The following is a 115343-nucleotide window of genomic DNA, read 5'->3' on the forward strand; positions in this document are numbered from 1 at the left end:
CCGGGCCTTTGCCTTCTTCGCCATAGAAGCGATGCACAAGCGTGCGCGGCAGGGTCACGCTTTGACCCGGCTGCAAAACAACCTTGCCACCTGCGGGCAGGATGTTGAGCTTGCCATCGGTGCGCACGCGCACTTCGTTCTCGCGGTCCATCTGGCCATCATCGGTCAGGTTGCAAAGCTCGATCACGAGGTTGCCGCCACCACGCACGATGATGTCTTCCATTTTGACCTTGTGGTAATGCCACGGGCATTCCTGATTTTCGCCAACAATCATGATCTTTTCGGCATAGGGCACTTCGCCCGGCTGGCGCAGAATGCCATTGCGCAAGCAAAACAGGATCAGGCCGCGCTTTGCGAAATCACCTTCGCCGTAATCGGTAACGTCCCAGCCCATCTGATGGTCACGGCACCATTTCGCCAGATCGGCTTCGCCATCCCATTGTGCCGGGCTGTAATTGGCCCATTCCGGCAGTTTGAATGCGATGGATGCATAAAGTTCCTTGGCATGCTCGATACAGGCATTGATTTCAGAACGCAGCATGGATGACCTCTTGTGGGGTTGCATGTGGTGCTTGGTGCGAATGATTTGGCCGGGTTTTACCACGCCCGAAGGGTGAATGCGACAGTTTTTGAATGCATTCAAAATATTTTCATTTTGGCAGAAGTTGGAGGGCGTCGTGGCTGAATACTGCCCCGCAATCGCCGTTTTTTGCGCCAATACAATGCAGATACCGTGAAAGTCATCGCGTGCGATATCATATCTGGCATATCGCGGAATCGGACAGAGAAACTGCAAAGGAAACGGCCCCATGGCGCAATCATCGGGATTTGCAAAAGTCGTCGCGGCAATCGTTGTTGCCGGTGGATTGGCAGCATCAGGTTGGCTGGTCGGGACGGGCATTGAAAACATGCGCGCCCTTGATCGCTATGTCACAGTCAAGGGGCTGGCCGAACGTGACGTAAAGGCCGACAAGGCCGTCTGGCCGATTACCTATGTTGCGACCGATGATGTGCTGCAAAATGCACAGGCCAAGATCGATACCGATACCAGCACCTTGTTTGAATTCCTTGCCAGTCATGGCATCACGCGCGAAGCAACGGAGCTGCAAAATTTGCAAGTGACCGATCAGCTTGCCCAGTCCTACCGATCCGGACCGATTGAAAGCCGCTATATCGTCAATCAGACCATTCAGGTGCGCACTGATGACGTTGATGCGGTCGTCGCTGCGTCCCAGGATATTGGCAAGCTTTTGCAGGGCGGTATTGTTCTGGGCGGGCAGGGCTATAACCCGGGGCCGAGTTACCTGTTTACGGGTCTTAATGACATCAAGCCGGAAATGATCGCGGCGGCAACTGCCAATGCCCGCGAAGCGGCCCAACAATTCGCCAGCGATTCCGGCGGTGAGCTTGGCGGTATTCGTCGCGCAACGCAGGGCCTGTTTCAGATATTGGCCGCCGATGGTGCGCCCAACATGAACGAAGCAAGCCAGATCAACAAAACCGTTCGGGTCGTCACGACCATGGAATACCTGATCGAGGATTGATCCTGTCAGTGACAAGTTGACAGCTTCGCCAAAGGTGGTTTTATGCGCGCCATGGCGCAATTGATCCTGTTTAACAAACCTTACGGCGTTCTGACGCAGTTCACCGACCGTGAAAACGGCCGGGCAACCTTGGCTGACTATATAGATCTGCCCGGTGTTTATGCCGCCGGCCGGCTTGATCGCGATAGCGAGGGTTTGTTGCTTCTGACCGACAATGGCCCGCTTAATGCCCAGATTGCCCATCCGAAATTCAAAAAGCCAAAAACCTATCTCGTGCAGGTCGATGGCGAGCCAACTGATGCCGCGCTTGAAGCCTTGCGGCGTGGGGTTGAGCTTAAAGACGGCATGACCTTGCCCGCCAAGGCGCGCCGGATCGATGAACCGGCCGGGCTTTGGGAACGTGATCCGCCGGTACGCTATCGCAAGGCCATCCCGACAAGCTGGATCGAACTGACAATTACCGAGGGCAAAAACCGTCAGGTGCGCCGCATGACCGCTGCGGTCGGTTTCCCGACCTTGCGCCTGATTCGCCATGCCATCGGGGATTGGACGTTGGGTGGTCTCGCACCCGGCGAATGGAAGGTGATCGAGGTCGATGCACCCCAACCAACCCATCGCAGATTATCGCCCGGATCGGCCAAGCCGCCGCGCCGTAATCAATTGCCCGACAACGGCAACACCAAGACCGAGAACCCATCCGATGGCGAACGTGCTGGCGCAAAACCGGGTAACGCCCGGCGTAAGGGCGGTTATAAATCAGCCCGCCAACGTAATGCCCCCAACGATCCGGTAAACAAGGCATCGGACACTGAACAGCGTCGCAGGCCGGGTGGCGCAAAGCCCGCACGTCATCGTTCGCGCCCGAAGAAAGGATAAGCCGCCATGCTCAGTTACCTGCACGGCTTTCACGCCGGGAATTTTGCCGACATGCACAAACATGCTGCCCTTTGGCTGGTGCTTGAACACTTAGGCAAAAAGAAAAAGCCGTTCTGCGTGATTGATACCCATGCCGGATCGGGCTGGTATGATCTGGGCAGTGACCAGGCGGCCAAAACCGGCGAATGGAAAGACGGCTATGCGCGCGCAAAGGACGCCACGGACGCACCGGAAATGCTGCAGCATTTTCTGGGCTACGTCTCGGGTTTTGATCCGGTCGCCAAGGGGCGTGACTATGGCGTGCGCGAAAGCGATGACTATCGCGGTCCGTTCTATCCCGGATCGCCCTTTATTGTGCGCGATATGCTGCGCGATGAAGATGAACTGGTCCTGATGGAACTGCATCCGCGCGAACATGAAACATTGCATCACCGGGTGAAGCGCGATGCGCGCATTCATCTGCACAAGCGCGATGGCTATGAAGGTGTGGTTGGCATGATGCCCCCGGCCATCCGGCGTGGGTTGGTGCTGATGGACCCAAGCTACGATGTGAAACAGGATTATCAAAAGGCCGCCAAAGCCGTGCGTGAGGCCTGGGAAAAATGGCCGACTGCGACCTTCATGTTGTGGTACCCGGTCCTTGAAGACGGATTTGACGCGGAGCTTCGCACATCATTTGCTGCGATCAAGGCATCGGGTGGGGTTATGTGTGCCGAACTTGCCACCGATCAGGGCGGGGCAAAGGGCCGCATGCGCGGTACGGGGCTTCTGGTTGTTAATCCGCCTTGGCAATTTGATCAGCAGCTTGGCGAGATTGGCGACTGGCTTGCAAAAACCTGCAAGCTGCCGGGACCGGCAAAACATCATCTGAGCTGGCTGGTTCCCGCAGCATAAACACGCTTAGAAAAGAGGCCCCGAAGGCGTGATGCCAACGGGGCCTCGATGCGTTGGGACGCATTGGAAACTGGTATCAGATGCCAAAGAAAGGCTGCAGCAATTTCGGCAGCAGACGGTTGAACTTCATCGGGGCATCGGTTGCGATCAGGCAGATGCATTCCTCGGCCGTGTCGGCAATCGGCTGATGATCGATATCATCATCAAGATCCGCAACATCACCGGCCCGGAACCGTCCGATTTCGTCGATATAGGATCCTTTGATCAGCAAAGTCATTTCATGGCCATGGTGCCCGTGATCGGGGATTGACACACCCGGTGCAATCTTCATCAGGCGCACGGTGCCCTTGCTTTCGATCGATTTCAGCTGGAAATGCTTCACGCCCGGTGCAAGCGTTTTCCATGGAATGTCTTCAAGCGACATCACATCGTCGGGCAGCAGATCGGCAAGCGGTCTTGGCAGGGCGCTCATGGCGCTGCCGGTAATGCTTTCGCCAACTGCAACACGGCGCAGGGATGGCAGTTCCTCGGTGACGATATTTTCATTCGCCGTATCGCGTTCAAGCATTGCCATGACATGATCAAGCGAATGATCCGCCATCGTCATGCTGTCGGTGCTTTCAAGGGCGGCACCGCCCATGGTTTCATATCCACTGACCTTGTCGCGGCAATGCGGGCACACGGTCATGTGGGTTGCCACCAGAAGCTCCATCGCTTGCGACAGGGACCCACTGGCATAATCCATCAATGTCTGATCGGTTGGATGATGCTTAATATTCATGCGACACCTTCCAGTCCGCCACGCAACTTGCCCAGCGCAAGCCGCAACCGGGACTTCACAGTCCCCAGCGGGATATCAAGACGCTCGGCAATTTCGCTGTGTGAGCAATCTTCGAAAAACGACAATTCAACGACCACCTTCTGATCGGCCGGTAATTCCGCCATCGCAGCTTTGACAAGGACGGCCTCTTGGTCACGATTGACAACGTCATCTGCCAGCGGGTCTTCGTCGACGATCAAAGTCGGGTCGGAATCATCAACCTCGATATGTTTACGTTGCCGGAACCGGTCAATCCGAAGGTTCCTGGCGATTGTGAAAATCCACGTACTGGCCGCTGCCTTTGAGGGATCAAACAGGTGCGCCTTGCGCCAGAGCTGCATCATTGCTTCCTGTGCCATTTCCTCGGCGGTTTCGGAATTGCCGCCAAATCGGAACATGTACGCCTTCACGCGCGGGGCGAAATGCGCAAACAGTTGCGCAAACGCTTCCCGATCGCGCGAGGTCGCGACGGAAACAATCCAGTCGGCACATCTTTTCGCTTCGACCGGATCAGCTGGTCCGGTGCGTCGTGGTGTGGTGCCGCTCATTTTGGTCTCTGGTCCCTTTTGGGGCCGCGCCAGGATCGTGTTCATCATACCAATCCTACGTCGGCCGCATTCATTTGGATCAAATAAAAATGTATGTTTTTTGCCAGATACTTACAATGACACCCGACAAATAATTCAGTGTGATCTGCACGTCCTTAACGTGCGTACTCACATGTAACGCTCACACATTAACTGCAAACAGGCCCCGCCGATATGAACATCGTCACCCCGGGAAAACTCAATATCGCTGTGGTCGGGTCCGGCATTTCCGGCCTGTCGGCGGCCTGGCTGCTGAGCCAATCACACAATGTAACGCTCTTTGAAAAGGATGACCGCCCCGGCGGGCATTCCAACACAGTGGATGCGGGGCAGACCCCGGTTGATACCGGATTCATCGTTTACAATACCCGCTGCTATCCCAACCTGTGCGCGCTGTTTGATCATCTTGATGTCAAAACCACGCCGACCGATATGTCCTTTGCCGCCTCGATGGATGAGGGCGGGCTGGAGTATGGCGGTGGGGATCTTTCGGCCCTGTTTGCGCAAAAACGCAATCTGTTCCGCCCGCGCTTCTGGAAGATGGTGCGCGATATCCTGCGTTTTTACCGCGAAGCACCCGCCGCGCTTGAAGACGGCACGGCCGAACATATCAGCCTTGGCGATTACCTGCGCGACAAGCGCTATTCCAAATCCTTTATCAATGATCATCTGTTGCCCATGGGCGCTGCCATCTGGTCTACGCCGGTTGATACCATGATGGCCTATCCGCTGGCGGCGTTCGTGCGGTTTTGTCAGAACCATGGCCTGTTACAGATCAAGGATCGCCCGCAATGGCGCACCGTGGTTGGCGGATCGCGCGAGTATGTGAAACGCATGACAGCAAACGTTTCCGGCGGTGTGGTTCTTGATCGTGCCATTGCCAAGGTCGGCAAAACGACGTCTGGCGGTGCCTTTGTCGAGGACCGCTATGGCAAACGCGAAGAATATGACCATGTCGTTCTGGCGTGCCACGGCGATCAGGCACTGGCCCTCCAGGATGCGCCAGACCCGCGTGTGACGGATCTGCTGTCAGCCTTCAAATATGAACGCAACCTGGCGATCCTGCACAATGACGCCAGCCTGATGCCGAAAAACCAGAAGGTCTGGTCAAGCTGGAACTACTTGGCCGAGGATCATGATGGCGAACAGAAAGTCTGCGTGACCTATTGGATGAACCGCCTGCAGCATCTTGATGATAAGCAACCCCTGTTCGTGACCCTCAACCCGCCGCGCCACCCCAAGGATGGCAGCGTGATCCGATCCTTCCTTTATGATCATCCGCTATTTGATGCGGGCGCAATGGCTGCGCAAAAAGACCTGTGGTCGATACAGGGTGTCGATAACATCTGGTATTGCGGCAGTTACTTTGGCTATGGCTTCCATGAAGACGGTATTCAGTCCGGCCTTGCCGTGGCCGAGGCGCTTGGCAATGTCCGCCGTCCGTGGACTGTTGAAAATGAAAGTGGCCGCATCCATGTTGGCGATCCCGCGCGTGCGCAATCAAGCGAGGCCGCATGACACGACCTGTTGCGGACAAACCGGCATCGGCCCTGTTTGAAGGGGTGGTTACCCATCATCGGCTTCGTCCGAAAAAGCACAAGCTGCGCTATCGCGTATTTTCCTTCCTGCTTGATCTTGATGAGATCGATGGTCTCGCCGCAAAGCTGAAACTGTTCAGCCGCAACCGCTTTAACCTGTTTTCGTTCCATGATCGCGATCACGCCGATGGCGGCGCAACAGATTTGCGCTCCCGCCTTGAAGCCATCCTGCAGGGTCACGGCCTGGGCGATTGTGCGCACAAAATCCAATTGCTGTGCTATCCGCGCTTGCTTGGTTTTGTGTTCAATCCGCTATCGGTTTATTTCTGCCACCAGGCGGACGGATCGGTCGGGGCAGTGCTTTATGAAGTCTCCAACACCTTTGGGGATCGGCACAGTTATCTGATCCCGGTGACCGATGGTGCGCTGGATGACAAGAACGTGCTACGCCAGTCCTGTGCGAAGGGTTTTTATGTCTCACCCTTTATCGACATGGTCGCGGACTATCATTTCCGAATTCGTATTCCCGATCAAAACGTTGCGGTCGCCATCCGCGAGACCGATGCCAAGGGCGCGTTTCTAAATGCCGCCTTTGTCGGTGATCGAACCGAGCTTTCCGACCGTAAACTGTTAGGAGCGTTCATTCGCTACCCGCTCATGACGCTCAAGGTCGTGGCAGGTATCCACTGGGAGGCGCTCCATCTTTGGCGCAAGGGTATGACGTTCCATAAACGACCAGCACCGCCAGAGCATGCCGTGACTTATGTGCTGGAAACCGGGACGGCAGCGGCCCAAGCAGGAAAGAGATAAAAACAATGCCAAACCGCAATCGTAATGCATCCGCCGACATTCTTCCGCTGCGTGACCGCATCCTGCCGATGCTGGGCAGCATGACGGGCAGTCGCAGCCTTTTGAAAGCCATGCTCAAGCGTGTGCTTTCGCATCTGCATTACGGGCGTTTGACCATTGTTTTGCCCGATAACGATACCCTTCATTTCACCGGTGATCAGGAAACCGACCTGCGGGCGGCGATTCATATCCATGACTGGCAGGCGATCCGAAAACTCGCCACCGGCGGCGATGTTGCCTTTGCCGAGGCCTATATGGATGGCAGTTGGAGTAGCCCGGATCTGACCCACCTGATGCATTTTGCCATGCGCAATGAAACGATTGTGCGCGCCCGTCTGGCGGCCGGGTTCCTGGCCCGAACGGTGGCGCGGATCGGACATTTGCGCAACGCTAATACGCTGGAGGGTTCGAAGCGCAACATTGCCTATCACTATGATCTCGGCAATGAATTCTATCGCGCCTGGCTTGACCCCAGCATGACCTATTCTTCAGGGCTCTATGACACGCCCGACATGTCGCTCGATGCTGCCCAGGAAGCAAAATACGAACGCATTTGCGCGCTCGCGGACCTTAAACCCGGCGAGAATGTTCTTGAAGTCGGCTGTGGCTGGGGTGGCTTTGCCGAGCTGGCTGCCGGCAAATATCGCTGTAATGTCACCGGCCTGACTCTCTCGAACGAACAGCATGCCTATGCCCGCGAACGCCTGTTGCTGCAGGGATTGCATGACCGGACGGATATCGTTCTACGCGACTACCGTCACGAAGAAGGTCAGTATGACAAAATCGTCTCGATCGAAATGTTTGAGGCGGTGGGCGAAGAACACTGGCCAACCTATTTTGAAATGATCCGCAACCGCCTGAAGCCGGGCGGTAAGGCAGTGCTGCAAATCATCACCATTGATGATGACCGGTTTGAAACCTATCGCCGTGGGGCGGATTTCATTCAGCGCTACATCTTCCCGGGGGGCATGTTGCCTTCGCCAACCGCACTGTCAGCGGCGGTCGGGAACGCCGGGCTTGAACTGCGTCATTCGGAATTCTTTGGCAAATCCTATGCCCGCACGCTGGCCGAATGGCAGCGCAGCTTCCAGCATGCCTGGGACGGCATTGCCAAGCAGGGCTTTGATCTGCGTTTCAAACGCATGTGGGAATATTACCTTGCCTATTGCGAAACCGGGTTTGATCAGGGCTCGATCAATGTTGGCCTGTTCGTGATCGAACATCGCGACAATGCGTCCGACTGAATACCCCACCCAGACATCCATCTTCTATGCGCTTCCGGCGATGGCGGCAGCCGTGCCGACCATCCCGGCCTATGTTCTGTTGCCAAGTTACTATGGCGATGATCTTGGCCTTGGGTTGGCAATCACGGGCGCGGTTTTACTGCTGGTGCGCATGATCGATATGCTGACCGACCCGGTCGTTGGTTGGCTGTCAGACAAGACAGGTAATCGTAAAATCTGGACCGGGATCGGGGCACTGATTGCCGGGATCGGCCTTTGGTATTTGTTCAGCCCACCCAAAGACCCCGATGCACTCTATCTTTTAATTTGGGCGAGTGTGCTTTTCCTCGGCTGGACGATGTTTCAGGTGCCCTATCTTGCCTGGGGGGCCGACCTTTCCGGTGATTATAAAAAACGCACATCGCTGACCGCCCTTCGCGAAGGGGCCGGATTGATCGGCATTGTTCTGGCCGGGGCCATTCCCGTTCTGATTAACGCGCCGGATCGTGCCGCGGAAATTCAGACCCTTGCCATCGTCACCCTGACATTGGGGGCTGTTTTCATTGCCCTTTTGATCTGGCAGGTGCCCGATCCGGGTGCGCAGTATAAACGCACAAAATCGACGGCAACTGGTATGGGGTCGGGCAACCTTGTTAAGACCGTGCGTCTTGGGTTTCGCAGCCTGCGCGATAATCGCCTGTTCATGCGTCTGCTGGCAGCCTGGATGATCAATGGATTGGCGGCCGGACTGCCCGCCGTCTGCTTTCCGTTGTTTGTGCGCTATTACCTTGAACTGGGTCAGGACAGCGAGAACATGCTGATCCTGCTTTATTTCGCGGCCGCCATTATTGCCATCCCGCTTTGGGTTGTCATGGCTGGCCGGGTGGGCAAACACCGGGTCTGGTGTCTGGCCATGGTGATGGCGATTATTGCCTTTGTGTTTGTGCCGATCCTTGATGCCGGGGACTTTGGCGCCTTTGCCGTCATCTGCCTTGTGACCGGCGCGGCTTTGGGGGCGGACCTTGCCCTGCCGCCGGCCATCCAGGCTGATGTGGATGACTGGGATCGCTATCGGTTTGGTATGCGGCGAACCGCCCTTTTATTTGCCCTTTGGAACATGGCCAACAAGCTCGCCATGGCGTTGGCAGCCGGGATCGCGCTTCCGATCCTGGGAGCCTTTGGCCTGACCGAGGGCGGGGATGAAAAAACCGGTGCTTTGATCGTGCTGGTTTTGATCTATGCGGTGATCCCCATCGTACTGAAAGCAGGAGCAATCGGGATGATGTGGCGCTTTCCACTGGATGGTGCGCATCAGGTTGCCATTCGTCGGCGCCTTTCACGCCGCACCGTTTGATCTTGGGATGTCAGGACAGGAGAAAATCGATGCTGCGGAATTTCACGGCGCTGTGTTTTTTGGTGCTATTAGCCGGATGTGGGTCGATGAAACCGCAGGATTTCGCGCAAAAAGAACCCCGATTCGACGTGTTTGACTATTTCGAAGGCAACAGCCGGGCCTGGGGTATTTTCGAAGACCGGTTCGGAACGCTGCGTCGTCAGTTCACCGTTGAAATCACGGGAACGGTCGAAGACGGTGTTCTGACACTGGAAGAAGACTTTATCTATGACGACGGCGAAACAGATCGCCGCGTCTGGGAGATCACCAAAACCGGTGAACATACCTATGAAGGGCGCGCTGACGACATTGTCGGGACCGCGATCGGCAGCCAGTATGGCAATGCGCTGAACTGGTCTTATGACATGGATCTAAAGGTCGGTGACGGCGCCTGGCGCGTTGGCTTCAATGACTGGATGTTCCTGCAGCCGGACGGGGTGTTGGTCAACCGCGCACGGGTCAAGAAATGGGGCTTTGAAATCGGCGAAGTGACGCTGTTCTTCACGAAGGAGCAACACGTCGTGCAAGCCGCTGAATGAACCAGCGCAGCACCGGGATTTTGGCATAGAAGTTCTGGCCGGAATCCCAATGGTCAAAATGCGACGTCAGGCGGGTACCATCCTCGTTAAAGGTCAGCTCCGACATGCCGGTGAATTCCCAGTCGCCAATCACCTTGACCCGCGCACTGAATTTCCAGCGCAAAAAACCCCGGTCCCCGTCAATCGCGCGATGGGTGACGACAAAGCGTGGATTATCCGCATCGGTAAAGGCCTTCGCCAGATAGGCGCAGACATCCTTTGGCCCGTGCACCGTCGTGAACGGATCGCAAAAAACAAAATCCTCTGTCACCAGATCGTTTAACTGATCGACCGTCTCAAGCGACAGGTTCTCGTAATAGGCCGCATATGCCGCCAGCAACTGGCGCTTGTTTTCGGTGATGTCGGTCATGCTCGGATCAGTTTGCGCATCAGTTTGAAGAAAAGCGGATAGGGCAGAATTCGCGTCAGCTTCAATTGCCGCACGAATGGGGGTGGAAAGGCAATCTCGAATTTGTCACTGCGACTCAGCCCGCGATAGATAAAGTCTGCTGCCTGCTCGGGCTCAAGCAAATAGGGCATTTCAAAATCGTTCTTGTCTGTCAGACGCGTTTTAACAAATCCCGGATTGATCACGCGCAGCAAAACGCCACTGCCGCTGAGCTCCGTATGCAGTGATTCACACAGATTGATCAGGGCGGCCTTGGTCGGGCCATAGGCCGATGCATTGGGCAATCCGCGATAACCCGCGACCGATGCCATCACGGCAATCTCGCCGGACTTGCGCGCACGCATCCGGGTCAAAAGGGGCTCGAGACAATTCACAATGCCCATATAGTTGGTATCAACATGGCTTCGGATGGTTGCAGCCGAAAAGGCATCAAGTTTCATCGGCGAATAGATCCCGGCCGCCAAGATCACCAAGTCGGGCAGGCCAAACTTCGCTTCGACCGTGCTAACAGCACTGTTGACCGCGTTTGGGTCGGTGATATCGACCGTTACCGGGGTTAAATCCGGCATTTCGGATACCAATTCATTCAATTTGTCGGCATTTCGCGCTGAAATGATGACTTTCTGGTCTGATGATGTCGGGTTTTCATGGAATTTGCGGGCCAATGCCGCGCCAATACCCGAAGATGCCCCGATAATCCAGATGGTCTGGAAGTGTTTGCTCATTCCTCATCCTTTTGCACGGTTTGTGTCGCGCAACTCATGCAGCGATAGGTGATGGTGGATCCATCACGTGCTTCGAATGCGAGGCCCACCCAGCGCCCATCGGCATCGTACCATGCGGTGGTTTCAAGCTCGCCGTCATAGGTAAACCGGGTCGCACGCAGAGTGCCGTTTGTTGTGCGCAGCATTTCGCTTTCGTTTGCGCGGATATCAACCGCGTTGGGCTTGCCGGTGATGGTGTTGAGCACCGACTTGCTGCCCAAAACCCCGCAATGCCAGTGGTCGGTTGGAAAGATGTCGTCCGGCAAGGCTTGCTGGCCTTTGGGGCCTGTGACAACAAGCGTTCCATGATCATCCGGTTTGGCGGTGACTTCTGTTTGATCGCCATCATCATCGACCCGCACCGAAAGGGTAGCCAGTCGGTCATTCTGCCACAGGCTTTCGGATCGATAGTCAAAGCTATAGGCGTTAAACCCCAGGAAGCTAATATCGATATTGCTTTGCGCAACCACCTGCAGGCCGTCGCGGCCCTGATTGAACTGCACCACATGGCTCCCGACCGGGGAATCATTGCGCCGGATCTGAAAACGAAGCTCGTTGCCGTATCGCGCAATCGGATCAAAACTGCGACAGGTATCGGTTGCCTCAAACGCACTCGTCAGGCTTGCCTGCTCAATCACGGTTTCATCGGATGCCATCGCGTTTGATGACACAAAGATACCGCCCGCAAGGACGCATGTGCCAAGCAGCTGTTTGATTGAAGGTGCGAAGAACGTCTTCATGATCGTTACCAAAGCCGGGTTGCAGAAGGTGTGGTTCCTTATTGTTACGGCTGGCGTGCATTTGCGGATCAAACGTCATCATCATTGCCCGCCATCGTTTGATGGGGTAAAGCAGGGGCTCAACGGGCCCGCCCCGACATGAAAGGCTACGCCATGCCCCATCCGATTGCCGAAGACCTGATCGCGCATATTCTGCACCGCGATTCCAACGTCATTGTTTTAAACAAGCCGCCCGGGCTGGCGTCGCATGGCGGGCCGAAAACCTATTTTCATGTTGATGCCTACCTGCCGGATTTGAAATTCGGCATCCAGCCGGAACCGACATTGGCCCATCGTCTGGACCGTGATACGGCGGGCTGTCTGTTGCTGTGCCGTCACCCGAAATCATCAAAAAAGATCACCCGTCTTTTCACCGAAAAGAAGATTGGCAAGACCTATTGGGCCGTGGTCCATGGCGCGATGGAGGACGATCACGGTTTCATCGATGCGCCGATCGGCAAGATCAATGATGAAAGCGGCTGGACCATGCTGGTCCACGAGGACGGCCAACCGTCAAAAACCGAATATACCGTTCTGGGCCGTGGCAAGGATGCGGATGGCAAAGACATCACCTGGCTGGAACTGATCCCGCATACCGGGCGCACCCATCAGCTGCGTGTGCATCTTGATCATGTCGGGCATCCGGTGATTGGCGACCCGTTCTATGGCCGTGGTGATGAGCCACCGATCTTTGGCGCGCCACCAACCCTGATGCTGCTGTCGCGACAGATTGTCGTGCCGTTCCATGCCGACCGGGATCCGGTGATTGTCGATGCGCCGCCACCCGAACTCATGCGCGCTGGCCTTGAGGCTTGCGGTTATGACGGTGACTATGCCGCCCATGCGAGCTCAATTGATGCTCAATACACCGGCGATGACAGCGACGCTGAAGGCGGAGAGTAACGTTTCAAGCGTGATGATCGACGCCATTGCTTCGGCATCACCATTGAGTTGGCGGGCGAGAATATAGGCATTGCCGGCGCATGGCATGCCGGCATACAGAACCCCCATCGCCAGAACCATGCCATCGACACCGGCAAGATAAAGGCAGACACCGGTAATCACCGGTAGCACCGCAAGCTTGATGGTGGTGGCAAGGGCAATCGCGCCAAGCGCCTTTTTATCCATGATAAAACGAAGCCCGGCCCCGACCGACAACAGGCTCAGCGGCAGAGCTGCTGTCTTGAAAAGCGCTGCGGTATTTTCGATGGGCAGCGGAACGTGAATGTTGCTCACATTCAGGATCGCACCGGCGCCAGCGGCAAGAATGATCGGGTTTTTGACAATCCCGCCCATGATGCGTTTGAGATTGCTTTTCCCGCCGCTAAAGGCGCTAAGCACGACGACACCGAGCATATTGGTGGCAATCACCATCACCGCAACAAAGATGATGGCAAGGGCAAGTCCCGCTGCCCCGTATAGGGCATCAGCAACAGCCAACAGGACGTAGCTATTGTATCGAACGGATCCCTGAAAGATCGATGTGAAAAGCGGTGTGTCGCGGGTGATCAGCGGGCGCAGCAAAAGAAGCGCTGCCGACAGGCCAAGGGTTGCGGCAAGCGTGACGCCAACGGCGGTGCCGGCATTGCCACTGGAAAAATCGGCGCGATAAATCTCGACGATCAGAAGCGACGGCAGCAATAGATAATAGGTCAGCCGATCAATCCCGGCCCAGACATCGGCTGCCTTGATCAGGTATCGCTTCAGCGCTGCGCCAACAAGGATGGCAGCAAAGATCGGAAAGATCGCAGCAATCAGTTCATAGGCAAGTTGCATGGCAGGCAGGGCGCTCCGGCGGCGGGAAATTTATACTTGGCGGTTGCTGTAATCGGCAAAGACCTGTTCCGGGGAATGATCGCGATATTGCTCGCAGATTTCCTCGAAATTCGGATTGCTGATCAAAAGATCGGCCGTGCTCTGGTTACACGCAATCGGCACTTCATAAAGGTTGGCCAGGCGGATCAGGGCGCGGACATCAACATCATGGGGGTGGGGCGTCATCGGGTCGGTGAAAAAGAACATGGCTTGCAATTCACGATGCGCAATCATCGATCCCAGCTGCTGATCACCGCCAAACGGCCCGCTTTTCAGGGGATGGATATCGAGTTTTGTGAACCGTTCTTGCAATACGCGCCCGGTGGTGCCGGTGGCAAAGATGCGCATATTGGTAAACACATCCTTGTGCTTTTCCAGCCAGTCGGCCATTTCGCGTTTGCGACGGTCATGGGCCACAACCCCAACAGACAGCACCATTTTTTTAATCTCCGGGCCAGTGAACAGGATTTGTCATACTAATCAGCAAATCCACCCAGCGTCACCTCACAAAAGTCTGATCATTAAGAAGACAGGATATTACTTAGAAGGTGGGAGAGTAATACAATTGACCTGCTACCCTGTAGTTAGAAACATCTCAGAGTACGATCGTCACTTTGTCTCGTCCAATACGAGCAAAATGTTCCAACTGATTTGGTAGGTAGCGGCCTGCGTGCACGGTTACGTGTGCCCCACGGCTTGATGCGATGCGGATAATATTTTCAACCTGATTAGCAAGGTAACCTGTATTGGCTGGAATTTCGATATTGCAGCCAATGCGCGCTAATTGCTCAGCTTGGTTTGCCATAATTGTCATCGTTTCCTCCTCAGATTGGACTGAATTTTCAGAATTACGTGGATATAGGTTTTGTTGGTTGGTCCTCCAAAGCTAAGTGTTTTTGTGAGCTCGCGTAACTACTCGTGAGGTTAGGTGGGCTCTTACAAACTTATGTATGGCGAAAACAAAACGGCCGCCCCAACTGAATGGGACGGCCGTTTGCAGATCAGAAAACTGATCGAATTACATGTGGATTGCGCGTTTGTCTGCGTCCAGTGCGGCTTCCTTGACGGACTCGCCAAGGGCCGGGTGGGCGTGGCAGGTGCGTGCGATGTCTTCGGCAGAGGCGCCGTATTCCATCGCCAGAACCACTTCGGCAATCAGATCGCCCGCAGCCGGGCCGACAATATGTGCGCCGACGACACGGTGCGTTTTCTTGTCTTCGATGATTTTGACAAAGCCTTCGGTGCTTTCCATGGCCTTGGCACGACCATTGGCCGTGAAGGGGAATTTGCCGACTTTGTAGTCCGCGCCTTCTTCCTTGAGCTGCTCTTCGGTTTTACCGACAGAGGCAACTTCCGGCCAGGTGTAAACAACACCCGGGACCTTGTCATAATCGACATGGCCTTCTTCGCCTGCGAGCATTTCTGCCAGGGCAACACCGTCTTCCTCAGCCTTGTGGGCGAGCATCGGACCGACGATGGTATCGCCAATCGCAAAGATGCCACCAACATTGGTCTGGAAGTGTTCGTCGGTTTTGACACGACCACGTTCGTCAAGCTCAACACCGACAGTGTCCAGGCCAAGGCCATTGGTGTACGGACGGCGACCGATCGCGACCAGAACCACATCGGCTTTGAGTTCCTCTGCATCGCCGCCCTTGGACGGTTCAACAGTCAGGGTCACGCCCGACTTGGTGGTTTTGGCACCGGTAACCTTGTGGCCGAGTTTGAATTCAAGGCCCTGCTTGGCAAAGATGCGCTGGGTCTGTTTGACCAGATCGCCATCCATGCCCGGCAGAATGCGGTCAAGGAATTCAACAACGGTCACTTCAGCACCCAGACGACGCCAGACGGAACCAAGTTCCAGACCAATGACGCCTGCGCCAATCACAACCATCTTTTTCGGCACTTTCGGAAGAACCAGCGCACCGGTCGAGGAGACGATTTTTTCTTCGTCGATTTCGACACCCGGCAGCGGGGTGACTTCCGAACCCGTCGCGATGACGATGTTCTTGGCTGTCAGGGTTTCTTCGCCACCGTCCAGAAGGGCAACCTTGACTTCGGTCGGCGAGGTGATTTCGCCAGCACCTTTGACATAGGTAACCTTGTTCTTCTTGAACAGGAACTCGATCCCCTTGGTGTTGCTTTCAACAACCTTGTCCTTGCGCGCCATCATCTTTTCGATGTTGACCTTCGGCTTGGAGACTTCGATGCCATGGGTATCGAAATGCTCGGATGCCTCTTCGAACAGGTGCGAGGAATGCAGCAAGGCCTTGGACGGAATGCAGCCTACGTTCAGGCAGGTACCGCCAAGCGCACCGCGTTTTTCAACGCAGGCAACTTTAAGGCCAAGCTGTGCGGCGCGGATGGCGCAAACATAACCGCCAGGACCGCCACCGATCACGACAACGTCGTAGTTCTCACTCATGAGTTCTTTGATCCTTTTGTCTGATCAGATGTCGAGCAGAATGCGTTCCGGGTTCTCGATGCATTCCTTGACGCGTACCAGGAAGGAAACGGCTTCGCGGCCGTCAATGATACGGTGGTCATAGGAAAGCGCGAGATACATCATCGGACGAATTTCGACTTTGCCATCGATTGCAACCGGACGCATTTGGGTCTTGTGCATGCCAAGAATACCGGACTGCGGTGCGTTCAGGATCGGCGACGACAGAAGCGAACCAAAGACACCACCGTTCGAGATGGTGAAGGAACCGCCGGTCATTTCATCCATGCCCAGTTTGCCGTCACGCGCACGCTTGCCGAAATCGACAATGGTGCTTTCCAGATCCGCAAAGGTTTTTTCCTCTGCCGAACGGATGACCGGAACAACCAGACCCTGCGGGGTGCCAACGGCAACGCCGACATCGCAGTAGTTCTTGTAGATGAAGCTGTTGCCATCGATCTCGGCATTCACAGCCGGCCATTCTTTAAGGGCCGTGGTGCAGGCCTTGATGAAGAAGGACATGAAGCCAAGCTTCACACCGTGTTTCTTCTCGAAACCGTCCTTGTACTTGTTACGGCATGCCAGAAGGTTGGTCATGTCCACTTCGTTGTAAGTGGTCAGCATGGCCGCGGTGTTCTGGGCTTCTTTCAGGCGGCGCGCGATGGTCTGGCGCAGCTTGGACATTTTGACACGCTCTTCGCCGTCGCGCAGTTCGCGTTCCGGTTTCGGAGCTGCCGGTGCGCTCGGTGCCGGCGCAGCAGCGCGCGGAGCGGATCCGCCACCTTCGAGGAAGTTCAGAACGTCGCCCTTGGTCAGGCGGCCGTCTTTGCCGGTTGCCGGAATTTTCGACGGGTCGAGGTTCTTGTCTTCGACCAGTTTGCGAACAGCCGGTGCCAGCGGATGATCGCTGTTCGACGCGGTTGCCGCTGCCGGTGCCGCAGCCGGGGCTGCTTTCGGCTCTTCTTTTTTCTCAGCCGGTGCTTCTTCAGCCTTGGCTTCGGATTTTTCTTCGGCCGGTGCTTCGGCGGAGCCTTCGGCACCTTCGTTGATCATGGCGATCAGCGCACCAACTTCGACTTCGTCGCCTTCGCCAACGATTAGTTCGGCAATCGCGCCGGCAACCGGGGCGTTGACTTCGACGGTGACCTTGTCGGTCTCAAGTTCGACAATCGGTTCATCGGCAGCAACAGCTTCACCGACTTTTTTGTACCATTTTGCCACCGTGGCTTCAGATACGGACTCGCCCAGTGCGGGAACTTTAACTTCAGTCGCCATTTTTTCCTCGACCGTTTTTTCAATCAGGCAGTGTGGGTCTGCCAGGATACGAATGAATTCTAAATGAACGGATCGAACGGGCGATTTCTCGCCCGTTCGATGAAAGTGTTAGACGCTCAGTGCCTTATCGACCAACTCGGCCTGTTCACGCAGGTGAGCCTTCAGAAGACCCGTTGCCGGCGAAGCAGAAGCTGCGCGGCCGACATAAACAGGACGACCCGTCTTGTGCTTGATGCTGGCAAGGGTTGCCTCGATCCGGCGATCAACAAAGTACCAGGAACCCATGTTCTCTGATTCTTCCTGACACCAGACGACATCAGCATTCGGGTATTTGGCCAGTTCCGCAGCCAGTTCTTTTTCCGGCCACGGATAAAGCTGTTCGACACGCACAAGCGCAACATCTTCGATGCCACGGTTTTCGCGTTCGGCAAGCAGATCGTAATAGACCTTGCCCGACGACAGAACGACGCGTTTGACCTTTTTGTCATCAACCAGCTTGCCGGTTTCGCTGATCACAGTCTGGAAGGTCGTACCCGGTCCGAATTCGGACAGAGACGACACAGCCTGCTTGTGACGCAGAAGCGATTTCGGCGTCATCAGGATCAGCGGCTTACGGAAGGAGCGACGAATCTGACGGCGCAGGATGTGGTAATAGTTTGCCGGCGTCGTGCAGTTCGCCACCTGCATGTTATTTTCACCACAAAGCTGCAGGTAACGTTCCAGACGTGCGGAACTGTGTTCCGGACCCTGGCCTTCGTAACCGTGCGGCAGCAGCATCACCAGACCCGACATACGCAGCCATTTGGCTTCGCCCGAGCTGATGAACTGGTCAATGATGACCTGTGCACCGTTGGCAAAATCACCGAACTGGGCTTCCCAGAGAACCAGCGAATGCGGTTCTGCAAGGGTGATGCCGTATTCAAAGCCAAGAACACCTGCTTCGGACAGCGGCGAGTTGAGAACTTCAAGCTCGGCCTGACCGGTACGGATGTTGTTGAGCGGGGTGTATTTTGCCTCGTTGGTCTGATCGACCAGTTTGGCGTGACGCTGCGAGAAGGTACCACGCTGGCAATCCTGACCCGACAGACGTACCGGTGTGCCTTCGCACATCAGGGTCCCGAATGCCAGGGCTTCTGCCGTGGCCCAATCGATGCCTTCGCCGGTTTCAAACATCTTCGCTTTGGCCTTCAGCTGACGAAGGATTTTGCGGTTGATGTCATAGTCACTCGGCGCGGTCGAAAGGGCACGCCCGACTTCCTGAAGAAGATCTTCTTCAACGCCGGTTTTGCCAGTCCAGTCCGCATCGTCGCCGTGCGAGGATGCAAGACCCGACCATTTACCTTCAAGCCAGTCAGCCTTGTTCGGACGGTAGTTTTCCGAGGCCTTGAACTCTTCATCAAGGTAATCCTGGAACGACTTGTCCAGTTCCTTGACGCGTTCTTCGGTCAGAAGACCTTCCTTGATCAGCTGCTGGGCATAGATGTCTTTGGTGGTCGGGTGTTTGCCGATCACGTCATACATCTTGGGCTGGGTGAAGGCCGGTTCGTCGCTTTCATTGTGGCCAAAGCGGCGATAGCAGAACATGTCGATGACAACATCCTGCTTGAATTCCTGACGGAACTCGGTCGCGATGCGGGCCGCATGAACCACGGCTTCGGGATCGTCACCATTGACGTGCAGGATCGGTGCCTGAACGACTTTGGCAATGTCCGAGCAATAGGGCGATGAACGGGAATCGGTCGGTTTGGTCGTGAAACCGATCTGGTTGTTGACCACAAAGTGGATCGTACCACCGGTACGGTACCCCTTGAGGTGCGACAGATCGAAGGTTTCTGCGACAAGACCCTGACCGGCAAAGGCAGCATCACCGTGCAGGAGGATACCCATAACCTGCTCGCGTGCGGTGTCTTTGCGCTGGGCCTGCTTGGCGCGGACCTTACCAAGAACAACCGTGTTCACCGCTTCAAGGTGCGACGGGTTCGCCGTCAGCGACAGGTGAACAACGTTGCCGTCAAATTCACGGTCGGCGGAGGTACCAAGGTGATATTTAACATCGCCTGAGCCCATTACGTCGTCCGGCTTGGACGGGTTGCCCATGAATTCCGAGAAGATCGCCTGGAACGGCTTGCTCATGACGTTGGCAAGAACGTTGAGACGACCACGGTGCGGCATGCCGAACACAACCTCGCGGATGCCAAGCTGGCTACCACGTTTGAGGATCTGTTCAAGCGCCGGCATCAGGGCTTCGCCACCATCAACGCCGAAACGCTTGGTGCCGACATATTTGGTGTGCAGGTAATTTTCGAAACCTTCGGCTTCGACCAACCGCTCAAGGATGGCTTCCTTGCCACGGGTGGTGAACTGCGTCTGGTTGCCGATGCTTTCGATGCGCTGCTGAATCCAGGATTTCTGTTCCGGTTCCTGGATATGCATGAATTCGATACCGATCGACCCGCAATAGGTTTTGCGCGCCAGCGAGACAATCTGGCGAATGGTCGCGGTTTCAAGGCCAAGGACATTGGCGATGAAGATCGGACGGTCCAGATCTGCGTCGGTAAAGCCGTAAGTCTTGGGATCAAGTTCCGGATGCGGTTCACGCGGGGCTAAACCCAGCGGATCCAGATTCGCTTCGAGATGCCCACGGACCCGGAAGGAGCGGATCAGCATCAGGGCGCGAATGGAATCATTGGCCGCAGCACGGATGGCATCAGAATTGACCTGTGCCGCAGAAGGCGCTGCATGAGGTGCCGGTGCAAAGCCCGCGATCGGAGCCGGGCGCTCGGCATGCCCCTGTGAGACGTCGTATCCCTCCATGCCGCCAACAACCTTGGTTTCCCGTGGCTGCCAGCTCGGCCCACGCATTTCTGCGAGGAGTTCGGAGGCGTCGTCCTGCAACCCGTCAAAAAACTCAGCCCAGCTCTGGTCAACCGCAGACGGGCTTTCCAGATACCGGGCGTAAAGTTCAGCGATGTAGGTTGCGTTCGACTCGTTTAGAATCGTGTCGAGATCTTGAGGTTTCATTTGTGGTCTTGGAAGGCATGGTCCTCAAGAAGGACCACGCCCCCCCTTGCCTTTCCTCTGACTACCCAGATTAGCCCTTCAAAGCCTTCAGCATGGTCGAGCCGAGGCTTGCCGGGGAATCGGCAACCAGCACGCCAGCGCTGCGCATGGCTTCCATTTTGGCATCCGCGGTACCTTTACCGCCCGAGATGATCGCACCGGCATGGCCCATGCGTTTACCCGGAGGTGCGGTAACACCGGCGATGAAGCCAGCAACCGGTTTCTTGACCGACGAAGCCTGCAGGAATTCACATGCTTCTTCTTCAGCCGAACCACCGATTTCACCGATCATGATGATGCCTTCGGTTTCCGGATCCTTCAGGAACAGGTCGAGGCAATCGATGAAGTTGGTGCCGTTGACCGGGTCACCGCCGATACCGATACAGGTCGACTGACCCAGGCCAGCGGCCGTGGTCTGTGCAACTGCTTCGTAGGTGAGCGTACCGGAACGCGAAACGATACCGATTTTACCGCGGCGGTGAATGTGACCCGGCATGATGCCGATCTTGCATTCGTCCGGGGTAATGATACCCGGGCAGTTCGGTCCGATCAGGCGGGTCGACGAACCGTCGAGCGCGCGCTTGACGCGGACCATGTCAGCAACCGGAATACCTTCGGTGATGCAGACAGCCAGTTCGACTTTGGCGTCGATGGCTTCAAGGATTGCGTCTGCTGCGAAGGGCGGCGGAACATAGATGACCGAGGCATTCGCACCGGTGGTGTGAACCGCTTCATCAACAGTGTTGAAAACCGGCAGGTCAAGGTGCTTGGTGCCGCCTTTACCCGGGGTTACACCGCCAACCATTTTGGTGCCGTATGCCAGTGCCTGTTCGCTGTGGAACGTACCCTGCGAACCAGTGAAACCCTGGCAGATAACTTTGGTGTTTTTATCGACGAGAACAGCCATAGTTACGCGGCCTCCTTCACAGCTTTGACCACCTTTTCGGCGGCATCGGCAAGGTTGTCAGCCGAAACAATCGGCAGACCCGATTCTTCGAGGATCTTCTTGCCAAGTTCGACATTGGTACCTTCAAGGCGAACGACCAACGGGACGTTCAGGCTGACTTCGCGGGCTGCTGCCACAACGCCGTCTGCGATCACGTCACAACGCATGATACCGCCAAAGATGTTGACCAGGATGCCTTCAACATTCGGATCCGACAGGATCAGTTTGAAAGCAGTGGTCACGCGTTCTTTGGTTGCACCGCCACCAACGTCAAGGAAGTTGGCCGGTTCGCCGCCATACAGCTTGATGATGTCCATGGTTGCCATGGCAAGGCCTGCGCCGTTGACCATGCAGCCGATGGTGCCATCGAGCTTGATGTAGTTGAGGCTGTGTTTTGCAGCTTCGAGTTCGGCCGGATTTTCTTCGTCTTCGTCGCGCAGCTCTTCGATGTCCGCATGGCGGAACAGCGCGTTGTCGTCGAAGTTCATTTTGCAATCAAGCGCGATGATGTCGCCTTCGCCGGTGACGACCAGCGGGTTGATTTCAACCATGGCAGCATCGCTATCGAGGAAGCACTGGTACATCGCCGACATGAATTTGACAGCTTTGGAAACCTGCTTGCCTTCAAGGCCAAGTGCAAACGCCAGTTTACGACCGTGGAAGCCCGAGAAGCCGGCAGCCGGATCGATGTCAACGGTGACAATCTTTTCCGGGGTTGCTGCAGCAACTTCTTCGATGTCCATGCCGCCTTCGGTCGACGCCATGAAGATCACACGCGAAGTTGCGCGATCAACGAGAACCGAAAGATACAGTTCGCGTGCGATGTCGCAGCCTTCTTCGATGTAAACGCGTTTGACTTCTTTGCCGTCCGGGCCGGTCTGGTGGGTAACCAGGGTGGAGCCGAGCATCTGTTCAGCGTTCTCGCCGACTTCTTCCGGGCTCTTGACGACGCGAACGCCGCCCTTGTCACCTGCTTTGGCTTCCTTGAAGGTGCCTTTACCGCGGCCACCTGCATGGATCTGGGACTTTACCACGTAAACCGGGCCAGCCTGGGACTGGGCAGCTTCGATGGCTTCCTGAGCGGTGTATGCAACCTTGCCGTTCGGCACGGTCACACCGTATTTGCGAAGAATTTCTTTCGCCTGGTACTCATGAATATTCATGTTCGGTCGCTTTCTTGCCTTCCGTACGATTTCCGGTGGGTCAGAAATCTGGATTTCAATGTCCCTTAACGAGCGGGAGGGACTTTGTTACGAGGCCCGCGATCATTGAAGTTTGAAAAACAACAATGATTGAAAAACGGGCCGGTCAATGACCAGCCCGTTTCGCGTTCTTTAGAGCATGCCCTTGGCAGCATCGACAAGGCCGCGAACTGCATTCACGGAATTATCGAAGTTTGCCTTTTCGGACTCGTCAAGATTGATCTCGACGATGCGTTCTACACCGCCAGCGCCCAGAACAACCGGGACGCCAACATAAAGACCGTCAACACCGTATTCGCCGCTCAGGTAAGCAGCAACCGGCATGACGCGCTTCTGGTCTTTGAGGTAGCTTTCCGCCATCGCGATTGCCGAAGCAGCCGGGGCGTAGAAAGCAGAACCGTTTTTCAGCAGGCCGACGATCTCTGCGCCACCGTCACGGGTGCGCTGAACGATCTGGTCGATTTTTTCCTGCGTGGTCCAGCCCATTTTGATCAGATCCGGAACCGGGATACCGGCAACGGTCGAATAACGGATCGACGGGACCATGGTGTCGCCGTGGCCGCCCAGAACAAAGGCGGTAACGTCTTTGACCGAGACGTTGAATTCTTCTGCGAGGAAGTAACGGAAACGGGCCGAGTCCAGAACGCCAGCCATGCCGACAACTTTCTTCGGATCGAAGCCGGTTGCCTGCTGCATTACCCAGACCATCGCATCAAGCGGGTTGGTAATGACGATGACGAAGGCGTCAGGAGCGTGTTCCTTGATGCCCTGACCAACCTGGGTCATGACTTTGGTGTTGATACCAATCAGGTCATCGCGGCTCATGCCCGGCTTGCGAGCAACACCGGCAGTTACGATGACGACATCAGCGCCTGCGATGTCTTTGTAGTCACTGGTACCCTTGAGGTCGGCATCAAACATGTCGACGGGGGAGGATTCAGCAATGTCAAGCGACTTGCCCTGTGGCATGCCATCAACGATGTCGAAAAGGACGACGTCGCCAAGCTCTTTCAGACCGACGAGGTGAGCAAGGGTGCCACCAATATTGCCGGCGCCGACGAGCGCGATCTTGTTGCGGGCCATTCCGTTACCTTCTTCCCTATTGCGCTTCCTGGGGGTCGAAACTCAACTTGGGAGCGCGATTGAAAATTTAAACCTGCGAACGCGAAATAATCGTTCGTAAACATCGAGTGTCGTAAACTGAATCGGCACGAATGACAAGGGGAAACCCCACTGTTTTTACGAGGAAAACCGCCGCTTCGGGGTTTATTGCAACTAACGTCTAAACGCTTAAAAACCATTCACGTTGCAGGTGCGAAGGCGGGCGAATGTGCAGCAAAACCAAAGCTGGTTTACGATTGCGGCCTGCCTAAATGAAAGGCAGTCCGCGCCTTTGCTGCGAATTCGAGCGTATGAACCCGATTACACCAACGCAGCAATGCGCAAAACAGCCATCAGCCATGCGGTCAGCTCGGGGGCGTGAAAACCGCTATATGACGAATTTTGCGTGAAGCTGCGTTTCCCCTGCGTCATACGCAAGAAACACCCGATGATAAGCGCTCATATGGCGAATAATTGCGATGGTTTTAAAATGGCTGTTTTGGAGTCGTTTTACACTGATCGACGCACGCTTTGCGCGCGTCCGACAAAATAGGTCTGATCTGCCCGTTGATTGGCGGAATTTGCGGCCCGATCCGCGATCAGGTGCGATCAGGTCAGATGCGCCATATCGAGATATTCCTGACTGCGCATTTCGGTCATGCGCGACACCGTGCGCTGGAATTCAAAGGAATAGTCGCCGTCGGTGTAAATCTCGCTCGGGTCACATTCAATGGCACAGATCAGTTTGGTTTTGTGCTCATACATCGCATCGACCAAAGTGCCGAACCGTTTGGCCCAGTCACGTCGGGAGTCCGGCAATTTCGGAATGAAATCAATGACGATGGTATGGAAATGGGTCGCGAGCGCGATGTAGTCCCCCGGACCCAGCGGGCGCGTGCACAGCTCGTCAAAGGTGAATTTGGCAACACCGGCGCCGGCAGCAGCGATTTCGATTTTGCGGCCCTTGATCGTCAGGCTGTCAGGCGCGACGCGTGCTCCTTCGGTCAGGGTGGCAAACATTTCATCAATCCGCGCTGACGCTTCTTCGCGGGTTGTCGGATACAGGAAGACCTCGGCAGCCGTCAGGTTGCGCATGCGGTAATCGGTGGGGCTTGCCAGTTCGAGCACATCAAGCTTCTGCTTGATCATGTCGATAAAGGGCAGGAAGTTCTGGCGCTGTAGACCATCCTTATAGAGGTCATCGGGCACACGGTTCGACGTCGTGACAATCACCACCCCATGATCAAACAGCTGCTCAAACAGACGGCCCAGGATCATCGCGTCGGTGATGTCGGTTACCTGCATCTCGTCAAAGCACAGCAACCACGCATCCTCTGCGAGGTCCTTGGCAATGGGCGGTATCGGATCGGCATCGTCTTTTTTCTTGGTCTGGCGATAGCGGTGCATGCGGTCATGCACGTCCTGCATGAAGTCATGGAAATGCACGCGACGCTTTTTTTCAATGTCGATGGTTTCATAAAACAGATCCATCAACATCGATTTGCCACGCCCGACTTCGCCATAGATATAAAGCCCAAGCGGCGGGGTGGGCTCTTCGCGACGCCGGGTCAGGCCAAACCGTTCGCGCCAGCCGCCAGTGCCGGTGGCCGGTTCGTAATGGTCGAGCGCATGTTTCAGGCTTTGCAGCTTCTCGGCGCACAATTCCTGCATCGGATCGTGGGACAGCTCACCAGCGGTGATTTTCGCGCGATAACGGGAAAGCGGGCCGTCGGTCATCAACAAATCTCGAATGCAGTGAAAGAAATCAACGTCGTGGCTTTGTCATAGCGCCAACGTGCATCGCATTGCAACAAGGTGCTTTGCATTGCAGCTATCAGATCAGGCGCATCTTTTTAAACAGCCAGATTTCAAACGCGGTTATGACGGCCAGTATGATCGACACCCCAAGGAAGCCATACGGGCTGTCAGTGGCGGGTACACCGCCAACATTGATGCCCAGAAGCCCGGTGACAAAACTGATCGGCAAGAACAGTCCGGCAATGACTGTCAGCCAATACATGGTGCGGTTCATCTGTTCGCTTTCCATGGCCATCAGGTTCTCATTAACGATCTGAAGGCGTTCGCGCAGTGAATCGAATTCCTCGACCAGGCGGACGGTCTTGTCGGTCAGGGCACGGGCGCGGCGCTTGAACCGTTTGTCCGACCAGGCCGGCTTCTGTTCGACAAAATTTGCCAGCGCATCACGTTGCGGTCCCAGATGACGGCGCAGGCGCGATAACATGTGGCGGATATCCGATCCGCGTTTGCGCAATGCCAGCGTCTTGCCCTCGGCCACGGTTTCCTGATCATCCTCGATCACTTCGACCGCGTCTTCCATGTCGCGCACGACATTCTCAACCCGGTAAGCAAGCCGTTCGGCAACCGTCAGGACAAAGTCATCAATGCTGTTGGGCGCTTTGCCCTCGGCAATGGCGGCGCGCATGTCATCAAATGCCCGAAGCGGCTGATTGCGCAGCGTGATCACCATGTTACCCGTGACCCAGAAACGCACCGAAATCATGTCAGCCGGATCATTCTGGGCATTCAGGTTCACCCCGCGCAGATTAAGCGAATAGCCCGGGTCATAGAAAAACACCGCCGGGCGCGTGCCGCGCGTGGAAAGTGTATCGGTGATGGTGGCATCAAGCCCGGCCACATTGATCAGCCAGTCGCGCACACCGTCCCCCATCCAGTCGAGATGCACCCAAAGGTAATTGCCCTCGCTCACCTCCGGCAGGCCGGTTTGCAGGACATCCCAACCGATGGGCGTGGCCGTGCCATTCGGGGCAATTTCAAAAGCATTGATCAGCGCGGTTTTGCTCATCGCGGGCTCCTTGGCTGACTGTGTGCGCACAGGTCAGGAACGGGGTTATTCTCAACGCGTCATCGCACGGGAACGAAACGTTAGATGATTCGTTATTGTTCTCAGTGTAGGCTTTGGCATTGTGAACAAGTATCAAGCCAACCTGTTTACAAAACGCGAAAAACGCTCAAGAAATTGAAGCTGGGTATTGGCTCGGCATCATCATGGATCATCAGGAATGACATCAGTTCGTCAGGTCATCGCAGGTCTTGCAGTCGCTTTGTTTGCAATGACGGCTTCTTTCGGTTTGTCGGCCCAACCCAGCGAACAGCGGCCCGAACCTGTTCAAAAGATCGAACTGGAAAATGCCCAGAACCGCATCTCGGACTGGGAAGCCACCCTTGATGAACTTGAAGAGTCGATTTCCGGCGAAGAAGTCACCGGGCGCGTGATCGCAGATGGCCGTGATCAGGTTGAAACCATCCAGCTTGCCATCAATGACCTGCGCGGGCGCGCCAATGATCGCCTGCAGCGCTTTGAAGCTGCCCTTGGCAAGCTGGGCGAAGCCCCGGCCGAGGGCGAAGAAGAAGTTCCCGAAGTTGCACGCGAACGCGAACGTATTGATCAGGACATCGCGCGCGTCAGCGGCGTGATCAAGCAGCTTGAACTGACGAATTTCCGCGCCAGTGAACTGTCCGATCAGTTGGCTGGTTTGGCGCGCGAACGCTTTACCCGCCGCATCCTTGGTCGGGTTGATGTGCCGCTTGATCCGGTTGTTTGGTTTGATGCCTGGGGCGAAATTGTTCAACTGCCCAACATGGTGCGGGCCCGTTATGCCAATCTTGAACTTGAAGGGGAGGTCGCCGACCAACTGTCGGAGGTGGCACCGGGACTGGTTCTTTTGGCGGTGATTGTCCTTGCGGCCCTGATCGGTGGCGAGGTGGTCGTGCTGCGCTATATCCCCGCGCGCTGGAACAGTGTCCCTGACGAGGACCGAGTGTCGCTTATATCCGGCACGCGGTTCCTGTTTACCGCGCTGGTGCCGGGCATTGCCCTTCTGATCGCCTATGGCATGCTTGAATCGCGTGACGCGCTACTCAGCGGTCCAATGGGGGACTTAGTTCATCAATGCTTTGCGGCTGCGCTGTTCCTGTTGTTTGTCGGCGCTGCGGTACGCAGTGTGCACTCGCCCTTTGCCCCTTCATTGCGCCGCTCAGGCACAACACCGCAAGGTGCAAGGGTTGTCGGCTTCTGTTCGCTGGCCGTCGCAGTGATTTTTGCCTGCGACATGGTGTTGCTGCAGGGGGCGACCACGCTGGGCACGTCGCTTGATATCGCGCTTGTGCAAAGCATCTCGAACGTTCTGGTCATTTCGGTTTTGCTGTTTGTCTCCTCTCTCGGGATGTTCTGGCAACATGACGAACAGGATCGCCACGAAGTCTGGTCCAAGATCGAACGCCGGTCGCGCCGGGGTCTGAAACTCATTGCGATTCTGATGCCGGTCCTGATGGCGGCTGGCTATGTTGCGCTGGCCCGTTTCATTCTTGAAAACCTGATGATGGCGCTGGCGTTTCTGACCTGCTACTGGCTACTGCGCGCCTATAGCCGTGCACTTATGCACACCTATCTGGTGCGCCCGGAAAGCAGCGAGGACAGCAATGTCAGTGATGCTGTGCATGGCACGTTATATTTCTGGCTGCGGGTTCTGATCGATGTGGTGATGTTTTCCATCGCCGTGCCGGTCGCAGTTATGATCTTTACCGATATTGCCTGGGCCGATCTTATTCTGGCCGTTCAGCAGGCCTTTATCGGCATTCAGGTTGGTGGCATTCATTTCTCGTTGCGCTCCATCCTGCTGGCCGCCCTGATGTTTGTCATCGTGCTGGCCGCGATGCGCTTCTTCCAGCGGATGCTGAGCACGCGCGTTCTGCCCAACACCAAGCTTGATCAGGGACTGCAACATTCCGTCTCGGCGATCTTTGGCTATGCCGGGATTTGCCTTGCCATTCTGTTGGCGGTCTCTGCTGCCGGGCTTGATCTGTCCAACCTTGCGATCATCGCCGGTGCCATTTCGGTTGGTATCGGTTTTGGCATGCAAAGCATCGTGAACAACTTTGTCTCGGGCCTGATCCTTTTGGTCGAACGCCCGATCAAGGTGGGGGACTGGATCGTGGTCGGGGCCGATCAGGGCTTTGTCAAAGACATCCGGGTCCGTGCGACCGAGATTGAAACCTTTGACCGCTCTTCGGTTGTTATTCCGAACTCCGAGCTGATTTCAAACCGGGTTCTGAACTGGACGCTTAAGGAACGCTCTGGCCGTGGCATCATCAAGATCGGGGTTTCATATGGTGCGGATATCGAAAAGGTCCGCGAGATCCTGTTTGAAATGGCGGACAAGCGCCGTGAAATTCTGACCTATCCGGCACCGCAGGTGGTGTTCATGGATTTCGGGGCCAGCTCGCTTGATTTTGAACTGCGCTATTTCCTGCGCGATATTGGTGATGTGATTGCGGTTGCCAGTTCAATCCGCTTTGAACTGGTGCAGCGTTTCCGCGATGAAGGTATCGAAATTCCATTCCCGCAGCGCGACCTTAACCTGCGCGATATCGACAAACTGACCGATGCCATCCGTGATGCCGGAAGGGGCGCACCGCAACAGATCACTGAAATCGAACCGAAGTCAGACAACACCTCGGAAAATAAAACCGACGAAACGTCCTCTGACTCAGATGACAGCGGGGCGGATCAAAAGGCGGCACCGCCGTCTGCGGCGAAGGATGTTTCGCGTGATCGCGATGCGTCGGGCCGTGAAATTCCCGATGCGGGCGGTAGTCCGGACGGGGATGCGCCGCGCTAAGAGATGTTCTCGGCTCGTTGGCCATGCTTGTGCCGGGGGGGGGGCTGCTTGGGTTTGCTCACAGGATTAACGTGTTGCGCCTTCGTGACCGGGCGTTGCGTTCTTTATGCGGTGAAAAACTCTTCAAGCTCGGCAAAACCCATGGCCTGATCGGAAAACCCGAATGTTCCGGTGTCGATCATTTCACGCGATGCATTGACAAAGGCGCCGTAGGCAAGGCGGGCAAGTGCGGACCCGACGCTGATCCTTTTTGCGCCAGCCTCGGCCAACTCGGCCAGACTGAACGTTTTTCCAGGCATGCCCATAACAACATTCACCGGTTTGCTCAGCGACGTGCAAACAGTGCGGATTGTATCAAGATCATATAGACCCGGCGCATAAAGAACATCAGCACCTGCCTCTTCAAATGCCTGAAGGCGCTTGATCGTCTCGTCAAGATCAGGACGTCCCCACAAAAAATTCTCACATCGTGCGGTAAGGACAAAATCATGGGGCAGGGCTGATTGTGCTTCGGCGGCAGCCTGGATGCGTTCAACGGCAAGCGAGAAATCATAGATCGGTTTTTCCCGATCCCCTGTGTGATCTTCAAGCGAACAGCCAGCTAGGCCGATCGATGCCGCGGCCGAAATTGTTTTCGCCGCGCTTTCCGGACTATCGCCCATCCCTTTTTCAAGATCGGCCGTCACGGGAAGTGGTGTGGCAGAAACCATTGCCTCGCAATGCTTGAATGTATTTTCGGGTGATGTTTTGCCCTCGGCAACGCCCAGAGAAAATGCCATGCCTGCACTGGTCGTTGCCAAGGCGCGAAAGCCAAGTGCTGCAAGAATTCTGGCTGTTCCGATATCCCATGGATTGGGAATAATAAATGCACCGGGCTCTTCGTGAAGTGCACGAAGCAGTGCCCCTTTGTCCTGCGTCATGTGTCGATCCTTTGATGCCGAGTTGCACGGCATTATTATCACAAAGAATTTAGAACATAAAGTGAACATTGGGAGGGGTGATACGGGTGAAATAGGCTGCCTGTTGGGTGAGTGGCGTTGAAAGGGGATCAAATATCAAACAGGGCGGCGGTGATTTTTTGACCCATCGGGGCCATCAGATGGCGTTCACGCGGTGAGAGCCACCTGAGTTCTGCGATCTCGCTTGCCGGGGCAAGGGTGCCGGAATAATCGCCGGTAAAGCAGGTCATCCGGACAACCGATCCGTCGGGCTGGTTATGGCCCTGTCCGGCAAAGGTCCCCAGTCGGCGCAAGGTACCGGGCACAAGGTCTACACCGAGTTCTTCATTGATTTCGCGTTTGATGGCTTCGCGCGCGGTTTCACCCGGATCAATCTTGCCGCCGGGAAGATAGAACCGGTCACGACCGTGGCTTCTGACTGACAGGATGTTTTCGCCGTCGCGCAAAATCCAGTTGGCGGTTTCGATCACCTTGATAAGGGCTGGGTCTGTGGTGCTTTGACTGCTTTCACGCATGCGGCCTCACAGGACTGCAACATCAAGTCCGATATCAACGGCCGGTGCGGATTGGGTAATCCGCCCGACGGAAACATAATCGACCCCGGTTGCGGCAATCGCACCGATGGTCTGAAGGTTGACACCCCCGGATGCTTCAGTCTTGCAGCGACCGGCGACAATTGCAACCGCTGCGTGCAACATCTCCGGCCCCATATTATCAAGCAGAATGATATCTGCCCCGGCATCTGCGGCCTCACGCACCTGATCAAGCGTGTCGCATTCGACCTCGATCTTGGGCAGGTTGGCGGTACGTGCCGCTTCGACACATTTGGTGATCGATCCGACAACACCGATATGGTTGTCCTTGATCATCACCCCGTCATAAAGCCCCATGCGGTGGTTCTGTGCACCCCCCATGCGGGTGGCGTATTTTTCCATCTTGCGCCAACCGGGCAAGGTCTTGCGGGTATCAAGAAGCTTTGCCGTTGTATCGCCCATCGCCGCGACATAGGTCCGCGTTGTGGTGGCAATGCCCGAAAGATGCTGCAGGGTATTAAGCGCTGTACGCTCAGCCGTCAGAATGCCGCGTGCATTGCCCTCAACCACCGCCATCACATCCTTGGCCTTGATCGCATCGCCGTCTTCGCAGCGTTTTTCGATTTTCGCATCCGGGACCAGTTTGCGGAAGCATTCAAGCGCAATATCAAGGCCGGCGACTACGATATCCTCGCGGGTTTCAAGCGCAACGCGCAGCCGCGCATCGGCGGGAATGACATTGTCAGATGTGATGTCGCCGGTGCCGATATCCTCGGCAAAGGCGCGGTCAATGAATTCCGTGATTTCGGCTTGGGTAAGGACGGTCATGATGGTGGGCTGCTTTGAATTCTGATGGGGGATGGCAAACAGCCCCGCAAGATTGGCGGGGCTGTGAGTTTGGTCGGCTTAGGCTGCGTCGTCTTTTTTGACTGGAATATTCTTTGACATTTCCAGCATGCGCTCCAGCGGCTTGACCGCTGCAACGCGCAGGTCCTCGGGCATGACGATCTGCGGACCGTTATTGACCAGACACAGATAGAGCTTCTCAAGCGTATTGAGCTCCATGAACGGGCAGTTGTTGCACGCGCATGATCCGTCGGCACCCGGTACTGGAATGAATTCCTTCTGCGGGGCGGCCTTTTCCATCTGGTGGATGATGTGCGGCTCGGTCGCGATCAGGTATTTCTGATCCGGACCGTTGATCACATATTCCAGAATCGCACGTGTCGAACCAATGTGATCGGCATGTTTCAGAATACCGTCATGGCATTCCGGGTGTGCTGCGATCTTGGCATCCGGGTTCTGGGTTTTAAGCCGGATCAGCTCACGCTCGGAGAACTGCTCATGCACGATGCACGACCCGTTCCACAGCGTCATGTCACGGCCGGTCTTCTTGGCAAGATAGGACCCAAGATGGCGGTCCGGCGCCCACAGGATCGGCTGATCGGCCGGGATCTGATCAATAATCTCGGCCGCATTGGACGAGGTCACAATAATATCGGACGCTGCCTTCACCTCGGCCGAGCAGTTGATATAGGTGATCGATACGTGATCAGGATGCTGTTCGCGGAACTTGCGGAACGGTTCTGGCTGACAGGAATCTTCGAGCGAGCACCCTGCCTTGGAGTCCGGCAGCAGAACGGTTTTATTCGGGCTGAGGATTTTGGCAACTTCGGCCATGAAGCGCACGCCGCAGAACACGATGACATCGGCATCGGTTGCTGCTGCCTTGCGCGACAGATCAAGGCTATCACCGACAAAGTCGGCAAGGTCCTGAATTTCCCCATCCTGATAGTAATGGGCCAGAATGATCGCATTCTTTTCCTTTTTCAGGCGCTGAATCTCAGCTTCCAGATCAAGGGTGGGATCAATCTGCATTTCCGACATTGCGTCGGCCGAGGCCTCGGCAATGGTGATCATTTCATTCATGGCGTCGTCTCATCTCGCCTGTTTGCAAGCCGGAGATAATGCGCGGGCCCCGGCATCGCAAGTTAATGACAGTTTGAGACCTGAATATCGCCATTGGGCAGGGATGGCAAGGAATTGGGCGACAAAGCAAGGCAGCCTTGCGTCAACAACAGCACATCTGATTGATAAATCTCAGTGCTGCTACCTTTGAGCAATTCTATGTTTGGCCCGGATTACGTAACGGATTGACGATGAAATGCGCGTTCGGACACGCGGTTTCGCTGTTTTTATCCGGCTGTTACATACCTGCCTTGTAGAATAAGAAATATGCGCGGGGCCCCAGATCGGAGCATAAGGCGCATAACGAATATATATTGAGAGTCTTGAATATGGATTGGGTCCCGATTGCCTTTGGCACGTTCAAAGCCGCCGCACTGCTTATCGCGATGTTCTTCGCCATCAAATGGCATTACGACCAGGGCCAAAAGTACGGCAGGCAAGCCGTCCTGCGCGCCAGCGCCAAGGTCACCGGCCTTTTCGTGCTCGCGCTTCTGGTTGTCGGTGGCATCACGCTTGCGCTCAGCAATTTCCTGGGTCTGGATCTGACCTACTGATGACACTGCTATCATAAACGACATCGGCCCTGCTGGATCTCCCGCAGGGCCGATGTCGTTTTATTTTGATAGTGCTGCGGTCACGTGCGGTGATCAGCGATCAAACGGAAAACCCGTAATAGTCCCACTCTGCCGCAGACACCTTGAGCGCCATCTGTTCGTATTCGGCTTGCTTGATTTTGGTAAAGGCCGTATGGAAGCGGTCGCCAAGGGTTCGTTTGTTGAATTCGGATGCACCGAACTGATCAATCGCATCCAGCCAATGACGCGGCAGGTCGTTGGGGGCCTTTGCTTCGCCGATTTCATCTTCGCACGGTTTGCCCGGATCGATTTTGCCTTCGATGCCGTCAAGGGCGGCCCCAAGGGTTACGGCCGCGACCAGGTACGGGTTGGCATCGACACCGGCAATACGGTGTTCGAAATGGCGGGTTTTGCCAGGCGTGCCGGGTACGCGGAGCGCCACAGTGCGGTTTTCAACACCCCAGTCATCGGAGGCCGGTGAATACATCGCCGATGCAAAGCGCCGCCAGGAATTCATGAACGGGGCGAGGAGCAGCATGGTTTCGCCAATCGTGCCGCGAATGCCGCCGATTGCATGCAGCATAAGCGGGCTTAACGATCCGTCTGCCTGATCAGCAAACAGGTTATTGCCATCCGGGCCGGCAAGTGACAGGTGCAAATGCATGCCGGATCCGGCTTCATTGCCAAATGGCTTGGGCATAAACACCGCTTCCTTGCCAAAGCGCCGTGCGACCGTGCGGATCAGGCGTTTGGCGATAATGACGTCATCGGCCGCCCGCATCAGATCGCGGTAGCGGATGGTCATTTCATACTGGCCCGGACCATATTCCGAAATCAGGGTTTCCAGCGTCAGGTCAAGATGCTTCGCCCCGTCATAGACCGCATCAAAAAGCGGCGACATCTCGTCAATCTCATCGACGGACATGGTGTTGCGCAATTTGCTGCGCCGTTTGGTGATGGCATAGGAGGCCGGGTGATAAAGCCCCTGGGCATCTGGCGCCTGATCGACCAGATAAAATTCAAGCTCGAACGCACCCATCGGATAGAAGCCAAGCTTCTCGGCACGTTTGACCTGTGCGCCAAACACATTGCGCGGGTCAACGTCATGCGGTGCGCCGTCTTCTTCATACATGGCAATCAGAAGCTGCCCGCGGCCGGTATGGGGCAGATAACCCAGCGTGCCCGGCACCGGCCAGCAGCGGCAATCCCCGCCGCCACCGGTTTGCACAAGGCCGCAATCATCAACATCCTCACCACTGACATCCTGCCCGAAGATCGAGCTTGGCAGACCGCGCCCGGATTTATAGATGCTTTCGAGTTCATGACGCCGGATCGTCTTGCCCCGGCCAATCCCGTGAAAGTCGGTCAGGATGATGTCGATGGCTTCGACATCGGGGTAATTGGCCAGAAAGTCCTGTGCTTCGGACAATTGACTTCCACTGGGGGAGGGGGCGTTTGCGGTGGCCACGGCACGATTTCCTAAGATGCTAAAATTTGTTCCGCCCAAAAAGGCACAGAACCGATGCAGGGCAGGATATTAGCCCTGATACCGGCGGAAGAAATAGCGATCTTTTGGAACGCCTTCCGGGAGTGGCTCGGCAATTGTGCCCGGAACATCGATTTTCTGATCGGATGCGACAATCGCACCCTTCATCAATGCCGGCGGCAGGGTCGACCCGATGAAGGATGCGATCTTGGCGTTCAGCTCCTCATCCCCGGTGCCAACATCGGAATGCACGAGTGCCACCTTGCCTTTGAAACGCTCGACCGCCTTGGGCAGGGTTTCAAAGATGTCGCCAAGGAACAGGTGGTCGTCATCGGGGATGCATTTTGGGTGGGCGGCAATCTGACGATCAAAGACGAAAATCTCGCGGTCCGGCATGATTTCGCGCAGATGGTCGAAGGTGCGCCCGTTGCCAAGCCCGACTTCAAGCACGATGCCGTCCTGATCCTTGATCATTTCGGCGGCCGCATTCAGGCAATCGCGTTGGGCTTGCAGGCGGCGGATGACGCTGTTCAGTCGGGACATTGTATAAAAGGCTCCGGGTTGTTTTTTCGTGGATAGGCACGTGATTTAAAGACTGCAATATCAGGCGACAAATCTGGTGGCCTCAAAGGCCGGCACACGCGCATCAAAGGTTTCAAGCCAAGTGACCAGCGGGGAATAGCTTTCGCGCCATTTGCCCTCAAAGCGCAGATCAAGATACCCCAGGGCACAGGCAATCGCGACATGGCCAATTGTCAAATCCCCTTCAAGGGACGGTGCATTGGCACTCAGATGATCCAGCGACCGTTTGACCTTGTCGGCCTGATAGGACAGCCAGTCGTCATGGCGTTTGTCTTCCGGGCGCATGCGGGTTTCATAAACCTGCAGGATCGATGCATCGACAATGCCATCACCAAGCGCCTGCAAGGTCAATGCTTCCCAGCGGGCATCGCTTTCGGTCGGATGCAGGGTGGTGCCATCGACTTGTGCATCAAGATATTCACAGATCACACGGCTATCGAAAATCTTGCGGCCATCATCAAGGATCAGGATCGGAATTTTACCCAGCGGGTTTTGCTGGCGCAGGGTATCTGCCGGGTCGTTGGTGTTCGACATTTCGACTGACAACTGGTCATAAATGCCAAGCATCTTGGCAGCGATTTTAACTTTCCGGCCAAACGGCGACGGACCACTCGAACGCAGAATCATGGATTTCCTCCGGGGATTTCGGTTATTTGCAAGCAGTCTAAGGGCGAACAGTGATCGCAAGGAACTGAAATTTTCTCAAATGAGGATCAGGAACCGGAACCGGTGGCCGCCGGCGAGGTTTCAGTATCGTCTTCCTCATCCCCTTCGCCCAGTCCAGCCAGATGCAGTTCACGTGCAAGGCGCACGGCAGGGCGGGCGGCAAAGAACACCGATCCGATGATAAACATCCACGTCCCGGCCTTGACCGTTGCGTCATCGAGAAACAGGAAGCTTCCGACAATGAACAGCACAGCAGCCAGAAGGTCGACAGCCGAATAGGCGATCTCATACGCGCTGTAAATCTGGCGGTGGCGATGGCTGGCATCAAAGCGGCGGGATCGAAAGAGCTTCATGAGGCTTCTGTTTCTTCTTGTGGGACAAAAAGGGCGACGTATCTGGTTTTAACGCGCGGCCAGGCAAAGCGGTTCCGGGGAGCATCAGCGCCGGGCACGCGGATGGGTGCCGTGATAGACCGCCATCAATTGTTCGGTATCAACCGCGGTATAGCGCTGCGTCGTTGATAGCGATGCGTGGCCGAGCAGATCCTGAATGGTGCGCAAATCACCGCCCCCGGCCAAAAGATGCGTCGCAAAGGAATGGCGCAGCGCATGCGGGGTGGCCGTATCGGGCAGCTTTAAAAGTCCGCGCACCTTGCGCATTTCGCGTTGGGCGACCTGTGCGACAAGGCGTTTACCGCGCGCACCAAGGAACAATGGATCATCGCCATTGGGTGCAAACGGGCAGCTGTGGATATAATCCTCGATCGCGTCCCGCACGATGGGCAGAACCGGGACAAGGCGCTGCTTGTTGCCCTTACCCGTGATCACCATCGAATCCCCGGTCGGGCGTTGATTGGCGTTTAAATCCAGCGCCTCGGAAATACGCAATCCGCAGCCATAAAGCAGGGTAAAAAGCGCAAGGTTACGTTTGCCAAGCCAGGGTTCATCCTGCCAGGCATCGGCATTTTCAAGCACCGCCATTGCGTCATCGGGGGCGAGCGGCTTGGGTGTTGATTGCGGCAGGCGCGGGTTGCGGATCGACTGCACGGCAGCATTTTGTCCGCGTCCGGATCGTTCAAGGAAGCGATAGAAATTGCGCAAGCTTGAAAGCGCCCGCGCGGTAGAGGTTTTGGCCATGCCATCCATGCTGCGCCGGGCCAGCCAGCTTCGAAAATCGCGCGGGTTCAGACGCAGCAAATCGCGGAGCGTCGGGGTATCGCCAAGATGGTCTTTGACAAACCCCAGAAAGGCATAAAGATCGGCCAGATAGTTTTCCGTGGTGTGCTCGGATGCGCGGCGCTCATCGGCAAGCCAGCCACGCCAGTCGGCAATGGCGTCGCGCACATCCTGGGGCAGAGTGATGGCGGTCAGACCGTTTGGGTCAACCATCGGCGCACACCAAACTCGATGACAGAAGCCAGGAACATGATCAGGTCATTGGCCTGTGCCGGGCTGAAATAATCAGGCTCCTTGACCCCAAAGGCAACAAGCCCGACCGGATCCCCATAAAACGGTGCCAGACGCACAATCGCGGCAGAGCGGATATCGGACGCCTTCGGGCCAAAGATCGCCTCATCCCCCGCATCGTCAGGCAGAAGCCAGACATCCTGTTCTTCGCCAAGAACCTGATCAACCGCACCAGCAACCAGGCGACGGACCCGGCCATCACAACTGGGCACTGGCGCCTCATTGCATTCCTCGAAACACAGCGCGATGGCATCAAGATCGAGTAGTTCAGGGACAAGGTCTTGCAACGCCTCGACAAAGGTTTCAAACCCGCGTGCATTAAGCAGTGCCAGAACCGCACGGTGAATGCGGCTTTGGGTTTCGAGGTTGGATTTGGAAATGTTGATCAGCTCGCTGGTGGCCCCGCGCAGCTTTTCGCGTTCATCGCGCAGCCGGGCGACGACATATTGCTGCATGTCGGCAACGCCATTGCCCAGTTCGCGCATCGGCAGATCAAGACTTTCAAGCAAGTCCGGGCGCGTAGTGAAGAATTCGGGATGTTCGGCAAGGTAGTCCGCGACATCATCGGCGCGCAAAGCTGTCTTTTCCATCGGTTCCGGCTTGAAAAGTGAGAAACAAAAAACCCGGCTGCCACAATGCGGGCTGCCGGGTTAAATGCATGTTAAAAACCGCACGCGATGCGGGTTTTTAGGGGCCAAACTGATTCACATAATCGTCCCGGTCTCCCGGATTTGTGCGGATATGCGGAGCAAAGTCGCCGGAAGATCTATATCTTTCAAGGCTTTGCGACAAAATAGCCCGTGCAAATCCAGGTGATCCGAAGGACAACTGCTATGAGAGAAAGCCTCTGCGTCAAATCCCTTGACCGGGGATCACCCCGATCTGCGGGCTTTTCCTTGTTTTTTCTCTCATATCAGTTGCCGGGGCGGTCATGTGAATCAGTTTGGCCCCTAAATGTCTGTCGCGATCAGCGATCCAAAATTACAGGATCGACTGGCCGGTTTTTTCCCAATCGGCCAGGAAGGCTTCAAGGCCTTTGTCGGTCAGCGGGTGTTTGGTCAGCTGACCCAGAACCTGGGGCGGGATGGTGACAACGTCAGCACCGAGACGGGCCGAGTCGACAACATGCTGCGGGCCACGTGCCGAAGCAACAAGCACTTCGGTGGTCCAGTTAGGGTAGTTGCCATAAACATCAACGATGTCGGCAATCAGCTGCATGCCGTCAGAGGAAATGTCGTCCAGACGGCCAACGAACGGCGAAACATAGGTCGCACCGGCTTTGGCAGCCAGAATGGCCTGACCAACCGAGAAGCACAGCGTCACGTTGGTCTGAATGCCTTCGTCGGTGAAGGTACGGCAAGCCTTGAGACCATCCGCGGTCAGCGGCAGCTTGACGACGACATTGGCGGCGATCTTGGCAAGCTTGCGGCCTTCGGCAACCATGGTTTCGTAATCGGTCGCAGCAACTTCTGCGCTGACCGGGCCGTCGACAACTTCACAAATTTCCTTGATCAGTTCGAGAAACGGTCGGCCAGACTTTGCTACCAGCGAGGGGTTGGTGGTGACACCGTCCACGAGGCCGGACATGGCCAGTTCGCGGATTGCGTCGATGTCAGCGGTATCGATGAAAAACTTCATTGGAATTCCTGTTTAGGACCTGTTGTTCAATGATGCGGTTAGCTGCTAGGTTCTGGATCATCTGATGACGGAACCAGATCCTTGCTGTGGGACCGTTATTTTCTTGTGCCCTTAAGCTGGCGATCCTGAAAGGGCACCGGTCGGATGGGCAACCTCACGGGGTTTATAATATATGAGTGCCGCAAAGGCCACCTCTGGAAATTTGTTTGCGAATGATCCGGCCTTTGAGGTAACCGCCCAGACCGTGAGCGTCCTGCCGCCCCTGCCTTTGGCTGGCCCATATGACTATCTGGTGCCCGAAGGTGTATCGGTTGCGCCGGGCGATTTCGTTGAAATTCCATTGGGCCGCCAAACCCAGCGCGGTGTCGTCTGGGGCGATGCCAAGGGCGATGTTGATCCCGCCAAATTGCGTGAAATTCTGGGCGTGCTGCCAACGCCCCCCATGGATGACGTGACACGCAAATTCATTGACTGGGTGTCGGCCTATACCATGGCGCCGCAAGGGGCAGTTTTGCGCATGGCGATGAGTGTGCCCGACGCGCTTGAGGCCCCCAAGCCGATCTTTCGTTTTACCCTGAACCCGGAATTTGACGTTTCAGGTTTGCGCATGACACCACCCCGCAAACGGGTTCTGGCGTTTCTGGCCGACCATCCGCCGATGGAGCAGGGCGATATCCTGCGCGAAACCGGTGCCCGGGCCAGTGTTGTGAAAGGCTTGGTCGAAGCCGGTGCCGTGCAGCGCTTGATGGTCACCCCGCCATCGCTGTTTGAAGCCCCCGATCTTGATATTCCCCGCCCCGATTTATCGGCCGAGCAGAATGAGGCCGCAGATGAACTATGCGCCCGGCTGGAGCAGGGCGGGTTTTCCTGCACTTTGCTGGATGGTGTCACCGGATCGGGCAAGACCGAGGTTTACTTTGAGCCGGTCCGCGCCGCCTTGGCAAAGGGGCAGCAGGTTGTCGTCCTGTTGCCGGAAATCGCGCTTTCGGCCCAGTGGCTGCAACGTTTCCGCGACCGGTTCGGGGTGGAGCCGGCCCTTTGGCATTCCGAAGTCGGGCAGGCGCGCCGACGTGATACCTGGCGGGCGGTGGCCGATGGCTCGGCACGATTGGTTGTCGGGGCAAGGTCGGCTTTGTTTTTGCCCTATCACGATCTTGGCCTGATCGTGGTCGATGAGGAACATGAACACGCGTTCAAGCAGGAAGACGGGGTGATGTATCACGCGCGTGACATGGCGGTAACGCGTGCACATCTGGGCAATATTCCGGTCGTTCTGGCCTCTGCAACCCCGTCGCTTGAAACATTGGCCAATGTCGAAGCCGGGCGCTATCAGCGCGTCCAGCTTGGCAGTCGTCATGGTGCGGCTGTATTGCCCAGTGTGGAGATCATCGATATCCGCCGGGACAAACCCGAACGCAATCGCTGGATTACCCCAACGCTTAAAAAACGTCTGGCAGAAACCTTTGCCAGTGGTGAACAGGCGATGCTGTTCCTGAACCGGCGGGGTTATGCACCGCTGACGCTCTGTCGCGCCTGTGGTCATCGCTTCCAGTGCCCGAATTGCACGGCCTGGTTGGTTGAGCACCGGGCATGGGGCAAATTGCAATGCCATCACTGCGGCTATCAGTCCAAGGCGCCGGAAGTCTGCCCATCCTGCGGGGCAGAGGGCAAACTGGCGCCCTGCGGGCCGGGGGTGGAACGCCTTTATGAGGAAGCGGTCGAAACCTTCCCTGATATCCGGGTTGAGGTCGCGACATCCGATAACATCATGGGACCCAAAGCCGCAGCCGAACTGATCAAGCGGGTGCATAATCACGAGGTGCACCTTTTGATCGGCACGCAGATTTTGGCCAAGGGCTATCACTTTCCTATGCTGACCCTTGTGGGCGTGGTGGATGCTGACCTTGGCTTGGCAGGCGGTGATTTGCGCGCGGCAGAGCGTAGCTATCAATTGCTGACCCAGGTGGCCGGGCGCGCCGGGCGTGGCGATCGACCTGGCACGGTTATCTTGCAAACTGCGGATCCGGCCAACCGGGTGATCAAGGCGATTGCTGCGGGTGATCGCGATGCCTTTAACGAGGTGGAGCTGTCCCAGCGCATGACCCATGGCATGCCGCCGCATGGTCGCCTGGCCGCCCTTATTATAAGTGGCAAAAAAGAAAACGAGGTCGATGAAGCCGCCTGGCGCATTGGTCGTGTGGCACCGCGCGGGGATGGATTGATGGTCTTGGGGCCTGCCCCGGCACCGCTTTCGCTGTTGCGCGGGCGCTATCGTCGACGCTTCATGATCCGGGCTGACAAGTCGGTCAAGATGCAGGCGCTGATCCATGACTGGCTGTCAAAGGTGAAGACGCCGGGCAGTGTCCGCGTGCAGGTCGATATTGACCCCTACAGCTTTATGTAAGGTGGATTTCGTTTGGGGCGCTTATTGCGAATATTGCGACTGCCACCAGTCGTAGCCGTCCGCGCCAAGATAGCGTTCAAATATTTCCAGCAAGCGACCATCGTCGCGCATCTCGCGGATGATTTTGTCATATTCGGCCAGAAACATATCCTTGCCCGGATAGTTGGATGCCCGTGAGAACACATTATAATAGGGCGCCCGGCGCAGCGGCGGATACAGGAAGGCCAGCTTGTCGCGATAGCGATTCTCAAGGCTGTCATAAATGGTATTCAGGTAATTGACCGGCACCGCATCAAAACGCTTTTGCAGCAGCATCGGAATCAAAAGATCACCGCGCGCCACCGTCTGGATATCCAGACCGGAATTCCAGAATGCAGGGGTATAGGAATAATCGGCCGCCGCCCCGATCCGCACCCGTGACAGGTCGGAAAACTCTTCAAACCGGATGGTATCCTTGTCCTCGGCGCGGACGGCAAAGCGCCAATCAAGCAACAGATGGGCTTCGTCCGGATAAATAAGGTACTTGGCGCGTTTGTCGTTCATCGACAGGGTCAGGATGATATCGGATGTGCCATTACGCGCATTGTGCAGCAACCGGCTGCCAGTATCGACAAAACGAAAGACATAATCGCTGATCCCCATGGTGTTGAGGACCTCGGTCATGATGTCGATATCGATGCCTTTGGGTTCTTCGTGGCCCATCCATTTAAGGGGTTCTTCTTCAAGCCCCTCGATAATCAGGGTGCGCGCCATCGACTGTTTGCCTTGAAAGAACATCAAGGCCAGCAGCATCAAGATACAGATCAGAAAGTTTTCCGATCGAAAGGCTCTTTCGAGGCGATATGGCACGGGCATCCCGGTTCGCATGGTTGGTGGTCGGGAAATGATACGGCATCTTGTGCGCCATCACGAATAGAATCTTGTGGGTTTTGCGGTGCTTGCGGGTTTTCAGGTGGTACTGGATACAGAGACAGGAATTCACTAGGGTCATTTGATCGCCTCCCGCATGCCCAGCCAACAGCACCGAGATTACTGTCCATGACCTATAAGCTTTTTTACGCGCCCGGAACTGCCAGCATGGCAGTACACTGGATGCTGATCGAACTCGGTGTGCCGTTCGAGACTACACTGGTCGATATTGAAAACGGTGAACAACGCAATCCCGACTATCTTCAGCTTAACCCGACCGGGCGTGTGCCGACTTTGATCATTGATGGCACTGCATATGGCGAAACCGTCGCTTTGATGATGTTATTGGCAGAAAGGCATTCCGACAGTGGGCTTGCGCCCGAGCCAGCGAGTCCAAAAAGAGCCGAATGGCTGCAGCTTGCGATTTATATTGCCAATACCCTGATGCCTGCGATGCGCGACTGGCTTTATGCTGCCAAGGACGGCGATCCCGACGGGGCCGGTGCGGTCAAGGCGCTGGCGGAAAAACGGATCAGTGCCGTCTGGGATGATTTCGAAGCCCGCCTGTTGAAAAACGGCGCGTATTTGCTGGGCGATCAATTCGGGATGGTCGACATGTTGGCTGTCATGTTGATGCGTTGGTCGCGCAAAATGCCGTGCTCTGCCATCGACAGGCTGACTTTGCGCCAATATGTCGAACGCATCACCTCTCGTCCGTCCTTTATTGAGCTCAGCACCCGTGAAGGTCTGTCTGGTTGGCCGACCTGAGCGTGACCAACAGGACCCATACCGGTGAATGCTGCGTCATTTCGGCCAAAACAACGTGACCTTGGTCACAGTCGGGGCGGGTTTCTACGCTGTTTTTGCTAAAGGATCGCGCGATTGGTCCCGTTTTGGGGGATTCGTCGCCGGAATCAGGAATTCATTAACCTTCGGACCTGATCGGCGATTGCAGGCGTGTTATAAAATAGTTGTAAGCCTGCCTTAAAAATGGGCGATTTCGGGGTGTTTTTGCCCATCTTTGCCAAAGAATGGAAAAGAGCGCGCAATTGCGCTTGCGCGGGGGTTGCCCCCTCCAAGGACATGTGATACCAAACGCTCGCTTCCCGGAAGGAAACCCTTTCGGGGGATCATTTTTTTATACGTATCCGAGTCGTTCTCATAACCAGAATTGAGGGCTTTCACCGGTGTCCCAAAATACTGCCGCGACCGGGCTCCAAGGGCGCTACGCCACAGCACTGTTTGACTTGGCCAATTCGGCCAACCAGCTTGATGTTGTCAAAAGCGATCTTGAATTGCTCGACCAGGCCATCGCAAACAGCGATGACCTCCGGAATGTACTCCGCAGTCCCGTGATTTCCCGGGACGTGCAGGCCAAGGCGATGGCGGCTCTTCTGGATAAACTCGGCGTTTCCGAGTTGACCAAGAAGACCGTTGGGCTTCTGTCTCAGAAGCGTCGTCTGTTTGCCCTGCCGGCTGTTGTCGATTCCTACCTTTCCATGCTCTCGGCTCACAAGGGCGAAGTTACCGCACAGGTGACCTCGGCAAATGAGCTGAAAAAAGAGCAAATCGAAGCTGTTACCGGCGCTCTCAAAGAAGTTGTCGGCGCCACTGTCAAAGTGGACCTTAAAGTTGATCCGGCTGTTCTTGGCGGTCTTGTCGTCAAGGTCGGTTCCCGGGTTTTTGATGCCTCGCTTCGTACTAAACTGCAGAAGCTCGAGCTCGCTATGAAAGGGGTTGCGTGATGGAAATCCGCGCCGCGGAAATCTCCGCTATTCTCAAGGATCAGATTGCCAATTTTGGTGCTGAAGCCGAAGTTGCCGAAGTCGGTCAGGTTCTGTCCGTCGGTGACGGTATTGCCCGTGTTTACGGTCTGGACAACGTCCAGGCTGGTGAACTCGTTGACTTCCCGGGTGGCATTAAGGGCATGGCCCTTAACCTCGAAGAAGACAACGTCGGTGTCGTGATCTTCGGTTCTGACCGTTCGATCAAGGAAGGTGACCAGGTTAAACGTACTGGCGCCATCGTTGACGTCCCGGTTGGTAAAGAACTTCTGGGTCGCGTTGTTGACGGTCTGGGTAACCCGATCGACGGCAAGGGTGACCTTGCTGCCAAAGAACGTCGCCTTGCCGACGTCAAGGCACCGGGCATCATCCCGCGTAAATCGGTTCACGAGCCGGTACAGACCGGTATCAAGTCGATTGACTCCCTGATCCCGATTGGCCGTGGCCAGCGTGAGCTGATCATTGGTGACCGTCAGACCGGTAAAACCGCCATCATCGTTGACACCATTCTGAACCAGAAGCCGGTGAACGATGCAGCGAAATCCGACAGCGACAAGATGTTCTCCATCTATGTTGCAGTTGGTCAGAAACGTTCGACCGTTGCACAGGTTGTTAAGGTCCTTGAAGAGCGCGGCGCGATGGAAAACACCATCATTGTTGCTGCGACCGCATCCGACCCGGCGCCGATGCAGTTCATCGCACCGTTCGTTGCTTGCGCAATGGGTGAGTACTTCCGTGACAACGGCATGCACGCAACCATCTTCTATGATGATCTGTCCAAGCAGGCTGTTGCTTATCGTCAGATGTCGCTGCTGCTTCGCCGCCCGCCGGGACGTGAAGCATTCCCGGGTGACGTCTTCTATCTGCACTCCCGTCTGCTGGAACGTGCTGCGAAGATGAATGACGAAAACGGCGCTGGCTCGCTGACCGCACTTCCGGTCATTGAAACTCAGGGTAACGACGTTTCCGCGTTTATTCCGACCAACGTGATCTCGATCACCGACGGTCAGATCTTCCTTGAAACCGACCTGTTCTACAAAGGCGTACGCCCGGCTGTGAACGTTGGTCTGTCGGTTTCGCGTGTTGGTTCGTCCGCACAGATCAAAGCGATGAAGCAGGTTGCCGGCTCGATCAAGCTGGAACTCGCACAGTATCGTGAGATGGAAGCATTCGCTCAGTTCGCATCGGACCTCGATCCGGCGACCCAGAAACTTCTGGCCCGTGGCGCACGTCTGACCGAGCTGCTCAAGCAGCCGCAGTACTCGCCGCTCAAGGTCGAAGAGCAGGTTGTTGTGATCTATGCTGGTGTTAAAGGCTACCTGGATAACGTTCCGGTAACCAAGATCCGCGCCTTCGAAGAACAGTACCTGTCCGAAATTCGTTCGGCTGGTGCTGATATCCTCGATGCGATCCGCACCGAGCAGAAACTGTCTGACGAGACAGAAGGCAAGCTGAAAGCGTTCCTCGACAAGTTCGCGAAAACCTTCGCGTAAGACTGAAACTTAGGCGAAGGAGGAAACGCAATGGCTAGTTTGAAGGATCTGCGCTCGCGCATTGCCAGCGTCAAATCGACGAGGAAGATTACCTCGGCGATGAAGATGGTGGCAGCCTCCAAGCTCCGTCGTGCACAGGATGCAGCGGAAGCAGCCCGTCCCTATGCGGAACGCATGGGGACGATGCTGGGCCGTCTTGCAACTGCCGTCGGCAGCAACGAAGGGGCTCCGAAGCTTCTGGCCGGTACCGGTAAGGACGATGTGCATCTGCTCGTCGTCTTCACCGCAGACCGTGGCCTTTGCGGTGGTTTTAACGCATCGATCGTGAAAGCGGCTCGACTCAAGGCACTCGCTCTTAAGGGCGAAGGCAAGACCGTTAAAATCATCTGCGTTGGCCGCAAGGGCTCAGATGCGCTCAAGCGTGAATTTGGTGACAATATTGTCGCCCGGTATACTGGCATCGAGGGCAAGAAGGGGATTGATTTCTCCTCTGCAACCGAGGTGGCAGACAAGGTTCTGGCGCTTTATGACGAAGGCGAATTCGACGTCTGCACGATCTTCTACAACAAGTTCGTGTCCGCGATTTCGCAGGTAGCAACCGCTCAGCAGCTGATCCCGTTCGCGGGTGAAGAAGTTGACGGCGAGGAAGAAGCAACCGGTTCTTCTGCGGTTTACGAATACGAACCGTCCGAAGAAGCCATTCTGGCTGATTTGCTGCCGCGTAACGTTGGCGTCCAGATCTTCGGTGCAATGCTTGAAAGCAGTGCATCTGAACACGGCGCGCGTATGTCCGCGATGGATAACGCAACCCGCAATGCCGGCGACATGATCGACCGACTGAGCATCGAGTATAACCGCTCACGTCAGGCTCAGATCACCAACGAACTGATTGAAATCATTTCCGGCGCCGAGGCTTTGTAAGCGGGTCGCAGGAAGTTAACGGATAGCTTTGTCCGAGCAGGAGACAATACCTATGGCGAACAAGAAGGCGGGGAAAATTTCCCAGGTAATGGGCGCCGTCGTCGACGTTAAATTCGACGGCGAACTGCCTCCCATTCTGAATGCGCTGCATGTTGACAACAACGGTCAGCGCCTGGTTCTTGAAGTTGCACAGCACCTTGGTGAAAATGCGGTTCGTACGATCGCAATGGACACCACCGAAGGTCTGAAGCGCGGTCAGGAAGTCATCGATACCGGTGACGCGATCTCGGTTCCGGTTGGTCCGGAAACCCTGGGTCGTATTCTGAACGTTATCGGTGAGCCGGTTGACGAACGTGGTGAAGTCAAAGCGACCAAAACCGCGCCGATCCACCGTGAAGCACCGGACTTCGTCGATCAGGCAACCGACACCGAAATTCTGGTTACCGGCATTAAGGTCATCGACCTTATCGCGCCGTACACCAAAGGTGGTAAAATTGGTCTGTTCGGCGGTGCGGGCGTTGGTAAAACCGTCCTTATCATGGAACTGATCAACAACGTGGCAAAAGGCCACGGTGGTTACTCGGTCTTCGCCGGTGTTGGTGAACGTACCCGTGAAGGTAACGACCTCTATCACGAGATGATGGAATCGGGCGTTATCAATCCGGAAGGCGAATCCAAAGCGGCACTGGTTTATGGCCAGATGAACGAACCCCCGGGAGCCCGTGCACGTGTTGCTCTGACCGGTCTGACCCTTGCGGAATACTTCCGTGATGAAGAAGGCCAGGACGTTCTGTTCTTCGTCGATAACATCTTCCGCTTCACCCAGGCTGGTTCGGAAGTGTCCGCACTTCTCGGTCGTATCCCGTCTGCCGTGGGTTATCAGCCGACGCTGGCAACCGACATGGGTGCGCTGCAGGAACGTATTACCTCGACCAAAAAAGGTTCCATTACCTCGGTCCAGGCAATTTACGTCCCGGCCGATGACTTGACTGACCCGGCACCGGCAACGTCGTTTGCTCACCTTGATGCAACGACCACGCTGAACCGTCAGATTGCCGAGCTCGGCATCTACCCGGCAGTTGACCCGCTTGACTCCACCTCGCGTGCTCTTGATCCGGGCGTTATCGGTCAGGAACACTACGAGACCGCACGTGAAGTTCAGCGTGTTCTTCAGACCTACAAAGGTCTTCAGGACATCATCGCCATCCTCGGCATGGACGAGCTTTCGGAAGAAGACAAACTGGTCGTGGCACGTGCCCGTAAGATCCAGCGTTTCCTTTCGCAGCCGTTCCACGTTGCAGAGGTCTTCACCGGTACTCCGGGCGTGTTCGTTCAGCTCGAAGACACCATCAAGGCATTCAAGGCGATCTGCGCTGGTGAATATGACCACATGCCGGAGCAGGCATTCTACATGGTCGGCACCATCGAAGAAGCCATCGAAAAAGCCAAGAAGATGGCCGAAGCTGCCTAAGGCAGCTTTGGTCCCCCTCCGGCTAAGGAGCGAGGATTGTCATGACTGATACGACTGTACTGGAACTTGTTTCACCGTCTGCCCTGCTCAAATCTGAGCCGGTTGAGATGGTCGTTGTTCCGGGCACGGACGGGAATTTTGGTGTGCTGCCGAAGCATTCGCCGATGATCTCGACCATTCGTCCGGGTGTCATCGACATCTATGCAGGTGGTAAGGTTTCCGAACGTATCTTCGTTGCTGGCGGTGTTGCAGAGGTTAATCCCGAGCGTTGCACCATTCTGGCAGAAGAAGCGGTTCCGGTTTCCGATTTGAAAGCTGACGAAGCGCAGGCCCGTCTTGAAGCGGCAGAAGCCGACCTCAAGACTGCCGAGACTGCACACGACAAAGCCAATGCCGAGCGTGCGCTCGACGTGGCCCGTGCACAGATCCAGGCCCTGACCAACTAATCGTCGGTTTCAGAAAATCATTTAAAAAGGCCGTCCCGATGGGGCGGCCTTTTTGTTATCTACTGGCGAGGCGAGACTATCCGCGCCAGCCTGCTTGGGTACGCAAGGATGAGGCCTGTAAGAACCAGCCCCCCGCGAACCCGACCACCAGAACCAATCCGAAAGTGACCAACACCATCGGGCCCGCGATTTGGGCGATCTCGACCAGATTGATTGAGCCGATGGCTTGGGCGGCCGCAATGGCAATTGCGCTTCCCGTCAGCACACCCACCAGCCCTCCAATTGCCACCATCAGGCCCGTTTCAAGCGCGCCGGTCTTGTTGATCTGATATGGCCGCACTCCCAGGGCGCGCAGCATGGCGAGGATTTCGGTTTGTTGCTGACGAAGCGCGATCAGCCCACACACAATCACCAGGATTGAACCAACGGTGGCAAGCGCTGTCAGTCCGATCAGGGCGGTTACCACGCCCTCGAATAACTGGGTCAGTTTCACCAGCACCTCGTTGACGAAGATCACAGGTATGTTGGGATAGGCCTCAAGCAAAGGTGCTACGGCAGTTTGCAGCTGGGCGCCGTCTTGCAGGTTCAGTGAACTGATCACGCCATGGTCAAAAACTGGTTCCATCGGTGAAAGCACAATCGGAAAATCAAGCCCAAGCCGTGTCCAATCAATCTGGCGCATGTTGGCGACCGTAACCTCATAGGACTGCCCCATGATATTAAGCGTCAACTGATCGCCAAGCGAAATACCGACGGCCCCTGCGACCCCGGCATCCAGCGATACAAGGTTTTGATTAACGCTGTCGGCGGCCCACCATTGCCCTTCGGTTATCGGGTTCTCGCGCATATCGCCTGTCGGCTGATCGGTCCAGGACATCCCGCGATCCCCGCGCAAGAACCAGTGATAGCGTCGCGGCACTTCAGCACGGGTCAGGGGCACTCCATTCAAATGGGTTACACGCCCGTGCAGGAAGGGCATCTGTGTGGCGGTCCTGACGGTGTCATGGCCCTGAGCTTTGCCCAGAAAAGCATTTTGTTCGGCGGGCGGGATATCGAAAAACACCACATCGGGTGTTTGTGACGGCAGAACCGATTTCAGATGGTGTCCTGCCAGCGCACCAAACAGCAGCACCGCACACAGACAGGGCATCGCGAGACCAAACGATGCTGTGATGGTTACGGTCGGGGCTGTGGGCCGTGCGATATTCCGCAGCGCCAAGCGCAGGCTGGGTGCAACCATGTGCTTTGTTGCAAGCCTTCCGGCCAGCATTTGGATCGCGCGACCAAGCAGGACAAACAGCCCCTGACAGGCGATCAATAGTCCCAGCACGACGAAGGCAAACCAACCCAGATCAATCAGGGCACCGGCGATGGCGAGCAGCCCAACCGCCAGCACGACTTTAAGCAACTTGAGCCCCGTCGACCGGGAGGCGTCCGAGTTTGCGGTTTGATGGCGAAATAGGCAGGCGGGCGAGGTCTGGCAGGCATCGCTCACCGGCTTGATGGCAACAAGTGCCACAAAGCCAAATACAAAGGCGATAATCATAAGGCCAGCGGAGAAATCCGGTTGAACGGCAAATCCAAGAGAGCCCGAAAGCATCGGTCCGATAACCATGCCAAGGGTTACGGTCAGGAACGCCGCGATCAGGATGGCGACACCGGTGATCAGCCCAAGCTGCCAGATAATACTCCACCCGATATCGCGCGGACGGGCGCCCAGGCTGCGCATGGTGGCAAATCGGGACTGTCTTGCGCCAAGGTCGGCACGCAAGGCATTTTGGATCGCACTTGTCGCGATGGCAAAAATGGCGATGCCCATCAAACTGACAAAGGCGGAGGCAAAATCGCCAATACGTTCAAGCCCCGGAACGCCATCCGCGGCATTGACGATCCGCCAGCCACTTTGGGGAAACCGGTCCTCAATGGCGGCGATAATCTGTTCGGGCGTCTGATTGCTGCCCGACGGCAGTTTGAGGCGCAAATACCAGTAAACCTGCTTGCCTGGCGCCAGAAGCGGATTATCGCGATAGGCCGTAAGCCTGACAATCACCCGGGGGCCAAGCGAGAACAATCTGAATGTGCGTTCCGGTTCCGCGGTGATGCTGGCGCGGATCTGATAGGGTTGACCGGCCAGCTCAAGGTGATTGCCAATCTCAAGGCCTGTTTGTTCAAGCAGTTCGAGTCCAACCACGATGCCGGGAATGCCGTCTTTGACAGCAAGGGCATCATTAAGTGGAATGTCGGGTGAAAGGGTGAGATTGCCATATAGCGGATAGGCCTGATCAACGGCCTTCAGTTCCGACAGAACCGATGGCTGATCGTTCGATTGTCCGACCATCACCCGTTGTTCGATGCTGATGCCAACTGTGCCAAGCGTTTCAAGAAAAATGATTTCTTCGTCCCTTGGCGCACGGTGAAACAGCCGCAACGATATATCGCCACCGATGGTCTGCTGGGCAGATTGGCGCAACCCGTCTCGCACCGATTGGGTCAAGCTGACGCTCAGCACCAGAATGGTCGTGGCAAAGACAAGTGTGGCAAAAAGGATTGCGATCCCTGTCCCGGGCTTGCGCAATTCGCGCAGCGCGATCCGCAGGCTCGTAGGGAAGTCGAAGGACCGGAAAAACACAGAAGTCGGGCGGGACACGGCAGTCTCGCTGGCAGAGGGTTACGGCGTGGGGGTTAACGCCAGCCCCAGCCAGAATGATTCGATCATTTTCATCAGCTCGATGAATTCTGTCACATCAACCGGTTTGCGCAAATAGCAGTTTGCGCCAGCGGCATAACACAGATCGACATCATGTTCGGCACCGGATGTGGTCAGGACAATGACCGGGATGGATGCACAATTGGGGTCATTACGAATATCGCTCAGCATTTCGCGGCCATCCTTGCGCGGCATATTCAGATCCAGAAGGATCAGGCGCGGGCGCGGCGAATTTCGATACGGGCCATCCTGCTGCAAGAATTGCAATGCTGTGATCGCATCTTTAACGTGATGCAATTCAACCGGTTGTTTGAACTCCCGCAGTGCTTCACGCACAAGGCGCGCGTCACCCGGATTATCTTCGATCAACAACAGGTTGTTTTTTGCGCCATTGTTTTGATCTGGCATGTTGATCCGCTATCCTTACGGGTGACCACGCAGTGAAATTGGTCATCCCTCAACTTTTCTTGCGTGAGCCTGTCAGACACTTGATCCCAAAGAAAAAGATGGCCCCCTGACGCATCAGATATTCTTTGAAAACGGATATATGATTTATTTCTTATCTATCCTTTAGTCTTATTCTCATACCCCAGCACGAACTTCAATTCAATAAGACTTCAGTAAAGTTGCAGATATTATCCGTATGTATGAGGTATAATGGCTCAAAAGTGCAGGAAAAAGGGTTCTGCGAAAACATTTTTTATCGGTATTTTTGCCGATAAATGCCGTTTTAGTTGGTCGAGATGCCGATTTCACGTGCCAGTGAATCGAATCGGGCCACCAGTCCCGGCTGGTCGAAAAAGACCTCGCCGGCTTTTTCATAGGCGGCTTTTGCATCGCTTTCCTGACCCAGCACCATATAGGCCTGCATCAGACGCGCCCAGCCATCCGGATCGTTCGGCTCGGTCTCCAGGCGTTCTGCCAAGCCATTGACCATCGACATCACCATTTCCTGACGCTGTTCGGCTGTCAGTTCCTCGGCTGCTGCGATGTCGTCTTGGCTTGGGCCCGGGGTGCGTTCAGCAAGGTTCAGGCGACCTTCGATGTCGATCCCCTGGGCAAGGGCGGCTTCATTGATCCGCCCGACCACCATCGGTACCCACGGCGCATCGGCAGGGGCGCCGTTGGCAAGCGCGATCCAGCGATCAACGGCGGCACCAACATTGCCTTCCTGCGCATCGGCAAGGCCCAGATAGAACTGGATACGTGGATCGGTGCTATCGGTTTGTTCGGCTTCGCGCAAAACACCGCGCGCGGTCGTGTTGATCTGACCGTTACTCGCACGCACAAGGCTTTCGGCATACATCGCCAGATAATCGCCGTCACGGCCCGACCGTTTGACGGTTTCAAGGAATGCGGTCTGGGCTTCTTCCGGGCGGCCAAGTGCCATCAGGCTGGCACCAAGCAACTCCCATGCGCGGATGTCATCCGGGTTTTCCAGAAGCTTCTGCGACAGGTCGCTGACCGCACGGTTCAGCACCGACTGGCGGTCTTCATCGGCAGTTTGCGCCATGCGCATGGCATTGATTTCATCGGCGCGGCTGGCAATCGGGCGGTCCGGCATGGTCGGGCTGCCCAGATCAAGATAAAGACCAATCCCGCTGGCAATGAACAGAACGATAAAGCCTGCGGCAGTTGCGCGCACCGGCGAACGCGCCGGCGCGGTGCTTGGTGTCACGTCGCTTGATTGTTGCTTCTTGATCCGCTGATCGGCTGCCAGAATGCGGCGCTGGACCTCAATCCGGGCTGCACTGGCCTGCTCAGAACTCAGAACACCACGCTCGATATCGCGGTCGATCTCGGAAAGCTGATCACGATACACGGCAAGGTCACGTGAAAGTTCGCTTTCCGGGCTGGCATCCTCGCCGTCAGGCGTCGGCGACGCGGTGCCGGCATTCTGATCGCTTGTATCGGCTTTGTTTTTTTGGAAAATCGGCCACAGAATGAAACCCGCAAGCAGCAGGGTAATCGCGCCAAGAACAATCCAGATGGTCATGAGTGTTTCCTGTCCTTGGCTTACTCTGCGGGAACCGCTTTGGCGGCAGTCTTGTGCGAACGGGTCGGTGCACCGATGCGATAGCGACGGTCAGACAATGACATCAATCCGCCAAACACCATGACAAGTCCGCCAAACCACATCCAAGGGATCATTGGTTTGACATAGAACCTGGTGATCCATTTGCCACTCTCATCCTGATCACCAATCACGGCATAGATATCGCCGGTGAAGCTCGATTGAATGCCGGCTTCGGTTGTCGGCATGCCCTCGACCGTGTAAACGCGTTTTTCCGGTGTCAGGACAACCGTGCGTTCGCCCGGTGTGGTGATGGTGATTTCACCTTCGCGCGCGGCATAGTTCGGGCCCTGATATTCGCGGATATCGCTCAGGGTGAAGGTGTGTCCGGCAAGATCGGTACTTTCACCAACCGCAAGCGATTGCACCGCTTCCTGGGTCCAGGCTTGCGATCCGGTGATGCCGGCAACCAAAATTGCCACACCGGCATGGGCAAGCGTCGTCCCGTGGGCGGAGCGCGGCAGATTGCGCATACGCCGCAGACTGTTGCCAATCGGTTCGCGGAACAGTTTGATGCGCCCCGCCCATTCAAGGATCGATCCGACAAACAGCCAGGCCGCCAGCCCCATACCAAACAGGGCGATCGCCGGGCCGCCCGCAAGCCACAGGGTAACCAGCACGATCACGGCGGTCGCGGCCAGCGCAATTCTGAGCTTGTTGAACACACCCATCAGGTCGGCACGTTTCCACGGCATCAGCGGACCGAACGCCATGGCGACAATCACCGGGGTGATGATCGGAACGAACGTCGCGTTAAAGAACGGTGCGCCGACCGAGATCTTCTCGCCAGTCATGGTTTCAAGCAATAGCGGATAAAGCGTTCCCAGCAATACCATGGCGGCTGCGATCGAAAGCAGCACATTGTTAAACACCAGTGCCCCTTCGCGCGAAATCGGCTGGAACAATCCGCCCCCCTTCAGGGACGGTGCACGCCACGCATAAAGTGTAAGCGATCCGCCAACCGTGATGCACAGCAGGAACAGGATAAACACCCCGCGCGTCGGGTCCGTGGCAAAGGCATGCACTGATGTCAGCGCGCCCGAACGTACAAGGAAGGTCCCCAGAAGCGAGAAGGAAAAGGCCAGGATCGCCAAAAAGATCGTCCAGCTTTTCAGCGCATCGCGTTTTTCCACCACGATGGCCGAATGCAACAGCGCCGTACCGGCAAGCCAGGGCATGAAGGATGCGTTTTCAACCGGGTCCCAGAACCACCAGCCACCCCAGCCAAGCTCGTAATAGGCCCACCAGGACCCAAGGCCGATACCCGCGGTCAGAAAGACCCAGGCGGCCAGTGTCCAGGGCCGTACCCAACGTGCCCAGGCCGGATCAACCCGACCTTCAATCAGGGCTGCGACCGCAAAGGCAAAGGCCACCGAAAAACCGACATAGCCGAGATACAGGAACGGCGGATGAATGGCGATGCCCGGGTCCTGCAAAAGCGGGTTCATGCCTTCCCCGTCAAGCGGCGGGTTCAAAACGCGCTCAAACGGGTTGGAGGTCAGAACGATAAACAGGATAAAGCCAGCCCCGATGAGGCCCATCACGCCTAAGACACGCGCAAGCAGGGTCGGCGGCAGATTGCGACCAAATGCCGCGACCGCGCCGCCAAACAGGGTCAGGATCAGCACCCAAAGCAGCATTGATCCTTCGTGATTGGCCCAAACCCCGGTAATCTTGTAGATCATCGGCTTGGAGGTATGGCTGTTGTTCAGAACATTCAGGACCGAGAAATCGGAACTGACATAGGCATAGGTCAGCGCAAGGAAACTGGTCGCAACCAGCGCAAAGCACGCAATCGCCAAACGCGGGGCGACAACCAGAAGCGCCGGATCACGCCGGGATGCCGCCAGAAACGGAATGGTGGATTGGGCCACTGCCGTCACAAGTGACAGAATCAGCGCGTAATGTCCGATCTCTACAATCATATTATCGTTTCTCGTCCCTAGCAGGCCTGTTGTGGGTTCTCTCGTCTGCCCGAATGCGACATATAATCCCTTTAAAAAGGCTTGGAAACCTTGCGGAATATCAAATATGCGCTATTTGCTGCCCTAGGACGGGCGAAATTATGGCAATAGACATTACATATTGTACGCAAACAGGCTATAAAACGATGGTCAGACAGCGTATTGGCAGGCCAGAGGTCAACAAAGTATGAGTCAATGTCCCGTCATTGACATAGCACAGAAAGAGATGTGGGCGCGTCGTGCTACGACGGCCTCCATTGTCATTGCTGCTATTCTGATTGGCATCAAGGCCGTTGGCTGGTTCCTGACCGATTCCGTCAGTCTTCTGTCATCGATGGTCGACAGCATGCTTGATGTCGGAACGGCAGTCGTCAATTTCATGGCGGTCCGTTCTGCCTGGCGTCCGGCTGATCACGATCATCGCTTTGGCCATGGCAAGGCCGAACCATTGGCCGGGCTTTTCCAATGTGCATTCATGATCGGTGCGGCGGTGTTCGTTGTTGCCGAGGCCTCGTCCCGGGTGTTCGATCCGCAGCCGCTGCGCTACGCGACCGAGGGCATCTGGATGATGGCGGTGTCGATGGTCATGACACTTGGACTGGTCGTGCTGCAGCGCAAGGCCGCCCGCGTGTCGGGGTCGGTCGCTGTTGAAGCCGATTCTTTGCAATATACCAGCGATATTCTGGCCAATGCGGCCGTGATCCTTGCCCTTGTTCTGGGCATGTCGGGCTTCTTGTGGGCCGATCCGCTGATTGGTGTGGTGGTAGCCGGGTTCCTTGTTATTTCCGCAGTCAAGGTTGGCAAGCATTCGATCAAGGTTCTGATGGATGCGGAACTTCCCGATTCTGATAGTCAGCGGATCATTGAACTGGCGATGAAAAACGCCTCTGTCATCGGCATTCACCGTCTGCGGACCCGCTCGTCGGGTGTGCATCGCTTTGCCGAGATCGAGCTGATTATGGATGGCGGCATGCTGATGCGCGAATCGCACACCATCTGCCATCAGGTGATGGACAGCATCCGCTCGGAATATCCCGATCTCGATATCACCATCCATCCCGAGCCGCCCGAAGACATCCACCTTGATGAATTCAGCGGCTATACCGAGGATCCGGAATTCTGGCACACCGGCCGTGCCAAACGCGCTGGCCAGCATGACATCCCGGTCAATAATACCGGCGGCGAAGTCGCGGCCATGGGGCGCTAAGTCCCGTCCATTTTCAGTCACGGCTCCAAAAAGAATGGCGGACCCTTTCGGGCCCGCCTTTATTGTTTGCAGTGTTTTTGCAGTTTGCTGTGTAGGAACTTAAAGAACGGTAAGCATGCTTGCGACCAATGGATGGCGGACAATGTCCTTGTCGCGCAATTGGACACAGGCGACATCATCAACATTTTCAAGCCGTTCGGACATTTCCGAAAGACCCGACATTTCCGGCAGAAGGTCGGTCTGGTCCGGATCGCCGGTCAGGATCATGGTTGAATTCCAGCCAAGCCGGGTGACCAGCATCTTGAGCTGCCCGTATGTGCAGTTCTGTGCTTCATCGATCACGACAAAGGCGTTGTTAAGTGTGCGACCGCGCATATAGCCGATCGGTGCAATTTCGATCGTGCCATCGGAAATATAAGTCTTAAGGCGCTTGGCCCCCAGACGGTCATTGAGCGCATCATAAAGCGGGCGCAGATACGGGGCCATTTTGGCTTCGACATCGCCGGGCAGGAAGCCGATATTTTCCCCGGCCTCGACCGCCGGCCGCGCCAGAACAATGCGGGCGATATCGCCGTTATCAAGCGCCTCGACGGCCTTGGATACCGCGATATAGGTCTTGCCTGTCCCGGCCGGGCCAAGGGCCATGACCAGGTTGAAATTGTCGATGGCCTCCATCAGGGCTGCCTGGTTCTCACTTTTCGGGCGGATGTTGCGGCGGTAGCTTTGATCGCGTTGTCCTTTCTGTTCTGGTTCACCAAGCGGATGCCAATCGGCATTCTTTTCATCAAACAGCTCATGAACATTGGTATTAGACTGTTGCGGACGGTTACGACGACGTGCTGCGCGCTTACCCATGACGATCACCTCAACAAAGTTGCCAAAAAAGCAAAACGCGCCATTCCGTCATGGAAAGGCGCGCATTCAATTTTCATCTTGCGATGGAAGTGGCGGTAGGAGTTTCCGCCGGTCGCAGCATGTTGCATGTGCGATCCGGGGGGCGAAAATTCTCGTTTTAAGACGCTTTTTCGCGGCACTCGGGAACCCCTCCTGCGGTCCAGTTATTGACCGTTGACTGGAATCGTACCCCTATATGCAGTGTCTTGTCACGGGTTTTTGCGCGATTAAATTTTCATGAAACAGGATTGTGAGTCTTTTCAGATGTTTATCCCGCATCTGCGAAGGAAGTTTTTTCGATCAACCCTGCGTTGACGCATCTGATCGCGATGGCAGGGCGGCACTGATCACCCAGGCGAGCGTCAAAAACGCAATCGATGTCACAAGACAGCCAACCAGCCCACCATACAGATACGCCACCCCCGAAAGCACCGTGCCGGTCAATCGCCCGATGGCGTTGGACATATAATAAAACCCGACATTCATCGCGACCTTGTCGCCCTCGGCATAGGCCAGGATCAGATAGGAATGCAGCGATGAATTGATGGCAAAAACAACCCCGAACACCAGCAACCCGCCCAAAACCGCAAGTTCCGGCGCGATATCGCGCGTGATGGCGGCGGCGATTACGGCGGATACGGCAATCAGGGCCGAAATCCAGATTTGCGCTGTCCGGCCATCGGGTTCGCGGGTTTTTGCCCGCAACATCTTGGGCGCGATGGCCTGGATAAAGCCATAGCCGATCACCCAAAGCGCCATGTAGCTGCCGACCTCGATATGGCTCCAGCCAAGCTCGGATGCCAGAAACACCGGTAACCCAACAACAAACCAGATATCGCGCGATCCAAACAAAAACAGTCGGGCCGCCGACAGGACATTGATCTTGCGATCGCGTGAAAACACATCGCGAAATTTCGGCTTCATTGCACCTGCCGGGCCCGCCATCGCAGAGCCGAGCGAGATGGCAACAGCCATAAGTGTCAGCGCAAGACCCGCCGCCATCGCCAGAAGCGCACCGGAAAAACCAAGCCAGGATAAAAGCGCCCCGCCCATGAAAAAGCCGATGCCCTTAAGCGCATTCTTCGATCCGGTCAGAAGTGCTACCCACCGGAAAAGCGCGCCTTCGGCGTCAGTTGGCACCAGAACCTTGATCGCGGACTTGCTCGACATCTTGGTCAGGTCCTTGGCTACACCCGATGCCGCCTGAAGCCCCATGACATAGGCGACCGAAATCGCGGGCAACCAGTCCGGATTGGTAAATGACAGCGCGGTCAAGGATGCGATTTGCAATGCCAGCCCGGCAAACAGGGTAAAGCGCAATCCGCGCGCCTGTGCTAACCATCCGCCGACCAGATTGGTGACGATCCCGGCCACTTCATAAAGGATGAACAGAAGCGCGATCTCAAACGCCGAATAGCCCAGCGCATGAAAGTGCAACAGCACCAGCATGCGCAGCGCTCCATCGGTCAGCGTAAAGCCCCAATAGGCCCCGGTGACCAGCGCATAGTTGCGGATTGCGGCGGACATTTGCCCTAGTTCCCCAAAAGATGTTGCGCGACTTTGACGGTCAGATCCGCCATGCGGCAGACATATCCCCACTCATTGTCATACCAGGCCAGAATTTTGACCTGTCTTTTGTCGATCACCATGGTCGAACCGGCATCAATGATCGAAGACCGGCTGTCATTAAGGTAATCGGCACTGACCAGCGGGCGGTCCTCATAGCCCAGAATCCCCGAAAGGTATGTTTCCGAGGCCTCGCGCATCAGGCGGTTGACGGTCTCGGCGTCGGTATCCTCGGCAACTTCGAACACGCAATCGGTCAGCGACGCATTAAGCAACGGCACCCGCACGGCAATGCCGTTCAGCTTGCCCTTGAGTTCCGGGTAAATCATCGTGATCGCGGTCGCCGATCCGGTGCTGGTCGGGATCAACGATTGCAGGCACGACCGTGCGCGCCGCAAATCCTTGTGCGGCAGATCGACAATCGTCTGGGTGTTGGTCACATCATGAATGGTGGTGATCGATCCATGCACGATGCCAAGTTTCTCATGCATGACCTTGACCACGGGGGCCAGACAGTTCGTCGTGCAACTCGCCGCCGTCAGAAGGTGATGCTGGGCCGGGTCATAAAGATCATCATTCACGCCATAAACGATATTCAGCGCGCCTTCCTTGACCGGGGCGGCAACGATGACCTTTTGAACCCCCTGATCAAAATAGGGCTGCAATGTCTCGGGCGTTTTGAACTTGCCAGTGCATTCCAGAACAATATCGCATCCCATGCCGACCCAGTCGGTTTCACCCGGCGTGGCATTCTCGCTAAAGCTGATCTTGTGGGTCTGATCGATCACCACATGGTCATCGATGCAGGCAACGCCGTTGCCCCAGCGGCCATGGACCGAATCAAATTCCAGCAAGTGTGCGGCGGTAACAGCCCCGCCCTTGATTTCGTTGATATGGACAAATTCAAGGTTCGGGTGCCCCCAGCCAGCACGCAGAACCAGACGCCCCATGCGGCCAAAACCATTGATGCCAACGCGAATTTTCTGGCTCATCTCAGGACTCCGTTACTTTGCAATATTTGCAACATTTGAAGGGGTAAACCAGCCACGCGTCCGATTGGCGATGGCGACAAGCGACAGCATCACCGGCACTTCGACCAGCACACCGACCACAGTGGCAAGGGCGGCCCCCGATGAAAATCCAAACAGCCCGATGGCGGTTGCCACAGCCAGTTCAAAGAAGTTCGAAGCCCCGATCATCGAAGATGGGGCAGCGATTTTATGCTCCACGCCCAGCACCTTGTTGGCGACATAGGCAATGGCGGCAATGAAATAGGTCTGCAAAATGATCGGCACGGCCAGAAGGGCAATGATCATCGGCTGGGCAATGATCTGTTGCCCCTGAAAGGCAAACAGCAAAACCAGCGTGCTGAGCAGTGCGATCATCGAAACGGGTTTGAGCTTGGCATCAAAATCATTGAATGCTGCAACCCCGCCCTTCATCAGGCGGCTTCGGATGATCTGGCCGGCAATCACCGGAATGACGATAAAGGCCACCACCGAAATGGTCAGCGTTTCCCACGGAATGGTGATCGCTGAAATGCCCAGCAACAGGGCGACAATCGGCGCAAAGGCAAAGATCATGATCGTGTCATTAAGTGCCACCTGGGTGAGGGTGAAATTCGCATCCCCCTTGGTCAGATGCGACCAGACAAACACCATCGCCGTGCAGGGTGCCGCACCCAAAAGGATCAGACCGGCAATATAGCTTTCAATCTGTGCCTCGGGCAGGAGCGGGCGAAACAAAAAGCCGATAAACAGCCAGCCAAGGGCGGCCATGGTGAACGGCTTGATCAGCCAGTTGACTCCCAGCGTCACACCAATGCCGCGCCATTGGCGGCCGACCTCATGAAGCGCGCCAAAATCGACCTTCATCAACATCGGCACAATCATCAGCCATATGAGAACCGTGACCGGCAGATTGATCTCATAGGCAGTCAGATTGCCAATCGCCTGAAACAGGTCGGGGAACAATTCGCCAAGAACAATGCCGATCACAATGCTTGCGGCCACCCAGATGGTCAGAAAACGTTCGAACAAGTTCATTGGGGCTGATTCACTATTGGTGTCGCTCATGCTTCCTCGCTGCTCGAGGTTTTCCCGATCTTGTCGAGTTCATTTTGAAGTGACAGCCGGTCGAGAGACTTGAATGGGAGGCTGGTGAAGATCGAAATCCGGTTGCGCAACATGCGATAGGTTTCAGCAAATGCCAGGCGTTTTTCTGCTTCGCTGCCTTCGGCCCCTGCTGGATCGGGCACACCCCAATGGGCGGTCATTGGCGAGCCGGGAAAAATTGGGCAGTCTTCATTTGCCGTGGCGTCACAAACCGTAAAGACGAAATCAAATTTGATTTCATCCTGACCCGCATAGGTTTCCATGTCTTTGGAGGAAAACTTCGCCATATCATGACCCAGGCTTTCCAGAAGTTCGCGAGCGTAGGGATGTATTTCACCGCGCGGGTGGGAGCCAGCACTATAGCCAAAGAAATGATCATGACCTTCTTTTTTCAAGATGGCTTCGGCCATGATGCTTCTTGCCGAATTGGCGCGGCACAGGAAAAGCACGTTGTAGGTACCACCAGACATGGCGATTTATCCTCTGCAAAAGGCGTTGTGAACTAACAGCAGCCGTCATTTGATGGCCGAACAATTCCGCAAAGTTCCGGGCGGCCATGGCAGCAGTCATCGGCAAGGAACCCCAGAAGATCGCGCATCGCGTCGGGGACAATCCGGTAAATGATCGACCGGCCTTCGCGTGTGTTGGTGATCAGTCCGGCCTGACTAAGTGTGGTCAGGTGCGATGACATGGTGTTGTGCGGGATCGACAGCTGCCGGGCCAGTTCGCCCGCGGCAATGCCATCATTCCCCGCCCGGACCAGCAACCGGAAAGCCGCCAGTCTGTGTTCCTGTGCCAGGGCGCCAAGGGCGCTGATTGCGTGTTTTGTTTCCATATGTCTGGAAATATCGACATATTGGTATTTTGGCAAGTGACATTTGTATTTCAGTCGGTGCAATTGTTGCCTCGAACGTCAAAAGACAATTGATATCAATGTGGTAACGGTGTTGAAAAAAATACATTTAAATAACTAGAAATATAGTTATAATTGTTGCATGAGTGAGAAAACCATTACACCGGCCTTTGCCGCCCTGGGTCATGAAGCCCGTTTGAAAATTTATCGCCTGCTCGTCAAGGCAGGCGACGACGGGCTTAATATTGGCGATATCGGACGGCTGCTTGGTTTGCCGGCCTCAACGCTTTCCCATCATCTGGGCACGTTGGTTCAGGCCGGGCTGGTCAAACAGGAAAAGCTGGGGCGCGAAACCCGCAATCGGGCGGATTTTGATGTGATGCGCGATCTTGTCGGCTTCATCACCGATGAATGCTGCAGTGGTGTTGATCTTGATGCAGTGCGGGAACCAGAAACAACCTGCTAGGTCAGGTTGTTTTTTGGATAAATACAACTAGTTTTCTAGGGATATGGACATGAGTGCCCTGACAATTCAATTGCGCCGCTTTGGGACATCTGCCCGGCAAATCGATCGGGTTTTGCTGGCGGCCTGTGCCATCCTGGTTGCGATCCTGATCTTTGACGCGCCGCAATTTGTCCCGAGTGTGCTGTTTACTGCAGGCTCATTTGTCGAAACTGCACCGTTTCTTGTCCTCTCGATCGGGATTGCTGCCTATGCCACGGCAACCGGCGCCGATAACCTGATTTCACGTGCTTTTGCCGGGCGACCGGTGCGGATGGTCTTCACCGCTGCGGCCTTTGGTGCGCTGTCACCCTTTTGCTCCTGCGGGGTGATCCCGTTGATTGCAGCCTTGCTTGCCATGGGGGTTCCATTGGCCCCCGTCATGGCGTTTTGGCTGGCAAGTCCGGTGATTGATCCGGCGATGTTTGTTTTAACTGCCGGTACCCTGGGGACGGATTTTGCGGTCATCAAAATGATCTCGGCCATTGCGCTTGGTCTGATGGGCGGTTTTGTCACCATGTGGTTGGGCGCGCGGGGTTTTCTGTCTGATCCGCTGCGCGACGGCGTTGGCAATGGCGGCTGCGGCGGGGCAAAGGTCCGCTCGCACAAGGCCGTCTTCTGGAAGTTCTGGCAGGATGATGAACGGATCAAAAAGTTCCGCACGTCGGCTGTGTCGAACATGATCTTTCTGGGTAAATGGCTGGCCTTTGCCTTCCTGCTTGAAAGCATCATGGTCGCCTATGTCCCGGCCGAAAGTGTCAGTGGATTGCTCGGCGGGGACGGATTGGCGCCCATCGCAATCGCCACACTTGTCGGGGTACCGGCCTATTTGAATGGTTATGCTGCCCTTCCGATCATGGAAGGTTTGGTTGCCCAAGGCATGCAATCGGGTGCCGCCATGGCGTTTCTGGTGGCTGGTGGTGTGTCATCCATTCCAGCGGCCATCGCGGTCTTCGCACTGGTCAAAAAGCCGGTCTTTGCACTTTATCTGGTTTATGCACTGGTGGGCTCGTTCGTGATCGGTGTGGTTTCGCAGGTCTGGATGGGTTGATTTGCAACCGGTCACATGTCCGATATGAACATTTCACGGTGGCAATAACGTTAAAAATCGCTACATTGCGCGCCAAGAAATTCATATCGGATTAAAGTTGAGACATCATGTCGTCGATTGACCAGCAGGTATCGCGTCGTCGTACCTTCGCCATCATTGCCCACCCGGATGCGGGTAAAACCACCCTGACCGAAAAGCTGCTTCTTTTCGGGGGTGCCATTCAGATGGCCGGTGCGGTGAAGGCGAAAAAGGAACAGAAAGGTGCGCGTTCGGACTTTATGAAGATCGAACAGGACCGCGGTATTTCCGTTTCCTCGGCTGTGATGACCTTCGAGTTTGAAAAGAACATCTTCAACCTGCTTGATACGCCGGGCCACGAAGACTTTTCCGAAGATACCTATCGCGTGCTGACCGCGGTTGATTCCGCCGTCATGGTGATTGACGGTGCAAAGGGCATCGAAGCCCAGACCCGTAAGCTGTTTGAAGTCTGTCGTCTGCGTGACGTGCCGATCACGACGTTTGTTAACAAGCTTGACCGCGAAGCCCGTGATTCATTCGAACTGATTGATCAGATCGAACAGGACCTTGCCCTTGATGTGTCGCCGGTAACCTGGCCAATCGGCTCGGGCCGTGATTTCCATGGCTGTTACGATCTGGTCAATGATCAGCTTCTGTTCATGGAAAAAGGCGGCAATGTCGTCAAGGACGCCATTCCGATCAAGGGTCTTGATGATCCAAAGCTTGATGAACTGATCCCGGATTATCTGCTGGAAAAGCTGCGCGAAGAAGTCGAGATGGTGCGCGAAATGTGCCCGCCATTTGATTTGCAAAGCTATCGCGAAGGGCATCTGACGCCGGTCTTCTTTGGGTCGGCGGTCAATAACTTTGGCGTGCGTGAATTGTTGCGCGGCATTGGCGAAATCGCACCGACCCCGCGCCCGCAGGAAGCAGCAACGCGTCTGGTCCAAGCGGTTGAGCCAAAGGTGGCGGGCTTTGTGTTCAAGGTACAGGCCAACATCGATCCGAACCACCGTGACCGTATTGCGTTTATTCGCCTCTGTTCCGGCCATTTCAAGCGCGGCATGAAGCTCAAGCACGTCCGTGCCGGCAAACAGATGGCGGTGCATAACCCGATGCTGTTCTTTGCCAATGAACGTGACATTGCCGAAGAAGCCTGGCCGGGCGATATCATCGGTATTCCGAACCACGGGACGCTGCGTATCGGTGATACCCTGACCGAGGGCGAAGACCTTCGCTTCCGCGGTGTGCCGGCCTTTGCCCCGGAATTGCTGCAGAAAGTCCGACTTGATGATCCGCTTAAGGGCAAACATCTTCAGCGCGCGCTTGAACAGCTCGCCGAAGAAGGCGCATCCCAGGTCTTCAAACCGATGATGGGCGCAGACTGGATTGTCGGCGTGGTCGGGCAGCTGCAGTTCGAGGTGTTGAAAGAACGCATCTCGGCCGAATATGGGATCAAGGTCCATTTCGAACCGACCCCGGCCTATGCGGCGCGCTGGGTGATGGGCGATCCGGCAGAAATCAAGAAATTCCGCGATACCAACCAGTCGGCCCTGTTTGAGGACCACGATGACACGCTGGTCTTCATCGCACGAAATGCATGGCACCTTGATACGACCCAAAGCGACTGGCCGAACCTCAAATTCGAATCCACCCGCGAACAGAACTTGGTTGCGGCATAATCAACGCTGGCCATCCAACGCAAAAAGCCGCCTTCATCCGAGGGCGGCTTTTTCTTTGTCCACGATTGGCGGTGGCGTATGCCTAACTGCCGATGAAATACCGCCCCACACCGACCAGAACCATGCCGACCGCCATCGCGGCAAACAGGTTACGCGCAACGGCCATGGTAATGACGGTGGCCGCCGCCCCGGCAATGCCGATCGCACCCGCCGAAAGGGCACTGGGGACCCAGACGGAAATCAGAACCGCGCCGGGCAGGCGTTCCAGTACATGTGCCCAGCGGCCATGTTGCGGCAAACGGTCGGCCATTAAAAGCCCGCCCAGACGCATGCCATAGGTCACGGCAGCCATGCCAAGGATGGTCAGAACGGCCTCAAGGCTGAAGCTTGTCAGATCAGGAAACTGGGTCATTTTCCGGTCTCCGTGACGGTGGAGGCTTCGACAGTGCCTTCCGGCGCGCCATAGGCTGTGCTGCCCTCAACGGCACATTCGGCTTCAAGGCTGTCATCGTCCATATCTTCGCGCCATGTGAGTGCCGCGACAAGCACCCCGGCCCCGGCACCGGCCAGAATGGACCAGGTGCCCGGCAGGACGAAATGCCCAATGATTGATCCGATCGCCGCCGCAATCCACGGCAGAAGGTCGACTTTGCCCTTCCACATGCCAATGGTGAGGGCTGCGAATACGGCGGTGAAGGCGAAATCAAGCGCATAGACTTCCGGGTCGGGAATACCCCCACCCAGCAGGTAGCCCACCGTATTGCCGGTGGCCCAAACCACACCCAGGAAAATCCCGCCGCCCAGCAGGAAGCCCGGATTGGCGAGATCCTTTTGCGTCATCGACACCGCCCAGTTTTCATCGGCCACCATATGCATGCCGGTGATTTTCACCCACAGCGGGCGACCGCGAAACACCGGTCGCAGCGACGCCCCGATCAGGACATAGCGCATATTGATCACCGCGGTTGCGATGATGATTGTCGCACTGGGAATGGTTTCGCGCCACAGATCGACCGACACAAACTGGGCTGATCCGGCAAAGACGGCGAGGCTCATGAACAAAAGTTCGCAAAGTGATAGGCCGCGCTGGGCTGCCAGCACGCCAAGCACGGCGCCAAAGATGATGGTGCTGGGCAAAAGCGGCAGACAGGCAAGCGCGCCGCGCCGGATGGTGTCTGCGTCAAAGTGCCCGGTCTGATGTGACTTCTCGGGCGTATTCATAGTCTGAGATTCGGTCTGTCCGGGGCGTGACATGTCCGACGTTTCCTATTCAATCTTGGGTGCCGGTTCTTTTGGGGCGACCGGCACTTCCTTTTTATATCGCTGGTGGGCGAGGACCCATTATTTCAGGCGCCATCATTGCCAATATCAGATAGTCGGTCTTGGACGATATTGCTATTACCGCTTTTTGTATGCCCGTCAGGCAGGGGTGTTTGCGAAATCCGCAATCAGCATATCGAGAAACATCTTGGTGATCGGATCAGGTTGCTTGCTGTCATCGAGGCTTGCCTGAAAGGTGACATGTACCTTTAACTGATCAGGCAGGATCATGCGCATCCGCCCGGCCTCGACAAACTGTCTGGCGTAATGTTCGGGCAGATATCCCAGAAATGCGCCCGAGAGGATCAGGCGTGCTTCGGCCTCCATGTCCGACACGGTCGCGTGCGGCCTTGAAATCGCGAATTCCTTCAAATCCCGACCGAGCCAGGATTTGCGCCCGATCAGGCGATAGCGCCGGATTTCATCAATATCGATCTCCCCGTCATTGCGTGCAAACAGCGGATGCCCCGAGCCGCAATAAAATCGGTGGGTTTCACCGTAAAGCGGGATGTAACGCAGCCCCAGAACCGTCTTCGGAAAGCTGCATATACCGATCTGGATATTGTCCGTCACCACTTCGCGCAAAAGATCATTGGGCGGGTGGGTCACGACATTAAGCGTCACATCCGGGGCACGCTCCATGAAACGTGCGATGGTTTTTTCGATCCGGCGTGCACCGGGGTCGGTGATGGTATTATCCGTCAATCCAATGGTCAGCGTGCCGCTCAGCTTGTCGCGTAGCGCCCGCATCTTGGTTTCATACTGCGCGACCGATTTGAAAAGCCGGTGGGCTTCTTCAAATACCACCTGGCCTTCGCGTGTCAGGGCAAAGCCGCCCCGACCGCGTTTGCACAGCGTGAAACCCAGCCGGGTCTCAAGGGTGGTGACATAGCTTGAAATTGTTGAAAGTGACAGATTGAGATCACTTTGCGCGGCGGCAAAGCCCCCGGCCTCAACGATGGTCAGGAATATGCGCAAAAGCTTCAGATCGGCCTGTTCCGTGAACATCGGGCGGGTTCCGTGCGTAAAGGGAATTACTTTGAGAAATGCCAAAGTAAAGTTCAGAAATACGTGATTTTTCCCGACAAGGCAATTTGATCTGATCAGGGCAACAAACACATCCGGCCATCGGCTGGGGCACTTTGAGTGCGCCGTCTTTCCCCGATGTGCCTTTTCAGGAGGTCCCATGTTCACAAACGATAAGCTCGCCAAGCTGCGCGAAAAATATGGCAACGCCAAAGGCGGGGATCTGTTCGACCCGCATTTCCGCGAAGTAGCGGCCTCGCAGTTTTCCGAAAGTGGTGGACGCAAATGGCCATTTGCCGGCGTGCCGACTTTCCTGGATGCGCCGTTTGCCGCGGATGCTGAAAGCGAGAATTTCGAAGGCCTTGATATCGCCCTTGTCGGGGTGCCGATGGATCTGGGCGTAAGCAACCGGGCCGGCGCCCGTCTGGGTCCACGCGCGGTACGCAATATCGAGCGCATCGGTCCGTATGAACATGTGCTTCGCATGGTACCGGGTGCGATGGCGCGGATTGCTGATATCGGTGATGTGCCATTCCGCAGCCGCTATTCACTCGAAAGCTGCCACGAGGATATCGAAGCCTATTTCAAAAAGATCATTGGTGCCGGTGTCATTCCGATTGCCATCGGTGGCGATCATTCGATCAGCTATTCGATCCAGAAGGCGGTTGGCAAGGATCGCCCGGTCGGCATGATCCATCTTGATGCCCATTGCGATACCTGCGGCGAATATGACGGATCGCGCTTCCATCATGGTGGCCCGTTCCGTGAAGCGGTGATGGATGGCGTGCTTGATCCCGAACGCACCATCCAGATCGGCATTCGCGGCCCGTCGGAATATATCTGGGAGTTCTCCTATGAAAGCGGCATGACCGTGATCCATGCCGAAGAAGTGCCGAAAATGGGGGTGGACGCCGTTATCGCCAAGGCCCGTGAAGTGGTTGGCGACGGCCCGGTTTATTTGTCCTTTGATGTTGATTGCCTCGACCCGTCCTTTGCACCGGGCACCGGCACACCGGAAATCGGTGGCCTGACCTCGCGCGAGGCTTTGGCGATTTTGCGTGGTCTTAAGGGGATTGATTTTGTCGGGGCGGATGTTGTCGAAGTCGCCCCGCAATATGATGCCACCACCAACACCGCCCAGGTCGCGGCACAGGTCCTGTTTGAAGAACTTTGTCTGGTAGCCGAGGCAATGAAAATCCGTAACGGCGAAGCGTAAACCGCGATCACAATGCCTGCCCGTGGACACGTCATCATGGGCAGGCGTTTGGCTTACGAATCAAGGCTTGCGATAAACGCGCCGGGGCTGACACCCCACATGGTTTTGAAATGCCGGTTCAAATGGCTTTGATCGGCAAAGCCGGTCGCAGCTGCCGCATCGGCAATGCTCGATCCGTCAAATAGCAGCCGTTTGGCACGCCTCAACCGCATATGATTGAAATAGGTGTGCGGTGGTAAACCGGTTGCCGCCCGGAACACGCGCAGCAAATGAAATCGGCTGAGCCCGGTAATCACCGCCAGATCATCAAGCGATATGTTCGCATCAAGATGGGCCGCCATATAATCAATTACGGTCTGAACCCGCTTGTCCTCGGAGCCCGGCTGATAAAGGTAGGGCGGGGCATCGGCATGGCGCAGTGAAAACCGTGCGGCACTGTAAAGAAGCTGGCTGTCGCGTTCCAGACGGGTTGCCTCATTCTCCGCGCCCGGGCGAAACAGGCGATGGAGCCCTTGCAGCTGCAAATGCAATTCCGGGTCCGTCACAACACAATTGCCAAAAAACGGCAGACCGCTGCTTTTGGGGGAAATCTCGCCCACCAGATCGCCGAACACCTTCGGGTCGATGAACATGATCTGGTACTGATAGCCATCATCGGATGCCGGGCCACCATCATGGACCTGCATCGGGTTCATCATCAAAAGCTGCCCGCGTGCCGCGACATAATTTGTCCCGCGGGTCAAAAAGCGCTCCGCCCCGTTAAGGATCGTGCCAAAGGCGTAATAGTCGTGGCTGTGCTTGGGGAAGGAGAAATTCTTGTAATCGGCTTCGAACATATCAATGCCCTCGGCTGCCCGCCAATGTCGGGCAATCTCGCGGGGACGCGGGGTCGCCGATCGGTGTGACATCTGGCGACGCTGGGCGGCCGTGTTCTGTCGCGCAGCATTTTTCATAGGCCCATTATAACCCCGCTTGGGCGTGCCAGCTTGTACAATATTGTCATGGCGACATTTTAATTGGTGTCATTCCAGAAAATCAGCAAAGGCAGCGCCGACGTAACCTCAAGGAACCGAGTCGCACGGGTTTCCATAAAAAATCGCCTTTTTGCCGCATTCCGAAACGGATAATGACCCTGGTCCAATTGTATAGTGCGTTGTTCATTTGAACATTTTAGATGCGTCAAAATGTTGTTTTGCGCTGCGCAAATGCGCATCCTGCGCCCCGTTTGATGGATGAACAGGGATTTCATCCAACTGAAACAATTCCCGATGCCGCGCGCATGTATGCAGGACCCCAAACGCCTAATTCACTGTTTGGATGTCCCATGTTTCTTGATCGCATTCGTATCGGATCGCGCATCTTTGCCGGCTTCTTTGTGCTAGTGGTTCTGCTTGTCGGTCTGTCGGCCCTGTCATCGACCTATCTGCTGGGCTTTGGCGCCCATGCGGACCGTATCGCCAAAAGCACCGGGTTGGTCGGCCTTGCCAATGAATACGCATTGAACCTTGAACGGCTGTCCAACCAGGTTCTGCTGTTTGCCCAGACCGTCGATCCCCTCGATCGCAATGGCATCACCGCCATCCGCGAAGTTGCCGAGCAAAGCGGCGCGACGCTCGTTTCCGAGCTGCGGGCGAATGGCGACCTTGATCGTGCCGATGTACTCGAAAGCCTGAGTGCTGATTACATCGCAACCCTCGAGCCGCTTGTCCTGCGCGCAGAAAACCTGTCTGCTGCGTCCGAAACCATGTTGCTGGGTGCCAATCAGCTCGGCAAATCTGCCGCCCGTCTGGAAGATTTCATTACCAATCGCGATCCGGTAATTGCCGAGAAATTCTCAGACAAGCTTGGGGCGGCCAATCTGGCGGCCATCGTCAATTCTCTGCAATATCCGATCCTGCGTACACCGGAATCCCTTGAAGCGGCCCGCACGCAGACATCGGCCCTGACCGACCTGCAGGAAGAAATCAAGTCATCCTTTGATGGCTTGAAGCGCAGCGACAAAAAGCTGTTTTCCTACGCCATCCGCGACAATGACCTGCTCAAGCAGGGCGCCAATCAGCTCGAAGCGTCTGTCGTCGGTTTCCGCCAGTCGATGGATGATTTCAAATCTGCCGTCCGCGAAGTGCAGACCATCACCCAGAATATCCGGTCTGAAGCCATGGCCAACCAGACCGCCCTGGTCGATGCCGCGCACAGTCAGTCGGAAAACTCGGCTCTGACCAACATCGTTGTCGCGGGCATCGGGGTTGTGATCGCGGTTGCGCTTGCCCTTGGCATCGCCATGAGCATCCTGCGTCCGCTTAAACGCGTGAATGGTGACATGACCCGGCTCAGCGAAAATGACACCAACATTACGCTTGCCGATATCAAGCGCCGTGATGAATTCGGTGCCATGTCACGCACAGTGGCGATCTTCCGTGAAAATGCGCTAAAGATTGAAAAAATGGCCGAAGAACGCATCACCCTTCAGCGCATCGAAGAAGAAAAACGCCGTGCGTCACTCGGTGCCATGGCCGAAACCATCGAAGGTGAGACCACCGGTCTTGTCAAATCGGTCAATCATCAGGTGACCCGCATGCGCGAAGCCGTGACCGAGGTCGCGGCTGCGGCAGAACGCGTCACAGCCCAGACCGAAACCGCCACCAGTGCTGCTCATGACAGCCAGTCGCATTCCAACGCCATTGGCGATGCGGCCAACCGCCTGCGCGAAGCAATTGTGTCGATTGCCAACCGCGTCGAACATCAACGCGAAATCGCCCAGAATGCCGTCGGCTCGACCGAGGAATCGGCGCGTGCGGTTGATGATCTGCGTGAAGTGGCCACCAGCATCGAACAGATTGTCGATCTGATCCGTGGCATTGCCGGACAGACCAATATGTTGGCCCTGAACGCCACCATCGAGGCCGCCCGCGCAGGCGACGCCGGCAAGGGCTTCGCCGTCGTCGCGGCAGAGGTCAAAAACCTTGCCAGTCAGACCGAACGTGCGACCCAGCAGATCACTGAACATGTCAACGCGATGGGCGCGGTGACCGATCGTTGTGTCGCCTCCATGGAGGATGTCGGGGTAACCGTACGCTCCATGATGTCAATCTCCGAAGAAGTCGCCGGTGACGTTGAACATCAACGCCGCGAGACCGAGGAAATCACAGGCGCCATTGCCCTTGCCGGCGATGCGGTGCGCAATGTCGGTACCGCGATTGGTGCCGTATCCGAAGACATCGACGTCACCCGCAAACTCAGCCTTGATCTGAACCGCCGTGCCGATGAAGTCGATCGCAATGTGACCGAGCTCACAGCGTCTCTTGATCGTGCGGTGGCATCTGCGGCCGGTGACGAAGAAACCGGTGCAGATGACGGTGCCCGCGATGAAGCCGCAATCTGGCGCGAGGATAATCTGGTCGCCTTCCCGCAAGAGCAAAGGCGCGGTGCCGCCTGATTTCGACGGACTTGCACGAACTTCTGATATCGACATTAAAAGTTGAACAATCCGGGCCTGCACACCGTATATCGGGTGTGCAGGTCTGTTGCATTTGGCTGATTTTTCCTGTTCAAAACACAGGGTTTATCGGCAGTCAGGATACAAATTGCGACGTTTCTGATACACTTTTTGTGTGGTTCTGACCGGCCTGTTGCAATATCGTTTCGGGCATCGGGATTTCAGAAAAAGCATCAAGCCCTATCGGGGTATAGAATTGAAATACCGATACTTTCCCGGCGCGGGAACAGGGTTTTTAAGGTTGTTTGGTCAGCCCGACTTGGAAGTTCAAATGTGATGGCGCGTAAATCGACGCTTCTGATCGCAGGTGTTGCACTGATTGCAGGTGCGGCCGCTGCCTATTTCTTTGCCAAAGACGACATCACGGCGTTGATCGCGCCCGATGCGCAACCCGCAAGCATGGCCCAGCGCGGTGGCGCGGAACGCAGCCTTCCGGTGATTGCCGAATATGCCCGCCTGATGGATGAAAAAACCGTGGTTGAGGCCGTCGGGACTGGCAAATCCGCGCTTGGTGTTTCCATCTATCCTGCGGTGTCGGGTGAAGTTGACGATGTGCTGGTTCGTGCGGGCGACAAGGTGACCAAAGGTCAGGTGCTTGTCATCCTTGATGCCGAACGTGAACGCCTTGCCCGCGACCTTGCCGCGGTTCAGACCCGCGATGCCCAGCAGCTTCTTGACCGCTATGAAAAGGCCCGCCCGCTGGGCGCTGTTGCCGAAAGCGAAGTCGACAGCGCACGTACAGCGCTGGCCGAGGCCCGCATTGCCCTGGATCAGGCCGAGGTCAATCTGGCTGACCGCACCATTCTGGCCCCGTTTGACGGCATTGTCGGCATCCCGCAGATCGAGGCGGGCGACCGTGTCGACAGTTCCACGGTGCTTGTCACCCTTGATAACATCGAAAGTATTCTGGTCGATTTTGAAGTCGCCGAAACCCGCTTTGACAATGTCCGACCCGGCCAGTCGGTGCGCGTTGAAACCTGGAGCCTGCCCGGTGAAGTCTTTACCGGCGTGGTGGAGTCCATTGGCAGCCGCATTGATCCCGAAAGCCGTACTTTTGCTGTGCGTGCGCGCGTCCCCAACCCCAATAGCCGCCTTCTGGCAGGCATGTCCTTTGCGGTTTATGTCGATATCGAAGGCAAACAATATCCCGCCGTTGCCGAAATATCGGTCCTGTGGGGCGATGAAGGCACCTATGTCTGGCGCATCGATGATGAAAACAAGGTCTCGCGCGTTCCGGTCCGTGTGGTGAAACGCACCAATGGCCGCATCCTGCTTGATGGTAGCATTTCCGAAGGTGATTTGGTGGTGGTCGAGGGGGTCTTGCGTCTGCGTCCGGGCCGAACTGTTTCCGCGTCGATCCGCGGTGATAATGTTCAGTCTGGCGGCGGTGGCGTTGCCACCCGCGAAGGTGCGGGCGAGGGATCCTGATCATGACGACAGGCTCCGACAATCACGATCAAAACGATCTTGCATCGCTCAGTATCCGTCGCCCGGTTCTGATCAGTGTGGTGGCCATGCTGATCATTCTGGCGGGCTTGGCGGCCATGCTGGGGGTGGAAATCCGTGAACTGCCCAATGTTGACCGCCCGACCATCACGGTAACCGCCGACTATGACGGGGCATCGCCTGAAACGGTTGATTCAGAGGTCACCGGCATCCTCGAAAGTGCGGCATCGCGTGTCAGCGGCATCAAGGAAATCAGCTCGCAAAGCGAAGAGGCCAATGCCCGCATTCGCATCGAGTTTTATCCCGATGTTGAAATCAACGATGCCGCCAGCGATATCCGCGAAGCCATCAGCCGGGCTGAACGCAGCCTGCCCGACGGGGTTGAAAACATCCGTGTGGTCAAGGCCGATGCCGATGCCAGCGCCATCATGCGCATTGCGGTTGTCAGCAACCGCCTGACCGAGGAAGAACTCGCCAACATCGTCGAAGACCAGATCAGCCCGTCCTTGCTGTCCGTGCCCGGTGTGGCCGAAGTCGGGATAAACGGGGACCGCGAACGTGTCTTGCATGTGCGCGTTGATCCGCTGCGTATGGCAAGTTACGGTCTTTCGGTTCAGGATGTCGCCGATCTTCTGCGCACCGCCCAGTTCGATATTCCGGCCGGCAGTTTTGAGTCCTCTGACCAAAAGCTGTTCGTGCGTGCCGATGCCTCTGTCTGGGAGGTGGATCGGCTCAATCAGATGCTGGTGCTTGATGGTGTGCCTCTGGGCGATGTCGCCGATATCTATTACGGCCCGGATGATGCGTCGTCCTATGTGCGCTTGAATGGCCGCACCGTGATCGGGCTTTCCATCACCCGTCAGGCGCAATCAAACACCATCGCCATCTCCAACGGGGTGCGCGACGTCGTTGAACGGCTCAATGCGCAATATGACGATCTTGATGTCTTCGTGAACTCCGATGATGCGGTCTTTATCGAAGGCGCGCTATGGGAAGTGATCTTCAGCCTCGCCCTTGCCGTCATCATCGTGATCGCGGTGCTTTACCTGTTTCTGCGCTCCTTCACCGCAACATTGATCCCGACCATCACCATTCCAATTGCCCTGATCGGTACGGTCGCCGCCATCTGGGCGATGGGCTTTTCGATCAACATCCTGACCCTTCTGGCACTTGTTCTGGCCACCGGAATGATCGTCGATGACGCGATTGTTGTTCTGGAAAATATTCAGCGCCGTCGTCATCAGGGGCTTGGTTCCATGGCGGCGGCGGTTCTTGGAACCCGTCAGGTCTTCTTTGCGGTCATCGCGACCACATTGACGCTGATTTCGGTGTTCGTGCCTATTTCCTTCCTGCCGAGCACTGCGGGCCGACTATTCCGCGAGTTTGGTTTCGTGCTGGCCTTTGCGGTGGCGGTGTCCTCGTTTGTCGCGCTCTCGCTCTGTCCGATGCTGGCATCGCGCCTCAAACACATCGATCCGCATGACGGCAAGACCGATGATGCGCCCAATATGCTTGAACGCGTCGGCTTCTTCTGTGCCGGGATTTATCGCCGCGTTCTCGAAGCTGCCCTTGGCAGCCCCGTCATCACACTGATGATCTGTATCGTTGCCGGCGGGACGGCCATTGGCGTCTATACCAGTGTTACGCAGGAACTCCTGCCTGATGAGGATCGCGGCCGTATTCTGGTTTCCATGCGCGGACCGGATGGGGTTGGCATTGATTATATGGACCGTCAGGTCGAGGCGGTTGAAGACATCCTGCGCCCCGTGGTCGAGGCGGGGGATGCCTACAACATCTACACCATTGTCGGCCTGTGGGACCCGAACCGCGCGCTGGTGATTGCGCCACTGAAACCATGGGAAGAACGCAACCGCTCGCAACAGGAAATTACCGCCTCTATCCGGGGCGATCTGAATGCGCTTCCGGGCGTGCAGGCCTATATCTGGCAGCCCAACAGTCTGGGGCTTCGTGGCGGCACGGGCGAGGGACTTGAATTTGCCCTGACCGGGACAAGCTATCGCACGCTGGCCGAAAATGCCCGCGTCCTGCAGCAGGAGATCGAGGCAAACTATCCCGGCCTCACCGGCCTTCGGGTATCCTATCAAACCACCCAGCCGCAGCTTCTGGTCAATATTGATCGCAAGCGCGCCTTTGATCTGGGCATCCCGATCGAGGAGCTTGATACCACGCTCCGCGCAATGATCGAGGGTTATGAAGTCACCGAAATCAATGTCGATGACCAGAATGTCCCGATCAAACTGCGCAGCGCGCTGGGCAGCATCAATGACCCATCTGATCTTGAAAATCTGTTTGTCACCGGCACCAATGGCCGCGTTCTGCCGCTGTCTTCTGTCATTACGCTCAGCGAAGAAGCGGTTGCCTCCGAACTTGAACGCGAAGGCCAGCAACGCGCTGTCATCATTTCCGCCAACCTCGCACCGGGCTATACCCTGGCCGAGGCGGTCGGGGATGTGAACGCGGTCGGTGATCAGTTGCTGCCACCTGGTGTCGGTATCCTGTTCTTGGGTAACGCGGCGGCCCTTGGGGAAACCGCCAATGACGTGCAGATCACCTTCCTGATTGCGGTACTTGTCGTGCTGCTGGTTCTGGCAGCCCAGTTCGAAAGCTTTACCTCCGCCCTTGTGGTGGTTTTGACAGTGCCATTTGGTTTGGCGGCGGCCATCTATGCGCTGGCCCTTAGTGGCACCTCGGTCAATATCTATAGCCAGATCGGGTTGGTGATGCTGGTCGGACTGATGGCGAAGAACGGCATTCTGGTTGTCGAATTTGCCGATCAGCTCCGTGATGCTGGCAAATCCGTCCGCGAAGCTGTGCATGATGCGGCCATGGTGCGTTTGCGTCCGATCATGATGACCATGATCTCGACTGTTCTGGGCGGTTTGCCGCTGGTTCTTGGCTCCGGCGCCGGGGCAGAGGCCCGCGCAGCGATTGGCTGGGTCGTATTTGGCGGTCTTGGCTTTGCCACGGTCTTTACCCTGTTCCTGACCCCGGTGCTCTATCTGCTGCTGGCCCCGCTGGTTTCGGCCCGTGCCGATGGTGGCAAGAAACTGCAAAGCCAGTTGCGCGCCGCAGAAGCCATTCCCGATCACGGCGAAGCTGCATCACATGTCGCCAATGAGCCCGAGGGTGGCGGTCTTCAAGGAAGTGCGAAATAATATGAGTAATCCTCACATTTCTGCTGTTTCGGGACTTGCCCTTTTGCTTGCACTGGCCGGGTGTCAGTCGGTCGGGCCGGATTACACTGCACCAAGCTTTGATCTGGTCGGCGCCTACACCCCGGAAATCCCGGTGATTGCCGCCAATCAGAACGAACAGGGCCGCTGGTGGGAAAGCACCACCGATCCGGTTTTAAATGGTCTGATTAATGAAGGCGTCAATAATAATATTGATCTTCAGATCGCGATCAGCCGCATCCGCGCCGCTGCCGCAACCGCCCGCGGCGTTGCCGGGGCCAATGGACCGCAGGTCGGCGCGTCTGTTGATGGCTCGGCCAGCCGGTCGACGTCTAGCCGCGCCAGTGGCGATCAGGTCACCGATATGGGTTATGGCGCGGGCATTGATTTCTCCTGGACTGCCGATATCTGGGGTGGTCAGACGCGTGAGGAAGAAGTCGCCGAGGCCGATTATCTTCAGCAGGTCTATCTGCGCGAAGATGTCTATCGCACCATGATTGCCGATATCATCGGAAACTATATCGAACTGCGCGGGGCACAGCGCCGTCTGGCGCTTCTGCAGGACTCGCTTGATCTGCAACGTCAGACCAGCAACATCGTGCAGGTGCGCTTGCAAACCGGTCTTGGCTCCGAACTGGATCTGTCGCGCGCCCGGGCCGAGGTCGCCGATCTCGAAGCCACCGTTCCGATCCTGCAAACCACCATTGATCGTTCGATCAACGCGATCTCGATCTTGGTTGGTGCACAGCCAGGCACCCACCGTGACCTGTTACTGGATGCATCGCCTCTGCCGGAATTTCAAAGCAGCCCGCCAATCGGCATCCCGGCCGATTTGCTGCGCCGTCGCCCGGACGTGCGCGCCGCAGAACTGGCCCTGATTTCCGCGACCTCGCAAATCGGGGTGGAGACGGCAACGCTTTATCCGGAATTGTCCCTTGATGGGTCCTTGGCGCTTGGTGTGACCGGTTATGGCACCGGCCCGATTGTCCGCACCGCCATGGCCGCCATCGGGGCCCTGATTGATGCCACCCTTTATGATGGTGGCGAGCGCCGTGCCAATATCTCTGTGGCCGAGGAAGAGGCAGAACAAGCCTTCCTTACCTATCGCCAGACTCTTTTGACCGCGATAGAGGAAGTCGAAAGCGCGATTTACGGTTATGTCGGGGCGGTGGCCCAACGTGATTCCCTGATCGCATCGGTGCAATATCACCGCGACGCGTTTGAACAATCGCGGGTGCGTTATGTGCAGGGGCTTTCGGACTTCCTTGATGTGCTCGATTCCCAGCGCAGTCTGACAGCATCGCTGCAATCCCTTGCCGATTCCGAAACCGATCTCGAGCTTGAAACCATCAATCTCTATAGCGCGGCGGGCCTCAGTGTCGAGGACGTCGAACGCTATGCCAGTGAGGCGGTTGTTACGCTGGTGAACGGTTAGAAGCTGTTGCAAAAACGCATATATCAGCGAACTGTGGCTTGAGTTTCAGCATGGAACATCCTAGGTCTTTGGCAATCTGAATTCCGGGGAATATCATGACCGGCGATCTGTTTGCCAATGAACCACCACGCAACCTTTTGCCCTTTGACGGCGAAGTGCTGTTGCTGCGTGACATCATGGCTGATGATGAGGCCGACAAGACCTTTGCCAGGCTTCAAAGCAACATCGTCTGGCAACAGGAAACCGCCAAAATCCATGGCAAGGAAATCCCGGTGCCGCGCCTGACCGCCTGGTATGGAGAGGTCGCCTATCGCTATAGCGGCGTCTATCACCCGGCAAGCCCGTTTCCCTCGATCGTTGCCCCGTTGCGCACCCTGGCCGAAGATTTGGCTGGCGCTGACTTCAACACCGTCTTGCTCAACCAGTATCGCGATGGGCGCGACAGTGTTTCGTGGCATGCCGATGACGAAGAAGTTTTGGGCGAAAGTCCGGTCATTGCCAGCCTGACCTTCGGGCAGGAACGGCGGTTCCATTTCCGCCACAAGCAAACCGGCGATCGCATCAGTGTTGATCTGCCCCATAACTCGGCACTGATCATGTCGGGCGCGACACAGCATTGCTGGCTGCATCAATTGCCCAAAACGGCGCGCCAAGTCGGCCCGCGCATCAACCTGACCTTCCGCAATACCCGTCCGGAAAACCGATAGGGCCTTGGTTGGGTTTGGAATGAATGTGTTCTGGCCGTATGGCCCTGCTTCTGGCTATAGTGTCGCCAATTCAAACGGGTAATGACGGTTTTAGGGATCAGGCAGGCATGGCAAAACGCGTAAAACTTCTCGATGTCGCCAAGGCGGCCGGGGTTTCGCAGGGTACGGCCTCCAACGCCTTTGGCAAGCCCGATCTGGTTCGCCCGGAAGTCCGCGAACGCATTTTTGAAGCCGCGAGTGAACTTGGTTATCGCGGCCCGCATGTCATGGCGCGCATGCTGCGCACCGGCAAGGCCGGGGCACTCGGCGTCGTCTTCCCCGACAATCTTGAATATGCCTTTAGCGATCCGGTGGCGATTGAATTGCTGCGCGGGATTGGACGCGAATGCGCGCGCCATGGGGTCAATGTCATGATTATCTCGGCGGAAAACCCCGAACAGGCGATTACGGCGGTCAACAATGCCGCCGTCGATGCTTTTCTGGTGCATTGCTATTCCGATAATAACGACATCATCAAAGCCATCCAGCGCCGTAATCAGCCGCTGATCAGTATTGATACCGACATTGCCGGTGCGGCGGGCACGGTGGTGCTTGATGACTTTTCAGCCGCCAAAAATGCGGCGCAGCACCTGCTTGATTGCGGTGCTTCGAAATTCGCAATCCTGTCGCTGCAGGCAACCGAACATGATCATTTTGGCCCGATGAGCTCCAACCGTCTGGGGGCTGCTAGCCACCGGGTGGTGCGCGAACGTTTGGCGGGCTACCACGACGCCCTTGAGGTTGCCGGAATTGCCGCAAGTGATGTTGTCCATATCGAATGCGACAACCAGTCGGGTCACAGCGCCAAAATGACGACCGCGCTTCTCGCAGACCATCCCGACATCAACGGTATTCTTGCCATGTCCGATGTGATCGCCATCGGCGCCATTGATGCCGCACGCGCCATCGGCCGCAAGGTGCCCGGCGACCTCAAGGTCATTGGCATTGACGGCATTCAAGCTGGCGAACGCACCGACCCGCCACTCACCACCATGCATCAGGATTCTGTCGAAAAGGGCCGGTTGGCGGCCGAAATGGCCCTGTCCGAAGAACCGGGCAAGACTATCACGCTTGCAACCAGCCTGCTGTTGCGTGGGTCTACTCAGGCTCCGAACTAGGAAAGCTCGGCGTAGCGATAACAATCCGTTGTGTGGTCCATCACGATGCCTGTGGCCTGCAGGAAGGAATAGATGATCGTGGTGCCGACAAATTTCATGCCGCGTTTTTTCAGATCCTTGGAGACGCGGTCACTCAGTTCGGTCGAGACCGGTACGTCTGACATGCTTTTCCAGTGATTGATTACCGGTATTCCTCCTACAAATGACCAGATGTAGGAATCGAAGCTTCCGAACTCTTTCTGGATGTTGAGGAATGTTTGCGCATTTTGAATAGACGCCGCGACTTTTAATTTATTTCGAATAATCCCCGGGTCGGCCAGAAGGGCTTCTTTTTTGGCATCATCATAGGCGGCGACCTTATTGACATCGAAATTGTCATAAGCCGCGCGATAGGTATCCCGCCTTGCCAGAATGGTCAGCCAGCTCAAGCCGGCTTGCGCGCCTTCAAGGATCAGCATTTCAAAGAAATGCCGGTCATCATGCACCGGAACACCCCATTCGCTGTCGTGATAATCAACATAAAACGGTTTATCGGCATGGGTCAGGGCCCAGCCACAGCGTGGTTGATCCGTATCTTGCATGATTATTCCTCCTTTGCTGCCCGTATTCTGGCGTTGAAGCGGGCCTGCATACAAGGCGTAATCGGGGCGGGGCTGACATCTCCTGACAGTTTCTGGCAGGGCGTTAACGCCCTGTGTTTTTCGCGCCTTTGGTGAGCATGATCACAAAGCGATGAAAACTTCGGGCGAATTGCACCAAAATCAACGCTGTGTGCTTGCGTTGGCGGCCATTGCCGACTAGGTTTTGCTGCGTGCAAACATCTTTCCGGGCCCAAAACGTCCATGTGCCCGGCGATTGTAAGGAGCGGCGATGCTGGCGATTTTCTGGCTGATTGACACTGTGGTGGGTATCTACATTTTCATGCTGATTGCATCTGCAATCCTGTCATGGCTTGTGGCGTTCAACGTGATCAATACCAACAACCGGTTCGTCTATATGGTCGGTGATTTCCTCTATCGTGTCACCGAACCGGCATTGCGCCCGATCCGGCGGATCATGCCCGATCTTGGCGGTATTGATATCTCGCCGATTATCCTGATCCTGATCCTGCAATTTGCCAACATGCTGATCCAGACCGATGTCCGGATGGCGCTTGTAGGGTATTAGGTCCGGCCCCTAATGTCTCATTTCACCTATTAAATTGTCTCATTTAGACAATGTCTGATCACGCGCCCGTGTTACGGTCCGAGCCATCAGGGGTTCGACTGTTCGTTCGGTTGACGCCAAAGGCATCGCGCAACGCGATTGGTGATGTCATGGTCGATGCCAACGGGCAGCAGCAGCTGAGGGTCTGGATCCCTTGATTTGATTGAAATGGCAGTCGTTACATTTGTGATCTCCAAGGAAAAGCCCGCAGTGCGGGGGAGGTCTCCCGGACAAGGGGTTTGACGCCGGAGCGCGCAAATGTAACGACTGTCCTTCGGATCAATCAGATTTGCACAGCTACTTTGTCGCAAAACCTTGAAAGATGTATATCGTCCGGCGGTTTTGCTTCGCGTATCTGCACAAATCTGAGTGACCATTACAACCAAATTAAGGGATCCAGACCCTCTGGTGTCGGTGACGGCCGTGCCGGAAAACGGCAAGGCCAATCAGGCGCTGATAAAACTTTTGGCAAAAGCGGCCAAATGTCCTAAATCGTCGGTCAGGATTGTTTCCGGGCAAACTGATCGCACCAAAACGCTGCTGATCGACGGAAATCCCGAAGAGCTGATGGCGAAAATATCCCAACTCACGGGGCGGACAGACATATGAGTGACGCGAAAATCATCGACGGCAAGGCATTCGCAGCCAACCTGCGCACCGACATCACGGCCGAAGTATCAAAGCTTAAATCCGAACATGGCGTAACACCGGGTCTGGCCGTCATTCTGGTCGGCGAAGACCCGGCCAGTCAGGTCTATGTACGCAACAAGGGCAAGCAGACCCTTGAATGCGGCATGAATTCCTATGAGCACAAGCTCCCGGCGGAAACCAGCGAGGCCGATCTGCTGGCCCTGATCGCCAAGCTCAATGCCGATGAAAACGTGCATGGCATTCTCTGCCAGCTTCCAGTGCCCAAGCACATCAACGAGCAGGCCATTCTGGCCGCCATCGACCCGGCCAAGGATGTGGACGGCTTCCACGTTGTCAATGCCGGCGCCCTGGCGACAGGTGGGGAGGGCTTTGCCCCTTGCACACCGTATGGCTGTCTGATGTTGCTGAAAGATACGCTTGGTGATCTGTCGGGTAAACGTGCCGTCGTGGTCGGGCGTTCAAACATTGTTGGCAAGCCGATGGCGCAGTTGCTGCTCAAGGAAAGCTGCACGGTCACCATCGCGCATTCGCGTACCCGCGACCTGCCTGATGAAGTCCGCCGTGCCGATATCGTCGTTGCCGCCGTTGGTCGCCCGAACATGATCAAGGGTGACTGGATTGCGCCGGGTGCCACCGTGATTGATGTTGGCATCAACCGCATTGATGGCGAAAACGGCAAGACCAAACTGGTCGGTGATGTCGAGTTCGAAACCGCATCCAAAGTTGCCGGTGCCATCACCCCGGTCCCGGGCGGTGTCGGCCCAATGACCATTGCCTGCCTGCTCAACAACACCCTGATTTCGGCCTGCCGTGCCAACGGCCTTGAAGTGCCGAACCTTGGGTTTGACAGCTAAGCTGCAACACCATATCGAAATTGCTAAAGGGCAGCCATTGGCTGCCCTTTTTGTTTTTGCCGACCCTATTTGGCGGTCTTGCCCGCAGTGAAGCGTTTCCGGGCAGTGGGACGTTCGACAATAACAAGCGCAACACCTGCAATGACGATGGCACCGCCTATCAGCGACATCCGGGTCAGGTTTTCATCGAGCCATAAGACCCCGCCGAGGATTGTCGTGACAGGCACCAGCAGCAAAAACGGACTGACAAACGCCACCGGATATTTCCCGATCAGGTGATACCAGATGCCGACACCACCGACGGTCATGGCCGTGCCAAGGTAGATCACCGTCATCCAGACGGCTGGCGTCGCATTTACCATCAAGTCGATCTGATCGCTTTCGAGAAGTGCTGAAATCAAGAGCAGTTGAGGAAAAGCAAAAGCCGAAATCCATGCCAGATTGCGCAATCCGCCGGTTTCACCAAGTTTGCGGATTTTTATCTGTCCGACAGCCCATGTCAGTATGCTGCCCAATACCCATGCAACAGCGACGATGTTGGTTCTAATCTGCGGATCACCAGCGATCAAAACGATGCCCGCAAAAGCGATCATGGTGCCGACGGCTTTTTTATATCCGGGCATTTCACCAAGCATGAAGGCGCCCAGCATAATCAAAACCGGTGCTTCAAGTTGGACCAGAAGAATGGTCGTCGACGCATCAAGGTCCTTCAGGCCGACATAAATCATGGCATAGGGGACCGTGATGGCCAGAGCGGAGATGAGCATGATATTGCGCATCTGGCCGAATGGCGGTTTGACAAACCAGATCAACACGATGGCTGCGACACCAAAGCGAAATGCTGCCAAGAGGATGGGCGGGAAGTGGTCGAGTGCGGCCTTGGCCAGAACCCAGCCCATGCCGAAGATGATCGACATCAGGGTCGCCAGAAGAAGATGCTTAGGTTTCACGTTTAAGTTCAATTAAGTTGTGGTTGTTTGAATGTGGAGGTTGTGATCCAATATTCCCGAACAATATTGGTGAAATCCAATCATTTGAAATGTGAGATGAATTCAGAAAAACTAAAGTCTAGAACCTCTGGGTGGTTGCCGTCTCTTAAATCCATCCGCGCATTGGAGACCGTGGCAAGACATGGGAGCTTTCAACTCGCCGCAGAGGAGTTGGGCGTTAGTCCTGCAGCCGTTCATCAGTTGGTGCGCGGTCTGGAAGATGTGATTGGGCAGGACCTTGTCATTCGCGATGGTCGCAACGTGGCCATTACACGAGCAGCCGAGGCCGGTTTGGCCGAGCTTCATGTCGCCTTTAAAAACCTCAGCGCCGGGGTGCGCAAAATTCGTGAATATGATGGACGGCGGCAATTAAGGATCTCGGTCGATCCGTCTTTTGCTCAGGCGTGGCTTGTGGGTCGGCTTGGCCGTTTTCAGGCGGAAAATCCCGAGATTGATATTCTTTTGGACTCAACGACACGCTTTGCGGATGTGGTGCAAGGTCATGCGGATGTCGCGTTGCGGTACACAAAAGATGTCGAAGATGATTTGAGTGCGATCAGATTTTTTGAAGATGAAACCATCGCTGTTTGCAGTCCTTCATTGATCCCCGACAAGATGCGTCCGCTTGATATCGCATCGATTGCCGAGTTTCCTTTGCTTCATTTCGACTGGACGCAAACGGCGCAAATTCAGCTCAGTTGGCAACGCTGGGTGAGCCTTGTCGGCGGGCCAGCCTTACCGCTCAGCGGAGGAGCCCGGTTTAATGATTATAACGCTGTCGTTCAGGCGGCAATTGCCGGGCAGGGTATTGCGCTGGTGGGGAGGCCCCTGGTCACCGAGGCCCTTCGAACCGGCATCCTTATCGAGCCTTTTGAGCGTAGTTATCGCAATGGATACGGCTATTTTGCGATCAGAGCCCTGATGTTGGGCGGGCGTGATGATCCGTTTGCCGAAAAGTTCGTTTCATGGGTCGTTGCTGAGAGCGAAGGCGACAAACTAGAGCGGCCAAACCCATAGAAGTGTCGGCACCCCAACCGCAACCACGATGATCTCAATCGGCAGGCCGAGGCGCCAGTAGTCGCTGAAGCGGAAGCCGCCGGGGCCGAGGATCAGGGTGTTGTTCTGATGGCCGATGGGGGTGAGGAAGGCGCAGGATGCACCGATGGCCACCGCCATCAGGAACGGGTCGGAGCTGGCGTCCAGTCGCGCGGCACTGCCAATGGCAATCGGACACATCACGGCCGCAGTGGCGGCGTTGTTCATGAAATCAGACAGGGTCATGGTGACCACCAGGATCAGGCCAACGGCGATTACCGCATTGCCCTGGGCGACGGATTCCAGCAGGAAGCGTGCGATCAGATCGGCACTGCCGGTACTTTCCATGGCATTGGCAACCGGGATCAGGGCGGCGAGCAGGACCACCACCGGCCAGTCGACCGCATCATAAAGCGTGCGCGGTGACACGACACCCGTGAGCAAGGTTGCCAACACACCCAGCGCGAAGGCAATGGCGGCGGGCAGGATGCCAAAGGCGGCAAGGGCGATGGCAATCGCCATGATGCCGGTCGCCTTGAGCGCCTGGGTCTTGTCGCCAAGGTTCAGCGAGCGTTCGGCCAGCGGCACACAGCCGAGACGGTTGCCAAATTCATGAATGGCAGCCGGTGTGCCCTGCATCAACAGCACGTCCCCGGCGCGCATTTTCATGGTGCGCAGGCGGCTCATGGAGCGGTGGCCCTGACGGGAAATGGCTAGCAGGTTGACGCCATAGCGGCTGCGAATGCGGATATCGGCAGCAGACCGACCGATGAAGGCGGCGTTTGGCAGAACCGCGACCTCGATCAGGGAAATGTCGTCGGACTGGACGGGCTTTTTGTGCGGTTCGGCTTCGTTCTCTGTTTCATCGTCCGCGGTCGCATCTTCATGCGCGTCGTTTTTGTGCGCAGCAATTTCTTTCTCGGCGGGTTTTGCCGCCTGTTGTGCCTTGGTCTTTGCCGTTTCTTCTGCGTCGTCTGAGGCCTCGGTCTCTTCTCCCGCTTCTGTATCCTCTGGCGCCTTTTGTTTTTCAGCCTCCTTGGCGGCTTCCTTGGCGCGCGCGTCGCGCCATTCGGCTTCAAGGGTGAGTTCGAGACTGCCAAGCGCGCTTGAAAGACCTTCGGGGTCGGCTTCGATCAGAAGGATGTCGTCCTGATGGAGTTCGCGAAACGGGCTTGGGGCCGGGATGCGGGTTTCATTGCGGATCAGGCCGATGATCTGGGCATCGGACTTTTCAAGTTCGTTGTTGATATCACGCAGCAACATGCCGATGGCCTTGCTGCCCTCGGTAATGCGGGCCTCGGTCAAATAGGAGCCGGTTTCAAATCCCTCGGCCCCGGCGCGTTCGCGATTGGGTACCAGAAAGCGGCCAAACAGAATGACAAAGGCGAGCCCCGCCAGCGCAATGGCAATGCCGACCGGGCTGAAATCAAACATCGAAAAGCCTGATCCGGTGGCCTCGGCCCGGAAGCCCGAGACAATCAGGTTGGGTGGTGTGCCGATCAGGGTCGTCATCCCGCCCAGGATCGAGCCAAAAGCCAGCGGCATCAGGATTTTGCCCGGTGGCAGATCCTGTTTGTTGGCGATCTGAAGGGCAATCGGCATCAAAAGGGCCAATGCGCCGACATTGTTCATGAAGGCGGACAGGACAGCAGCCAGAAGACTAAGGGCGGCCATGGTAACAAACGGGCCGGCCGATTGCGGCAGGACGGTCCGAGACAATGTATCGACCGCACCGGATCGTTGCAGGGCAGAGGACAGGATCAGGATGCAGGCGACGGTGATGACGGCCGGATGGCCAAATCCGACAAAGGCGTCCTCGGTTGGAACCAACCCCAGAATGACACAGACCAGAAGGGATGCCATGGCGACCATGTCATGGCGCCAGCGGCCCCATAAAAACAGCACAACCGTGCCAAGCAGTACGGCCAGAATCATGATCTGCGGGGTGGTCATTCGGGCTGTCCTGTTTGTTGGGGTGTCATTGCTGCAATGTTATCTGAAGCCTATGAGCGTCGCGGGATTCGGTCAAGCGCATCAACCGTTAGCGTGCTGAAATCATCCTGCCAGAATTGTCAGGAGACTGTGTTAGTATCACCCTGTTTCCATTTAAGAAATTACATGTGTTCCGATGCCAATTGACAGTGCCGCCATGCCATCGCCCGTCGTTTCGATTTCCGCCAAGCAGGCTCGAAACCTGGCCCTTGTCGGGCAGGGGTTTGAGGCCAATCCGGATCGGGATGTGACCAAGCGCCGGATTTTGAAGACCATCCGGGCTACCAACATGCTGCAGGTCGATAGTGTCAATGTTCTGACGCGTGCGCATTACATGCCGGTCTTTTCGCGGCTGGGCGTTTATGATCCGAAGCTGCTTGATGAAATGGTCTGGGGGAATGCCCGGCAGAGGAAGCTGTTTGAGTATTGGGGCCATGAAGCATCAATGATCCCGGTTGAGGATTACCCCCTGTATCGCTGGCGGATGCGCGATGCCGAGCAGGGCTTGGGAACCTGGGGCAATATCGCACGGGTTCAGCGTGAACAGCCTGATCTGATTGACAATATCCTGCGCCATATCGACCGCGAAGGGGCGGTTGCCGCCAGTTCACTCGAAACCGAGGAACGTAGCAGCGAGAAATGGTGGGGCTGGTCAAACACCAAGACCGCGATGGAATATCTGTTCTGGAGCGGTCAGGTCATGGCGCGCAAACGGCGCAGCAGTTTTGAACGCGAATATGATCTGCCCCATCGCATCATCGGCGATGCGGCCCACGAACCCGACCGGGATCGGCAGGACGCGATGTGCGATCTGATCTGTCAGGGGATTGCCGCCATGGGGGTCGCCGCCGAGATTGATCTGCGCAAATATTTCCGCCTGCCAACCGACGAGACCAAGGCCTGTCTAGCCCGCCTTGTCGAAGAAGGGCGGTTGTTGCGGGCCGATGTCGAAGGCTGGAAACAGCCGGGCTATCTGTGCCCGAACGTCAATCCGAGATCGCGGGCCAAGCCGACCTGTCTGATGGTGCCGTTTGATCCGGTGATGTGGGAACGTGACCGGGTGGAGCGGATATTCGGTTTTGCCTATCGGATCGAGATTTATGTTCCGGCCGAGAAACGCGAATACGGCTATTACGTTTTGCCATTCATGTTAAATGGCGAATTTGTTGCGCGGGTGGATTTGAAATCGGACAGGCAGGCCGGGGTGCTTCGGGTGCAAAGTGCGCATCTGGAAAACCATGCCAAGGCCGCGAATGTGGCCGGGCCGTTGATGGAGAACCTGATGCGGCTTTCGGTCTTTTTGGGACTGGACGGGGTCGAGGTCATGCCCGCCAATGACTTTTCGAAGTATATAGGGTCAGCACCCATTAATTTGGTTTAAATGGTTAAACAGATTTGTGTGGATACGCGGAGCAAAGCCGCAGGAAGATATGCATCTTTCAAGGTTTTGCGACAAAGTAGCCCGTGCAAATCCGTTTAATCCGTAGGACAGGCGTTAAACTTGCAAACTCCTGCGTCAAAATCCTTGCGCGGGATACCAACCCGCTCGGCGGACTTTTCCTTGGATTTCGCAAATTTAACGTCTGCCATTCAAATCAAATTAATGGGTGCTGACCCTATCCAGTGTGGCGATAAGGTAAACGGGGCGCAGGTCCCACATCCGCGCCCCGTCTATCCGTCATCCTGGCTGACCACAAAAGCTTCAGGACATTGTGGTCATTATTGTCGCACCTGGCCTTACCAGCAGGTGTAACCCCCATCTGCCAGAACGATGGACCCTGTCATCAGGCTGGAAGCGTCAGATGCAAGGAACAGGACAACCGAACCGATTTCTTCGGTCAGGCCCAGGCGGGCCATCGGGGTGCCATTGATCCAGGCGTCATACATTTCCGGCTTGGATTTCACGAACTCATTAAGCGGGGTCGCGATATAGGTCGGTGCAACCGCATTGACGCGAACACCACGTGCGCCCCATTCAGCCGCAAGCGATTTGGTCAGGTGATGCACCGCGGCCTTGGATGCGTTGTAATAAGCCTGTTCTTGCGGCTTGTTGACGATGAAGCCCGACATGGAACCGACATTGACGATGACGCCGTTTTCTTTGGCCAGCATCTGCTTGCCGAATTCACGGCAGCACCAGAAGGTGCCGTTCAGGTTGACATCAATGACATTGAGCCAGTGTTCATCAGTCACGGTTTCGGCCGGCGTTTCGGAACGTGCGATGCCGGCATTGTTGACAAGGATATCAACGCCGCCCTGCTTGGCCATTTTTTCCGCGCTGTCGCGGACCTGATCGGTGTTGGTGACATCCATGATGTCGATGTCAGCGGAGTAACCTTTGGATTTCAGGTAATCGCGGCCTTCTTCGGCAACGCCATCACTGATATCGCCGATGATGACATGGGCGCCTGCTTCGGCAAGAGCTTCGCAGCAGGACAGGCCGATGGCGCGACCGCCACCGGTGACATAGGCCCGACGGCCGGTAAGATCGAACTTTTTCAGGTACATTTTGGACTCACAATTATCTTGGTTGGTAAGACGGGACCGTAATGCGTGTGGGACATTGCGATCCGGTTCATGCACGTATCAGGACTTGCCCAGCGCCAGCCCGTGGGCGTCAAAGCGATGGAGGCGATCCTGTTCCGGGGTCAGGAAAATTTTGTCATGTTCGCCCAGCGGAACTTCACCGGTGGCACGGACTGTCATCGGGCCATAACCGTCGGCCTCGACATGCAGATAGGTTTCTGCACCAAGGTGTTCGGCGATTTTGACCGTTGCGGGGATTTCCCCGTTTTCCGTGCTGACAGCGACATGTTCCGGGCGAATGCCGATTTCGTGGCAATTGTGTTTTTGTGCAAGCTCCCCGCCCAGGAAGTTCATTTTCGGTGATCCGATGAAGCCCGCGACAAACTTGTTTGCCGGGTTGTTGTAGAGTTCCATCGGTTTGCCGACCTGCTCGACGCGGCCGGCCTGAAGAACCACGATCTTGTCGGCCATGGTCATGGCTTCGACCTGATCGTGGGTCACATAGATCATGGTGGTTTTGAGTTCCTGATGCAGACCGGTGATTTCAAGCCGCATGTTCACACGAAGCGCCGCATCAAGGTTGGAAAGCGGTTCGTCAAACAGGAAGGCGGCCGGGTTGCGGACAATCGCACGACCGATGGCGACACGCTGACGCTGACCACCCGAAAGCGCGCTTGGGCGGCGTTCGAGATAGTCGGTCAGGTTCAGGATCTTGGCCGCAGACTGGACTTTCTCTTCGATAACTTCCTTGCTTTCGCCGGCCATTTTCAGGCCGAAAGCAATGTTGTTATAGACCGTCATATGCGGATAGAGCGCATAGGACTGAAAGACCATGGACAGGCCGCGTTTGGCCGGGGCCTCGTTTGCGACATCCGTGCCATTGATCAGGATTTTGCCATCGGTGACGTCTTCAAGTCCGGCAATCAGACGCAGAAGCGTTGATTTGCCACAGCCCGACGGGCCAACAAAGACAACGAACTCGCCATCATTGATATCAAGATCGACACCGGGAATGACGTCCAGTGTGCCGAAGGTTTTCTTGACTTTCTCCAGTCGGATAGCACCCATTTTGGTGTTCCTTCTTCCAGATTTCGATCAGGCTGCGGTTACTTGACCGCGCCGAATGTCAGACCACGAACCAGCTGTTTCTGAGAGAACCAGCCAATCACGAGAATTGGGGCAACCGCGAGCGTCGATGCGGCTGAAAGCTTCGCCCAGAACAGGCCCTCGGGGCTTGAATAGGAGGCGATGAAAGCTGTCAGCGGGGCTGCATCAGACGTTGTCAGGTTGAGCGTCCAGAAGGCTTCGTTCCATGCCAGGATCACATTGAGCAGCATGGTCGATGCAATGCCCGGAACCGCCATGGGCAACAGCACAAAGATGATTTCCTTGGGCAGGGTCGCGCCATCCATGCGGGCCGCTTCGAGAATGTCGGTCGGGATTTCCTTGAAATAGGTGTAGAGCATCCAGACCATGATCGGCAGGTTCATCAAGAACAGAACCATGATCAGACCAAAGCGGGTATCAAGCAGTCCCCAATCGCGGAACAGCAGATAGATCGGGACCAGAACGCCGACCGGCGGCATCATCTTGGTCGAAAGCATCCAAAGAAGCGCATCCTTGGTTCGCTTGGTCGGATTAAACGCCATTGCCCATGCGCAGGTCACGGCAAAGACCAGACCGACAAGGGTGGATCCGACAGCCAGGATGACCGAGTTCATGGCGAACTTGAAATAGTTCGAGCGTTCCTGAACTTCGACATAGTTTTCCAGCGTCCAGTCAAACGAGATGAAGCTGGGCGGAATGGAAACGGCTTCGAGTTCGGTTTTGAAGCTGGTCAGCACCATCCAGAAGATCGGGAAGAAGATCAGAAGACCCACGATCCATGCAAAGACAGAGAAGCTGACATAGCCAAGGGGTGTCTGTTTGTTTTCCATGTCGTGGTCCCTATTTGTCCAGGTTCTTGCCGATAAGGCGGATCAGGAAGATCGCCACGATATTGGCCAGAATGACCGCAACAATGCCGCCGGCAGACGCACCACCGACATCGAACTGCAACAGCGCCTGCGTATAGACGAGGAAGGCGATGTTGGTCGTTGCCAGACCCGGGCCACCACCGGTGGTGACAAAGATTTCGGCAAAGACGGTCAGCAGGAAGATGGTCTCGATCAGGACAACCACCGTGATCGCACGACTGAGGTGCGGCAGGGTGATATAGAAGAAGATCGAGATCGGCCCGGCACCATCCATCTGGGCGGCTTCTTTCTGATCGCGGTCAAGCGACTGAAGGGCGGTCAGAAGGATGAGCACAGCAAAGGGCAACCATTGCCAGGACACCATGATGATGATTGAGGTGAGTGGTGCATTGGTAAACCAGTCGATCGCGGGCAGGCCAAACAGGCTGGCGATCCAGGCAAACATGCCTGACACCGGATCCATCAAAAGGTTCTTCCAGACCAGCGCGTTCACGGTCGGCATGATGAAGAACGGTGCGATCACCAGCAAGCGCAGGATGCCACGGCCAAAGATTGGCTGATCCAGCATCAGGCCCAGCAGAATGCCACCCACCACGGTGATGACCAGAACCGATCCGACCAGCAACAGGGTGTTGGCAAGGGACGCGAAGAACGCCGGATCTGTCAGGAAGAATTCGTAGTTAAGTGTCCCGATCCACTCTTCCATGCCTGGCGACAACAGGTTGTAGCGCAGGAAGGAGAAGTAAATCGTCATGCCCAGCGGGACGGCCATCCACAAGAACAGGACGATGATCGACGGTGCGGACATGATGCGCCCGGTAAGGGTCGAGGCCCGTGTCGACATGATGTGCTCCCCGAAATTACGTTTTGTCCTTGCCCTTAAGGGAAAAAAAGGGCGGTGCGTTTTGCAACCACCACCCAAGTTTCTCTCAGGTTAAGGAGGTGCAGACCGGAATTCCAATCAGGTAAAGAATTCCGGTCTGGGAAGTGTATCAGTAGTAACCAGCCTTGCGCATGGTGCGATCGGTGGAGGATTGTGCAGCCGAAAGGGCCTGCTCAACACTCATCTGACCGGCAAGGGCTGCGGAGAACTGCTGACCAACCGTGGTGCCGATGCCCTGGAATTCAGGGATTGCGGCGAACTGAACGCCAACATACGGCTTCGGTTCCAGGGTCGAGTTGATCGGGTCTGCGCTGTCGATCGCCAGAAGGGTCTCGTCTGCGAACGGTGCCGCTTCGAGATATTTCGGGTTTTCATAAAGCGACATACGGGTGCCCGGCGGTACGTTTGCCCAGCCTTCCTTGGAGGCAACCAGTTCGAGATAGGCTTTGGAGGTCGCCCAGGAGATGAACTTCTGCGCGGCTTCTACTTTCTGCGAGCCCATCGGAATGCCAAGGTTCCAAGCCCAGAGCCAGTTGGCGCCGGTGCAGGTTACAGCGCAGGGCGCTTCGGTGAAGCCGACCTTGTCTGCAACTTTGGATTCTTTCGGGTTGGTGACAAAGGATGCTGCAACGGTGGCGTCAATCCACATGCCGCATTTGCCGGAGTTGAACAGCGAAAGGTTTTCGTTAAAGCCGTTCGACGTCGCGCCCGGAGGACCGTAGTTGCCAAGAATGTTGGTGTACATGTCGAGCGCATCTTTCCATGCGTCGCCATCAAAGGTCGGTTTCCATTCTTCGTCGAACCAGCGTGCGCCATAGGCGTTGCCCATGGTCGAGATCAGCGCCATGTTCTCACCCCAGCCGGCTTTGCCACGCAGGCAGATGCCGTATACGCCTTCGTCAGGCTTGTGGAGTTTCTTGGCGATCTCAAGGGTCTGGTCCCAGGTCAGGCGACCGTTGATTTCAATACCGGCAGCTTCGAACAGGTCGGTGCGGTACATCATCATCGAGCTTTCGCCGTAGAACGGTGCAGCATAAAGATTGCCATCGTTCGAAACAGCAGAGCGGATCGCCGGCATCAGGTCATCGACGTCATAGTCGGAACCAAGATTATCAAGCGGTGCGAGCCAGCCTTTTTCAGCCCAGATCGGAACTTCATAGGTGCCGATGGTCATGACGTCATACTGACCGCCCTTGGTGGCGATGTCGGTGGTGACGCGCTGACGCAGGGTGTTTTCCTCAAGTGTGACCCACTCAAGGGAAATGTCGGGGTTCTTGGAGGTGAAATCATCCGTCAGCTTCTGCATGCGGATCATGTCACCGTTATTGACGGTTGCGATGGTCAGTTTCGTTTCGGCATTGGCGTGTGCGATACCGCCAGCCAGCAACGCACAAAGCGCTGCTCCCATTACGCGTTTCATATTTCCTCCCAAAGGACTATTTACCCGCTGAGCAACTTCAGCTGCTCATATTGATCATTTGTTCAGGTGATGAGCATTCACTCAATTTCACTGTTGCTTGTCAAACAAAATCGTTTTTGCGCCGCACAACAAAACGCCCCGGCAGCGGGGCTGTCAGGGCGTAAAGGCATTCGAACCATGTGCAAAACCGCCACGTGCTAGCGCAGCAAACTTTCCGCAGTTGCTTCGTCGGTAATGAGAGTTGAAATCAGTTGACCGCGCATGGCCCCCCGAATCGCTGCGACCTTTTTGGCCCCCTTGGCAACCGCGATGGTGTTGGTTGCGGGCTGCACAGCAGGTGCGCTGGTGACGCAATGATTGACCGGATGATCCAGGATGTTGCCATCCTGATCAAAGGACCAACTGATCACCTCGCCAATGCCGCCACTGTCGCGCAGCGAGACCAGCTCATCTTTCGATATAAAGCCATCAATATGCAGCGGCGCATCATCGCCAAGATGCCCGACGCCGATAAAGCGGATATCGGCCTCACGCGCGAGTTTAAGGATATTGTCCATCGGCGGCTGGGATTGCATCCGCTGACGCATCTTCGGATCGGCAATGATGACCGGGATCGGCAACGGGTAATGCGGTGCGCGGGTCCGGTCAGCCAGATCCGTGACCGCGTCATAGAAACTGGCCGCCCCGTCATGGGCGATGGTGCCCACCAGCGAGACGATCTTGTGATGATGGGCATCAATGCGCCCGATCTCATCGACCATGGCGCGCATGGCACGCCCCGTGCCCAATGCGATGATCTGCGGGTCGGTTGAATGCAGCGCACGTTCAAGATAGTTGGCCGCAGCCTGCGCCATGCCAAACATCGCATCCGGGGCAGCCGGATCGGTCGGCACCACATCGCAACTGGCAATGCCGTATGTTTCGCAGATCGCCTTGCCCAGTTCCATGCAATGTGCAATCGGGTGATCGAGGCGGACCTTCACCAGACCTTCGCTGACCGCGGCTGACACCAGACGCTGTGCCGTCGGGCGCGATACGCCAAGCTTGTGGGCGATTTCATCTTGCGTGTTGCCAGCACAATAATAAAGCCAGCCAGCGCGGGCTGCTTCATCGAGGCGGGCCGCTTCCTTGCGCGTGCGTTTGACCATCCGATTCCCCAGATTTTTTTAGGCCCGCGGTCTTTTTGACGATGGGCATTTTTTGGTTTTGAAATGTCGTGTTCTTTTTCCCTAGCGTCTTTTGGCGCCTCTGACCAGCATCTTGCCGGGATGTGGAACGACAAGACCCGCCCAACATGGGGCGGGTCTTGATTTCAAATCGGCGAAGGATCCAGTCGATCCCTTATTTCTTGGGCAGGAAATCGGCGATCAATTTTTCAGCGATCTGCACGGCATTCAATGCCGCACCCTTGCGCAGGTTGTCGCTAACGCACCACAGCGACAGGCCGTTTTCGACGGTCGGGTCCTTGCGCACGCGTGAGACAAAGACATTGTCTTCGCCCTGGACTTCCTGTGGGGTGACATAGCCTTCGTCCTGACGGTAATCGACGACCGAGACACCCGGGAAGTCTTTCATCGCCTTGCGGGCGTCTTCGACGGTGATCGGTTTTTCAAACTCGATATTGACCGCTTCGCCGTGGCCGACAAAGACCGGGACGCGCACACAGGTCGCATGCACCGCGATTTCCGGCGCCAGGATCTTGCGGGTTTCGACCGTCATTTTCCATTCTTCGCGGGTCGCGCCATCATCCATGAAGCTGTCGATATGCGGGATGACGTTAAAGGCGATCTGCTTGGTGAATTCTTCTTTCTGAGGCGGATCATTCACATAGATTCCGCGCGTCTGGTTAAACAGCTCGTCCATCGCGGCACGGCCGGCACCCGATACCGACTGATAGGTCGAAACGACAATGCGTTTGATCGCGGCCATGTCATGAAGCGGCTTAAGGGCCAGCACCATCTGAATGGTCGAACAGTTCGGGTTGGCGATGATGTTTTTCTTGGCATAGCCCGCCAGCGCGTCAGCGTTGACTTCCGGCACCACGAGCGGAACACCCGGCTCCATGCGCCAGTAGCTGGAATTGTCAATCACGACACAACCGGCTTCGGCAGCCTTGGGGCCGAGTTTCTTGGCGGTTTCGCCACCAGCGGAAAACAGGGCAATGTCGGCCTTGGAAAAATCAAAGGTCGCGGCGTCCGAAACCGACAGCTCGTCGTCTTCGCCATAGGAAACCGTGCGGCCGATGGATTTCGAAGAGGCCAGTGCAAAGATCTCGTCTGCCGGGAAATTGCGTTCGGCAAGGGTGTTGAGCATTTCGCGCCCGACATTTCCGGTCGCGCCAACAACGGCGATTTTAAAGCCCATCTGGGTGCCTCTTTTCAGTCTGTCAGGCGGCGGCGATCCGCGCGCCTGCCTGTGAATAATGTCTGATAATCTGGGGCGACATGTAAGGGTTTCTGGGCAATTGCGCAAGCGTGTCCTTGGCAATGCGATAATGATTACTACTTGAGATTGCTGAAAAATCTGGCAGAATTGTTACAGGGGTTCATGTGTCGAACCTGAAATCAGATTCGTTTTGCATTTGCCGGGTTGATTTCTGACTTTCTGCCTGGCGGGCGTTGGCGCCACCAGTGCCACCACCTGACGACTTTTCCGGACGACCAGCCAAAACGTTCCTGATCAAGGGTTAGATGCAGATATGCAGCAACGCTGCATATGGGGCGATCACTATTCGGACTTTTATAAAAAGGACGGCCAATGACGTACCCGATGACTTTGGATTGGACACAGAAAAAGGTTCTCGATTTCTTTCGGGAGCATGTGACGCGCGGAACTTTGGTATTTCGCGTCGATGATAAGCACGAGATCGTGCTGGGGGACGGGACAGACCCGCGGGCGGGGATGACTGTACCGGACTGGACCAACACACTTAGAATGGCACTGAGCCCGGACCCGGGCTTTGGCGAGGCCTTCATGCATGGTGGCTTCGATCTTGTCAAATGCGAGATGGAGGACCTGATCAGGGTCTTGCGTCTTAATTTCGAAGGCGGCCATTCGACCAGCGGGTTTGGCAGCTTTATTGAAAAGCTGCAGGCGCTGAAATTCCAGATCGGGCAGTTTACCTCGGTCCGGGCAGCGTCGCACCGCGTGCGCCATCACTATGATATCGGCAATGATCTTTACACCCGGTTCCTTGATCCGGAGATGCAATATTCATGTGCCTTCTGGGATGGCAGGGCGCAAACCCTGGAAGAAGCCCAGCACCGGAAAATGAGCCTGACGACCCAGCGTCTCAAGATCACCGAACCCGGTTTGCGGGTGGTTGATATCGGGTGTGGCTGGGGCGGTTTGAGCCGCTTTATCCATCGGGAAACCGGGGCCGAGGTGCATGGCATTACCCTGTCGACCGAACAGTATAACTGGGCGCAGGAAAAACGTGCCGAGATGGGCGCGAACATGAAGGCGGGACTTGATTATCACCTGCTGGATTATCGCTTGTTTGCCGATGCCAATGCCGGGAAATATGACCGGGTGGTTTCGGTCGGCATGTTCGAGCATGTCGGACGCCATCAGTTCAAAACCTATTTTGAAAAGGTGGGTGAGCTTCTTAAGGCCGGCGGGCGGGCTGTGATCCACACGATCATCAAGCCGCGGGCCGAATTCACATCGCCGTGGATTGATAAATATATCTTTCCGGGCGGCTACATTCCGGCCGTTCACGAGGTGGTCGAGGCCGCCGAACATGCCAACCTGACGGTCGAAGCATCACATTTCCATCCCGGGCGGAACTATGCCCAAACTCTCATCGCCTGGCGGGATCGGTTCCGCGAAGTTGCCGATGAATTGGACCCGGAAAAGTACGACGAAGAATTCAAACGCATGTGGGAATTCTACCTTGCCGGTTGTATCAATGCTTTTGACGCGGCCGAGGGCGGCGGCGGCATGCGGGTCGGCCAGTTTGTCTTTACCAAGCCGGGCTTTGAATATGCCTGATGATGCAGGGTGGGGAACGATGGTTTCCCGCCCTGTTTGTTTTACGAGTGCCGCTTCCCATATCAACTAATGAGGTGCTCGAAATTGCTGCGGTGAACTGCGCAGCATGACTGCAAATCAAAATCAAACAAAAGCAGTCGCAAACGTGCCTTCAAACCAAGCCACATCGCGTGATGGACCGGCACGACAGATGTGAAAAGCGAATATGAAAAGTGATGGCCGGTCATATTGTCGGGAGGAAACGACATGTTGAAAGTAATCACCTGGGATGACGCCGACCACCAGACGCAGCCGAATGGTGCGACCGCGCCGCATATCGGACGGCCGAAGGACTATGTTCGCGCCTTGTCGGAAATTGAAATGTCGAGCTGTGAACGCGATATGCTGCGGGCGCACGCCAATGCCCCGGGGCGCAAGATTACCGGTTTGAAACTGGCCGAAACGGTTGGGCATTTCGGGTGCCGGATCGGCAATAAAAAATATGGTCGTCTTGCCACCAAGATCGCGACGGCAGCAGACCTTCCGATGTGTGAAACTGATGTCAGTGATTATCTTGCGGCGATCTTTACCCTTGCCGATGGCACGCAAAGCGATGGCGAGGACTGGACATGGGTAATGCATGACAATGTCGTCCGCGCGCTTGAGGATGCCGGCATGGTCTGAGGCGGGTGCATCGCCGATTTTATGAATTTCGAATTTTGCGGGCGGGTCGTGTAACGCGGGCCGCCCTTGTGTCGTCCTTGTGGGCAGAGGGGTGAATTTCCCACTCTTCCTCGTGCCACCAAGGAGAATTGTCATGACCCGCTTTGCCTTTCACGAAATCACCCCAAAACTGTTTCAGGCCCAGTTGGCTGTTGCTACAGCACTTGGCGACGCGCCGCTGATTGAACCTGTATTGCGTGACCTTATTGAGTGCCGGGTGTCGCAGATTAATGGCTGTGCCTATTGTCTTCGGATGCATTCAGACAGCTTTGCCAAACATGGCGGCGATCCCGTTAAACTGACGATGCTGCCGGTTTGGCAAAGTGCCGACGGGTTTAGTGCGGCCGAGCGTGCAGCACTGGTCTGGGCCGAATGCCTGACCCGGGCGGAATGCCAGGTCACGATCTCGAAGTGCCATCGCATGCTTCTGGATCATTTTGAAGAAGCCGAGATTTCCGAGCTGACCTGCATCATTGCCACGATGAATGCATGGAACCGGTTGGGTATTGCGCAGCATGAATTTGCATAATCTTCGCAAGCTTCCTGACGGGGGTGGGAAAAGCCCCTACAATCAGACACACACAGCGATACGGGATTTGCCCGTATCGCTTCACGCGTTTGGTGGGACATCCTTGGCAGATCGTATTTTTGAACAACATCGCGGGCGGCTTACAGCCCTTGCCTATCGCATGCTGGGCAGTCATGCCGATGCCGAAGACGCGGTTCAGGATGTCTGGCTGCGCTGGCGCAATCAGGATCAGGACACGATCGCTGACGCCACAGGGTGGCTGGTGCGGGTGTGCAGCAATATCTGCCTTGATGTGTTGAAATCCGCCCGCCGTCAGCGGGAGAACTATGTCGGTCACTGGTTGCCCGAACCGTGGCTGCCGCCCGAACAACCCAAAGCCGAAGCCGAATTGATCGAGCGTGACGGCCTTGGGCAGGCTTATATGTTGATGCTCGAGCGCCTCGCCCCGATTGAGCGGGTGGCACTTGTGCTGCATGAGGTTTTCGAGTGGATGCATGATGATATTGCGCCCCTGATCGAACGCACGCCGAACAATACCCGTCAGATCCTGTTTCGCGCCCGGCGGAAGATGCAGCGTGAAAATGACCGGGATGCTACGCCCGAACCGAATGCGACAGCGTGCGATCGCGAACGGTTGGACGCGTTTGTTACCGCGATCGGCACCAGTGATGTGGGGCGGTTGCTGGATCTGCTCGCCCCGGATGTGATTTTGTATTCCGATGGTGGGGGCAAGGCGCTGGCGACGGCCAATCCGCTGTTTGGGGCGGATCATGTTTCGCGATTCTTTGTCGGTGTCTGGGGCAAGCGCAGCCCGAATGAGCGCGTGCTTGGCATCACGCTTGCGGATGCATGCTGGCTTCTGATGGTCGAAGACGGGGTTGTGGCGACCGCGATCAGTGCGACTGAACGCGACGGGCAGATTGTTGATCTGTTTGTCCATCGAAACCCGGACAAGCTGGCATTGTTTACAGCGGTTCTGGCCGATGCCCGAGAAATCACCCTGTAACGCAAAAAGGCCGGATCGAAATCCGGCCTTTTCATATTCGGGATCGTAAAGAACGATCAGACGAGCTTGTCGAGTTCGTTGATCAGCGACTCACCCATAACGGTGGTCGAGACCTTGGCCATGCCCGGCTGCATGATGTCGCCGGTGCGAAGCCCGCCCTTAAGGACGTTCTGAACGGCATCTTCGATCAGGGTGGCATCATCGCCCATGTCGAACGAATAACGCAGCATCATGGCAAACGACAGGATGGTGGCCAGCGGGTTGGCGATGTCCTGACCGGCGATGTCTGGGGCGGAGCCATGTACCGGCTCATAGAGCGCTTTGCGCGCACCGTTTTCATCGGCCGCACCAAGCGATGCGGACGGCAGCATGCCGAGCGATCCGGTCAGCATGGCGGCACAATCAGACAGGATGTCGCCAAACATGTTGGTGGTGACCATCACGTCGAACTGTTTCGGGTTACGCACCAGCTGCATGGAGGCGTTGTCGACATACATGTGGCTGAGATCGACTTCCGGGAAGTCTTTGGCAACACGTTCGACAACTTCGCGCCACAGAACGGTGGATTCCAGAACGTTGGCCTTGTCGACAGAGCACAGACGCTTGTCGCGTTTCATCGCCATGTCAAAGGCAACGCGTGCGATGCGTTCGACTTCCGGTTCGGAATAAACCAGGGTGTTGAAGCCATGACGGACACCGTCGCGTTCTTCGATGCCGCGCGGCTGACCGAAATAGATACCCCCGGTCAGTTCACGCAGGATCATGATATCAAGACCCTTGACGATGTCTTCCTTGAGCGAGGACGCACCGGCAAGTGCATCAAACACCAGCGCCGGACGCAGGTTGGCGAACAGACCCATTTCCTTGCGGATTTTCAGAAGACCGCGTTCGGGTTTGATGTCGAACGGCATGTCGTCCCATTTCGGACCACCAACAGCACCAAGCAGAACCGCATCTGCGGCCATGGCATCCGCCAGCGTTTCGTCGGTCAGCGGGTTGTTGTGCGCATCAATCGACGCGCCGCCGATCAGACCTTCGGTGATTTCGAAATTCACGCTGCGCTTTTTCGCCATCCAGTCCATGACGCGCTGAACCTGACGCATGACTTCCGGGCCAATTCCGTCGCCCGGCAGCATCAGTACTTTTTTGGTGGTGCTCATAAATGCTTCCTTCCCAGATTCTTGGGGCCAGATATTTCTCGGGGCGCGTGGCCCCGTAGCGATCAGAAAACGGGCGACAAACGGATGTTTGCCGCCCGTCTTGCAATTACAGCGACAGCCAGGGCTGCGATGCAGCGCGCTTGGCTTCGAAATCATTGATGGCGTCGCCCTTTTGCAGGGTCAGGCCGATATCGTCGAGACCGTTCAGCAGGCAATGCTTGCGGAATTCTTCGACTTCGAACTTGATGCAACCGCCATCCGGGCCGCTGATTTCCTGATTTTCAAGATCGATGGTGACGGTGGCGTTGGCACCACGTTCCGCATCAGACATCAGCTTGTCGACATCTTCCTGCGGCAAGCGGATCGGCAGGATGCCGTTCTTGAAGCAGTTGTTATAGAAAATGTCAGCAAAGCTTGGTGCGATCACGCAGCGAATGCCGAAATCAAGCAGCGACCACGGAGCGTGTTCACGCGAAGAGCCACAGCCGAAGTTATCACCCGATACCAGGATCTTGGCATTGCGATAGGCCGGCTTGTTCAGCACGAAATCCGGGATTTCGTTACCGTTGTCGTCATAACGCATTTCATCAAACAGGTTCTTGCCAAGGCCCGAACGTTTGATGGTTTTGAGGAACTGTTTGGGAATGATCATGTCGGTATCGACATTGATCATTGGCAGCGGTGCTGCAACACCGGTGAGCTTGGTGAATTTTTCCATTGTCTTATCCCTTGCTTCCAGTTTCCCAGGCCAGACCGAGTGCTTCGATCAATTCTTCGGTCGCGTCGAGTTCCTGCGCAACGAAGTCCGGCAGATTGATGCCGGTCAGTTGCGGCAGCAGCTGCTCAAGCACCGGTGCGCGCCCCAGACGCGGGGCACTTTCGCGGAAATTGATGAATGTCTGATCGGCCATGGGAACCTTCCTTAACCGAGTTTGCGAATGTCGGTCAGATGACCGGTGATCGCAGCCGCAGCTGCCATGGCCGGGCTGACGAGGTGGGTACGACCACCACGGCCCTGACGGCCTTCGAAGTTACGGTTCGAGGTCGAAGCGCAACGCTCGCCCGGGGCCAGACGGTCCGGGTTCATCGCCAGACACATCGAGCAGCCCGGCTCGCGCCAGTCAAAGCCTGCTTCGATGAAGATCTGATCAAGGCCTTCGGCCTCTGCCTGTTCTTTCACAAGACCGGAGCCCGGAACGATCATCGCATTCACGGTTTCGGAAACCTTGCGGCCCTTGGCGACTTCGGCAACGGCACGCAGGTCTTCGATACGACCGTTGGTGCATGAACCGATAAAGACGCGGTCGATCTTGATTTCCTCGATCGGGGTGCCGGCGGTCAGACCCATATATTCCAGTGAACGTTCGATGGCTTTCTGTTTACCGGCATCCTTGCCATCGGTCGGGAAGGGAACGGTGCCGGTGACCGGTACAACGTCTTCCGGGCTGGTGCCCCATGTAACCTGCGGGACGATATCAGCAGCATCGATTTCGACAACCTTGTCGTAATGTGCGCCTTCATCAGACGGCAGGGTCTTCCAGTATTCAACAGCCTGCTCGAACGCAGCACCTTTCGGTGCCATCGGGCGGCCCTTGATATATTCAAAGGTCTTCTCGTCCGGTGCGATCAGGCCGGCACGTGCACCGCCTTCGATCGACATGTTGCAGACGGTCATGCGGCCTTCAACCGAAAGCGACCGGATGGCCGAACCAGCATATTCGATGACATAGCCGGTACCACCAGCGGTGCCGATGCGACCGATGATCGCAAGGGTGATGTCCTTGGCGGTAACGCCTGGATGCAGATCGCCCTCGACCTTGACCAGCATGTTTTTGGCCGGTTTCTGAACCAGCGTCTGGGTGGCCAGAACGTGTTCAACTTCCGAGGTGCCAATACCAAATGCCAGGGCACCAAATGCACCGTGGGTCGAGGTATGCGAGTCACCACACACCATTGTCACGCCCGGCAGGGTAAAGCCTTCTTCCGGGCCGACGATATGCACGATGCCCTGACGCAGGTCAGCCATCGGGAAATAGTGAATGCCGGTATCCCTGGCGTTCTGATCAAGGGTTTCAACCTGAATGCGGCTGTCTTCTTCCTTGATGCCTTCGGAACGGTCAGACGTCGGAACGTTGTGATCAGGCACAGCAAGCGTAAGCTCGGGATGGCGCACTTTGCGGCCCGTATTGCGCAGGCCTTCGAATGCCTGCGGGCTGGTTACTTCGTGGACGAGATGTCGGTCAATATAAAGCAGGCAGGTACCATCATCCTGCGTATCGACCACATGGCTTTCCCAAATCTTGTCAAAAAGGGTTTTAGGCTGACCCATCTCGACCTCCTCATAAAACATCGATCTTTTGAGCAGCAACGCTTGGCCCGCCGGGTGCAGTTCTGAATGTCACGAAGATCGGTGCAATACCAGCCGTGTATGGCGGGCGGGACGTGTCGTTTCTCCGGCGCAACCGGCTTTATCCGGTCTGCGAAATTTTATTATTCAGAACCACGCGGGTTTGATCGTTTTTGCCGCGGGAGTGCCTTTATACACGCCGCCTTCCAAATCGCAAGGTATGGGGCGCGTGTTTTTGGCTGTTTCACACTCCTAAATAGAGTGCAGCGGTTTGCAGCATCCCAAAGTAGCCAAATAAGGCTTTGGCGATATAGGTGAGGGATATCTGATATAACCTGAGCTGATGAATTAATCCTCAGGTTTCTGCGGAACTGTCTTTGTTGCGATGGAAACAGGCGATTCGCCATAATGCAATTAATGCGTGTATTTCTGTTTTCATGATCCATCAGGCGCACAAGGCTACCGCGGATACCATAAACGAAAACGGGCCCACCCGAAGGTGAGCCCGTCTTTGTTCTGACGCGAGATGCGCGAAGAATTACTTCTTCTTGCTGCGCTCTGCAGTGGTCAGCTTGCCTTTGTGGCCGGTGGTCTGCTCGGCGATACGTGCAGATTTACCGGTACGGCCACGCAGGTAGTAGAGTTTCGCGCGACGTACGTCACCGCGGCGAACGACTTCGATTTTGTCGATGGCCGGGGAATACGACTGGAAGATACGCTCAACGCCTTCGCCCGATGCGATTTTACGCACGGTGAAGGAAGAGTTGAGGCCGCGGTTCTTACGCGCAATGCAAACGCCTTCGAACTGCTGGATACGCTCACGGGTACCTTCAACGACTTTCAGGTGCACACGAACGGTATCACCTGCATCGAATTCCGGAACTTCGCGATTTTCAGCGATCTTGTCGAGCTGCTCTTTCTCGAGCTGCTGGATGATGTTGGTCATGGTTTAACCCTCTTTGATGTTCCCGTTTGCCACGTACCGGTCCCAAAGGTCCGGGCGTCGCGCGCGGGTAATTTCTTCTGCCTGAGCATGCCGCCAGGCTTGTACCTTGGCATGATGTCCGGAAAGCAAGATCTCCGGCACGTCACGCCCGTTCCAATTGGCCGGGCGCGTGTAATGCGGATATTCAAGCAACCCGGTTTCAAAGCTTTCCTCGTCGACAGACTCGGTCTTGTTGACCGTTCCCTCGATGAGGCGAATGCACGATTCAATCAGGACCATGGCCGGCAGTTCGCCGCCCATGAGGATGTAATCACCGATGCTGATTTCCTCGGCCGCGTGTTCATCCAGAACCCGTTGGTCGATACCTTCGTAACGACCGCAAAGCAGGATGGCACCCGGGCCTGCTGCCAATTCACGGCAGCGTTTCTGGTTCAGCACTTTTCCCCGCGGGCTGAGATAAATCAGTGGCAATTGCGGTGCAGAGCCACGCAATTCACGCAGGGCGGCGTCGACAATATCCGGGCGCATGACCATACCGGCCCCGCCCCCGAAGGGATTGTCGTCTACAGTGCGGTGGCGGTCGGTTGCATGATCGCGGATGTCTTTGACATCAAGCGACCAGATCCCGTTCTCAAGCGCCTTGCCAGCCAAAGACTGACCAAGCACACCCGGAAACATTTCCGGGAACAGGGTTGCAACTTTTGCCTGCCACACAGACATCGATCAGGCCTCCTTCCCGCTGCCGGTCGCGGTTTCCGCGCCTACTGCATCTGCAGTAACGGCCTCAGAATCGCGGTCGGCCTGAGAGTCCTTGCGGGATTTGTTCGGACGACGGCTGCGATTGCCGGGTCCGTCCTCATCCTGCAGTAGCCCCTCGGGCGGATTTACCACCATCTTGCGTTCCGAAAGAATGACCTCGGGCACGACTTCCTTGGTGAAGGGAAGAACCACAACCTTGTTTTTGGCTTCCTCAAGCGCGACTTCGATAACGTCGCCAGCGCCGAAATCAGCCACACCCCGAACGGTGCCGAAAATCGAACCATCAATGTGGAACGCTTTCAGACCGACAAGGTCAGCAAGGTAGAATTCATCTTCTTCAACCGTCTCAGGCAGTGCAGCACGCGGTACATGCAGCTTGGTGCCCCGCAGCCGTTCGGCTCCGTCCCGGTCGTCCACACCTTCGATCTTGGCGATCAGCTGGTCGCGGACATGTCCGACAGGAGACAGCTTGTATTTCACGCGTCCCTTGGCGTCGAACAACGGGCCGTAACCGACAAGGTTATCCGGATCGACGGTATAGCTTTTGACGCGCACGGCACCACGCACCCCGTGCGGGGCGGTGATCATGCCGACGCAGACATAAGCTTCGTCGTTTTTGGATTTGCGGGTTTCAGCCATTTCGGTTCACAAGTTTTTGGTATCTGATCAAAGCGTGCGTTCAGCGATTACTCGCCTGCAGCTTCTTCTTCAGCAGGTGCTGCTGCTTCGGCAGCGGCTTCCGCAGCAGCGGCAGCAGCAGCTTCGGCTTTCTCAGCTTTCTCACGAAGACGTTCCTGAGCTTTCGCTTTCGGAGCAGACTTCTGCGGCTGTTCGGTCGGCTTGAACGCGTCAGCCAGGCCAGCTTTGCCCAGGAAACGTGCAACACGATCGGTCGGCTGTGCGCCAACAGACAGCCAGTATTTGATGCGCTCTTCTTTGAAGGTAACGCGGTTGTCAGCATCCTTCGGGAGCATCGGGTCATAGGTACCGACACGCTCGATGAAGCTGCCGTCACGCGGCGAACGAACGTCAGCAACTACGATACGGTAGTACGGACGTTTTTTGGCACCGCCACGGGAAAGACGAATCTTGACAGCCATTCGGATAAGTTCCTTTCAGCTTGGGTTTGTAGTCTTCTAAATCATGACCCCGAAGGGCCTATTCACTTGGTCTTTGATCCGGCTTTAAGGGCCGGGTTTGGTTCCTAAGAGGAATTCCTGAAGAACTCATTCTCGAACCGGGGGCTTGGCTATTTCTTTTTGCCGAACCCCGGGAATCCCGGAGGCAGGCCACCGCCGCCTCCCAATCCCGGCAACCCGGGCGGCAATCCGCCCCCGCCACCGGTCAATCCTTTTGGCAGGTTGCCCAGGTCCGGCATTTCACCGCCCTCAAGCATCGAAGGATCCATTTTCGGCATTCCGCCAAACATGCCCTTCTTGCCCTGCTTGCCCATCTTTTTGATCATGGTGGACATGGTCTGATACTGCTTCAGAAGCTTGTTGACCTCTTGAACGGTCAGGCCACAGCCAGCAGCAATACGCTTTTTGCGCGATGCCTTGATGATGGCCGGGTTTTCACGTTCTTTGGGCGTCATCGACAGGATGATCGCTTCCTGGTGGGTCAGAAGTTTGGGATCAAGCTTGGTCTGCGACATCTGTTTTTTCAGCGCGCCCATGCCCGGCAGCATTCCCATGATGCCGGAAAGATCCCCCATTTTCTGGAGCTGTTTGAGCTGTGCCAGAAGGTCGTTCAGGTCAAACTGACCTTTACGCAGCTTCTTGGCCATTTTCTCGGCGTCTTCGGCCTTGATGTTTTCAGCCGCCTTTTCAACAAGGCTGACAACATCGCCCATGCCCAGAATACGGTTGGCGATACGATCAGGATGGAAGGCTTCCATCTCGTCGATTTTTTCGCCGATACCGATCATCTTGATCGGGCAGCCGGTGATCTGACGCATCGAAAGGGCGGCACCACCACGGGCATCACCATCAACACGGGTCAGAACGATACCGGTGATACCGACCTTGTCGGCAAATTCCTTGGCAACGTTGACCGAGTCCTGACCGGTCATCGCATCGGTGACCAGAAGGGTTTCAACCGGGTTGACCGCATCACGGACCTGGGCGACTTCGCTCATCAGTTCCATGTCGATATGCAGACGACCGGCGGTATCAAGGATGACCGCGTCATAGCCTTCCTTGCGGCCGGTATCCATGGCGCGCTTGGCAATCGACACCGGCTTTTCGCCCATGACGATCGGCAGAACGCCAAGACCGTTATCATCGGCCAGAACCTTCAGCTGCTGCTGGGCGGCCGGACGATAGATATCGAGCGATGCCAGAAGGACTTTCTTGTTGCGCTTCTTGGTCAGGTTGAGCGCGATCTTTGCAGAACTGGTGGTTTTACCCGAGCCCTGCAGACCGACCATCAGGATCGGTACCGGCGGGGTAGAGGCGAGATTGATTTCCTCGCCTTCGCCCAGCATGTTTTTGAGTTCGTCATGGACGATCTTGACGACCATCTGACCCGGGGTGACCGAGCGCAGAACATCGGCACCAACTGCACGTTCGGTGGCGTTGGAGATAAAGGTTTTGACGACCGGAAGTGCCACGTCCGCCTCAAGCAGGGCGACGCGTACTTCGCGCATGGCTTCCTTGACGTCGGATTCTTTAAGCGCGCCACGTTTGCGCAGCTTATCGAGAACCCCGCCAAGGCGATCGCTTAGTCCTTCAAACATTCCAAATCCCGTCTGTGTTGCCGGTGTTTCCACCGCGTGCGCACAAAAAACTAAAACCCAGTGCTCGAAACTCGAGGACTGGGGGAGTCACCCCTTGGGCGACCTTTGGTGGAGAGGGTTTATTGGATCAGGGGGTGGGAGTCAAGCGCAATCGGGCGCAAAAGCGCGTTATTCTGCGCTTTTCATCGGCTTTGTCGTGCAATTGGCGATTCCGCCAATATGGACGGGTGTTTAACCCCCGGTCATGCGCGTTGCCATGCCCAGTGTGGTGACTGGGGCGATGTCCGGCGTGATGTCCAGAGTTATGCCGGTTCAATTGCGTGATTGTCGATCAAACGGGCCTTGCCAAGCCGGGCAGCGACGAAAATGCGCGCCGTTTTCCGGACCACATCGCTGATCAGTTCCAGTGTTGCCGCATCACGGACTTCAAGGTAATCAATCGGATCAAATCCGGCCTTGAGAATATCTTCGCGCCCCTTGGCCAGAAGCGGGCCGAGTTCGGCGCCGGTGGCGGCCTTGGCGGTGATTTCCGCCAGCACCTTGTTCAGGGTCGGGGCAATCGCGCGTTCTTCTGGTGTCAGGTAACGGTTGCGCGATGACATGGCCAGACCATCATTTTCGCGCAGGATTTTCGCGCCAATGATCTCGACCGGGATGTTCAGATCCGCGCTGAAGCGGCGGATGACCATCAGTTGCTGGTAGTCTTTCTGGCCGAAGATCGCACAGTCCGGCAGCGCCTGGAGCAGCAATTTGGTCACGACCTGTGCCACGCCATCAAAGTGGCCGGGGCGGGCCGCGCCACAGAGCACATCGGTCATGGCCCCATCAACACATACCTTGGTGGCAAAGCCGTCGGGATACATTTCCTCCACCGAAGGGGCAAAGCAAAGCTCAACCCCGGCATCATCAAGGAGCTTCTGATCGGCGGGCAGAGTACGCGGATAGGCCCCGAAATCTTCGTTGGGCGCGAACTGGGTCGGATTGACAAAGATCGATACGATCACCCGGTCGGCATGTTCACGCGCCAGATGGGTCAGGCTGACATGGCCGTCATGAAGGGCGCCCATGGTCGGAACCAGGGCGACACGCAGACCTTTGGCGCGCCAGTCGGCAACAGTCGCGCGCAAATCAGCGACAGTGTGAACAGTCGTAAGGGACATCGTTATCGTCGTACCGAAGATTGCAGAAAATCGCGGCGATCCGGGCTCGGGGCTCAGACCGCGCGCAACTTACCTTTTTTCGCCAACCCAAAGCAATGTTCATCCGCCGGGAACTGGCGGGTGCGCACTTCGTCGGCATATTGGCCGACGGCCTCGGACACCGCATCGCCAAGATTGGCGTAGCGTTTGACGAATTTCGGCGTGAAGTCGGAAAACAGGCCAAGGATGTCTTCGGTGACCAGAACCTGACCATCACAGGCGGGGGACGCCCCGATGCCAATCGTCGGGATGTCAATCGCCTCGGTAATCTGACGGGCGACCGGTTCGACCGTGCCTTCGATGACGACCGAGAATGCCCCGGCATCGGCAACCGCCTTGGCATCGGCAAGGGCCTTTGTTGCGGTTTCTTCGTCGCGGCCCTGGCTTTTGAAGCCGCCCATGGTGTTGACCTGTTGGGGCATCAGGCCGATATGGGCCATCACGGGCACACCGCGCATGGTAAGAAATTCGATGGTTTCGGCCAGTTCGGCACCGCCTTCGATCTTGACGGCGGCACAGCCGGTTTCGGCCAGAATATGGGATGCTGTACGGAACGCCTGTTCCTTGGATTCCTGATAGCTGCCAAAGGGCAGATCAACAACAACGCAGGCATTCTTTGATCCGCGCATGACGGCCTTGCCATGATTGACCATCATATCGACGGTCACGGCAAGCGTGCTTTCCATGCCATAGACAACCATGCCCAGTGAATCGCCGACCAGAAGCAGGTCGCAATGTTCATCAAGGCGCTGGGCCATTGGCGCGGTATAGGCAGTCAGGCAGACAATCGGTTCCTGCCCCTTGCGGGCACGAAGTTCTGGGACGGAGGTCCGGCCCATCTTTTTGCTGGTGGCACTCATGACGTTTCTCCCCCGGTACAACCGGATTTCGCTGCCCGATCTCTGTCGGGCGTGCGGTCATGTGTACAATACCATGGCCGCGAACGGGAAACATTTTTTGCAATCGCGAAATAGGCAGTTCGGCCAATAACCGCCATTTCAGGCGTGTTGGTACTGATGTTTCGAATGATCTGTACCGCTTAATCCGATTGGCCGTTCACAGGTACGAAGAAATCAAAGACCTTCGGCAAGATCTTCGAGCATATCAAGACCGACCGCTTCGATATGGCGGTTGTCCTTGAGCGATATGGTCGATTCCTTGCGAAGCTGGGTCAGCGTGCGTGACACGGTTTCAATCGTCAGGCCAAGATAATCGGCAATGTCGGATCGGCTCATGGGCACGTTGATGGTCTCGGTGCTTTCGCCGCGATGTTCCTGGCGACGGGCCAGCATCAGAAGGAAGGATGCGACCTTTTCCTTGGCGGTCTTGCGGCCCAGCAGAAGCATCTGATCCTGTGCGGCAGCCAGTTCGTCGACCGCCATGCCGAGCATGCGTTTTTCAAGATGCGGAAACTTGTCGAACAGCTTTTCAAGCTTCTGACGCGGGAAGCGACAGGCGGTGACCGGTTCGATCGCCTCGGCCGAGTAGCTGTAGTTCGAGTTCAGGGCCAGACCCAGGAAGTCACCGGCAAACAGGAAGCCGGTGATCTGACGGCGGCCATCGCCGAGTAGCTTGTACAACTTTACCGAGCCGGTCGTGACGTTGAACACGTAGTCGGCTTCTTCGGCCTCGTGGAAAATCGTGCTGTGCGGGTCGTAATGAGCGTGAGTCAACAATTGGCGCAGCTGATCATGCTCGTCACCATGCAGGGCAGAGCAGAAAGTTAAATCCTTGATAGAACAGGCTTCGCAAATTTGGGGGCGGACTGCCATCGCAGACTCCGATGCTGGTGACCCGGTAGGCTGAATGAAACTGAATCTATCTGATGATATAGTGCTGTTTCAAGCAATTCTAACTATCGCTTTGATGGAATTTCTTTGAATCGGTCGGTGGCGCGACGTCGTCGTCATCAAAGAGAATGCGATTTGCAGCACCTTCCATATCGTCAAACTGCCCCGAACGCAACGACCATAAGAATGCGCCAAGGCCCAGAAGCCCCAGAAACAGGGCTATCGGGATAAGGAGAAGGAGGTTGCTCATGGCATTAGGCTCCTGCCTGCTGCGACAACTTGGTTGCCGGTTTCGTGCCGACCTCGTCGGGCTTGCCTGATTTTACATGCAAACGCAAGGCGTTGGCGATCACGATTAGTGAAGAAGATGACATCGCGATGGCCGCAAAAAGCGGGGTGACAAACCCCGATACCGCCAGCGGAATCGTGACGATGTTATAGGCAAAGGACAGGGCAAAATTCTGACGCACAAGCCGGTCAGCCTTGCGGGCGACGTCAATGGCTTCGATCACTGCGCCAAGCCGGTCGCCCTGGAAAACGATGTCGGCCGCATTTTGCGAAATTTCAGCAGCCGTGGCCGGGGACATTGACGCATGGGCTGCCGCCAGGGCCGGGGCATCATTGATGCCATCGCCCACCATCAGGTCGTGCTTGCCCGCATCTGACCGAGTTTGGATATGGTTGGCTTTGTGGGTTGGCGACATTCGGGCCTGCCAGTTGGGAATGCCCAGCGTTTCGGCAAGCTGACGGACGGTGCTTTCGCGGTCGCCCGACAGCAGGGTCATTTCAAAACCGCGTTTGCGCAGGGTGTCGATCACATCGGGTGCGTCGCTTCGCATGGTGTCGCGGAAGACAAAACGGGTTGGCGCAACGCCCGGCTCCGCCAGCCACAGTTCCGGTCCGGTGACATCAGATGGGACGGCAGCATTTTCGGCAATATCGCAAAAGGCACGGCTGCCCAGCCTGATCGGACCGGCGGGGCCCGCCGTCATCAGACCAAGTCCGGCCTGTTCCGTTACATTAGGGTGTGCGGTGACATTGCCCGCCGCACGCACCAGGGCGCGCGACAGCGGATGGTTGCTGTTGGCCGCCATGCTGGCCGCCAGCATCAATTTGTCCTCAGCCGGTTGGCCGACAAGTTCGGGTTTGCCCGTGGTCAGGGTGCCGGTTTTATCGAAAATGATGCCGGTGATTTTGGTCAGACGCTCAAGGGCTGTTGCCGATTTCACCAGAACCCCGGCGCGCAACAGTCGCCCGGTGGCAATCACCTGAACGACAGGAACGGCAAGGGCCAGCGCACAGGGGCAGGTAATGATCAGAACCGCGATGGCATTCATCAGCGCATCCTGCCAACCAATACCACCAATCAGCCACCAGCCGATAAAAGTCGCCAGCGACAGGGTATGAACCACTGGCGCATAGGCCTTGGCAACCCGGTCGGCAATCGCGACATAGTGGGCGCGGCCCTGTTCGGCATTTTCCATCAGGCGGACGATTTCTGACAGCAAGGTATTGCCGCCGGTCGCCGTCACCTCGATGCGAAGCGGGGCGGATATATTGGTGGTGCCGGCAAAGACCGTGGTGCCCGGACGGGTCAGGACCGGGATGCTTTCGCCGGTAATGATGCTGGTGTCGATATCGGACTGGCCTTCGATGACCTTGCCGTCAATGCCGATGCGCTCGCCAGCCGCAGCCAGAACGATCATGCCTGGTGTCGCCTTTTGCGGCGCAATCAGACGTCGGGTGCCATCCGGATCAATGACCGTGATCGAGCGGGCATTCAGCGACAGAAGATGTTCAGCCGCCGAGCGTGCCTGTCCACGTGCACGCCCATCAAGGTAGCGCCCGATAAGCAGGAAAAACAGCAACGTAATCGCACTGTCGAAATAGGCATGCGGTTCACCGCGGATGGTTTGTGCCAAGCTCATGCCAAGCGCCAGAATGACACCGAGACTGATTGGCACATCCATATTGACCCGGCGATTGCGAATGGCACCAAGGGCTGAGCGATAAAATGGCAATCCGGCATAGGCCGCTGCGGGCAGCGCAATCAGGGCGGAAATCCAGTGAAACAGATCGCGGGTCGCCCCACCCATGCCCTGAAAATACCCGGCCCAGACCGAAACCGACAGCAACATCACATTGCCCGCGGCAAACCCGGCGACTGCCAGACAGCGCAGGAGTTCCTTGTTGCGCGATGTGGTGGCCTGTTCAAGGGCGTCCGGATCAAACGGGATCAGGCGATAGCCCATCTGCATGACCGGGCGAATGATGTCTTCGATGTCACTGACGTCGCCTTGCCAGCTCAGGCGCAGGCGGCGGGTCGTCATATTGACGCGTGCGTGCAAGACCGCGCTGTTTCGCTGCAGCAGGGTTTCAATCAACCAGACACAGGCTGCACAATGGATGCCATCAACCATCAGGTTAAGGTGATGGCGGCCTTCGCTATCGGTGCTGGCCAGTTCGGTGAAATCGAAATTTGCGACTTCTTCTTCGTCCGGGCGAAGCGCACGGACCTTGGGATCGATCGCACGTCGCTTGTAATAGGAAGTCAGTCCCAACTCGCCCAGCAGCTCATAGGCACCGGCACACCCGGCACAACAAAAGTCGGGTGCCGCCGGTGACATGGGCGTCACCGGTTCGCCACAGTGACGACAGGACTGAAGGGGGGCGTTCATGGATTTACGACGACATACTCGACGGTCTGATAATCATCACCCATCGCATTGGCGACGGTACGCAGCTGCCAACGACCGTAAACCGGGAAGGAGGCACTTGCACGATATTCACCCGGGGCGATTTCCGCCATCGGGATGGTGGCATCAAGATCGTCACGATCGGCGCGCGACATCATGACAGACATCTTGGCGCCGGTAATCGGATTGGAGTCCTTGTCCCGGAACAGAACCGTGATGGTGCCATTCTGATCAATGACACCATCGACGCTAAGCTTGCTGCGCCAGCCAAGTTCTTGCTGGCGGGCAGCCCCGGAAATGGCCGCGTTATAATTGTTGCCTTCTTCAAAGGCATGCTTGGTCACGAGGCCATTCCAGCTGGTCATCGAAAAGGTGATCAGCGAGATATTGGCGATCAGCATGATGGCGAAACCGCCGACAAAGTACCACGGGATCCAGCGGTCCGACTTGCGCGGGCCGTTTTGATCGGAAGAAGGGGATGTCGTCATCTGCATAGCCATTTCTTGTCTCCAATACTGATGCGCTGCTGCGATCAGTTGTCGGTCTCGGGACCGGCGAACACTGTATCATATGTTTCGGTATTTCCGGTGTCCTGATCGGTCACGGTAAATTCGAACGGCGTTGATTTGCCGTCAAGGTCGTCAGGATCGGCGGCGATAAACACGCGGAAACTGCCAACCCGGTCCGGTGCCACATCAAGATCAAAGGTGCCATCCTGATTGGGCGTCAGGCCGATGACCTGAAGCTCGGTGGCATCCAGCCCCTGAATGGACAGGACATAGGTTTTCTCGGCCTGTTCCTTGTTGAGAACCTTCATGGTGTAGCCGTTGCGTACATCACCATTGGACAGGGCAACAAACAGCGGGTTGCGGTCGCGCAGGACATTGAGTTCCAGCACCGAACGGTTGGCCAGACCAAACATCATCACAGATGCAATGATCACCAACAGCACCGAATAGAAGATGGTCCGCGGGCGAATGATGCGTACCCGGGTTGCCTTGCCCTGCGCGCGAAGCTGCGTGTTCTGCACCGAGTCAAAGCGGACCAGATCACGCGGGAAGCCGACCTTGTCCATCATTTCGTTACAGGCATCGATGCACAGACCACAGCCGATGCATTCAAGCTGAAGGCCATCACGGATATCAATGCCGGTCGGGCATACATTGACGCAGGCGTGGCAATCAATGCAGTGGCCGGTTTCGGGCACTTCGCCGCGAACAAGGTTTTTGCGTTTGAGCGGACCACGTGTTTCACCGCGCCA

At 56.2% G+C, this 115343-nt stretch carries 107 protein-coding genes (2 of these 107 running past the window's edge); 38 read left to right on the plus strand and 69 right to left on the minus strand.

Annotation, left to right across the window (positions count from 1 at the left end; translation table 11 throughout):
* On the minus strand, window positions 1-541 hold the 5' portion of the coding sequence (locus ACXAF0_RS04120) for a D-lyxose/D-mannose family sugar isomerase (protein WP_475344016.1). It extends 137 nt beyond the left edge of the window; 541 of the gene's 678 nt are visible here — the first part of the coding sequence; the start codon lies at window positions 539-541; its stop codon lies off the left edge, out of view.
* A gap of 268 nt (window positions 542-809) precedes the next feature.
* Between ACXAF0_RS04120 and ACXAF0_RS04125 the strand changes: the two genes are divergently transcribed.
* The 3 genes from ACXAF0_RS04125 to ACXAF0_RS04135 are packed head-to-tail and all read left to right on the plus strand — an operon-like array spanning window position 810 to window position 3314.
* Window positions 810-1544, plus strand: coding sequence for an SIMPL domain-containing protein (locus ACXAF0_RS04125; protein ID WP_475344018.1), 735 nt, complete (start codon window positions 810-812; stop codon window positions 1542-1544).
* A 51-nt stretch (window positions 1545-1595) separates the two neighbouring features.
* Window positions 1596-2420, plus strand: a complete 825-nt coding sequence (locus tag ACXAF0_RS04130; protein ID WP_475344020.1) for an rRNA large subunit pseudouridine synthase E — start codon at window positions 1596-1598, stop codon at window positions 2418-2420.
* Window positions 2421-2426: 6 nt separating this feature from the next.
* A complete protein-coding gene (locus tag ACXAF0_RS04135) occupies window positions 2427-3314 on the plus strand; it encodes a 23S rRNA (adenine(2030)-N(6))-methyltransferase RlmJ (protein ID WP_475344023.1) in 888 nt (295 codons plus the stop codon).
* A 76-nt stretch (window positions 3315-3390) separates the two neighbouring features.
* On the opposite strand, the gene ACXAF0_RS04140 is transcribed toward ACXAF0_RS04135, so the two are convergent.
* Both ACXAF0_RS04140 and ACXAF0_RS04145 read right to left on the minus strand, forming a co-directional pair.
* Window positions 3391-4095, minus strand: a complete 705-nt coding sequence (locus ACXAF0_RS04140) for a ChrR family anti-sigma-E factor (RefSeq protein WP_475344025.1) — start codon at window positions 4093-4095, stop codon at window positions 3391-3393.
* Entirely contained in the window at window positions 4092-4682 is a 591-nt protein-coding gene (locus tag ACXAF0_RS04145) for a sigma-70 family RNA polymerase sigma factor (RefSeq protein WP_475344026.1), read from the minus strand. The genes ACXAF0_RS04140 and ACXAF0_RS04145 overlap by 4 nt, the downstream gene beginning before the upstream one ends.
* A gap of 213 nt (window positions 4683-4895) precedes the next feature.
* Here ACXAF0_RS04145 and ACXAF0_RS04150 point away from each other — a divergent pair, with 213 nt between their 5' ends.
* From ACXAF0_RS04150 to ACXAF0_RS04170, 5 genes are all read left to right on the plus strand, one after another.
* Window positions 4896-6239, plus strand: a complete 1344-nt coding sequence (locus ACXAF0_RS04150; RefSeq protein ID WP_475344027.1) for an NAD(P)/FAD-dependent oxidoreductase — start codon at window positions 4896-4898, stop codon at window positions 6237-6239.
* Entirely contained in the window at window positions 6236-7069 is an 834-nt protein-coding gene (locus ACXAF0_RS04155; protein WP_475344028.1) for a DUF1365 domain-containing protein, read from the plus strand. Before ACXAF0_RS04150 ends, ACXAF0_RS04155 begins: the two co-directional genes overlap by 4 nt.
* Window positions 7070-7074: 5 nt before the next feature.
* On the plus strand, window positions 7075-8352 hold the full coding sequence (locus tag ACXAF0_RS04160; RefSeq protein ID WP_475344030.1) for a class I SAM-dependent methyltransferase: 1278 nt from the start codon (window positions 7075-7077) through the stop codon (window positions 8350-8352).
* Window positions 8339-9685 carry an MFS transporter gene (locus ACXAF0_RS04165; protein ID WP_475344031.1) on the plus strand — a complete coding sequence of 449 codons (1347 nt, stop codon included), beginning with the start codon at window positions 8339-8341 and terminating at the stop codon, window positions 9683-9685. Before ACXAF0_RS04160 ends, ACXAF0_RS04165 begins: the two co-directional genes overlap by 14 nt.
* Window positions 9686-9771: 86 nt before the next feature.
* Window positions 9772-10263: a DUF3833 domain-containing protein gene (locus ACXAF0_RS04170; RefSeq protein ID WP_475344032.1), complete on the plus strand. Its 492-nt coding sequence runs from the start codon at window positions 9772-9774 to the stop codon at window positions 10261-10263.
* Here ACXAF0_RS04170 and ACXAF0_RS04175 read toward each other — a convergent pair.
* Genes ACXAF0_RS04175 through ACXAF0_RS04185 form a run of 3 tightly spaced genes read right to left on the minus strand, consistent with a single transcriptional unit; the run spans window position 10226 to window position 12215 of the window.
* A complete protein-coding gene (locus tag ACXAF0_RS04175; RefSeq protein ID WP_475344034.1) occupies window positions 10226-10672 on the minus strand; it encodes a nuclear transport factor 2 family protein in 447 nt (148 codons plus the stop codon). The two genes, ACXAF0_RS04170 and ACXAF0_RS04175, sit on opposite strands and share 38 nt — an antisense overlap.
* A complete protein-coding gene (locus tag ACXAF0_RS04180; RefSeq protein WP_475344035.1) occupies window positions 10669-11436 on the minus strand; it encodes an SDR family NAD(P)-dependent oxidoreductase in 768 nt (255 codons plus the stop codon). Before ACXAF0_RS04180 ends, ACXAF0_RS04175 begins: the two co-directional genes overlap by 4 nt.
* Window positions 11433-12215 (minus strand): DUF6134 family protein, encoded by a 783-nt coding sequence (locus ACXAF0_RS04185; protein ID WP_475344036.1) that lies wholly within the window; start codon window positions 12213-12215, stop codon window positions 11433-11435. Before ACXAF0_RS04185 ends, ACXAF0_RS04180 begins: the two co-directional genes overlap by 4 nt.
* Before the next feature lie 138 nt (window positions 12216-12353).
* Here ACXAF0_RS04185 and ACXAF0_RS04190 point away from each other — a divergent pair, with 138 nt between their 5' ends.
* A complete protein-coding gene (locus tag ACXAF0_RS04190) occupies window positions 12354-13157 on the plus strand; it encodes an RluA family pseudouridine synthase (protein WP_475344038.1) in 804 nt (267 codons plus the stop codon).
* Here the strand turns inward: ACXAF0_RS04190 and ACXAF0_RS04195 are convergent.
* The 11 genes from ACXAF0_RS04195 to ACXAF0_RS04245 form a co-directional block, all read right to left on the minus strand.
* On the minus strand, window positions 13104-14030 hold the full coding sequence (locus tag ACXAF0_RS04195) for an AEC family transporter (protein WP_475344040.1): 927 nt from the start codon (window positions 14028-14030) through the stop codon (window positions 13104-13106). The two genes, ACXAF0_RS04190 and ACXAF0_RS04195, sit on opposite strands and share 54 nt — an antisense overlap.
* Window positions 14031-14060: 30 nt before the next feature.
* On the minus strand, window positions 14061-14507 hold the full coding sequence (locus ACXAF0_RS04200; protein WP_475344042.1) for a methylglyoxal synthase: 447 nt from the start codon (window positions 14505-14507) through the stop codon (window positions 14061-14063).
* Window positions 14508-14664: 157 nt separating this feature from the next.
* Window positions 14665-14883 carry a hypothetical protein gene (locus ACXAF0_RS04205; RefSeq protein ID WP_152630595.1) on the minus strand — a complete coding sequence of 73 codons (219 nt, stop codon included), beginning with the start codon at window positions 14881-14883 and terminating at the stop codon, window positions 14665-14667.
* Between the two features lie 204 nt (window positions 14884-15087).
* On the minus strand, window positions 15088-16494 hold the full coding sequence (gene lpdA / locus ACXAF0_RS04210) for a dihydrolipoyl dehydrogenase (RefSeq protein WP_475344045.1): 1407 nt from the start codon (window positions 16492-16494) through the stop codon (window positions 15088-15090).
* Window positions 16495-16518: 24 nt separating this feature from the next.
* The gene (gene odhB, locus ACXAF0_RS04215) at window positions 16519-17787 is read right to left on the minus strand and encodes a 2-oxoglutarate dehydrogenase complex dihydrolipoyllysine-residue succinyltransferase (protein ID WP_475344047.1); all 1269 of its coding nucleotides are present in this window, start codon (window positions 17785-17787) and stop codon (window positions 16519-16521) included.
* A 108-nt stretch (window positions 17788-17895) separates the two neighbouring features.
* The gene (locus ACXAF0_RS04220) at window positions 17896-20808 is read right to left on the minus strand and encodes a 2-oxoglutarate dehydrogenase E1 component (protein ID WP_475344049.1); all 2913 of its coding nucleotides are present in this window, start codon (window positions 20806-20808) and stop codon (window positions 17896-17898) included.
* A gap of 70 nt (window positions 20809-20878) precedes the next feature.
* Complete coding sequence (sucD, locus tag ACXAF0_RS04225) at window positions 20879-21754, minus strand: succinate--CoA ligase subunit alpha (protein WP_167723089.1); 876 nt, start codon at window positions 21752-21754, stop codon at window positions 20879-20881.
* A gap of 2 nt (window positions 21755-21756) precedes the next feature.
* Window positions 21757-22986 carry an ADP-forming succinate--CoA ligase subunit beta gene (gene sucC / locus ACXAF0_RS04230; protein WP_475346221.1) on the minus strand — a complete coding sequence of 410 codons (1230 nt, stop codon included), beginning with the start codon at window positions 22984-22986 and terminating at the stop codon, window positions 21757-21759.
* A 141-nt stretch (window positions 22987-23127) separates the two neighbouring features.
* A complete protein-coding gene (gene mdh / locus ACXAF0_RS04235; protein WP_475344050.1) occupies window positions 23128-24078 on the minus strand; it encodes a malate dehydrogenase in 951 nt (316 codons plus the stop codon).
* 627 nt (window positions 24079-24705) lie between these two features.
* Entirely contained in the window at window positions 24706-25833 is a 1128-nt protein-coding gene (gene zapE, locus ACXAF0_RS04240; protein ID WP_475344052.1) for a cell division protein ZapE, read from the minus strand.
* Window positions 25834-25930: 97 nt separating this feature from the next.
* On the minus strand, window positions 25931-26920 hold the full coding sequence (locus ACXAF0_RS04245) for a CorA family divalent cation transporter (protein ID WP_475344053.1): 990 nt from the start codon (window positions 26918-26920) through the stop codon (window positions 25931-25933).
* Between the two features lie 217 nt (window positions 26921-27137).
* Here ACXAF0_RS04245 and ACXAF0_RS04250 point away from each other — a divergent pair, with 217 nt between their 5' ends.
* On the plus strand, window positions 27138-29756 hold the full coding sequence (locus ACXAF0_RS04250; RefSeq protein ID WP_475344055.1) for a DUF3772 domain-containing protein: 2619 nt from the start codon (window positions 27138-27140) through the stop codon (window positions 29754-29756).
* A gap of 104 nt (window positions 29757-29860) precedes the next feature.
* Here ACXAF0_RS04250 and ACXAF0_RS04255 read toward each other — a convergent pair whose 3' ends face one another.
* From ACXAF0_RS04255 to nadA, 4 genes are all read right to left on the minus strand, one after another.
* A complete protein-coding gene (locus ACXAF0_RS04255) occupies window positions 29861-30676 on the minus strand; it encodes an isocitrate lyase/PEP mutase family protein (RefSeq protein ID WP_475344058.1) in 816 nt (271 codons plus the stop codon).
* Between the two features lie 128 nt (window positions 30677-30804).
* Window positions 30805-31230, minus strand: coding sequence for an NUDIX hydrolase (locus tag ACXAF0_RS04260; RefSeq protein ID WP_475344059.1), 426 nt, complete (start codon window positions 31228-31230; stop codon window positions 30805-30807).
* Between the two features lie 6 nt (window positions 31231-31236).
* Window positions 31237-32076, minus strand: a complete 840-nt coding sequence (nadC, locus tag ACXAF0_RS04265) for a carboxylating nicotinate-nucleotide diphosphorylase (RefSeq protein WP_475344061.1) — start codon at window positions 32074-32076, stop codon at window positions 31237-31239.
* A 78-nt stretch (window positions 32077-32154) separates the two neighbouring features.
* Complete coding sequence (nadA, locus tag ACXAF0_RS04270) at window positions 32155-33177, minus strand: quinolinate synthase NadA (protein ID WP_475344065.1); 1023 nt, start codon at window positions 33175-33177, stop codon at window positions 32155-32157.
* Window positions 33178-33545: 368 nt separating this feature from the next.
* On the opposite strand from nadA, the gene ACXAF0_RS04275 reads away from it, so the two are divergent.
* Window positions 33546-33770 carry a hypothetical protein gene (locus ACXAF0_RS04275; RefSeq protein WP_475344067.1) on the plus strand — a complete coding sequence of 75 codons (225 nt, stop codon included), beginning with the start codon at window positions 33546-33548 and terminating at the stop codon, window positions 33768-33770.
* A 100-nt stretch (window positions 33771-33870) separates the two neighbouring features.
* Here the strand turns inward: ACXAF0_RS04275 and ACXAF0_RS04280 are convergent, their stop codons facing one another.
* From ACXAF0_RS04280 to fsa, 7 genes are all read right to left on the minus strand, one after another.
* Window positions 33871-35259: a glutamine synthetase family protein gene (locus ACXAF0_RS04280; RefSeq protein ID WP_475344069.1), complete on the minus strand. Its 1389-nt coding sequence runs from the start codon at window positions 35257-35259 to the stop codon at window positions 33871-33873.
* Window positions 35260-35328: 69 nt separating this feature from the next.
* Window positions 35329-35820 carry a class I SAM-dependent methyltransferase gene (locus ACXAF0_RS04285; protein ID WP_475344071.1) on the minus strand — a complete coding sequence of 164 codons (492 nt, stop codon included), beginning with the start codon at window positions 35818-35820 and terminating at the stop codon, window positions 35329-35331.
* A 60-nt stretch (window positions 35821-35880) separates the two neighbouring features.
* Window positions 35881-36486 carry a glutathione S-transferase gene (locus ACXAF0_RS04290; protein WP_475344075.1) on the minus strand — a complete coding sequence of 202 codons (606 nt, stop codon included), beginning with the start codon at window positions 36484-36486 and terminating at the stop codon, window positions 35881-35883.
* 86 nt (window positions 36487-36572) lie between these two features.
* The gene (locus tag ACXAF0_RS04295) at window positions 36573-36878 is read right to left on the minus strand and encodes a YrhK family protein (protein ID WP_475344077.1); all 306 of its coding nucleotides are present in this window, start codon (window positions 36876-36878) and stop codon (window positions 36573-36575) included.
* A gap of 84 nt (window positions 36879-36962) precedes the next feature.
* A complete protein-coding gene (locus ACXAF0_RS04300; protein ID WP_475344079.1) occupies window positions 36963-37913 on the minus strand; it encodes a tyrosine recombinase XerC in 951 nt (316 codons plus the stop codon).
* Window positions 37892-38581 (minus strand): DUF484 family protein, encoded by a 690-nt coding sequence (locus ACXAF0_RS04305; protein WP_044827252.1) that lies wholly within the window; start codon window positions 38579-38581, stop codon window positions 37892-37894. The genes ACXAF0_RS04300 and ACXAF0_RS04305 overlap by 22 nt, the downstream gene beginning before the upstream one ends.
* 391 nt (window positions 38582-38972) lie before the next feature.
* Window positions 38973-39629: a fructose-6-phosphate aldolase gene (fsa, locus tag ACXAF0_RS04310; RefSeq protein ID WP_475344085.1), complete on the minus strand. Its 657-nt coding sequence runs from the start codon at window positions 39627-39629 to the stop codon at window positions 38973-38975.
* 172 nt (window positions 39630-39801) lie between these two features.
* On the opposite strand from fsa, the gene ACXAF0_RS04315 reads away from it, so the two are divergent.
* Entirely contained in the window at window positions 39802-42033 is a 2232-nt protein-coding gene (locus ACXAF0_RS04315; RefSeq protein ID WP_475344088.1) for a primosomal protein N', read from the plus strand.
* Window positions 42034-42054: 21 nt separating this feature from the next.
* Here the strand turns inward: ACXAF0_RS04315 and ACXAF0_RS04320 are convergent, their stop codons facing one another.
* Window positions 42055-42825 carry a substrate-binding periplasmic protein gene (locus ACXAF0_RS04320; RefSeq protein ID WP_475344092.1) on the minus strand — a complete coding sequence of 257 codons (771 nt, stop codon included), beginning with the start codon at window positions 42823-42825 and terminating at the stop codon, window positions 42055-42057.
* 246 nt (window positions 42826-43071) lie between these two features.
* Between ACXAF0_RS04320 and ACXAF0_RS04325 the strand changes: the two genes are divergently transcribed.
* From ACXAF0_RS04325 to atpC, 6 genes are all read left to right on the plus strand, one after another.
* The gene (locus tag ACXAF0_RS04325) at window positions 43072-43710 is read left to right on the plus strand and encodes a glutathione S-transferase family protein (protein WP_475344095.1); all 639 of its coding nucleotides are present in this window, start codon (window positions 43072-43074) and stop codon (window positions 43708-43710) included.
* 419 nt (window positions 43711-44129) lie between these two features.
* The gene (locus ACXAF0_RS04330) at window positions 44130-44687 is read left to right on the plus strand and encodes a F0F1 ATP synthase subunit delta (RefSeq protein ID WP_475344097.1); all 558 of its coding nucleotides are present in this window, start codon (window positions 44130-44132) and stop codon (window positions 44685-44687) included.
* Entirely contained in the window at window positions 44687-46219 is a 1533-nt protein-coding gene (gene atpA / locus ACXAF0_RS04335; RefSeq protein WP_475344098.1) for a F0F1 ATP synthase subunit alpha, read from the plus strand. The genes ACXAF0_RS04330 and atpA overlap by 1 nt, the downstream gene beginning before the upstream one ends.
* Window positions 46220-46249: 30 nt before the next feature.
* Window positions 46250-47140, plus strand: a complete 891-nt coding sequence (locus tag ACXAF0_RS04340; RefSeq protein WP_475344102.1) for a F0F1 ATP synthase subunit gamma — start codon at window positions 46250-46252, stop codon at window positions 47138-47140.
* Window positions 47141-47192: 52 nt separating this feature from the next.
* Window positions 47193-48611 carry a F0F1 ATP synthase subunit beta gene (atpD, locus tag ACXAF0_RS04345; protein ID WP_475344105.1) on the plus strand — a complete coding sequence of 473 codons (1419 nt, stop codon included), beginning with the start codon at window positions 47193-47195 and terminating at the stop codon, window positions 48609-48611.
* A gap of 41 nt (window positions 48612-48652) precedes the next feature.
* Window positions 48653-49057 (plus strand): ATP synthase F1 subunit epsilon, encoded by a 405-nt coding sequence (atpC, locus tag ACXAF0_RS04350; RefSeq protein WP_475344108.1) that lies wholly within the window; start codon window positions 48653-48655, stop codon window positions 49055-49057.
* Between the two features lie 76 nt (window positions 49058-49133).
* On the opposite strand, the gene ACXAF0_RS04355 is transcribed toward atpC, so the two are convergent.
* The 4 genes from ACXAF0_RS04355 to ACXAF0_RS04370 all read right to left on the minus strand — a co-directional run bounded on the left by ACXAF0_RS04355 (window position 49134) and on the right by ACXAF0_RS04370 (window position 55763).
* Entirely contained in the window at window positions 49134-51704 is a 2571-nt protein-coding gene (locus ACXAF0_RS04355) for an ABC transporter permease (RefSeq protein WP_475344111.1), read from the minus strand.
* 21 nt (window positions 51705-51725) lie between these two features.
* Entirely contained in the window at window positions 51726-52172 is a 447-nt protein-coding gene (locus ACXAF0_RS04360; RefSeq protein ID WP_475344114.1) for a response regulator, read from the minus strand.
* Between the two features lie 322 nt (window positions 52173-52494).
* Window positions 52495-53760, minus strand: coding sequence for a c-type cytochrome biogenesis protein CcmI (gene ccmI, locus ACXAF0_RS04365; protein WP_475344115.1), 1266 nt, complete (start codon window positions 53758-53760; stop codon window positions 52495-52497).
* Between the two features lie 20 nt (window positions 53761-53780).
* Complete coding sequence (locus tag ACXAF0_RS04370) at window positions 53781-55763, minus strand: heme lyase CcmF/NrfE family subunit (RefSeq protein ID WP_475344117.1); 1983 nt, start codon at window positions 55761-55763, stop codon at window positions 53781-53783.
* 226 nt (window positions 55764-55989) lie between these two features.
* Between ACXAF0_RS04370 and ACXAF0_RS04375 the strand changes: the two genes are divergently transcribed.
* A complete protein-coding gene (locus ACXAF0_RS04375) occupies window positions 55990-57009 on the plus strand; it encodes a cation diffusion facilitator family transporter (RefSeq protein ID WP_475344120.1) in 1020 nt (339 codons plus the stop codon).
* Window positions 57010-57108: 99 nt separating this feature from the next.
* Here the strand turns inward: ACXAF0_RS04375 and ACXAF0_RS04380 are convergent, their stop codons facing one another.
* The 6 genes from ACXAF0_RS04380 to ACXAF0_RS04405 all read right to left on the minus strand — a co-directional run bounded on the left by ACXAF0_RS04380 (window position 57109) and on the right by ACXAF0_RS04405 (window position 62418).
* Complete coding sequence (locus ACXAF0_RS04380; RefSeq protein ID WP_475344122.1) at window positions 57109-57864, minus strand: PhoH family protein; 756 nt, start codon at window positions 57862-57864, stop codon at window positions 57109-57111.
* Window positions 57865-58203: 339 nt separating this feature from the next.
* Entirely contained in the window at window positions 58204-59430 is a 1227-nt protein-coding gene (gene arsJ / locus ACXAF0_RS04385; RefSeq protein WP_475344125.1) for an organoarsenical effux MFS transporter ArsJ, read from the minus strand.
* Between the two features lie 5 nt (window positions 59431-59435).
* The gene (locus ACXAF0_RS04390) at window positions 59436-60461 is read right to left on the minus strand and encodes an ArsJ-associated glyceraldehyde-3-phosphate dehydrogenase (protein ID WP_475344129.1); all 1026 of its coding nucleotides are present in this window, start codon (window positions 60459-60461) and stop codon (window positions 59436-59438) included.
* 12 nt (window positions 60462-60473) lie between these two features.
* Window positions 60474-61514, minus strand: coding sequence for an ACR3 family arsenite efflux transporter (gene arsB, locus ACXAF0_RS04395; protein WP_475346222.1), 1041 nt, complete (start codon window positions 61512-61514; stop codon window positions 60474-60476).
* A 26-nt stretch (window positions 61515-61540) separates the two neighbouring features.
* On the minus strand, window positions 61541-62053 hold the full coding sequence (locus tag ACXAF0_RS04400) for an arsenate reductase ArsC (protein ID WP_475344132.1): 513 nt from the start codon (window positions 62051-62053) through the stop codon (window positions 61541-61543).
* Window positions 62054-62085: 32 nt separating this feature from the next.
* Complete coding sequence (locus ACXAF0_RS04405; RefSeq protein WP_044827235.1) at window positions 62086-62418, minus strand: ArsR/SmtB family transcription factor; 333 nt, start codon at window positions 62416-62418, stop codon at window positions 62086-62088.
* 160 nt (window positions 62419-62578) lie between these two features.
* Between ACXAF0_RS04405 and ACXAF0_RS04410 the strand changes: the two genes are divergently transcribed.
* The 3 genes from ACXAF0_RS04410 (at window position 62579) to ACXAF0_RS04420 (ending at window position 65689) form a co-directional block, all read left to right on the plus strand.
* Window positions 62579-62902: an ArsR/SmtB family transcription factor gene (locus ACXAF0_RS04410; RefSeq protein WP_475344134.1), complete on the plus strand. Its 324-nt coding sequence runs from the start codon at window positions 62579-62581 to the stop codon at window positions 62900-62902.
* Window positions 62903-62951: 49 nt separating this feature from the next.
* A complete protein-coding gene (locus ACXAF0_RS04415; RefSeq protein ID WP_475344135.1) occupies window positions 62952-63989 on the plus strand; it encodes a permease in 1038 nt (345 codons plus the stop codon).
* Between the two features lie 107 nt (window positions 63990-64096).
* A complete protein-coding gene (locus ACXAF0_RS04420; protein ID WP_475344137.1) occupies window positions 64097-65689 on the plus strand; it encodes a peptide chain release factor 3 in 1593 nt (530 codons plus the stop codon).
* A gap of 82 nt (window positions 65690-65771) precedes the next feature.
* Here ACXAF0_RS04420 and ACXAF0_RS04425 read toward each other — a convergent pair whose 3' ends face one another.
* The 3 genes from ACXAF0_RS04425 to ACXAF0_RS04435 all read right to left on the minus strand — a co-directional run bounded on the left by ACXAF0_RS04425 (window position 65772) and on the right by ACXAF0_RS04435 (window position 68017).
* The gene (locus ACXAF0_RS04425; protein ID WP_475344140.1) at window positions 65772-66101 is read right to left on the minus strand and encodes an AzlD family protein; all 330 of its coding nucleotides are present in this window, start codon (window positions 66099-66101) and stop codon (window positions 65772-65774) included.
* A complete protein-coding gene (locus ACXAF0_RS04430) occupies window positions 66098-66943 on the minus strand; it encodes an AzlC family ABC transporter permease (protein WP_475344142.1) in 846 nt (281 codons plus the stop codon). Before ACXAF0_RS04430 ends, ACXAF0_RS04425 begins: the two co-directional genes overlap by 4 nt.
* 165 nt (window positions 66944-67108) lie before the next feature.
* On the minus strand, window positions 67109-68017 hold the full coding sequence (locus ACXAF0_RS04435; RefSeq protein WP_475344144.1) for a LysR family transcriptional regulator: 909 nt from the start codon (window positions 68015-68017) through the stop codon (window positions 67109-67111).
* A gap of 178 nt (window positions 68018-68195) precedes the next feature.
* Here ACXAF0_RS04435 and speB point away from each other — a divergent pair, with 178 nt between their 5' ends.
* The gene (gene speB / locus ACXAF0_RS04440) at window positions 68196-69251 is read left to right on the plus strand and encodes an agmatinase (protein WP_475344146.1); all 1056 of its coding nucleotides are present in this window, start codon (window positions 68196-68198) and stop codon (window positions 69249-69251) included.
* Window positions 69252-69304: 53 nt separating this feature from the next.
* On the opposite strand, the gene ACXAF0_RS04445 is transcribed toward speB, so the two are convergent.
* Window positions 69305-70204, minus strand: coding sequence for a helix-turn-helix domain-containing protein (locus tag ACXAF0_RS04445; protein ID WP_475344147.1), 900 nt, complete (start codon window positions 70202-70204; stop codon window positions 69305-69307).
* A gap of 371 nt (window positions 70205-70575) precedes the next feature.
* Between ACXAF0_RS04445 and ACXAF0_RS04450 the strand changes: the two genes are divergently transcribed.
* The 6 genes from ACXAF0_RS04450 to ACXAF0_RS04475 all read left to right on the plus strand — a co-directional run bounded on the left by ACXAF0_RS04450 (window position 70576) and on the right by ACXAF0_RS04475 (window position 80686).
* Window positions 70576-72687, plus strand: coding sequence for a methyl-accepting chemotaxis protein (locus ACXAF0_RS04450; RefSeq protein WP_475344150.1), 2112 nt, complete (start codon window positions 70576-70578; stop codon window positions 72685-72687).
* 336 nt (window positions 72688-73023) lie between these two features.
* On the plus strand, window positions 73024-74175 hold the full coding sequence (locus tag ACXAF0_RS04455; RefSeq protein ID WP_475344153.1) for an efflux RND transporter periplasmic adaptor subunit: 1152 nt from the start codon (window positions 73024-73026) through the stop codon (window positions 74173-74175).
* A 2-nt stretch (window positions 74176-74177) separates the two neighbouring features.
* Complete coding sequence (locus ACXAF0_RS04460) at window positions 74178-77369, plus strand: efflux RND transporter permease subunit (RefSeq protein ID WP_475344154.1); 3192 nt, start codon at window positions 74178-74180, stop codon at window positions 77367-77369.
* Between the two features lies 1 nt (window position 77370).
* The gene (locus ACXAF0_RS04465) at window positions 77371-78822 is read left to right on the plus strand and encodes an efflux transporter outer membrane subunit (protein ID WP_475344155.1); all 1452 of its coding nucleotides are present in this window, start codon (window positions 77371-77373) and stop codon (window positions 78820-78822) included.
* 95 nt (window positions 78823-78917) lie between these two features.
* Window positions 78918-79529 carry an alpha-ketoglutarate-dependent dioxygenase AlkB family protein gene (locus tag ACXAF0_RS04470; RefSeq protein WP_475344158.1) on the plus strand — a complete coding sequence of 204 codons (612 nt, stop codon included), beginning with the start codon at window positions 78918-78920 and terminating at the stop codon, window positions 79527-79529.
* A gap of 107 nt (window positions 79530-79636) precedes the next feature.
* Window positions 79637-80686, plus strand: a complete 1050-nt coding sequence (locus tag ACXAF0_RS04475) for a LacI family DNA-binding transcriptional regulator (RefSeq protein ID WP_475344159.1) — start codon at window positions 79637-79639, stop codon at window positions 80684-80686.
* Here ACXAF0_RS04475 and ACXAF0_RS04480 read toward each other — a convergent pair.
* Entirely contained in the window at window positions 80683-81267 is a 585-nt protein-coding gene (locus tag ACXAF0_RS04480; RefSeq protein ID WP_475344160.1) for a DNA-3-methyladenine glycosylase I, read from the minus strand. The two genes, ACXAF0_RS04475 and ACXAF0_RS04480, sit on opposite strands and share 4 nt — an antisense overlap.
* 289 nt (window positions 81268-81556) lie before the next feature.
* Here ACXAF0_RS04480 and ACXAF0_RS04485 point away from each other — a divergent pair, with 289 nt between their 5' ends.
* The 3 genes from ACXAF0_RS04485 (at window position 81557) to folD (ending at window position 83397) form a co-directional block, all read left to right on the plus strand.
* Window positions 81557-81853 carry a YggT family protein gene (locus tag ACXAF0_RS04485; protein WP_062955972.1) on the plus strand — a complete coding sequence of 99 codons (297 nt, stop codon included), beginning with the start codon at window positions 81557-81559 and terminating at the stop codon, window positions 81851-81853.
* Window positions 81854-82261: 408 nt separating this feature from the next.
* On the plus strand, window positions 82262-82501 hold the full coding sequence (locus ACXAF0_RS04490; protein WP_475344161.1) for a DUF167 family protein: 240 nt from the start codon (window positions 82262-82264) through the stop codon (window positions 82499-82501).
* Complete coding sequence (gene folD / locus ACXAF0_RS04495; RefSeq protein ID WP_475344162.1) at window positions 82498-83397, plus strand: bifunctional methylenetetrahydrofolate dehydrogenase/methenyltetrahydrofolate cyclohydrolase FolD; 900 nt, start codon at window positions 82498-82500, stop codon at window positions 83395-83397. Before ACXAF0_RS04490 ends, folD begins: the two co-directional genes overlap by 4 nt.
* A 65-nt stretch (window positions 83398-83462) precedes the next feature.
* Here the strand turns inward: folD and ACXAF0_RS04500 are convergent, their stop codons facing one another.
* Window positions 83463-84347, minus strand: a complete 885-nt coding sequence (locus ACXAF0_RS04500; RefSeq protein ID WP_475344163.1) for a DMT family transporter — start codon at window positions 84345-84347, stop codon at window positions 83463-83465.
* Window positions 84348-84443: 96 nt separating this feature from the next.
* Here ACXAF0_RS04500 and ACXAF0_RS04505 point away from each other — a divergent pair, with 96 nt between their 5' ends.
* Entirely contained in the window at window positions 84444-85403 is a 960-nt protein-coding gene (locus ACXAF0_RS04505) for a LysR substrate-binding domain-containing protein (protein ID WP_475344164.1), read from the plus strand.
* Here ACXAF0_RS04505 and ACXAF0_RS04510 read toward each other — a convergent pair.
* Window positions 85383-87374: an SLC13 family permease gene (locus ACXAF0_RS04510; protein ID WP_475344165.1), complete on the minus strand. Its 1992-nt coding sequence runs from the start codon at window positions 87372-87374 to the stop codon at window positions 85383-85385. The genes ACXAF0_RS04505 and ACXAF0_RS04510 overlap by 21 nt on opposite strands.
* A gap of 175 nt (window positions 87375-87549) precedes the next feature.
* Between ACXAF0_RS04510 and ACXAF0_RS04515 the strand changes: the two genes are divergently transcribed.
* On the plus strand, window positions 87550-88794 hold the full coding sequence (locus ACXAF0_RS04515; RefSeq protein WP_475344167.1) for a winged helix-turn-helix domain-containing protein: 1245 nt from the start codon (window positions 87550-87552) through the stop codon (window positions 88792-88794).
* 356 nt (window positions 88795-89150) lie between these two features.
* Here ACXAF0_RS04515 and ACXAF0_RS04520 read toward each other — a convergent pair whose 3' ends face one another.
* From ACXAF0_RS04520 to ACXAF0_RS04550, 7 genes are all read right to left on the minus strand, one after another.
* Entirely contained in the window at window positions 89151-89921 is a 771-nt protein-coding gene (locus ACXAF0_RS04520; protein WP_475344168.1) for an SDR family NAD(P)-dependent oxidoreductase, read from the minus strand.
* A gap of 78 nt (window positions 89922-89999) precedes the next feature.
* Window positions 90000-91007: an ABC transporter ATP-binding protein gene (locus tag ACXAF0_RS04525; protein ID WP_475344169.1), complete on the minus strand. Its 1008-nt coding sequence runs from the start codon at window positions 91005-91007 to the stop codon at window positions 90000-90002.
* Between the two features lie 38 nt (window positions 91008-91045).
* The gene (locus ACXAF0_RS04530) at window positions 91046-91876 is read right to left on the minus strand and encodes a carbohydrate ABC transporter permease (protein WP_475344171.1); all 831 of its coding nucleotides are present in this window, start codon (window positions 91874-91876) and stop codon (window positions 91046-91048) included.
* 10 nt (window positions 91877-91886) lie between these two features.
* A complete protein-coding gene (locus ACXAF0_RS04535) occupies window positions 91887-92759 on the minus strand; it encodes a carbohydrate ABC transporter permease (protein ID WP_475344172.1) in 873 nt (290 codons plus the stop codon).
* 148 nt (window positions 92760-92907) lie between these two features.
* Window positions 92908-94218 carry an ABC transporter substrate-binding protein gene (locus tag ACXAF0_RS04540; protein WP_475344174.1) on the minus strand — a complete coding sequence of 437 codons (1311 nt, stop codon included), beginning with the start codon at window positions 94216-94218 and terminating at the stop codon, window positions 92908-92910.
* Between the two features lie 197 nt (window positions 94219-94415).
* Entirely contained in the window at window positions 94416-95366 is a 951-nt protein-coding gene (locus ACXAF0_RS04545) for a sugar-binding transcriptional regulator (RefSeq protein WP_475344175.1), read from the minus strand.
* Window positions 95367-95559: 193 nt separating this feature from the next.
* Entirely contained in the window at window positions 95560-96582 is a 1023-nt protein-coding gene (locus tag ACXAF0_RS04550; protein ID WP_475344177.1) for an aspartate-semialdehyde dehydrogenase, read from the minus strand.
* A gap of 405 nt (window positions 96583-96987) precedes the next feature.
* On the opposite strand from ACXAF0_RS04550, the gene ACXAF0_RS04555 reads away from it, so the two are divergent.
* The 4 genes from ACXAF0_RS04555 to sigJ all read left to right on the plus strand — a co-directional run bounded on the left by ACXAF0_RS04555 (window position 96988) and on the right by sigJ (window position 100448).
* Window positions 96988-98211, plus strand: a complete 1224-nt coding sequence (locus tag ACXAF0_RS04555) for a class I SAM-dependent methyltransferase (RefSeq protein ID WP_475344178.1) — start codon at window positions 96988-96990, stop codon at window positions 98209-98211.
* A gap of 246 nt (window positions 98212-98457) precedes the next feature.
* Window positions 98458-98874, plus strand: coding sequence for a hypothetical protein (locus ACXAF0_RS04560; protein WP_475344181.1), 417 nt, complete (start codon window positions 98458-98460; stop codon window positions 98872-98874).
* A gap of 133 nt (window positions 98875-99007) precedes the next feature.
* Entirely contained in the window at window positions 99008-99442 is a 435-nt protein-coding gene (locus ACXAF0_RS04565; RefSeq protein ID WP_475344183.1) for a carboxymuconolactone decarboxylase family protein, read from the plus strand.
* Between the two features lie 103 nt (window positions 99443-99545).
* Window positions 99546-100448: an RNA polymerase sigma factor SigJ gene (gene sigJ / locus ACXAF0_RS04570; protein WP_475344185.1), complete on the plus strand. Its 903-nt coding sequence runs from the start codon at window positions 99546-99548 to the stop codon at window positions 100446-100448.
* A gap of 56 nt (window positions 100449-100504) precedes the next feature.
* On the opposite strand, the gene leuB is transcribed toward sigJ, so the two are convergent.
* The 16 genes from leuB to ccoG all read right to left on the minus strand — a co-directional run.
* Complete coding sequence (gene leuB / locus ACXAF0_RS04575; protein ID WP_475344188.1) at window positions 100505-101608, minus strand: 3-isopropylmalate dehydrogenase; 1104 nt, start codon at window positions 101606-101608, stop codon at window positions 100505-100507.
* A gap of 106 nt (window positions 101609-101714) precedes the next feature.
* Window positions 101715-102326, minus strand: a complete 612-nt coding sequence (leuD, locus tag ACXAF0_RS04580) for a 3-isopropylmalate dehydratase small subunit (RefSeq protein ID WP_475344191.1) — start codon at window positions 102324-102326, stop codon at window positions 101715-101717.
* 4 nt (window positions 102327-102330) lie between these two features.
* A complete protein-coding gene (locus ACXAF0_RS04585) occupies window positions 102331-102519 on the minus strand; it encodes a hypothetical protein (RefSeq protein WP_062955955.1) in 189 nt (62 codons plus the stop codon).
* A gap of 11 nt (window positions 102520-102530) precedes the next feature.
* Window positions 102531-103937, minus strand: coding sequence for a 3-isopropylmalate dehydratase large subunit (gene leuC / locus ACXAF0_RS04590; protein ID WP_475344194.1), 1407 nt, complete (start codon window positions 103935-103937; stop codon window positions 102531-102533).
* 556 nt (window positions 103938-104493) lie between these two features.
* Window positions 104494-104901 (minus strand): 50S ribosomal protein L19, encoded by a 408-nt coding sequence (rplS, locus tag ACXAF0_RS04595; protein WP_475344196.1) that lies wholly within the window; start codon window positions 104899-104901, stop codon window positions 104494-104496.
* A gap of 3 nt (window positions 104902-104904) precedes the next feature.
* Window positions 104905-105621 carry a tRNA (guanosine(37)-N1)-methyltransferase TrmD gene (gene trmD / locus ACXAF0_RS04600; RefSeq protein ID WP_475344198.1) on the minus strand — a complete coding sequence of 239 codons (717 nt, stop codon included), beginning with the start codon at window positions 105619-105621 and terminating at the stop codon, window positions 104905-104907.
* A gap of 3 nt (window positions 105622-105624) precedes the next feature.
* Entirely contained in the window at window positions 105625-106299 is a 675-nt protein-coding gene (gene rimM / locus ACXAF0_RS04605) for a ribosome maturation factor RimM (protein WP_475344199.1), read from the minus strand.
* Between the two features lie 47 nt (window positions 106300-106346).
* Window positions 106347-106760 carry a 30S ribosomal protein S16 gene (gene rpsP / locus ACXAF0_RS04610; protein ID WP_475344200.1) on the minus strand — a complete coding sequence of 138 codons (414 nt, stop codon included), beginning with the start codon at window positions 106758-106760 and terminating at the stop codon, window positions 106347-106349.
* Between the two features lie 149 nt (window positions 106761-106909).
* Complete coding sequence (gene ffh, locus ACXAF0_RS04615) at window positions 106910-108397, minus strand: signal recognition particle protein (protein WP_475344201.1); 1488 nt, start codon at window positions 108395-108397, stop codon at window positions 106910-106912.
* A gap of 302 nt (window positions 108398-108699) precedes the next feature.
* On the minus strand, window positions 108700-109557 hold the full coding sequence (gene panC, locus ACXAF0_RS04620; RefSeq protein ID WP_475344204.1) for a pantoate--beta-alanine ligase: 858 nt from the start codon (window positions 109555-109557) through the stop codon (window positions 108700-108702).
* Between the two features lie 53 nt (window positions 109558-109610).
* Window positions 109611-110456, minus strand: a complete 846-nt coding sequence (gene panB / locus ACXAF0_RS04625) for a 3-methyl-2-oxobutanoate hydroxymethyltransferase (protein ID WP_475344205.1) — start codon at window positions 110454-110456, stop codon at window positions 109611-109613.
* Window positions 110457-110669: 213 nt separating this feature from the next.
* A complete protein-coding gene (locus tag ACXAF0_RS04630) occupies window positions 110670-111368 on the minus strand; it encodes a cyclic nucleotide-binding domain-containing protein (RefSeq protein WP_475344208.1) in 699 nt (232 codons plus the stop codon).
* 79 nt (window positions 111369-111447) lie between these two features.
* Window positions 111448-111636 (minus strand): cbb3-type cytochrome oxidase assembly protein CcoS, encoded by a 189-nt coding sequence (ccoS, locus tag ACXAF0_RS04635; RefSeq protein ID WP_475344209.1) that lies wholly within the window; start codon window positions 111634-111636, stop codon window positions 111448-111450.
* 4 nt (window positions 111637-111640) lie between these two features.
* Window positions 111641-114064, minus strand: a complete 2424-nt coding sequence (locus ACXAF0_RS04640) for a heavy metal translocating P-type ATPase metal-binding domain-containing protein (protein WP_475344211.1) — start codon at window positions 114062-114064, stop codon at window positions 111641-111643.
* The gene (locus ACXAF0_RS04645; protein WP_475344213.1) at window positions 114061-114582 is read right to left on the minus strand and encodes a FixH family protein; all 522 of its coding nucleotides are present in this window, start codon (window positions 114580-114582) and stop codon (window positions 114061-114063) included. Before ACXAF0_RS04645 ends, ACXAF0_RS04640 begins: the two co-directional genes overlap by 4 nt.
* A gap of 32 nt (window positions 114583-114614) precedes the next feature.
* Window positions 114615-115343: the 3' end of a cytochrome c oxidase accessory protein CcoG gene (gene ccoG, locus ACXAF0_RS04650; protein WP_475344214.1), read on the minus strand. 771 nt of this gene lie beyond the right edge of the window; 729 of the gene's 1500 nt are visible here — the last part of the coding sequence; its start codon lies beyond the right edge, outside the window; the stop codon is at window positions 114615-114617.

This window comes from Thalassospira sp. ABD4_177 (genome assembly GCF_056160125.1).

Coding starts and splice junctions, on each gene's coding strand:
- ACXAF0_RS04295 (WP_475344077.1), bottom strand. CDS start 36,878: ATGAAGCTCTTTCGATCCCGCCGCTTTGATGCCAGCCATCGCCACCGC.
- ACXAF0_RS04195 (WP_475344040.1), bottom strand. CDS start 14,030: ATGCAACTTGCCTATGAACTGATTGCTGCGATCTTTCCGATCTTTGCT.
- rimM (WP_475344199.1), bottom strand. CDS start 106,299: ATGGCTGAAACCCGCAAATCCAAAAACGACGAAGCTTATGTCTGCGTC.
- ACXAF0_RS04540 (WP_475344174.1), bottom strand. CDS start 94,218: ATGAAACGCGTAATGGGAGCAGCGCTTTGTGCGTTGCTGGCTGGCGGT.
- ACXAF0_RS04245 (WP_475344053.1), bottom strand. CDS start 26,920: ATGAGCAAAACCGCGCTGATCAATGCTTTTGAAATTGCCCCGAATGGC.
- ACXAF0_RS04200 (WP_475344042.1), bottom strand. CDS start 14,507: ATGGTGCTGTCTGTTGGGGTTGTGGCCCATGACCGTCGCAAACGCGAA.
- ACXAF0_RS04640 (WP_475344211.1), bottom strand. CDS start 114,064: ATGAACGCCCCCCTTCAGTCCTGTCGTCACTGTGGCGAACCGGTGACG.
- mdh (WP_475344050.1), bottom strand. CDS start 24,078: ATGGCCCGCAACAAGATCGCGCTCGTCGGCGCCGGCAATATTGGTGGC.
- ACXAF0_RS04505 (WP_475344164.1), top strand. CDS start 84,444: ATGAATTCAGAAAAACTAAAGTCTAGAACCTCTGGGTGGTTGCCGTCT.
- ACXAF0_RS04135 (WP_475344023.1), top strand. CDS start 2,427: ATGCTCAGTTACCTGCACGGCTTTCACGCCGGGAATTTTGCCGACATG.
- ACXAF0_RS04485 (WP_062955972.1), top strand. CDS start 81,557: ATGCTGGCGATTTTCTGGCTGATTGACACTGTGGTGGGTATCTACATT.
- ccoS (WP_475344209.1), bottom strand. CDS start 111,636: ATGAGCAACCTCCTTCTCCTTATCCCGATAGCCCTGTTTCTGGGGCTT.
- ACXAF0_RS04475 (WP_475344159.1), top strand. CDS start 79,637: ATGGCAAAACGCGTAAAACTTCTCGATGTCGCCAAGGCGGCCGGGGTT.
- ACXAF0_RS04480 (WP_475344160.1), bottom strand. CDS start 81,267: ATGCAAGATACGGATCAACCACGCTGTGGCTGGGCCCTGACCCATGCC.
- ACXAF0_RS04145 (WP_475344026.1), bottom strand. CDS start 4,682: ATGAGCGGCACCACACCACGACGCACCGGACCAGCTGATCCGGTCGAA.
- ACXAF0_RS04420 (WP_475344137.1), top strand. CDS start 64,097: ATGTCGTCGATTGACCAGCAGGTATCGCGTCGTCGTACCTTCGCCATC.
- ACXAF0_RS04430 (WP_475344142.1), bottom strand. CDS start 66,943: ATGTCACGCCCCGGACAGACCGAATCTCAGACTATGAATACGCCCGAG.
- rplS (WP_475344196.1), bottom strand. CDS start 104,901: ATGACCAACATCATCCAGCAGCTCGAGAAAGAGCAGCTCGACAAGATC.
- leuC (WP_475344194.1), bottom strand. CDS start 103,937: ATGGGTCAGCCTAAAACCCTTTTTGACAAGATTTGGGAAAGCCATGTG.
- ACXAF0_RS04535 (WP_475344172.1), bottom strand. CDS start 92,759: ATGTCGACACGGGCCTCGACCCTTACCGGGCGCATCATGTCCGCACCG.
- ACXAF0_RS04515 (WP_475344167.1), top strand. CDS start 87,550: ATGCCAATTGACAGTGCCGCCATGCCATCGCCCGTCGTTTCGATTTCC.
- leuB (WP_475344188.1), bottom strand. CDS start 101,608: ATGAGCACCACCAAAAAAGTACTGATGCTGCCGGGCGACGGAATTGGC.
- panC (WP_475344204.1), bottom strand. CDS start 109,557: ATGTCCCTTACGACTGTTCACACTGTCGCTGATTTGCGCGCGACTGTT.
- ACXAF0_RS04315 (WP_475344088.1), top strand. CDS start 39,802: ATGAGTGCCGCAAAGGCCACCTCTGGAAATTTGTTTGCGAATGATCCG.
- atpD (WP_475344105.1), top strand. CDS start 47,193: ATGGCGAACAAGAAGGCGGGGAAAATTTCCCAGGTAATGGGCGCCGTC.
- atpC (WP_475344108.1), top strand. CDS start 48,653: ATGACTGATACGACTGTACTGGAACTTGTTTCACCGTCTGCCCTGCTC.
- ACXAF0_RS04645 (WP_475344213.1), bottom strand. CDS start 114,582: ATGGCTATGCAGATGACGACATCCCCTTCTTCCGATCAAAACGGCCCG.
- panB (WP_475344205.1), bottom strand. CDS start 110,456: ATGAGTGCCACCAGCAAAAAGATGGGCCGGACCTCCGTCCCAGAACTT.
- ACXAF0_RS04375 (WP_475344120.1), top strand. CDS start 55,990: ATGAGTCAATGTCCCGTCATTGACATAGCACAGAAAGAGATGTGGGCG.
- rpsP (WP_475344200.1), bottom strand. CDS start 106,760: ATGGCTGTCAAGATTCGTCTTTCCCGTGGCGGTGCCAAAAAACGTCCG.
- nadA (WP_475344065.1), bottom strand. CDS start 33,177: ATGAATGAAATGATCACCATTGCCGAGGCCTCGGCCGACGCAATGTCG.
- trmD (WP_475344198.1), bottom strand. CDS start 105,621: ATGTCTGTGTGGCAGGCAAAAGTTGCAACCCTGTTCCCGGAAATGTTT.
- ACXAF0_RS04285 (WP_475344071.1), bottom strand. CDS start 35,820: ATGTCCCGACTGAACAGCGTCATCCGCCGCCTGCAAGCCCAACGCGAT.
- ACXAF0_RS04170 (WP_475344032.1), top strand. CDS start 9,772: ATGAAACCGCAGGATTTCGCGCAAAAAGAACCCCGATTCGACGTGTTT.
- ccmI (WP_475344115.1), bottom strand. CDS start 53,760: ATGACCATCTGGATTGTTCTTGGCGCGATTACCCTGCTGCTTGCGGGT.
- odhB (WP_475344047.1), bottom strand. CDS start 17,787: ATGGCGACTGAAGTTAAAGTTCCCGCACTGGGCGAGTCCGTATCTGAA.
- zapE (WP_475344052.1), bottom strand. CDS start 25,833: ATGACCGACGGCCCGCTTTCCCGTTATCGCGCGAAAATCACCGCTGGT.
- ACXAF0_RS04525 (WP_475344169.1), bottom strand. CDS start 91,007: ATGGGTGCTATCCGACTGGAGAAAGTCAAGAAAACCTTCGGCACACTG.
- ACXAF0_RS04410 (WP_475344134.1), top strand. CDS start 62,579: ATGAGTGAGAAAACCATTACACCGGCCTTTGCCGCCCTGGGTCATGAA.
- ACXAF0_RS04370 (WP_475344117.1), bottom strand. CDS start 55,763: ATGATTGTAGAGATCGGACATTACGCGCTGATTCTGTCACTTGTGACG.
- ACXAF0_RS04125 (WP_475344018.1), top strand. CDS start 810: ATGGCGCAATCATCGGGATTTGCAAAAGTCGTCGCGGCAATCGTTGTT.
- ACXAF0_RS04175 (WP_475344034.1), bottom strand. CDS start 10,672: ATGACCGACATCACCGAAAACAAGCGCCAGTTGCTGGCGGCATATGCG.
- ACXAF0_RS04545 (WP_475344175.1), bottom strand. CDS start 95,366: ATGGTCAAACGCACGCGCAAGGAAGCGGCCCGCCTCGATGAAGCAGCC.
- ACXAF0_RS04185 (WP_475344036.1), bottom strand. CDS start 12,215: ATGAAGACGTTCTTCGCACCTTCAATCAAACAGCTGCTTGGCACATGC.
- ACXAF0_RS04340 (WP_475344102.1), top strand. CDS start 46,250: ATGGCTAGTTTGAAGGATCTGCGCTCGCGCATTGCCAGCGTCAAATCG.
- fsa (WP_475344085.1), bottom strand. CDS start 39,629: ATGAAGTTTTTCATCGATACCGCTGACATCGACGCAATCCGCGAACTG.
- sucD (WP_167723089.1), bottom strand. CDS start 21,754: ATGGCTGTTCTCGTCGATAAAAACACCAAAGTTATCTGCCAGGGTTTC.
- ACXAF0_RS04275 (WP_475344067.1), top strand. CDS start 33,546: ATGGATTGGGTCCCGATTGCCTTTGGCACGTTCAAAGCCGCCGCACTG.
- ACXAF0_RS04150 (WP_475344027.1), top strand. CDS start 4,896: ATGAACATCGTCACCCCGGGAAAACTCAATATCGCTGTGGTCGGGTCC.
- ACXAF0_RS04560 (WP_475344181.1), top strand. CDS start 98,458: ATGTTGAAAGTAATCACCTGGGATGACGCCGACCACCAGACGCAGCCG.
- ACXAF0_RS04260 (WP_475344059.1), bottom strand. CDS start 31,230: ATGCGTGAAAGCAGTCAAAGCACCACAGACCCAGCCCTTATCAAGGTG.
- ACXAF0_RS04530 (WP_475344171.1), bottom strand. CDS start 91,876: ATGGAAAACAAACAGACACCCCTTGGCTATGTCAGCTTCTCTGTCTTT.
- ACXAF0_RS04400 (WP_475344132.1), bottom strand. CDS start 62,053: ATGTCTGGTGGTACCTACAACGTGCTTTTCCTGTGCCGCGCCAATTCG.
- ACXAF0_RS04140 (WP_475344025.1), bottom strand. CDS start 4,095: ATGAATATTAAGCATCATCCAACCGATCAGACATTGATGGATTATGCC.
- ACXAF0_RS04325 (WP_475344095.1), top strand. CDS start 43,072: ATGACCTATAAGCTTTTTTACGCGCCCGGAACTGCCAGCATGGCAGTA.
- ACXAF0_RS04585 (WP_062955955.1), bottom strand. CDS start 102,519: ATGGCCGATCAGACATTCATCAATTTCCGCGAAAGTGCCCCGCGTCTG.
- ACXAF0_RS04460 (WP_475344154.1), top strand. CDS start 74,178: ATGACGACAGGCTCCGACAATCACGATCAAAACGATCTTGCATCGCTC.
- ACXAF0_RS04425 (WP_475344140.1), bottom strand. CDS start 66,101: ATGACCCAGTTTCCTGATCTGACAAGCTTCAGCCTTGAGGCCGTTCTG.
- ACXAF0_RS04155 (WP_475344028.1), top strand. CDS start 6,236: ATGACACGACCTGTTGCGGACAAACCGGCATCGGCCCTGTTTGAAGGG.
- ACXAF0_RS04320 (WP_475344092.1), bottom strand. CDS start 42,825: ATGCTGCTGGCCTTGATGTTCTTTCAAGGCAAACAGTCGATGGCGCGC.
- ACXAF0_RS04465 (WP_475344155.1), top strand. CDS start 77,371: ATGAGTAATCCTCACATTTCTGCTGTTTCGGGACTTGCCCTTTTGCTT.
- ACXAF0_RS04455 (WP_475344153.1), top strand. CDS start 73,024: ATGGCGCGTAAATCGACGCTTCTGATCGCAGGTGTTGCACTGATTGCA.
- ACXAF0_RS04445 (WP_475344147.1), bottom strand. CDS start 70,204: ATGAAAAATGCTGCGCGACAGAACACGGCCGCCCAGCGTCGCCAGATG.
- ACXAF0_RS04165 (WP_475344031.1), top strand. CDS start 8,339: ATGCGTCCGACTGAATACCCCACCCAGACATCCATCTTCTATGCGCTT.
- ACXAF0_RS04630 (WP_475344208.1), bottom strand. CDS start 111,368: ATGGCAGTCCGCCCCCAAATTTGCGAAGCCTGTTCTATCAAGGATTTA.
- ACXAF0_RS04220 (WP_475344049.1), bottom strand. CDS start 20,808: ATGAAACCTCAAGATCTCGACACGATTCTAAACGAGTCGAACGCAACC.
- ACXAF0_RS04290 (WP_475344075.1), bottom strand. CDS start 36,486: ATGATTCTGCGTTCGAGTGGTCCGTCGCCGTTTGGCCGGAAAGTTAAA.
- ACXAF0_RS04180 (WP_475344035.1), bottom strand. CDS start 11,436: ATGAGCAAACACTTCCAGACCATCTGGATTATCGGGGCATCTTCGGGT.
- ACXAF0_RS04305 (WP_044827252.1), bottom strand. CDS start 38,581: ATGGAAAAGACAGCTTTGCGCGCCGATGATGTCGCGGACTACCTTGCC.
- ACXAF0_RS04450 (WP_475344150.1), top strand. CDS start 70,576: ATGTTTCTTGATCGCATTCGTATCGGATCGCGCATCTTTGCCGGCTTC.
- ACXAF0_RS04250 (WP_475344055.1), top strand. CDS start 27,138: ATGACATCAGTTCGTCAGGTCATCGCAGGTCTTGCAGTCGCTTTGTTT.
- ACXAF0_RS04360 (WP_475344114.1), bottom strand. CDS start 52,172: ATGCCAGATCAAAACAATGGCGCAAAAAACAACCTGTTGTTGATCGAA.
- ACXAF0_RS04470 (WP_475344158.1), top strand. CDS start 78,918: ATGACCGGCGATCTGTTTGCCAATGAACCACCACGCAACCTTTTGCCC.
- lpdA (WP_475344045.1), bottom strand. CDS start 16,494: ATGAGTGAGAACTACGACGTTGTCGTGATCGGTGGCGGTCCTGGCGGT.
- ACXAF0_RS04510 (WP_475344165.1), bottom strand. CDS start 87,374: ATGACCACCCCGCAGATCATGATTCTGGCCGTACTGCTTGGCACGGTT.
- ACXAF0_RS04300 (WP_475344079.1), bottom strand. CDS start 37,913: ATGGTTGACCCAAACGGTCTGACCGCCATCACTCTGCCCCAGGATGTG.
- ACXAF0_RS04520 (WP_475344168.1), bottom strand. CDS start 89,921: ATGTACCTGAAAAAGTTCGATCTTACCGGCCGTCGGGCCTATGTCACC.
- ACXAF0_RS04565 (WP_475344183.1), top strand. CDS start 99,008: ATGACCCGCTTTGCCTTTCACGAAATCACCCCAAAACTGTTTCAGGCC.
- ACXAF0_RS04390 (WP_475344129.1), bottom strand. CDS start 60,461: ATGAGCCAGAAAATTCGCGTTGGCATCAATGGTTTTGGCCGCATGGGG.
- ACXAF0_RS04405 (WP_044827235.1), bottom strand. CDS start 62,418: ATGGAAACAAAACACGCAATCAGCGCCCTTGGCGCCCTGGCACAGGAA.
- ACXAF0_RS04555 (WP_475344178.1), top strand. CDS start 96,988: ATGACTTTGGATTGGACACAGAAAAAGGTTCTCGATTTCTTTCGGGAG.
- ACXAF0_RS04380 (WP_475344122.1), bottom strand. CDS start 57,864: ATGGGTAAGCGCGCAGCACGTCGTCGTAACCGTCCGCAACAGTCTAAT.
- ACXAF0_RS04160 (WP_475344030.1), top strand. CDS start 7,075: ATGCCAAACCGCAATCGTAATGCATCCGCCGACATTCTTCCGCTGCGT.
- nadC (WP_475344061.1), bottom strand. CDS start 32,076: ATGACCGTCCTTACCCAAGCCGAAATCACGGAATTCATTGACCGCGCC.
- speB (WP_475344146.1), top strand. CDS start 68,196: ATGTTCACAAACGATAAGCTCGCCAAGCTGCGCGAAAAATATGGCAAC.
- ACXAF0_RS04550 (WP_475344177.1), bottom strand. CDS start 96,582: ATGGGCTTTAAAATCGCCGTTGTTGGCGCGACCGGAAATGTCGGGCGC.
- ACXAF0_RS04435 (WP_475344144.1), bottom strand. CDS start 68,017: ATGTTCACGGAACAGGCCGATCTGAAGCTTTTGCGCATATTCCTGACC.
- leuD (WP_475344191.1), bottom strand. CDS start 102,326: ATGGAAAAATTCACCAAGCTCACCGGTGTTGCAGCACCGCTGCCAATG.
- atpA (WP_475344098.1), top strand. CDS start 44,687: ATGGAAATCCGCGCCGCGGAAATCTCCGCTATTCTCAAGGATCAGATT.
- ACXAF0_RS04130 (WP_475344020.1), top strand. CDS start 1,596: ATGGCGCAATTGATCCTGTTTAACAAACCTTACGGCGTTCTGACGCAG.
- ACXAF0_RS04205 (WP_152630595.1), bottom strand. CDS start 14,883: ATGACAATTATGGCAAACCAAGCTGAGCAATTAGCGCGCATTGGCTGC.
- arsJ (WP_475344125.1), bottom strand. CDS start 59,430: ATGTCCGCCGCAATCCGCAACTATGCGCTGGTCACCGGGGCCTATTGG.
- ACXAF0_RS04415 (WP_475344135.1), top strand. CDS start 62,952: ATGAGTGCCCTGACAATTCAATTGCGCCGCTTTGGGACATCTGCCCGG.
- arsB (WP_475346222.1), bottom strand. CDS start 61,514: ATGAACTTGTTCGAACGTTTTCTGACCATCTGGGTGGCCGCAAGCATT.
- ACXAF0_RS04255 (WP_475344058.1), bottom strand. CDS start 30,676: ATGACGCAGGACAAAGGGGCACTGCTTCGTGCACTTCACGAAGAGCCC.
- ACXAF0_RS04190 (WP_475344038.1), top strand. CDS start 12,354: ATGAAAGGCTACGCCATGCCCCATCCGATTGCCGAAGACCTGATCGCG.
- folD (WP_475344162.1), top strand. CDS start 82,498: ATGAGTGACGCGAAAATCATCGACGGCAAGGCATTCGCAGCCAACCTG.
- ffh (WP_475344201.1), bottom strand. CDS start 108,397: ATGTTTGAAGGACTAAGCGATCGCCTTGGCGGGGTTCTCGATAAGCTG.